The organism is Acinetobacter haemolyticus CIP 64.3 = MTCC 9819 (assembly GCF_000369065.1).
Taxonomy (GTDB): Bacteria; Pseudomonadota; Gammaproteobacteria; order Pseudomonadales; family Moraxellaceae; genus Acinetobacter; species Acinetobacter haemolyticus.
The window spans coordinates 57,672-173,014 of sequence record NZ_KB849806.1 but is presented as its reverse complement, the minus strand read 5'-3'; the positions used below and the strand labels follow the sequence as shown (position 1 = coordinate 173,014).

At 39.9% G+C, this 115,343-nt stretch carries 113 protein-coding genes and 7 pseudogenes (2 of these 120 cut by a window edge); 77 read left to right on the top strand and 43 right to left on the bottom strand.

Features of this window, described 5'->3' with window-relative positions:
- The 4 genes in view from mnmC to F927_RS12680 are tightly spaced (at most 22 nt apart) and all read right to left on the bottom strand, a layout consistent with a single transcriptional unit that may run on beyond the window.
- Nucleotides 1–137, bottom strand: the 5' portion of a protein-coding gene (gene mnmC / locus F927_RS12695) for a bifunctional tRNA (5-methylaminomethyl-2-thiouridine)(34)-methyltransferase MnmC2/FAD-dependent 5-carboxymethylaminomethyl-2-thiouridine(34) oxidoreductase MnmC1 (protein ID WP_026057257.1). It extends 1,771 nt beyond the left edge of the window; 137 of the gene's 1,908 nt are visible here — the first part of the coding sequence; its start codon is at nt 135–137; the stop codon falls past the left edge of the window.
- 17 nt (nt 138–154) lie between these two features.
- A complete protein-coding gene (locus F927_RS12690; protein WP_005085479.1) occupies nt 155–568 on the bottom strand; it encodes an SH3 domain-containing protein in 414 nt (137 codons plus the stop codon).
- A 3-nt stretch (nt 569–571) separates the two neighbouring features.
- A complete protein-coding gene (locus tag F927_RS12685; protein ID WP_004637863.1) occupies nt 572–874 on the bottom strand; it encodes a YciI family protein in 303 nt (100 codons plus the stop codon).
- 22 nt (nt 875–896) lie between these two features.
- Complete coding sequence (locus tag F927_RS12680) at nt 897–1,508, bottom strand: inner membrane-spanning protein YciB (protein ID WP_004637864.1); 612 nt, start codon at nt 1,506–1,508, stop codon at nt 897–899.
- A 45-nt stretch (nt 1,509–1,553) separates the two neighbouring features.
- Between F927_RS12680 and F927_RS12675 the strand changes: the two genes are divergently transcribed.
- Nucleotides 1,554–2,429 carry a PHP domain-containing protein gene (locus F927_RS12675; RefSeq protein ID WP_004637865.1) on the top strand — a complete coding sequence of 292 codons (876 nt, stop codon included), beginning with the start codon at nt 1,554–1,556 and terminating at the stop codon, nt 2,427–2,429.
- Here the strand turns inward: F927_RS12675 and F927_RS12670 are convergent.
- Nucleotides 2,424–3,335: a bestrophin family protein gene (locus F927_RS12670; protein WP_004637866.1), complete on the bottom strand. Its 912-nt coding sequence runs from the start codon at nt 3,333–3,335 to the stop codon at nt 2,424–2,426. The genes F927_RS12675 and F927_RS12670 overlap by 6 nt on opposite strands.
- Before the next feature lie 44 nt (nt 3,336–3,379).
- Nucleotides 3,380–4,114, bottom strand: coding sequence for a RadC family protein (radC, locus tag F927_RS12665; protein WP_005085477.1), 735 nt, complete (start codon nt 4,112–4,114; stop codon nt 3,380–3,382).
- A 114-nt stretch (nt 4,115–4,228) separates the two neighbouring features.
- Between radC and coaBC the strand changes: the two genes are divergently transcribed.
- From coaBC to F927_RS12635, 6 genes are all read left to right on the top strand, one after another.
- The gene (gene coaBC, locus F927_RS12660; protein ID WP_004637868.1) at nt 4,229–5,482 is read left to right on the top strand and encodes a bifunctional phosphopantothenoylcysteine decarboxylase/phosphopantothenate--cysteine ligase CoaBC; all 1,254 of its coding nucleotides are present in this window, start codon (nt 4,229–4,231) and stop codon (nt 5,480–5,482) included.
- 156 nt (nt 5,483–5,638) lie between these two features.
- The gene (locus F927_RS12655) at nt 5,639–6,016 is read left to right on the top strand and encodes a cytochrome b562 (RefSeq protein WP_017394705.1); all 378 of its coding nucleotides are present in this window, start codon (nt 5,639–5,641) and stop codon (nt 6,014–6,016) included.
- 166 nt (nt 6,017–6,182) lie between these two features.
- Nucleotides 6,183–7,028: a methylated-DNA--[protein]-cysteine S-methyltransferase gene (locus F927_RS12650; protein ID WP_005085475.1), complete on the top strand. Its 846-nt coding sequence runs from the start codon at nt 6,183–6,185 to the stop codon at nt 7,026–7,028.
- The gene (locus tag F927_RS12645; protein ID WP_005085474.1) at nt 7,015–7,752 is read left to right on the top strand and encodes a 2OG-Fe(II) oxygenase; all 738 of its coding nucleotides are present in this window, start codon (nt 7,015–7,017) and stop codon (nt 7,750–7,752) included. The genes F927_RS12650 and F927_RS12645 overlap by 14 nt, the downstream gene beginning before the upstream one ends.
- A gap of 4 nt (nt 7,753–7,756) precedes the next feature.
- Nucleotides 7,757–8,002, top strand: coding sequence for an Ada metal-binding domain-containing protein (locus tag F927_RS12640; protein ID WP_005085473.1), 246 nt, complete (start codon nt 7,757–7,759; stop codon nt 8,000–8,002).
- Nucleotides 7,989–8,597, top strand: a complete 609-nt coding sequence (locus tag F927_RS12635) for an alpha-ketoglutarate-dependent dioxygenase AlkB family protein (protein ID WP_005085472.1) — start codon at nt 7,989–7,991, stop codon at nt 8,595–8,597. Before F927_RS12640 ends, F927_RS12635 begins: the two co-directional genes overlap by 14 nt.
- A gap of 55 nt (nt 8,598–8,652) precedes the next feature.
- On the opposite strand, the gene secB is transcribed toward F927_RS12635, so the two are convergent.
- The 4 genes from secB to rsgA form a co-directional block, all read right to left on the bottom strand.
- Nucleotides 8,653–9,111, bottom strand: coding sequence for a protein-export chaperone SecB (secB, locus tag F927_RS12630; protein ID WP_005085470.1), 459 nt, complete (start codon nt 9,109–9,111; stop codon nt 8,653–8,655).
- A gap of 27 nt (nt 9,112–9,138) precedes the next feature.
- A complete protein-coding gene (gene grxC, locus F927_RS12625) occupies nt 9,139–9,399 on the bottom strand; it encodes a glutaredoxin 3 (RefSeq protein ID WP_004637875.1) in 261 nt (86 codons plus the stop codon).
- Nucleotides 9,400–9,409: 10 nt separating this feature from the next.
- Nucleotides 9,410–9,826, bottom strand: coding sequence for a rhodanese-like domain-containing protein (locus tag F927_RS12620; RefSeq protein WP_004637876.1), 417 nt, complete (start codon nt 9,824–9,826; stop codon nt 9,410–9,412).
- Nucleotides 9,827–9,922: 96 nt separating this feature from the next.
- Nucleotides 9,923–10,981, bottom strand: a complete 1,059-nt coding sequence (gene rsgA, locus F927_RS12615; RefSeq protein WP_005085466.1) for a ribosome small subunit-dependent GTPase A — start codon at nt 10,979–10,981, stop codon at nt 9,923–9,925.
- A 124-nt stretch (nt 10,982–11,105) separates the two neighbouring features.
- Between rsgA and orn the strand changes: the two genes are divergently transcribed.
- From orn to F927_RS12600, 3 genes are all read left to right on the top strand, one after another.
- Entirely contained in the window at nt 11,106–11,666 is a 561-nt protein-coding gene (gene orn, locus F927_RS12610; RefSeq protein WP_004637878.1) for an oligoribonuclease, read from the top strand.
- Nucleotides 11,667–11,825: 159 nt separating this feature from the next.
- Complete coding sequence (locus tag F927_RS12605; protein WP_004637879.1) at nt 11,826–12,554, top strand: Bax inhibitor-1/YccA family protein; 729 nt, start codon at nt 11,826–11,828, stop codon at nt 12,552–12,554.
- 199 nt (nt 12,555–12,753) lie between these two features.
- Nucleotides 12,754–13,557, top strand: a complete 804-nt coding sequence (locus F927_RS12600) for an enoyl-ACP reductase FabI (protein WP_035367398.1) — start codon at nt 12,754–12,756, stop codon at nt 13,555–13,557.
- Nucleotides 13,558–13,653: 96 nt separating this feature from the next.
- Here the strand turns inward: F927_RS12600 and F927_RS12595 are convergent, their stop codons facing one another.
- The 4 genes from F927_RS12595 to F927_RS17295 all read right to left on the bottom strand — a co-directional run bounded on the left by F927_RS12595 (nt 13,654) and on the right by F927_RS17295 (nt 15,405).
- On the bottom strand, nt 13,654–14,136 hold the full coding sequence (locus tag F927_RS12595; RefSeq protein ID WP_005085462.1) for a hypothetical protein: 483 nt from the start codon (nt 14,134–14,136) through the stop codon (nt 13,654–13,656).
- Between the two features lie 155 nt (nt 14,137–14,291).
- Complete coding sequence (locus F927_RS12590; protein ID WP_005085459.1) at nt 14,292–14,549, bottom strand: hypothetical protein; 258 nt, start codon at nt 14,547–14,549, stop codon at nt 14,292–14,294.
- Between the two features lie 69 nt (nt 14,550–14,618).
- A complete protein-coding gene (locus tag F927_RS12585; RefSeq protein ID WP_005085457.1) occupies nt 14,619–14,933 on the bottom strand; it encodes an HNH endonuclease in 315 nt (104 codons plus the stop codon).
- A gap of 34 nt (nt 14,934–14,967) precedes the next feature.
- A complete protein-coding gene (locus tag F927_RS17295) occupies nt 14,968–15,405 on the bottom strand; it encodes a hypothetical protein (RefSeq protein WP_017394708.1) in 438 nt (145 codons plus the stop codon).
- A 353-nt stretch (nt 15,406–15,758) separates the two neighbouring features.
- Between F927_RS17295 and F927_RS12575 the strand changes: the two genes are divergently transcribed.
- Nucleotides 15,759–16,184 (top strand): hypothetical protein, encoded by a 426-nt coding sequence (locus tag F927_RS12575; RefSeq protein WP_005085454.1) that lies wholly within the window; start codon nt 15,759–15,761, stop codon nt 16,182–16,184.
- A 10-nt stretch (nt 16,185–16,194) separates the two neighbouring features.
- Here the strand turns inward: F927_RS12575 and F927_RS12570 are convergent, their stop codons facing one another.
- From F927_RS12570 to F927_RS12540, 8 genes and pseudogenes are all read right to left on the bottom strand, one after another.
- The gene (locus tag F927_RS12570) at nt 16,195–17,583 is read right to left on the bottom strand and encodes an efflux transporter outer membrane subunit (RefSeq protein ID WP_005085451.1); all 1,389 of its coding nucleotides are present in this window, start codon (nt 17,581–17,583) and stop codon (nt 16,195–16,197) included.
- Nucleotides 17,584–17,843: 260 nt separating this feature from the next.
- Complete coding sequence (locus F927_RS12565; protein WP_005085449.1) at nt 17,844–19,835, bottom strand: MacB family efflux pump subunit; 1,992 nt, start codon at nt 19,833–19,835, stop codon at nt 17,844–17,846.
- A gap of 1 nt (nt 19,836) precedes the next feature.
- Nucleotides 19,837–20,100 (bottom strand): annotated as a pseudogene (locus tag F927_RS17465) (MacA family efflux pump subunit); the annotation flags it as partial.
- A gap of 57 nt (nt 20,101–20,157) precedes the next feature.
- Nucleotides 20,158–21,156: pseudogene (locus F927_RS12560) on the bottom strand (efflux RND transporter periplasmic adaptor subunit); the annotation flags it as partial.
- 107 nt (nt 21,157–21,263) lie between these two features.
- Nucleotides 21,264–22,259, bottom strand: a complete 996-nt coding sequence (gene holA, locus F927_RS12555) for a DNA polymerase III subunit delta (RefSeq protein ID WP_004637887.1) — start codon at nt 22,257–22,259, stop codon at nt 21,264–21,266.
- Between the two features lie 9 nt (nt 22,260–22,268).
- Nucleotides 22,269–22,778: an LPS-assembly lipoprotein LptE gene (locus F927_RS12550; protein ID WP_005085445.1), complete on the bottom strand. Its 510-nt coding sequence runs from the start codon at nt 22,776–22,778 to the stop codon at nt 22,269–22,271.
- Nucleotides 22,779–22,985: 207 nt separating this feature from the next.
- Nucleotides 22,986–25,610 (bottom strand): leucine--tRNA ligase, encoded by a 2,625-nt coding sequence (gene leuS / locus F927_RS12545; RefSeq protein ID WP_005085443.1) that lies wholly within the window; start codon nt 25,608–25,610, stop codon nt 22,986–22,988.
- Nucleotides 25,611–25,753: 143 nt separating this feature from the next.
- Nucleotides 25,754–26,104, bottom strand: coding sequence for a DUF4124 domain-containing protein (locus F927_RS12540; RefSeq protein WP_005085440.1), 351 nt, complete (start codon nt 26,102–26,104; stop codon nt 25,754–25,756).
- Between the two features lie 507 nt (nt 26,105–26,611).
- Between F927_RS12540 and F927_RS12535 the strand changes: the two genes are divergently transcribed.
- The 6 genes and pseudogenes from F927_RS12535 to F927_RS12510 form a co-directional block, all read left to right on the top strand.
- Nucleotides 26,612–28,336 carry an acetolactate synthase 3 large subunit gene (locus tag F927_RS12535; protein WP_005085438.1) on the top strand — a complete coding sequence of 575 codons (1,725 nt, stop codon included), beginning with the start codon at nt 26,612–26,614 and terminating at the stop codon, nt 28,334–28,336.
- Nucleotides 28,336–28,827, top strand: a complete 492-nt coding sequence (gene ilvN / locus F927_RS12530) for an acetolactate synthase small subunit (RefSeq protein WP_004637892.1) — start codon at nt 28,336–28,338, stop codon at nt 28,825–28,827. The genes F927_RS12535 and ilvN overlap by 1 nt, the downstream gene beginning before the upstream one ends.
- Before the next feature lie 105 nt (nt 28,828–28,932).
- Entirely contained in the window at nt 28,933–29,949 is a 1,017-nt protein-coding gene (ilvC, locus tag F927_RS12525; RefSeq protein WP_004637893.1) for a ketol-acid reductoisomerase, read from the top strand.
- 640 nt (nt 29,950–30,589) lie between these two features.
- A pseudogene (locus tag F927_RS12520) lies at nt 30,590–31,456 on the top strand (MHYT domain-containing protein); the annotation flags it as partial.
- 54 nt (nt 31,457–31,510) lie between these two features.
- Nucleotides 31,511–32,536: an IS30-like element ISAba125 family transposase gene (locus F927_RS12515; protein WP_005100823.1), complete on the top strand. Its 1,026-nt coding sequence runs from the start codon at nt 31,511–31,513 to the stop codon at nt 32,534–32,536.
- A 10-nt stretch (nt 32,537–32,546) separates the two neighbouring features.
- Nucleotides 32,547–33,743 (top strand): annotated as a pseudogene (locus F927_RS12510) (putative bifunctional diguanylate cyclase/phosphodiesterase); the annotation flags it as partial.
- Nucleotides 33,744–33,810: 67 nt separating this feature from the next.
- Here the strand turns inward: F927_RS12510 and F927_RS12505 are convergent.
- The 4 genes from F927_RS12505 to F927_RS12490 form a co-directional block, all read right to left on the bottom strand.
- Nucleotides 33,811–34,956: an alpha/beta fold hydrolase gene (locus F927_RS12505; RefSeq protein WP_005085428.1), complete on the bottom strand. Its 1,146-nt coding sequence runs from the start codon at nt 34,954–34,956 to the stop codon at nt 33,811–33,813.
- A gap of 229 nt (nt 34,957–35,185) precedes the next feature.
- Nucleotides 35,186–35,893, bottom strand: coding sequence for a hypothetical protein (locus F927_RS12500; protein WP_005085425.1), 708 nt, complete (start codon nt 35,891–35,893; stop codon nt 35,186–35,188).
- 294 nt (nt 35,894–36,187) lie between these two features.
- Nucleotides 36,188–37,699 carry a hypothetical protein gene (locus tag F927_RS12495; protein WP_005085422.1) on the bottom strand — a complete coding sequence of 504 codons (1,512 nt, stop codon included), beginning with the start codon at nt 37,697–37,699 and terminating at the stop codon, nt 36,188–36,190.
- Nucleotides 37,700–37,858: 159 nt separating this feature from the next.
- Nucleotides 37,859–38,254, bottom strand: coding sequence for a carboxymuconolactone decarboxylase family protein (locus tag F927_RS12490; RefSeq protein WP_005085420.1), 396 nt, complete (start codon nt 38,252–38,254; stop codon nt 37,859–37,861).
- Between the two features lie 808 nt (nt 38,255–39,062).
- Here F927_RS12490 and F927_RS12485 point away from each other — a divergent pair.
- The gene (locus tag F927_RS12485) at nt 39,063–39,887 is read left to right on the top strand and encodes a hypothetical protein (protein ID WP_005085417.1); all 825 of its coding nucleotides are present in this window, start codon (nt 39,063–39,065) and stop codon (nt 39,885–39,887) included.
- Nucleotides 39,888–39,891: 4 nt separating this feature from the next.
- Here F927_RS12485 and F927_RS12480 read toward each other — a convergent pair whose 3' ends face one another.
- Together F927_RS12480 and F927_RS17455 are read right to left on the bottom strand one after the other, a co-directional pair.
- Nucleotides 39,892–40,242, bottom strand: a complete 351-nt coding sequence (locus F927_RS12480) for a COG3415 family protein (protein WP_005085415.1) — start codon at nt 40,240–40,242, stop codon at nt 39,892–39,894.
- 5 nt (nt 40,243–40,247) lie between these two features.
- A pseudogene (locus tag F927_RS17455) lies at nt 40,248–40,394 on the bottom strand (hypothetical protein); the annotation flags it as partial.
- Between the two features lie 287 nt (nt 40,395–40,681).
- Here F927_RS17455 and F927_RS12475 point away from each other — a divergent pair.
- From F927_RS12475 to F927_RS12430, 10 genes are all read left to right on the top strand, one after another.
- Nucleotides 40,682–42,187, top strand: coding sequence for a YadA-like family protein (locus F927_RS12475; protein WP_005085413.1), 1,506 nt, complete (start codon nt 40,682–40,684; stop codon nt 42,185–42,187).
- 56 nt (nt 42,188–42,243) lie between these two features.
- Nucleotides 42,244–43,848, top strand: a complete 1,605-nt coding sequence (locus F927_RS12470) for a YadA-like family protein (protein WP_005085411.1) — start codon at nt 42,244–42,246, stop codon at nt 43,846–43,848.
- Nucleotides 43,849–44,136: 288 nt separating this feature from the next.
- Nucleotides 44,137–45,009: a hypothetical protein gene (locus F927_RS12465; protein WP_005085409.1), complete on the top strand. Its 873-nt coding sequence runs from the start codon at nt 44,137–44,139 to the stop codon at nt 45,007–45,009.
- A gap of 315 nt (nt 45,010–45,324) precedes the next feature.
- The gene (locus F927_RS12460) at nt 45,325–46,917 is read left to right on the top strand and encodes a peptide chain release factor 3 (protein WP_004637906.1); all 1,593 of its coding nucleotides are present in this window, start codon (nt 45,325–45,327) and stop codon (nt 46,915–46,917) included.
- 73 nt (nt 46,918–46,990) lie between these two features.
- Nucleotides 46,991–47,809 (top strand): hypothetical protein, encoded by an 819-nt coding sequence (locus F927_RS12455; RefSeq protein ID WP_004637907.1) that lies wholly within the window; start codon nt 46,991–46,993, stop codon nt 47,807–47,809.
- Nucleotides 47,810–47,915: 106 nt separating this feature from the next.
- On the top strand, nt 47,916–48,812 hold the full coding sequence (locus F927_RS12450) for an RsiV family protein (RefSeq protein WP_005085406.1): 897 nt from the start codon (nt 47,916–47,918) through the stop codon (nt 48,810–48,812).
- Between the two features lie 61 nt (nt 48,813–48,873).
- The gene (locus tag F927_RS12445; protein WP_005085405.1) at nt 48,874–49,689 is read left to right on the top strand and encodes a TatD family hydrolase; all 816 of its coding nucleotides are present in this window, start codon (nt 48,874–48,876) and stop codon (nt 49,687–49,689) included.
- 125 nt (nt 49,690–49,814) lie between these two features.
- Nucleotides 49,815–52,571 (top strand): aconitate hydratase AcnA, encoded by a 2,757-nt coding sequence (gene acnA, locus F927_RS12440; RefSeq protein WP_005085403.1) that lies wholly within the window; start codon nt 49,815–49,817, stop codon nt 52,569–52,571.
- Between the two features lie 105 nt (nt 52,572–52,676).
- On the top strand, nt 52,677–53,870 hold the full coding sequence (locus F927_RS12435) for an MFS transporter (protein WP_017394404.1): 1,194 nt from the start codon (nt 52,677–52,679) through the stop codon (nt 53,868–53,870).
- A 62-nt stretch (nt 53,871–53,932) separates the two neighbouring features.
- The gene (locus F927_RS12430; protein WP_005085400.1) at nt 53,933–54,724 is read left to right on the top strand and encodes a tRNA threonylcarbamoyladenosine dehydratase; all 792 of its coding nucleotides are present in this window, start codon (nt 53,933–53,935) and stop codon (nt 54,722–54,724) included.
- Between the two features lie 22 nt (nt 54,725–54,746).
- Here F927_RS12430 and F927_RS12425 read toward each other — a convergent pair whose 3' ends face one another.
- Entirely contained in the window at nt 54,747–55,202 is a 456-nt protein-coding gene (locus F927_RS12425; RefSeq protein WP_004637913.1) for a CHAP domain-containing protein, read from the bottom strand.
- Nucleotides 55,203–55,459: 257 nt separating this feature from the next.
- A complete protein-coding gene (gene dusA / locus F927_RS12420; protein WP_005085398.1) occupies nt 55,460–56,482 on the bottom strand; it encodes a tRNA dihydrouridine(20/20a) synthase DusA in 1,023 nt (340 codons plus the stop codon).
- A gap of 121 nt (nt 56,483–56,603) precedes the next feature.
- Between dusA and F927_RS12415 the strand changes: the two genes are divergently transcribed.
- Nucleotides 56,604–57,764 carry a site-specific integrase gene (locus F927_RS12415; RefSeq protein ID WP_005085395.1) on the top strand — a complete coding sequence of 387 codons (1,161 nt, stop codon included), beginning with the start codon at nt 56,604–56,606 and terminating at the stop codon, nt 57,762–57,764.
- A gap of 18 nt (nt 57,765–57,782) precedes the next feature.
- Here the strand turns inward: F927_RS12415 and F927_RS12410 are convergent, their stop codons facing one another.
- Together F927_RS12410 and F927_RS12405 are read right to left on the bottom strand one after the other, a co-directional pair.
- Nucleotides 57,783–58,061: a pyocin activator PrtN family protein gene (locus F927_RS12410; RefSeq protein ID WP_005085393.1), complete on the bottom strand. Its 279-nt coding sequence runs from the start codon at nt 58,059–58,061 to the stop codon at nt 57,783–57,785.
- Nucleotides 58,062–58,280: 219 nt separating this feature from the next.
- On the bottom strand, nt 58,281–58,976 hold the full coding sequence (locus F927_RS12405; RefSeq protein ID WP_005085391.1) for a hypothetical protein: 696 nt from the start codon (nt 58,974–58,976) through the stop codon (nt 58,281–58,283).
- Nucleotides 58,977–59,467: 491 nt separating this feature from the next.
- Here F927_RS12405 and F927_RS12400 point away from each other — a divergent pair, with 491 nt between their 5' ends.
- Nucleotides 59,468–60,415, top strand: coding sequence for a MobA/MobL family protein (locus tag F927_RS12400; protein WP_005085388.1), 948 nt, complete (start codon nt 59,468–59,470; stop codon nt 60,413–60,415).
- Between the two features lie 92 nt (nt 60,416–60,507).
- Here the strand turns inward: F927_RS12400 and F927_RS12395 are convergent, their stop codons facing one another.
- The 3 genes from F927_RS12395 to F927_RS12385 form a co-directional block, all read right to left on the bottom strand.
- Nucleotides 60,508–61,356, bottom strand: coding sequence for a hypothetical protein (locus tag F927_RS12395; protein WP_005085386.1), 849 nt, complete (start codon nt 61,354–61,356; stop codon nt 60,508–60,510).
- Entirely contained in the window at nt 61,340–61,687 is a 348-nt protein-coding gene (locus F927_RS12390) for a hypothetical protein (protein WP_005085384.1), read from the bottom strand. Before F927_RS12390 ends, F927_RS12395 begins: the two co-directional genes overlap by 17 nt.
- A gap of 507 nt (nt 61,688–62,194) precedes the next feature.
- Nucleotides 62,195–62,548, bottom strand: a complete 354-nt coding sequence (locus tag F927_RS12385; RefSeq protein WP_005085381.1) for an antitoxin Xre-like helix-turn-helix domain-containing protein — start codon at nt 62,546–62,548, stop codon at nt 62,195–62,197.
- Nucleotides 62,549–63,405: 857 nt separating this feature from the next.
- Between F927_RS12385 and F927_RS12380 the strand changes: the two genes are divergently transcribed.
- The 14 genes from F927_RS12380 (at nt 63,406) to F927_RS17105 (ending at nt 77,243) form a co-directional block, all read left to right on the top strand.
- Entirely contained in the window at nt 63,406–64,014 is a 609-nt protein-coding gene (locus F927_RS12380; RefSeq protein WP_005085378.1) for a sortase family protein, read from the top strand.
- A 30-nt stretch (nt 64,015–64,044) separates the two neighbouring features.
- Entirely contained in the window at nt 64,045–65,628 is a 1,584-nt protein-coding gene (locus tag F927_RS12375; RefSeq protein ID WP_005085377.1) for a CAP domain-containing protein, read from the top strand.
- Between the two features lie 23 nt (nt 65,629–65,651).
- Nucleotides 65,652–66,413, top strand: a complete 762-nt coding sequence (locus F927_RS12370; RefSeq protein ID WP_005085375.1) for a hypothetical protein — start codon at nt 65,652–65,654, stop codon at nt 66,411–66,413.
- Nucleotides 66,414–66,441: 28 nt separating this feature from the next.
- Complete coding sequence (locus F927_RS12365; protein WP_004885553.1) at nt 66,442–66,825, top strand: hypothetical protein; 384 nt, start codon at nt 66,442–66,444, stop codon at nt 66,823–66,825.
- Between the two features lie 115 nt (nt 66,826–66,940).
- The gene (locus tag F927_RS12360) at nt 66,941–67,243 is read left to right on the top strand and encodes a hypothetical protein (RefSeq protein ID WP_004885555.1); all 303 of its coding nucleotides are present in this window, start codon (nt 66,941–66,943) and stop codon (nt 67,241–67,243) included.
- A 313-nt stretch (nt 67,244–67,556) separates the two neighbouring features.
- Complete coding sequence (locus tag F927_RS12355) at nt 67,557–68,012, top strand: hypothetical protein (RefSeq protein WP_005085372.1); 456 nt, start codon at nt 67,557–67,559, stop codon at nt 68,010–68,012.
- A 47-nt stretch (nt 68,013–68,059) separates the two neighbouring features.
- Nucleotides 68,060–69,259 carry a TolC family protein gene (locus tag F927_RS12350; protein WP_004885559.1) on the top strand — a complete coding sequence of 400 codons (1,200 nt, stop codon included), beginning with the start codon at nt 68,060–68,062 and terminating at the stop codon, nt 69,257–69,259.
- Between the two features lie 10 nt (nt 69,260–69,269).
- Complete coding sequence (locus tag F927_RS12345) at nt 69,270–70,745, top strand: efflux RND transporter periplasmic adaptor subunit (protein ID WP_004885562.1); 1,476 nt, start codon at nt 69,270–69,272, stop codon at nt 70,743–70,745.
- A 14-nt stretch (nt 70,746–70,759) separates the two neighbouring features.
- Entirely contained in the window at nt 70,760–73,888 is a 3,129-nt protein-coding gene (locus tag F927_RS12340; RefSeq protein WP_005085369.1) for an efflux RND transporter permease subunit, read from the top strand.
- Nucleotides 73,889–73,899: 11 nt separating this feature from the next.
- Nucleotides 73,900–74,271 carry a hypothetical protein gene (locus F927_RS12335; protein WP_004885566.1) on the top strand — a complete coding sequence of 124 codons (372 nt, stop codon included), beginning with the start codon at nt 73,900–73,902 and terminating at the stop codon, nt 74,269–74,271.
- Nucleotides 74,272–74,276: 5 nt separating this feature from the next.
- Complete coding sequence (locus F927_RS12330; RefSeq protein WP_004885567.1) at nt 74,277–74,990, top strand: HupE/UreJ family protein; 714 nt, start codon at nt 74,277–74,279, stop codon at nt 74,988–74,990.
- Nucleotides 74,991–75,001: 11 nt separating this feature from the next.
- Nucleotides 75,002–75,640, top strand: a complete 639-nt coding sequence (locus tag F927_RS12325; RefSeq protein ID WP_004828381.1) for a hypothetical protein — start codon at nt 75,002–75,004, stop codon at nt 75,638–75,640.
- A gap of 80 nt (nt 75,641–75,720) precedes the next feature.
- Entirely contained in the window at nt 75,721–77,028 is a 1,308-nt protein-coding gene (locus F927_RS12320) for an MFS transporter (RefSeq protein WP_004885568.1), read from the top strand.
- Between the two features lie 89 nt (nt 77,029–77,117).
- Complete coding sequence (locus F927_RS17105; RefSeq protein ID WP_016541229.1) at nt 77,118–77,243, top strand: YHYH domain-containing protein; 126 nt, start codon at nt 77,118–77,120, stop codon at nt 77,241–77,243.
- Nucleotides 77,244–77,298: 55 nt separating this feature from the next.
- On the opposite strand, the gene chrA is transcribed toward F927_RS17105, so the two are convergent.
- Entirely contained in the window at nt 77,299–78,651 is a 1,353-nt protein-coding gene (chrA, locus tag F927_RS12315) for a chromate efflux transporter (RefSeq protein ID WP_004885570.1), read from the bottom strand.
- Nucleotides 78,652–78,653: 2 nt separating this feature from the next.
- Nucleotides 78,654–79,574, bottom strand: coding sequence for a chromate resistance protein ChrB domain-containing protein (locus F927_RS12310; protein ID WP_004885571.1), 921 nt, complete (start codon nt 79,572–79,574; stop codon nt 78,654–78,656).
- A gap of 365 nt (nt 79,575–79,939) precedes the next feature.
- On the opposite strand from F927_RS12310, the gene F927_RS12305 reads away from it, so the two are divergent.
- A complete protein-coding gene (locus F927_RS12305; RefSeq protein WP_005085368.1) occupies nt 79,940–82,039 on the top strand; it encodes an ATP-dependent nuclease in 2,100 nt (699 codons plus the stop codon).
- A 5-nt stretch (nt 82,040–82,044) separates the two neighbouring features.
- The gene (locus F927_RS12300) at nt 82,045–83,778 is read left to right on the top strand and encodes a UvrD-helicase domain-containing protein (RefSeq protein ID WP_005085367.1); all 1,734 of its coding nucleotides are present in this window, start codon (nt 82,045–82,047) and stop codon (nt 83,776–83,778) included.
- Nucleotides 83,779–83,850: 72 nt separating this feature from the next.
- Here the strand turns inward: F927_RS12300 and F927_RS12295 are convergent, their stop codons facing one another.
- Nucleotides 83,851–85,074: a tyrosine-type recombinase/integrase gene (locus F927_RS12295; protein ID WP_004885576.1), complete on the bottom strand. Its 1,224-nt coding sequence runs from the start codon at nt 85,072–85,074 to the stop codon at nt 83,851–83,853.
- Between the two features lie 170 nt (nt 85,075–85,244).
- Here F927_RS12295 and F927_RS12290 point away from each other — a divergent pair.
- From F927_RS12290 to F927_RS16910, 17 genes and pseudogenes are all read left to right on the top strand, one after another.
- Nucleotides 85,245–85,943 (top strand): annotated as a pseudogene (locus tag F927_RS12290) (CAP domain-containing protein); the annotation flags it as partial.
- Between the two features lie 23 nt (nt 85,944–85,966).
- Nucleotides 85,967–86,116, top strand: a complete 150-nt coding sequence (locus F927_RS17235) for a hypothetical protein (protein ID WP_005085365.1) — start codon at nt 85,967–85,969, stop codon at nt 86,114–86,116.
- 28 nt (nt 86,117–86,144) lie between these two features.
- Nucleotides 86,145–86,528 (top strand): hypothetical protein, encoded by a 384-nt coding sequence (locus tag F927_RS12285; protein WP_005085364.1) that lies wholly within the window; start codon nt 86,145–86,147, stop codon nt 86,526–86,528.
- Nucleotides 86,529–86,650: 122 nt separating this feature from the next.
- On the top strand, nt 86,651–86,971 hold the full coding sequence (locus F927_RS12280) for a hypothetical protein (protein ID WP_005085362.1): 321 nt from the start codon (nt 86,651–86,653) through the stop codon (nt 86,969–86,971).
- Between the two features lie 231 nt (nt 86,972–87,202).
- Entirely contained in the window at nt 87,203–87,781 is a 579-nt protein-coding gene (locus tag F927_RS12275; protein ID WP_005085360.1) for a restriction endonuclease subunit S, read from the top strand.
- A gap of 93 nt (nt 87,782–87,874) precedes the next feature.
- A complete protein-coding gene (locus F927_RS12270) occupies nt 87,875–88,120 on the top strand; it encodes a DUF2188 domain-containing protein (protein WP_005085359.1) in 246 nt (81 codons plus the stop codon).
- Nucleotides 88,121–88,128: 8 nt separating this feature from the next.
- Nucleotides 88,129–88,359 carry a hypothetical protein gene (locus tag F927_RS12265; protein ID WP_005085357.1) on the top strand — a complete coding sequence of 77 codons (231 nt, stop codon included), beginning with the start codon at nt 88,129–88,131 and terminating at the stop codon, nt 88,357–88,359.
- An 80-nt stretch (nt 88,360–88,439) separates the two neighbouring features.
- Complete coding sequence (locus tag F927_RS12260) at nt 88,440–90,074, top strand: type I restriction-modification system subunit M (RefSeq protein ID WP_005085356.1); 1,635 nt, start codon at nt 88,440–88,442, stop codon at nt 90,072–90,074.
- Nucleotides 90,075–90,183: 109 nt separating this feature from the next.
- Nucleotides 90,184–91,029 carry a DNA damage-inducible protein D gene (dinD, locus tag F927_RS12255; protein ID WP_005085354.1) on the top strand — a complete coding sequence of 282 codons (846 nt, stop codon included), beginning with the start codon at nt 90,184–90,186 and terminating at the stop codon, nt 91,027–91,029.
- Nucleotides 91,026–92,252 (top strand): restriction endonuclease subunit S, encoded by a 1,227-nt coding sequence (locus tag F927_RS12250; protein ID WP_005085353.1) that lies wholly within the window; start codon nt 91,026–91,028, stop codon nt 92,250–92,252. The genes dinD and F927_RS12250 overlap by 4 nt, the downstream gene beginning before the upstream one ends.
- Nucleotides 92,249–95,512, top strand: a complete 3,264-nt coding sequence (locus F927_RS12245) for a type I restriction endonuclease subunit R (protein WP_005085351.1) — start codon at nt 92,249–92,251, stop codon at nt 95,510–95,512. Before F927_RS12250 ends, F927_RS12245 begins: the two co-directional genes overlap by 4 nt.
- Nucleotides 95,512–96,258 (top strand): M48 family metallopeptidase, encoded by a 747-nt coding sequence (locus tag F927_RS12240; RefSeq protein ID WP_005085350.1) that lies wholly within the window; start codon nt 95,512–95,514, stop codon nt 96,256–96,258. The genes F927_RS12245 and F927_RS12240 overlap by 1 nt, the downstream gene beginning before the upstream one ends.
- 644 nt (nt 96,259–96,902) lie before the next feature.
- Nucleotides 96,903–97,148: a GNAT family protein gene (locus F927_RS12235; RefSeq protein ID WP_005085349.1), complete on the top strand. Its 246-nt coding sequence runs from the start codon at nt 96,903–96,905 to the stop codon at nt 97,146–97,148.
- Between the two features lie 82 nt (nt 97,149–97,230).
- On the top strand, nt 97,231–97,614 hold the full coding sequence (locus F927_RS12230) for a transposase (protein WP_001055585.1): 384 nt from the start codon (nt 97,231–97,233) through the stop codon (nt 97,612–97,614).
- The gene (gene tnpB / locus F927_RS12225; protein ID WP_000618091.1) at nt 97,611–97,946 is read left to right on the top strand and encodes an IS66 family insertion sequence element accessory protein TnpB; all 336 of its coding nucleotides are present in this window, start codon (nt 97,611–97,613) and stop codon (nt 97,944–97,946) included. Before F927_RS12230 ends, tnpB begins: the two co-directional genes overlap by 4 nt.
- 74 nt (nt 97,947–98,020) lie before the next feature.
- Entirely contained in the window at nt 98,021–99,604 is a 1,584-nt protein-coding gene (locus tag F927_RS12220; protein WP_005080579.1) for an IS66-like element ISAba25 family transposase, read from the top strand.
- Between the two features lie 46 nt (nt 99,605–99,650).
- Nucleotides 99,651–99,839 (top strand): annotated as a pseudogene (locus tag F927_RS16910) (GNAT family N-acetyltransferase); the annotation flags it as partial.
- A gap of 63 nt (nt 99,840–99,902) precedes the next feature.
- Here F927_RS16910 and F927_RS12215 read toward each other — a convergent pair.
- Nucleotides 99,903–100,493 carry a helix-turn-helix domain-containing protein gene (locus F927_RS12215; RefSeq protein WP_005085348.1) on the bottom strand — a complete coding sequence of 197 codons (591 nt, stop codon included), beginning with the start codon at nt 100,491–100,493 and terminating at the stop codon, nt 99,903–99,905.
- Between the two features lie 349 nt (nt 100,494–100,842).
- Between F927_RS12215 and arsC the strand changes: the two genes are divergently transcribed.
- From arsC to thpD, 10 genes are all read left to right on the top strand, one after another.
- Nucleotides 100,843–101,277, top strand: a complete 435-nt coding sequence (gene arsC, locus F927_RS12210) for an arsenate reductase (glutaredoxin) (protein WP_005085347.1) — start codon at nt 100,843–100,845, stop codon at nt 101,275–101,277.
- A gap of 58 nt (nt 101,278–101,335) precedes the next feature.
- Nucleotides 101,336–101,656 carry a metalloregulator ArsR/SmtB family transcription factor gene (locus tag F927_RS12205; RefSeq protein WP_004637919.1) on the top strand — a complete coding sequence of 107 codons (321 nt, stop codon included), beginning with the start codon at nt 101,336–101,338 and terminating at the stop codon, nt 101,654–101,656.
- A 6-nt stretch (nt 101,657–101,662) separates the two neighbouring features.
- A complete protein-coding gene (locus F927_RS12200; protein ID WP_005085345.1) occupies nt 101,663–102,136 on the top strand; it encodes an arsenate reductase ArsC in 474 nt (157 codons plus the stop codon).
- An 11-nt stretch (nt 102,137–102,147) separates the two neighbouring features.
- Nucleotides 102,148–103,194 (top strand): ACR3 family arsenite efflux transporter, encoded by a 1,047-nt coding sequence (gene arsB, locus F927_RS12195; RefSeq protein ID WP_004637921.1) that lies wholly within the window; start codon nt 102,148–102,150, stop codon nt 103,192–103,194.
- Nucleotides 103,181–103,900, top strand: a complete 720-nt coding sequence (gene arsH / locus F927_RS12190) for an arsenical resistance protein ArsH (protein ID WP_005085342.1) — start codon at nt 103,181–103,183, stop codon at nt 103,898–103,900. Before arsB ends, arsH begins: the two co-directional genes overlap by 14 nt.
- A 503-nt stretch (nt 103,901–104,403) precedes the next feature.
- The gene (locus F927_RS12185; RefSeq protein WP_004637923.1) at nt 104,404–104,838 is read left to right on the top strand and encodes a MarR family winged helix-turn-helix transcriptional regulator; all 435 of its coding nucleotides are present in this window, start codon (nt 104,404–104,406) and stop codon (nt 104,836–104,838) included.
- Between the two features lie 129 nt (nt 104,839–104,967).
- Nucleotides 104,968–105,543, top strand: a complete 576-nt coding sequence (ectA, locus tag F927_RS12180; protein WP_004637924.1) for a diaminobutyrate acetyltransferase — start codon at nt 104,968–104,970, stop codon at nt 105,541–105,543.
- 45 nt (nt 105,544–105,588) lie between these two features.
- A complete protein-coding gene (gene ectB, locus F927_RS12175) occupies nt 105,589–106,908 on the top strand; it encodes a diaminobutyrate--2-oxoglutarate transaminase (protein ID WP_005085340.1) in 1,320 nt (439 codons plus the stop codon).
- On the top strand, nt 106,905–107,318 hold the full coding sequence (locus F927_RS12170; RefSeq protein WP_005085334.1) for an ectoine synthase: 414 nt from the start codon (nt 106,905–106,907) through the stop codon (nt 107,316–107,318). The genes ectB and F927_RS12170 overlap by 4 nt, the downstream gene beginning before the upstream one ends.
- Before the next feature lie 2 nt (nt 107,319–107,320).
- Nucleotides 107,321–108,226, top strand: coding sequence for an ectoine hydroxylase (gene thpD, locus F927_RS12165; RefSeq protein WP_005085333.1), 906 nt, complete (start codon nt 107,321–107,323; stop codon nt 108,224–108,226).
- 44 nt (nt 108,227–108,270) lie between these two features.
- On the opposite strand, the gene F927_RS12160 is transcribed toward thpD, so the two are convergent.
- Together F927_RS12160 and F927_RS12155 are read right to left on the bottom strand one after the other, a co-directional pair.
- Nucleotides 108,271–109,458, bottom strand: coding sequence for an MFS transporter (locus F927_RS12160; protein ID WP_005085332.1), 1,188 nt, complete (start codon nt 109,456–109,458; stop codon nt 108,271–108,273).
- A 16-nt stretch (nt 109,459–109,474) separates the two neighbouring features.
- The gene (locus F927_RS12155) at nt 109,475–109,894 is read right to left on the bottom strand and encodes a RidA family protein (RefSeq protein WP_005085329.1); all 420 of its coding nucleotides are present in this window, start codon (nt 109,892–109,894) and stop codon (nt 109,475–109,477) included.
- Nucleotides 109,895–109,965: 71 nt separating this feature from the next.
- Between F927_RS12155 and soxR the strand changes: the two genes are divergently transcribed.
- From soxR to F927_RS12135, 4 genes are all read left to right on the top strand, one after another.
- On the top strand, nt 109,966–110,463 hold the full coding sequence (soxR, locus tag F927_RS12150) for a redox-sensitive transcriptional activator SoxR (RefSeq protein ID WP_005085327.1): 498 nt from the start codon (nt 109,966–109,968) through the stop codon (nt 110,461–110,463).
- Between the two features lie 692 nt (nt 110,464–111,155).
- Nucleotides 111,156–112,283 (top strand): Re/Si-specific NAD(P)(+) transhydrogenase subunit alpha, encoded by a 1,128-nt coding sequence (locus tag F927_RS12145; protein ID WP_005085324.1) that lies wholly within the window; start codon nt 111,156–111,158, stop codon nt 112,281–112,283.
- An 11-nt stretch (nt 112,284–112,294) separates the two neighbouring features.
- Nucleotides 112,295–112,618 (top strand): proton-translocating transhydrogenase family protein, encoded by a 324-nt coding sequence (locus tag F927_RS12140; protein WP_004637935.1) that lies wholly within the window; start codon nt 112,295–112,297, stop codon nt 112,616–112,618.
- A gap of 3 nt (nt 112,619–112,621) precedes the next feature.
- Entirely contained in the window at nt 112,622–114,088 is a 1,467-nt protein-coding gene (locus F927_RS12135; RefSeq protein ID WP_004637936.1) for an NAD(P)(+) transhydrogenase (Re/Si-specific) subunit beta, read from the top strand.
- 61 nt (nt 114,089–114,149) lie between these two features.
- Here the strand turns inward: F927_RS12135 and F927_RS12130 are convergent, their stop codons facing one another.
- Together F927_RS12130 and rsfS are read right to left on the bottom strand one after the other, a co-directional pair.
- Complete coding sequence (locus F927_RS12130) at nt 114,150–114,971, bottom strand: SDR family NAD(P)-dependent oxidoreductase (protein ID WP_005085321.1); 822 nt, start codon at nt 114,969–114,971, stop codon at nt 114,150–114,152.
- A gap of 165 nt (nt 114,972–115,136) precedes the next feature.
- Nucleotides 115,137–115,343 carry the 3' portion of a ribosome silencing factor gene (gene rsfS / locus F927_RS12125; RefSeq protein WP_004637939.1) on the bottom strand. It continues 192 nt past the right edge of the window, so the window shows 207 of its 399 coding nt (coding positions 193–399); its start codon lies off the right edge, out of view; its stop codon occupies nt 115,137–115,139.

Sequence of the window (115,343 nt, the reverse complement as noted above, 5' to 3'; positions counted from 1 at the left end):
AATACATGGCGAGTTTCGAGTAAACCATTATCTTTGGAAAAGTAGACATCACCAAACTGTTTAGAAATGGGAAGATCAATACCATCGACCATTTCCCAATCCAATTCAGCGGTTTGTATTTTTGATGAGTGAGACATAAATTACAGTATTGTGTTTACCATTGACGGCGACGTTTGGTGTAAACATAGCTAGCAATAAAGAAGCCGAGAATGACACCTACCGCGATCGTCATAGCACCATACAGGAACATCTGAGCACTACGTTCACTTTGTAGTACTTGGACTTGCACTGTTAAATTATCATTTTTTAACTGCAATTCCTGATTTTGTGCAAGCGCTTCAAGATTGGCGTGTTCAAGCTGCTTTAAGCGATTGGCTTGATCTTGAACCAGCGCTTTTACTTTTGCTTCTTGCTGTTGTTTCGCTTTGGCAATTTGTTCTGCTGTGAGTGGTTTTGCAGTACTTTGTGTGGTAGCAGCGGTTGTAACTGCTGGTGTAGTTTCTACAGCCCAAATTGTAGTATTAAAGAGTAAACCTAGAGCGAATAAGCTTGGTAGTGCAATACGCATGATTTACCCTTTTGGAAAAGCTTTATTAAAAGGTTTTACGTCAATACTTGCGTAAATTCCTTCTTTTAAAAATGGTTCTTCTTCAATCCACACATCCAATGCTTCGCGGCTATCAAATTCAACAATAATCGTGCTGCCCAAAAAACCAGCCTGTGGATTATTTGGGTCGATTGGGTGAGCACCAGCAGCAATCAAACGTCCTTCATCATCTAGTTTTTGTAGGCGTTCTATATGTTGTGGGCGTGTTGCTAAACGTTTTTCTAAAGTACCTTCACGATCAGTACAGCTGAGTACGAAATAGGGCATAGCATTGGCTCAATAACGGAAATTAGGTGGTGGTTTTAAAATGCTTTCTCAAGCAAAATAGTATAACAGCAAGGTAACTGAGAGAAACGATAATATCGCCAAAAGCAGTGAATTCGCCCCAGTATTTTCCATCTAAAAATAAAAAGCCGAAAAAATAATGCAGACTCGCGAGTAAGAAGAATTGACCACACCATGCCCAGTTAAGATTCATCCAGCCTTTTTTACTGAGCTCCAATACTGAGCCAAGCATTTTCTGGATAATCGGCATACGTTCTTTGTTGAATAATGGGGTAATCAAAAAACCGAGACCAATTCCGACATTGATAATGACCGCTTTTAATTTGATATAGGTTACATCACTGAATGCTAAGGTAATACCACCAAAAATGACGGACATGACCACAATAAACCACTGCATTTTTTCCAATTTAAATTTTTGGAATAAAAATAAGCAGCCATACACCACCAATGTGGAAATAAGTAAGGCACAGGTTGCGACAAGAATGTGGTTTTGATCGGTATTGCCAGTACTGCCAACCAATTCCAACAATGGATGCTGACTATCTTTAGGGTCAGTGGTTTTATAAAAATAGAAGAAGATAATCAGAGGGAGATAGTCGAGCAACGCTTTCATGTTACAGTACAGTGATGAAATAGGTCAGATAGCATAATACAAACCATGTTCGGTGTCGATTTACATACACATACGCTCATTTCCGATGGAACCTACTCTCCTGAGCAATTGGTACAAGCCGCTGTGGATTTAAAAATTCATACTTTAGCGGTGACTGACCATGACACGATGGATGGTTTAACGCGGGCGCAGCGTTATCTTGATGAGCATGCTCAAGATCATGATATTCGGCTGATTTCAGGTGTAGAGGTATCAAGCCAATGGTCTAGACCAAATACCAAAAAGAGTTATGGGGTGCATATTGTCGCTTTGAATATGCAGGATGAAACCCCGATCAGGGAACTGCTGGAACAGCAGAAGAAAGTCCGTGCCGAACGTGCAAAAGTCATTTGTGATTTATTGGAAAAATGTATTGGTTTTGATATTTATCCTGAGGTGATCGCCAAAGTTGATGGACATGCGGATCGCGTGACACGAACACATATTGCCAAAACCTTGGTCGAAAAGAATATCGTGAGCCGCCCTCAACAAGCATTTGATCGCTTTCTCAAAGAAGGCAAAAAAGCATTTGTTAAGTTTGATGGCGTTGGATTAAAAGAAACCATCGATGTGATTCATGCCAGTCAGGGCTTTGCCGTGTTAGCACACCCAACACGTTATGATCTTTCTGCGACCAATATCCGCTATCTGATTGAGTTATTTGCTGCAAGTGGTGGTGATGCCGTTGAGTTGCCGCCAAGTATAGAACCAGCTTCGACTCGACAAATGGTGGATCGAATGATTCAGCAATGTGATTTAGCGGTATCGATTGGCAGTGATTTTCATGGAGACAATATGCCTTGGATTAAATTAGGACAAACACCTCGAGTTAAAGAAGGGCAACGAGGTGTTTGGGAGCAATTTAAATATCCAACATCATAATAAATTATGATCATGCGCCTGAATTGGCGGTGGGGTCGGGCGACCTAGAGTACCGAGTAGCTCGATTTCAATGTTACGTACCATTGCATCTAATGGTAAGTCATTGCTTTGTGTACCGAAAGGTTCCTCGATTTCGGTACTTAATGCATCCAAACCGAGAAAAGTATAAGCCAAGATTCCCACTAAAAGAGGCGTGACTAAGCCTAATAACGAGCCTAAGCTAAACGGTAACATGACACAGAAAAAATACACCGTCCGATTCAGCAAAACAGAATACGCAAATGGAATCGGGGTGTTCGCAATACGGTCGCAGCCTGTCTGCATTTCACTTAATGCTGCTACATGTTGATTCATTTGAGTATAAATAATATCTGTGATTTCGCCTTCTTTGAGTGCTTGTAAAAGCTCCCATTGGATTAAGCTAAGTGTGTACTGTGGCGCATTTTGTTGTTGATAGAGTTGAGTCAGCGCTTGCGGACTTAAACCACTTGTTTCAGTCAGCTCTGTAGGATTGGCAGTTTGATGACGTAAACGGTCACGTAAAACGTTGGCAAACACAATCACATTTTGGATTACACGTTCACGACGTGCTTGGGTTAGAACACGACAATCACGATCAAAATGCCGAGCCGTGGCAATTAATACACCCCACAGTTTACGTGCTTCCCACCAACGTTCATAACAAGCACTGTTCTTGAAACCAAGGAAAATCGAGAGTACAACGCCGATCAGGGTGAAGCCAACTAATGGAATTTCAGGAAAGCGGTATAAATTGACATACTCAATACCACCGATGATGGCTGAGACCAGCATAACAAAGCCGAGTGAGGGTAAAATTTTGGGTAAAATTGTCCCACGCCATGAGAACAAAACTCTAAAAATACTTGGCTGGTCACGAACAATCATGTTATTTGGATCATTAATTTTATCAGTTGATATTCTCGTTTGCTTTAACCTTTGTCAAGACCAGATTGCTTGATTTTAGTAGGGTTGAGTAGTTGTTGCTCAGAAAAAGAAAAATAGCTTTCAGGCGAAATAATAAAGTGATCGATCAGATGGATTTCAAGTAATTTACACGCTTGTTTGAGCTGTTGTGTAAGGTAAAGATCTTCAGTTGAAGGGTGAGAAATTCCATAGGGATGATTATGCGCAACCACGATTTGGCAGGCTTGTTGTTGTAATACATAACGCAGCGTTTGATTCAATGAAACACTACACGAATGATGTGAGCCAAAAAACAATTTCTTGAAATGTAACTTCCTTAACTCAGCATCTAAACACAGTACCGCAAAGACTTCTTGTTTTTCACCCATCAATTCATAGCGTAAATAGTCGAGTACCAGACTAGAGGTATCCAGACAAAGTCGTTGTTGTTGAAAATGATTGTTTAAATAGCGCCGTCCAAGTTCTTTTACTGCCATGAGCTGTGCATATTTAGTGGAGGCGATGCCATTGAATTGGGATAAATCTTCAAGTGAAGCATCAAAAATAGGATTCAGCCCACCAAAGTGTTGAATGAGGATGCGCGCTAGTTCAACTGCGGAATGTTGTTTAGAACCTGAGCGTAAAAAAATCGCAAGAAGTTCTGCATCGGATAAACTTTGAGCCCCTTGAAGTAATAAACGTTCTCTTGGTCGTTCTTGTTCAGGCCATGCTTTGATGGACTGCTTAATAGATTGATTCATTATTAAATTCACTTTGATTTTATTGTGTTTATGACTTTTTAAAAACCCATCACTTGGGTCTGATCGTATTTAATGCTATTGTGAGCGCCACTGCAACAGCAAGGTATCCTGTTTGTGAGCTTCGATCTTAGTGTTATTCCTCATAAAAACATTATATTGGCGGTTACGGGTGGCATTGCTGCCTATAAAAGTGCCATTTTGGTACGTCGTTTAAAAGACTTTGGTTTTGATGTCCGTGTGGTCATGACACATGGAGCACAAGCTTTTATTACGCCATTAACCTTTCAGGCACTTTCAGGTAATCCTGTACATACAGAGCTACTTGATCCAGAAGCTGAAGCAGGTATGGGACATATCGAATTGGCGCGTTGGGCAGATTTAGTGTTGGTCGCACCTGCAAGTTGTGACACGATCGCAAAATTTGCAAATGGTTTAGCTGATGATTTGCTCAGCACATTATATTTAGCAACTAAAGCACCTGTTTGGGTAGCACCTGCAATGAATCAACAGATGTGGGCGGCAAAAGCGACTCAGCGTAATTTACAAACTTTGGTTGAAGATGGCGTGCATGTCATTATGCCTGATGCAGGTGAGCAAGCTTGCGGTGATGTGGGTTTGGGACGTATGCCTGAACCAGAGGACTTGGCAAGACAAGTCGCTGCTTACTTCCATAAAGCACAACGTGCGATTGCGGAAAAGTTTGGTTTATTGGCAGGAAAACGTGTCACCATTACTGCGGGGCCAACGCGTGAAGCGATTGATCCTGTACGTTATATTTCAAATCATAGTACGGGTAAAATGGGCTTTGCTTTGGCAGCCGCATGCTATGCTGCAGGCGCAAAAGTAACGTTGGTGGCGGGGCCAGTCAGTTTAGATACCCCAAATGGTGTAGAGCGAATTAATGTAAAATCCGCAATGCAAATGCTAGATGCCAGTATGAATCAGCTCAAAGAAGGCTGCGATATCTTTATTGCGACTGCGGCAGTTGCGGATTATCGTGTGGCTGAAGTAGCTGAGCATAAAATCAAAAAAGCGGGTGATGAGCTGGCAGTATCGTTGGTGAAAAATCCTGATATTGTTGCGACGATTGCACAGCAACAACAGCGCCCATTTATGGTGGGCTTTGCTGCGGAAACACGTAATGTTGAAGAATATGCAGCAGGGAAGTTGGTTGCTAAAAAGCTCGATATGATTGCATGTAACGATGTTTCTCGCCCTGATATTGGTTTTGCTTCTGATGAAAATGCGATGACCGTATTCTTTGCACAATCCTATCATCTAGAGAAACGTGAGTTAGAGAAAGCGTCTAAGCAAGAAATATCACAACAATTGGTTGAAGCCATCCATGATGCGTTACTGCAAAAATAGAGTAACTTGATTTTGTCGTTTTATCAAAATGCAACGAAATCGTTGCATTTTTTATGTATGCTAAAACAGCATAGACATTTGAGCTTGTTGAGCTTAGGTGGTCGATGGATCTGCGTAAAACCGAGAATAGCCACAGTTTTTATTAGGGATATCCTGATGATGAAAAGAACTTTAGCCACAATCATTTTAGTATCGTCTTTTTCATTGAGCAGTGCTGTTATGGCTGCGAGCCTTGCAGATGATATGAAAACGCTTGGCAAAAATTATAAAGTGTTTAATCAAGCTAAAAATCCACAAGATGCAACGGCTGCATTAAATAATATGCGCGGTGCAGCTGTAAATTCAAAACAGTTTAAGCTGGCTGCACATACTTCTGACAAAGTGCCAAGCTCAACGGATTTATTTGAGCAAATTATTGTCGAAATTGATAAAGCAAAAGCGCTTGTTCAAGCTGGTAAGCTAGATGAAGCAAAGCAACAAGGCAAAAAAATTGCTACGTTACGTGACCAAGGGCATAAGTATTATTCGCATTAATTGATCAGTGGTAGGAATAATAGGATAAGGCTGTACTTAAAAAAGTGCAGCTTTTTTTATTTGAATTCAGCTGGTTAGTATTTAAAGCTAAGACTGAGCATGATTCAGATTTTCACTGAAAGACAAAGTTGCTACAGTGAAAACATGAATGATGAGAGGTGATGATATGTCCTCACAACAACGTAATTATGAGCGCATTGCTCAAGCGATTCAGTATATCCAGCAGAACTTTCAGCAACAGCCACAACTGGATGAGGTGGCCGCACATATTCACTTAAGCCCTGCTCATTTTCAGCGGTTATTTACGGATTGGGTCGGCACCAGTCCTAAGAAGTTTTTACAGTATATTAGTGTTGAATATGCCAAACAGATTTTGAAGCAGGAGCAGGGTAGTGTTTTTGATGCGACCTTTGCCACAGGATTGTCCAGTACCAGCCGCTTGCATGATTTATTTGTTCAGATAGAAGGCATGACTCCGGCCGAATATAAACATGGTGGTCAGAGTCTGACGATCCACTATCAATTCGCAGAGACTTTGTTTGGTGAAGTACTGATTGCATCGACGCATAAAGGGATTTGTGCATTAAGTTTTGTCGATGATCGTGCTGAGGCCTTAGCGCAGTTAAAGCTGCAATTTCCTCAAGCTGTCTTTATTGAGCAGATTGATGCTTTTCAACAGAGTGCTTTAGCTTTGTTTCAAAAAGACCAGCAGCAATTGGCTGAGATTAAACTGCACTTGAAAGGAACTGATTTTCAACTCAAGGTTTGGCAAAGTCTGCTTAAAATTCCGATGGGACAACTTGCGACTTATGGTGAGCTTGCAAAAGTGATTAATCATCCTAAAGCAGCCCGTGCGGTAGGATCGGCGATCGGCAGTAATCCTGTGGCATTTTTAATCCCATGCCATCGGGTAATTCAGTCAAGTGGTCTCTTTGGTGGTTATGAGTGGGGCAGCGTCCGTAAAACGGCGATTATTGGCTGGGAAGGTGTTCAAACACATGCAGCAATCTGAACTGACACAGATCCAAGCCGTGATCGATAAGATTCAAGCGCTGGATTGGGATGTTATCACTGAGCAAATACATCAACAGGGATTTGCCTTGATTAAGCAGATTTTATCGACTGAGCAATGTGATCTGCTCAAACAGCTATATTCGCAACCTGATCTATATCGTAAATCAGTTGAGATGCAACGCTATCGCTTTGGTTTGGGGGAATATAAATATTTTACTTATCCTTTACCAAATCTGATTGAACGGATACGCCATGAAGTTTATCCCCATCTGGTGCCGATAGCCAATGCATGGTTTAGGGTATTGAAATTAGAGCGCTCATTTCCATCCTCACATGCAGAATTTTTACAGCAATGTCATCAACATGGGCAAACGCTGGCAACGCCACTGATTTTGAAATATGGACAAGGTGGTTTTAATACACTTCATCAGGATTTATATGGTGAGGTCTATTTTCCTTTACAGCTGGTGATTGTATTAAGCCAGCCAAATGTGGATTTTACGGGAGGTGAATTGGTCTTCACTCAACAAATCCCTCGAGCTCAATCCAAGGTGATGGTGATGCAGCCAGAGCAAGGCGATATATTGGTTTTTACGACACAGTTTAAACCTGAAAAAGGCAGTCAGGGCTATTATCGGGTCAATATCAAACATGGCGTAAGTCCGATCCTGCAAGGTGAGCGTTATAGCCTCGGTATTATTTTCCATGATGCGATGAGTTAGTCTGATGTGGCGGCATAGTGAATTAGAGCAAACTGAGTTACATCTAAAATTAAAACAGCAGGAAATTCGGTTTGCAGGCAATGCTCAACTTAAAATTTATGGCAGATTGACCTGTACTTCGGGGAAGCGCATGCTAAAAAGTAATCGGGTGTTTTTTGCTGATGAGCATGAAGCAAGGGGACAAGGTTATCGCCCTTGTGGACATTGTATGAAGCAGGCCTATAAGAAGTGGAAAGATGCAACTTTTTGATATTGAAGCTGATCCAGAGCAGAATTATTTACCTTATGATGGTACGGTACAGTACTATGGCAAAGTGGTGCAAACAGCGGCGGCAGATCATTATTTTGAGGCATTGCTACATACAATTGCTTGGGAAAATGATCAAGCACTGATTTTTGGCAAACTATTCACCACCAAACGTAAAGTGGCTTGGTATGGTGATCGGCGGTTTGAATATACCTATTCCAACATGAATAAATATGCGTTGCCGTGGACAGTTGAACTCATCGAGCTCAAAGCACTGGTTGAAACGTTAACAGGCGAAACATTCAACTCTTGTCTACTCAATCTTTACCATTCTGGTGAGGAGGGAATGGCATGGCATAGTGATGGTGAAACAGATCTGAAAAAAAATGGTGCGATTGCCTCATTAAGCTTTGGGGCAGAACGAAAATTCGCGTTTAAACATAAACAAAGTAAAGAAAAAGTAGAACTATATTTAGAGCATGGTAGTTTATTGGTCATGAAAGATGTGACACAAACGCATTGGCTACATCGTTTACCGCCCACTAAAAAAGTCAGTACTGCAAGGATAAACCTGACTTTTAGAACTATTGTGGGGTGAATATAAAAAGGGACTGAAAAAATCAGTCCCTTTTTATAAGTAAGCTTAAGTTTGATTAAGCTTGACCTTCCGCATCAGCATTTGCTTGTAGGCGTTGCATATTTGCTTCAAACTCAGCATCAAAGTTAATTGGTGTAAGAAGCAATTGTGGGAAGCTGCCCTTTGTTACTAAATCATTTACTGCTTCACGTAAGAACGGGAACAGAATGTTTGGGCAATAAGCGCCAAGAATGTATGGAAGACGATCTTCTTCTACACCATCAATCAAGAAAATACCTGATTGAGTTACATCAACGATGAACGCAGTTTCATTTTCGTTGTTCGCTTGAACCACAACTTTCAAAGACACTTCATAATGTGTTGGATCAATTTTCTCTGCTGCAGAAGATAAATTGATATTAAGTTCAGGCTGCCATTGTTTAGTAAATACTTGTGCACCTGGAACTTCAAATGAAATATCTTTTGTGTAGATACGTTCTAACGCGAGTTGTGGTTGAACTTGTTCTTCGCTCATTGTTTTTCCTTAAATTTTGGAGTGTAGTTAAGCCAATAATGAATCGAGTTTACCTTCACGCTCTAAAGCATAAAGTTGGTCGAAACCGCCAATAAACTGGTCTTTGATAAAAATTTGTGGCACGGTACGATGATTGGTACGTTGCATTAACTCAATACGAACTTCCGGCGCTTCATTGGAAAGATTAATTTCTTTATAAGCAACACCCTTACGTTCCAGCAATTGTTTCGCACGGACACAATATGGACAAGAAAGTGTTGAATAGATCGTGACGTTTGGAGTTGTCATCTGTCTCTCCTTAAGCTTTGGTTTTACTTTTCACTAATGGCAAGCCTTGTGCTTTCCAGTTACTAATTCCGCCGTCTAAGCGGTAACTGTCTGCATGACCCACTTTTTGCAAAGCGGTGCCTGCAACTTGCCCTAAGTTACAAATAAAGACCAATGGACGGTCACTGGCTTTTAATTCATCTATGTGACTGGTGATTTGGCTGTAAGAAATGTTACGGCTACCACTAATGTGACCTTCACGGAAATCTTTCGCATCACGAAGATCGATCAGCATGGCATTTTTTGCTTTAACCAAAATACCTAAAGATTGTGGTGAAATTTTACGACCATTGCGCTGTCCTTCTAAAACAAAGAACAAAATGATTAACACCCCAAGTGTGCCAAACAAGAAGGGGTGATTCCCCATAAACTCAAACCAACGTTCCACAAGTCACCTAAAGTTAGAAATCAAAAATTGCCACTGAGTATAACTTATCTCAATGGTGATCAAAAACCTTAGTTCAAGGGCAAGTTTTAATTAATGTTAATTTTTTTGTTGAGCTTCTTGGATTTCATCGCTCAGTCGTAAATAACTGTCTAAACGACGAGGCAAAATCTCTCCAGCTTCAACCGCTTGTTTCAACGCGCAATTCTTCTCATGGGTATGGGTACAGTTGCGAAATTGGCAAAGCCCTAAGTGTGCTTCGATTTCTGGGAAGCCTGTACGTACTTTTTCCAAACTCAGATGCCAGAGTCCAAATTCACGGATTCCCGGAGAATCAATCAATGCACCATTTGTTCCAAATTTAATCAAACGGGTTGAGGTGGTGGTATGTTGCCCCAATGCCGAGTTTTCTGAGATGACATTGGTTTTCTGTGCAGCGTCCGGAACAATAGTATTAATCAGTGAGCTTTTACCTACCCCTGATTGCCCTACAAAAGCAACCGTCTCATTGTCCAGCCGCGCAGCAAGCGCAGACAAATCACCTTGTGATTGGCAAATCAAACTTTCATAACCCAAAGCTTCATATTCGCTGAGCAAGGTTAGAATTGGATCATTTTCTGTGAGCAGATCAGATTTATTCAGCACCAATAAAGCTGGAATATTGGCATCTGCACACGCGACCAAATAGCGATCAATTAATGTCGGTGCAGGTTCAGGTAGGGGCGCAAATACAATCACGATCAGACTGATATTGGCAGCTACGGGTTTGACCTTATGATAACGATCTGGACGCGTGAGTAAGGATTGTCGAGGGTATATCGCCGTGATAATCCCAAGTCCTGTATTTGGATCTGCTTGCCATTTGACACGGTCACCCGTCACTAGCAACTCTAAGTTGGTACGGGTATGGCAACGCCAAATGCTATCTAATTCAATCGGTTTCCAAAACGGTTCTGGCTCACCGTCTGCAACCAGCGGTTTTTCGGGATGCTGTGCAGGTACAGACAAAGCTTGTACTTCGAGTTGACGACCATAATGCTGAACCACCAGTCCATCTAAATCTTGCGATGTATCAATCTCATCTTGACGAGACTTATGTTGTTTCTCAATACGACGTTGCTGCTGTTCAGTTAATCGACGCTTACGAATTAAAGCCATTCATATCCCAAAAAATCCACACTTTCAAGACCGCAAAAATAGCACGAAGCCGCTATAGAATTACAGCCAAGATGTAATTAATTTGCTACTATTGATGTTTTTAAGCACATTAGAATCGCCATCCATGAGCAGCACCCCTGATACACGATTAATTTGGATCGACCTCGAAATGACAGGTCTTGATACTGATAACGACAAGATTATTGAAATTGCGACAATTATTACAGATGACAATCTTAATATCTTAGCTGAGGGTCCTGTTTTAGCCGTACACCAGTCTGATGTGATTTTAAATGCAATGGACGAGTGGAATACCAAACAGCATGGTCAATCTGGTCTGATTGAACGTGTGCGTCGCAGTAAATTGACTGCACAAGATGCGGAACAGCAGACATTAGAATTCTTAAAGAAATGGGTCAATCCAAAATCATCGCCAATGTGTGGAAACTCGATCTGCCAAGACCGTCGCTTCTTGCATCGTTTAATGCCTGAATTAGAGCAATTTTTCCATTATCGAAACTTGGATGTATCTTCAGTGAAAGAGTTAGCCAAACGCTGGAGACCTGAAATTATGAGTGGCTTAAAGAAAAATGCGTCACATTTGGCGATGGATGACATCCGAGATTCAATTGCAGAGTTAAAATATTACCGTGAATATTTTTTTATTATGAATAATGATAAATAATCATGGTATTTGATCTTCTCTAAAGGAATAGATCATTATTAATGAGAAAAGGAGCTTAAATCGGCTCCTTTTTTATCGAATGTAAAAAAATATTGGGCTAAATTGCAAAATCGCTTACACTCACATTTTCATTTCGTTAACTATAAAAAGAGAGCAGACATGCAAAGCGATAACCCTATTTTAACCCGTGTTGAAACCTATAGTAATGTAGCCGAGCCCATGACCATTCAAGGGGCTATTCAGAAGTCTGTGCTATTAACCGTGATTGCAGCGGCATTAGGCATTGCATTATTTTTATATTGTGCGATGACTGCTAATTTTTCAATTGCTTATGCAGCGACGATTGTCGGTATTATTGGTAGTCTTGCGCTTGGTTTAATCACCACGTTTAAACCAAATACAGCCCCAGCTTTGGCGATTCCTTTTGCTTTATTTGAGGGTGCATTTTTAGGTGGTGTTTCTTTCATTTTCCAAGTGAAATTTCCTGGTGTGCCATTACAAGCTTTACTTGCAACGTTTGTGACCACTTTGGTTTTGTTTGCTTTGTATAAGTTCCAAGTGATTCGTGCTACAGAGAAGTTTAAGGCTGTAGTCATTTCTGCTTCGATTGCGATTGCATTGGTATTCGTCGTACAGATTTTTTTAAGTTTTGCACTTGGTTCGACCATTCCTTATATCTTTGAAAGCAATTGGTTGGGAATTGGTTTTGCTGCTTTTGTTGCGGTAATTGCATCCTTAAATCTTATTTTAGATTTTGATTTGATTGAAAATGCTGCTGCTCAAAATGCACCTAAAAACTTTGAGTGGGTATGTAGTATCGCGTTATTGGCAACTTTGGTTTGGATGTATTATTCATTTATGCGCTTATTGAGCTTAATTCAGAAGTAAGCATAGATTCGAGTTGTTTTATCGACTTCAACTAAACACGCTGAATCGTTTTATGCATCTGACGTCATTTTTAAACTGAGGGAGATGCAAGCGATTTCAGCGTGTTTTTTTGTAGGATTGAGAAAAAAGATGCATTATGCAATTCCGAAAAACACGGAATATTGGCATCATGGGTGAAAATTTTTCGAGTGAGAATAAGATGTCACAAGGACTTTTAACTGGTAAACGTTTTTTAATTGCTGGGATTGCTAGCAAATTATCAATTGCTTACGGTATTGCTGCAGCTTTACATCGTGAAGGTGCGGAGTTAGCGTTTACTTATCCAAATGAAAAGTTAAAGAAACGTGTTGATGATTTTGCAGCACAATTTGGCTCAAACTTGGTTTTTCCTTGTGATGTGGCAGTAGATGAAGAAATTGATAATGCCTTTGTCGAACTTGCAAAACATTGGGATGGTTTAGATGGTGTGGTGCATTCAATCGGTTTTGCACCAGCACATACGCTTGATGGTGATTTTACAGACGTGACAGACCGTGACGGTTTTAAAATCGCGCATGACATTAGTGCTTATAGTTTTGTTGCGATGGCTCGTGCAGCGAAGCCTTTATTACAAGCACGCCAAGGTTGTTTATTGACTTTGACTTATCAAGGTTCTGAGCGTGTGATGCCAAACTACAACGTGATGGGTATGGCAAAAGCATCTTTAGAAGCAGGTGTTCGTTATTTAGCTTCTAGCTTGGGTGCAGATGGTATTCGTGTAAATGCGATTTCAGCGGGTCCAATCCGTACTTTGGCGGCATCTGGTATCAAATCATTCCGTAAAATGCTTGATGCGAATGAAAAGATTGCGCCACTAAAACGTAATGTGACGATTGAAGAAGTGGGGAATGCTGCATTATTCCTTTGCTCACCGTGGGCTTCGGGTATTACGGGTGAAATCATGTATGTTGATGGTGGCTTCAATACGGTAGGTATGAGCCAGTCGATGATGGATGATGAATAATTAGATTAATCTAATTTATTTGATAAAGCCGCTTTGATAGCGGCTTTATTTTTTAGAAGATAGTGAAATTATAAAAATATCCCCCACCTTTTGAACTCACTTATTATAGTCTTCTATACTGCTAAACCATTGTTCAGTATCTTTAGCGAATAAATATGCATTTGATTTTTTAATATGACTGATTACTTTAAATACATTTGGTTCAGCTATGCACTTTTGTTCAGGTATAAAAAATACACAAGAAAACTTTTGTGCAATAGCAATAATTTGTTCAATATCTAAAACAAAATTGCCACGCATATCTATTCGAAACTGAATGTTTTCTAAGACACCTTCTTCATACCATACTTGTCCGTCAGTTTTTTCTTCATCTCCGAAACTAACTATGTCCTCATGCCATGATTTAGATAAGGGGTAATATTTTATAATTTCACCTTTTACATCATTTACTGGATGATTTTTCCAAGTAAAAGAGGCATCATAATTACCTTCTGCATCATAAAATCTAGAAATGTCTATCCCATTCGTGTTGAACCAGCTTTGGGGAATTAAGCAGACTTTAAATTGCCATGCTGCCATAGGGTTTTCTCATTTTGCGCTTATGAACATAGCGCCTTAATTAAGTTCTCAATAATGCTAATCATCTAGCCTAACTACTTTGCCATAAAAACTAAACTTGACCGACAATGAGAAATGTCGCGCTTGCCAAAAATGATAATGAGATTTTTTTCATTTTATCGAACACTGAGATCAAGTTCACCTTCACGATAAAGTTGCCATTGTTCCCATACTTCAGGAGCATAAAGATCATGGTAGCCACGGCTTTTCAATAAAGCAGGCATTACTGACAACGGAGTCATAATAACTGTGGCACTATCTCGGATTCGTAATATTTCTTCTTTTGAAAGCGGTCTTTTAGCAATTTCTTCTGCCCTGATAAATAATGTCACCAACGCTGGAACAAAGACCTCTACCATTTTTTCTTCAGTCATTTAAAAATCTCTTTTACATATAATTCTGTAGAAAATCTATCCGACAGTATCTCTTTGTTATTTGTCGCATTACAGTTCATTTGCGATTGCCTGTTTGATTATGAAGGAAACTGTTTTCTCAGTAATATTACGCTGTTTGCAATACTTAGTTTGCAGCCAAACTAAGAGTTTTTTTTGACCTTTGCTAGAGTTACAACCACGACAACATAGACAGATATTTTCTCGTGTGATTATCGATGCATCATTTATGATGTGCTCCCAGCTTGCAGATGCTTTAATAGATTCTTTATGCGATAGAAATTCATTTCCACAGTAAACACAAGCTCTGTCTCGCTGTCTGATCTCCCTTTCTAAATCAGCGGGGATATGCCAATTATTCGCCATAAATCTCTTCCATATCTTTATTGATAACACGTCGTTAATTGGGTCGGTTCAATTGCTGGTATATTGACCAAGCTAGATGGAAATTAATCTGATGTTTTCCATGTGGGGTAGTAATAACGAACTGACCAATTTCATAAGGTGAAAATGAAAACTCTTTAGGTAACATAAGGTTCCTTTTAGCAGCCCCATCAGCAGAGTTACATTGGTCACAAATAACTGTCTCACAAAAACGTGAATTTTGTTGATTAAATATACTAACAGAATGATCATGATGGCGATGAAGTGCCGCTACCCAATCCATAAATGCTCTTGGGGTATTTGGAAATCTTTTAGTCCAGCGCATTATTTGGAATTTTGTCCTACGACAAGCTGGACACCTCCAATTTTCACCAACTTCTTTCCAAAGGTTTTTATAGTGTAAACCTGTATGATTTTGATAGTCTTCAATAGAAGGTACTTTTATTTTGTCCACTATTTCACCGAATATATGTAATGCACTGAGAACTGATTAGCTGCAATTTAACGGCGCACTTTGCCGCATAACCAAATAGTCTTTTATCTTTTTATCTGTATTTCGATCAGCATATAAAACAGCAATATTTACGTCAACAGAAAAGCTATGGACAACATCACTTCATAAACTTTGATCTTATATTTAATTCGACAATAAGCGATCTATTGAAAATATATCAATAAGTATAATTAATCATTTGTCATCCCATACTTTATATGATAATTAATGCTGGTTTTTTGTTTAATCGAAAATTTTTAAATAGAGTGTCGATAAACATATTATTTTAACATTTCGGGGAAGGTCATCATAACGTGAAGAAAATTATCATTGTATTCGGTTTAGCGATGCTACTATCGCTACAAGGTTGTGCAGCGGTTATGGCAAGTAACCAACCGCATAAAAAGAACTTGACCGTTTTAGAAGTCGGAAAACATCGTAATAACGTGATTTCTGAATTGGGTGCGCCAGTCACCTCAGAAACCATAAATGGCGAACGTAAAGAGATTTATACCTTTCAACAAGGATATTCAAAAGCAGCAAGAATCAGCCGCACACTGTGGCACACGACTGCGGATATTGCCACAATTGGTCTATGGGAAATTATTGGTTCACCAACTGAGATCTACTTTAATGGGCAAAAACTCTCATATGAGGTTGTATTTGATGCCCAAGATAAAGTGAAATCTTCTCAGTTGATTCATACCAATACGGAAGACCAAGCAGAATTAAAACAATAGTCTAGATAGACTATTGTTTGATCGGGCTTCCACCCAATGCCTGCATCAAGGTCACATAAGCATTGTACTGATTCTGTTTGGTTTCAACCAAACTGAGTCGTGCGTTACGGGTGGTCGCTTGAGCATCCAGTAAATTCTTCAAAGCGATCGCACCATTACGATAACGAACCTCCGTTAATCGCTCTGTTTTATCCGCTAGCTCTAGATTACGTTGTTGCAATTGCACCTGTTGATCAAGCTGAGTTCGATTGGATAAAGCATTCTCTACATCAGCAAAAGCCTGATATAGCGTCTGGCGATATTGAATAATTGCTTTTTCATATTCCAGATCGCTGATCGCAATATCTTTCTTCATATCATTATATTGAAGGAAGGGTAGGCTTAAACTTGCACCCAAGGTTAACGCTGGATTTTGTAGCAATTGAGTCAAAGAGGTACTCGAAGCACCGACACTGCTTGTCAGATTAATCGATGGATAATAACTCGCTTTGGCCGCATCTTTATTGGCAAGGGTTTTACGTAAACGTAATTCCGAAGCTTGCAGATCTGGACGACGAGATAAGATTTCCGCAGGCAAACCGACTCCGATATTTGGCAAAGCATTCCTTGGTAGTTGGGCAGGTTCTTGAATATTTAATTGTTGTACAGGTTGATGAAGCAGTACCGCAATGGCAGTGCGTGCCTCAACACGTTGTTGTTCAATTTGGCTCAAACTGGCTTTTTGGCTTTGTACCGATTGTTCCGCTTGAGTAAGGTCTAAACCCGAAACTGCACCTGCTCGGTATTGAGATTGAACCAATTCATATATTTTTTGTGTAGATGCTAAGTTCTGTTGAACTGTTTGATAACGTTCATTCAGATAGCCCAGTTGCCAGTATAACTTTGCTGTTGTACCAACAAGACTTTGCGCTGTTGCTTGGAGGTCTTGTTCGCTTGCAAGAGCTTCCCAACGACTTGCCTCAGTTTGATTGGCGAGTTTTCCAAATAAATCTAACTCATAACTCACGCCAACACTGGTGGATAAGCCACGATCACTGCCATTTCCTGAGCGTAGGTCATAGTTATGACCTGTAGATACACTGGAGCTGGTACGCAGTCCTTGTCTATTTTCTGCCAATCCTGCTTGTAAGCGGGCTTGTTTTAAGGTGATACCCGCAACGATAAGATCACTGTTTTTAGCCAAAACCTGATCAACCAGTTGGTTGAGTTGAGCATCATTAAATAATGTCCACCATTGATCAGTCAGTTTTACATTTTGTTTTTTTTGAGCATCGTACTGAAACTGTTGTGGTACTTGGACTGTTGGTGCGTTATACGGTGTTTTGACCACAGCAGAACAGCCAGCTAAGGAAGTGCTGAGACAAAGTGCAAGAGCGATTTTATGTGGTTTGAATAACATTGTTTGTCATTCCTTTAATAATTTGAAAGAGCATGATTATCGAGACGGAGTCTTATCGAATTCTCATCCCTTTTCAGGTTAAGCCTTCGGCTCGACCTACTTTTCTTTCGGGAAAAGTAGGCAAAACCATTGTCATCCGCAAAACCTGTCATATTTTTTCAATTATCTTAATCTATCGCAGAAATAATATTTTGTTGATACCACGCAGGTTGCGGATGACGTTCACGTGTATCATATTTCTGGGATAGATTTTTTCGCTATTATTCTCTTGCTAAAGCAGCAACTGGATCGAGTTGTGCTGCGTTTCGTGCTGGTAAGAAACCAAAAACGATACCAATTAAACTTGAGCATACAAAGGCAGCAACAATTGAAGTGGTTGAGTAACTCATTTCAATCACGCCTTTGGCAAAATGCCCGATGATTTGACCAATGCCTAAAGAGAGCAGGACACCAAGAACACCGCCTAACAGACAGACCAAGATCGCTTCGATCAAAAACTGCTGCAAAATATCGCTTTGTCTTGCACCGACCGCCATACGCACCCCAATTTCTTGGGTTCGTTCAGTCACCGAAACCAGCATAATATTCATCACGCCAATCCCACCTACGACCAGAGAAATGACGGCAATCGCTGAGATCAATAAAGTCATCGTGGCTGTGGTTTGCTGAATGGTTTCACGAATACTGTCTGAGTTTTGAGTAAAGACATCTTGTGCGCCGTGACGTTGTTCAAGCAAAGTCAGAATGGCATTTTCAGCCGCTGTACTTGGATATTCATCTTTAATACGCACGATGATGCTACGAACATTGGACTGTCCCAACATACGGCTCATCACAGTGGAGTAGGGAAGATAGACATTCAAACTGTCAGAATTCCCCATAAAGCCTTTTTCAGCCTCAATGACACCAATAATTCGGCTTGGAACACTTCCCAATAGAATGACTTGACCGACAGGATTGGTACCATCAGCAAAAAAAGTCTTTTCTGTATTGGCATCAATCACCACATCCTGTGCACGTTGGGTGACACCAGCTTTGTCAAAAGGTTGTCCCGATTTGAAGGTCATGCCTCGAACATAGAAAAAGTCTTCACTCACACCATTTACGGTTGCGGAAGCTTCGGTATCTTTAAAACGTAACGTTACACTGGTGTTTGCAGATGGACTTACCCCATCGACATAAGGCTGTTCAGCTAATGCATCAGCATCCGCAGGAACAAGAGTTTTGACTTGGGAGGCCCTTGATGTATCACCAAACCCCCGACCTTGATAGACCGTGATGGTGTTGGTTCCGAGACTGCTAATATTTTCTAGAATTTGTTTCTGCGAACCATTCCCGAGCGCCACAACAGAGACGACAGATGCGATCCCGATGATAATCCCAAGCATGGTTAAAAAGGTTCGCATGCGATGAGCATTCATTGCAAGCAGTGCCATGCGAAAAGCTTCACCGAGACGATCAAAGAAAGAACGCCAAGCAGAAGTTTTCTTTTGCGGCTCCCGTTGCAACGGTTGATGTTCAAGGTCTGGATCAGTATTTTCAGGCGTATTGGCACGATCCGAAATAATATTACCATCACTGATTTCGATAATACGCGTTGCATTTTTGGCAACATTTAGATCATGGGTCACCAAGATAATGGTATGACCTTTGGCATTGAGTTCACGCAAAATTCGCATGACTTCAATACCACTATTTTTGTCCAATGCACCCGTCGGTTCATCTGCCAAAATAACATCACCACCATTCATCAAAGCACGTGCAATCGATACACGTTGCTGTTGACCGCCTGAAAGTTGGCTTGGGCGATGATGTAAACGTTCTCCTAATCCGAGTTCAGACAACAGCTCTGCGGAACGTTCTTGGCGCAAATGATTGTCTACACCTGCATAGATTGCAGGAACTTCGACATTGCCCGATGCACTCAGATCACCCAATAAATGATAACGCTGGAAAATAAATCCAAAATATTCACGGCGTAATTGCGCGAGTTCGTCAGGTTCAAGTTGCCGTGTTTCACGACCATTGACCAAATAACTTCCCTCAGTCGGTTTATCTAAACAACCGAGGATATTCATTAGGGTTGATTTGCCCGATCCTGATTGACCGACGATCGCAACCAACTCACCTGCATAAATCTTTAAATTGATGCCTTTGAGAATTTGGACCGTGGTTTCCCCTGCGGGAAATTCACGGGTCAGGTTACTGACTTCGAGCAGTGGTTTGCTTGAATGAATTTGATCTTGAGTCATATTACATTCTCATCGCACGCTGGCTACTGCGTTTGGCTGCATCATTTGAGCTATCTGAACCATCAGCAATGATTACTTGATCACCTTGTTTAAGACCTTTGATGACTTCAACTGTGACACGGTTGTTTAAGCCCACCAATACTGGTTGTGCTTTGGCAGAACCATCTGCTTGGATGACACGTACACTTGCGATACTGGCTTTTCCGTCAGCGACCAGTTGACGCTGTTCTGGACTTAGCTCAAGGCGGTTATTCGGACGTTGCTCGGTTTCATTATTTGATGCAGGCGCAGCACGATCTTTACGAGCAGGGCGTTTGCTACTTTGTACCGCTGCCGCAGGAATCGTTAGTACATTTTTAGCTTCAGCTAAGACAATGTAAACTTGTGCTGTCATGTCGATTCGTAATTTGCCATCCTCATTTGGCACATCAAATAGCGCATTGTAGTAAACAGCCGAATTTGATGAGGATGAAGAGCTATTGCTTGAGGTTTCAGTATTGATTGAATTTGGAGCAGGCTCAACTTGACGCAATTTTGCATAGTGTTTCTTTTCACTGTTACCCAGCGTTGTGAAATAAACCGTTTGACCTTTCTCCACTTTCATTACGTCTGCTTCAGAAATTTGCGCCTTGACGGTCATGTTATCTAGCGTTGCGAGTTTGACAATGGTCGGAGCAGTTTGGTTCGCATTTACCGTTTGGCCTTCTTCAGTCACAATCGCCACAATTGTCCCATCCATCGGTGCAACAATGCTGGTATAGCCTAAATCTTCTTTAGCTGTTGCAAGCGTTAGACGTGATTGTTCGATTTGTGCATTAATTGCTGCGATTTGAGCTTGTGCTGTTTTATAACTTGCTAGTGCTGATTCTAGCTCAGCACGAGAGGTGGCATCTTGGCTGAACATGGTTTGTTGACGCTTATATTCGGCTTCAACCTTGGCGAGATTGGCTTGTTGTACGGCCAGTTGAGCTTGTTGATTTTTGATATTGGCTTCCGCTGTTTTTAGCTCATTCTCTTGGCGTACTGAGTCAATTTGAGCGATGAGTTGCCCTTGTTTGACTTGGTCGCCAAGTTGCACATACATTTTTTTGACCTGACCAGAAACCTGTGCACCCACGCTGACCATTTTCGTGGCCTCTAAAATTCCTGTTGCCAAAACTGAATTTTCGATATCACCACGTCCTACTTCAGCCGTGATGTATTGTGGGGTTTCTGTTTTAGGCTTTAACATGAGCCAGCTTAATAAAGCAATCACGATAATACAGACCACAATGATGATTGTTTTTACAGGTTTCATCTTTTTAGAAATCATTTTTGGCATGGGACGAGTGCAAAGTTAAAAATTTTATTTAGTATAAAAGTGAAATAAGGATAAAGCGTGAATATTTTTAACCTAAAATGAGAATTATTCTCTATTTAATTTTTTGTTTAGATCGATGGGGTAAATAATGTGCGTCCACAGAGTTCACTGATGGCTTGCAGCATTAAATGCTCTGAGTTCTCTTGAGACATTCCTTTAATTGCAGCATCAATGCGCAATAATAAATCAGACCACGTTAAAAACTGTCTTGGATTTAATCGACGCAATGCTTGTTGATACTGTGAGACTTTGGTTTTCCAAATTCCCAGTTGGATAGCATTATGTGGTTGTTCAAATAACTGCATTAGCAAACGCATTTCTTTACTTAGCGTCCAGAGAATAAGGCTGTCGGGTTCACCTGCGGCGATCAGATATTGATAGATTTTGACCGACTGAGCTAGATTACCTAGCAATAGAGCATCACTTAAATCATAAGTGGTGTAGCGCGATTGATCTTGTAAACACGCATAAAGCTGTTCGATTTGAATCTGCTGAATGTCAGGAAAAGTATCTGCAACACGCATCAAACTATTTTTTGCGGCCAGCAAATTATGCTCGTGGTGCTGCATCAACCATTGCCATGCATCATTGTTGAGTTGAATGCCAAGCTTTTCTGCTTCAATGGTTAGAATGCGTTGACGGTCTTGAGGATAATTTGCAGTGAGTGGAACAACGACGCCATTTGCTTCGACCACTTGGAAAAAAGCAGATTTTAAACTGCTACTGTCCTGCTTTGGTAAAACAATCAACAACAAGTTATGTTCATTATGTTGGATATAACTTTTGAGCTGTTTGATGCCGTTGGCATCAGGTTTAACATTGCCATGAACTTCGATGGCAAGTTGCTGCGAAAATAAAGATAAACTATTTAGCGCATTAAAAACATTTTTCCAGTCATTGGCGCTGCTGATGTCGTAACGTTGACGTTCAACTTCTTGCTCTTGCCAGCTTTTGCGAAACGCATCCAGTAGATTCTGTTCAAGCAAAGGCTCTTGCCCATGCATAATCCATGCACCACGAGCTTCTGCAACACGTTTTAAAGCCTGAACATAATCGAGTTTCATAAATCAGAATTAAGATTGAGCTTTAGGAAGGCGGTTCGCTGCAATTTGACGTGTCACTTGCTGTGCGACATCATCAATCACAATACGATTAAGATATGCTTCTTGCTGATTATCGGTGTTTACCGTTGCTACATCGTATTGGTAGGTACGTGAAGCCGTTAAAGTACGAGGTTCAGTAATTTTGTTACCCTCACGATCTTCAATCTGAAAAGTTACCGTTAAACGAAGAAGCACTTCAGTTAATTTACCGTTAAGAAGTTGGCGGCGAGGGGTATAATCCAGTACACGGAGCACATAAGCATCATTTGAGTTGCTGAGCTGGATACCTGTTGCCGTTAAATAAATACTTAAACGATTTTCAAGCTCATCGGTGTAGTCGGGCAAGACTAAAGTCAACTTGTTGTAAACCAGTGGTGTTGCCGCTGGATTGTTGCCTTTTAAATGGAAGCCACAGCCGACTAAGCCTGCACTTAGACCTAAAGTTAAAACAATCGCAGCGAAACGTTGAGCTATATGCATGCTTTGTCCTTATGATCTTCCATCAAATACGGAAGATGTAATCTTGATAAATTGACCATATTTTAGAATCAAAGCCCGTTGAATAACAGCGGGCTTTGATGCGGTTTTGTTTCGATAAAGTTCCTACTCTCTTTAGGAGAAGGTTGGATGAGGAAAATAACCTCTCCCTAATCCTCTCCTGAGAGGAGAGGGAACATAACTAAGAAATTAAACCACCAAATTCACAAGTTTATTTGGTACAACAATTTCTTTCTTGGTCGGACCCGTCAAGAATTGTTGAACTTCTGGTAGCGCTTTAGCCAAAGTCAATAAATCATCTTTTGAAATATCGACAGCGACATCTAATTTACCGCGGAGTTTACCATTCACCTGTACAACGATCGTTTGTGTATTACGTGTCAATGCAGATGCATCTACTTGAGGGAATTCAACCGTAGTTAAATCCATTCCAAACTGAGTCAATAATGTTTGACTCAAGTGTGGTGCAAATGGTGCAAGTAAAATCAATAACGTAGTGATTGCTTCGCGTGCTACAGCAGCATCATTATCATCTTTTGCTTCAAACTTGTTAGTTGCATTGAGTAACTCCATCAACGCTGCAATCGCTGTATTGAACGCATGACGACGTTCGATGTCATCACCCACTTTTTGGATGGTTTCATGCGTTTTACGACGTAAATCTTGTGCGTCTTTCGACAAGTTCGCAGTATCGATGACAGTTGTTTGATTGCCCGTTTCCAAGAATCCAGCAGCTAAACGCCATACGCGTTTTAAGAAACGGTTAGCACCTTCCACACCTGCATCAGACCATTCTAAAGATTGGTCTGGTGGCGCAGCAAACATCATGAAGACACGTGCCGTATCTGCACCGTATTGGTCAATAATTGCTTGTGGGTCGATCCCGTTGTTTTTCGACTTCGACATTTTTTCCTGTCCGCCGATCACAACTTCTTGACCATCACCTGAGTATTTCGCAGAAAGGATACGACCTTTCTCATCACGTTCTAATTCGATGTCCGCAGGGTTAAACCAAGTCTTCTTACCATTCTCAGCTTCACGATAGAAAGTATCTGCAAGCACCATGCCTTGAGTAAGCAAATTCGTAAATGGTTCGTTACCTTGTACTACACCTTCGTCACGCATTAATTTGTGGAAGAAGCGTGCATAAAGTAAATGCAAAATGGCATGTTCTACACCACCGATGTATTGGTTGACTGGAAGCCAGTTTTGAGCAGCTTCTGGTTTAACCATTCCACCAGTAAAGTCTGGAGATGCATAGCGAGCATAGTACCAAGATGATTCTACAAAGGTATCCAAGGTATCTGTTTCACGACGCGCATCGCCGCCGCAGTTAGGACACTTAGTTTCATAAAACTCAGGCATTTTATTCAGTGGGTTACCAGAACCATCTGGCACCACATCTGTTGGCAATACCACTGGCAACTGATCTTCTGGTACTGGCACCTGACCACAGGTGTTACAGTTAATCATTGGAATTGGACAACCCCAGTAACGTTGACGAGATACACCCCAGTCACGTAAACGGAATTGAACCTTAGCATTTGCTAAACCTTGTGGTTCTAACTTTGCGAGGAAAGCATCATAAGCAGCTTGGAAATCTAAACCGTCAAATTCGCCAGAATTAACCAATTTACCTTCTTTAGAGCCGTACCATTCCTGCCATTCAGTCGCTGAGTATTCAGCATCATCAGCACCTTTGGCATCAATCACTTGTTTGATTGGTAAGTTGAATTTATTGGCAAATTCGAAGTCACGCTCGTCATGTGCTGGTACGGCCATCACCGCACCAGAACCATATGACATCAACACATAGTTTGCGATCCAAACTGGTAGGTCTGCACCTGTCACTGGATGCTTAACAAATAAGCCGGTTGCCATGCCTTTCTTTTCGGCTGTGGCTAAATCAGCCTCAGCAACCGATCCCATGCGACATTCTTCAATGAATGCAGCCAATTCAGGATTATTTTCAGCAGCCTTCAACGCCATTGGATGTTCAGCCGCAACCGCAACATAGGTCGCACCCATTAAGGTATCACCGCGAGTGGTATAAACCGTTAATCCGTCGGCATAAATTTCGGTGTTGCTCGATGGGAAGGTAATTTCCATACCCGTAGAGCGACCAATCCAGTTACGTTGCATGGTTAACACTTGTTGCGGCCAACCATCTTTCAATGTATCTAAATCGTCTAATAATTCTTGTGCATAGTCGGTGATGCGGAAGTAGTACATTGGAATATCACGTTTTTCCACCAATGCACCAGAACGCCAACCACGACCATTTTCAACTTGTTCATTGGCTAAAACGGTTTGGTCTACAGGATCCCAGTTTACAGTTGAAAGCTTACGATAGATCAAGCCTTTCTTATAAAGCTGAACAAATAACCATTGTTCCCAGTGATAGTATTCTGGTGTACAGGTCGCAAATTCGCGATCCCAATCGACAGATAAACCCAATTTTTTTAATTGGTCACGCATATATGCGATATTTTCAAATGTCCATTTTGCTGGTGCAACTTGATGAGCGATCGCGGCATTTTCAGCTGGTAAACCAAATGCATCCCAGCCCATTGGTTGTAATACCGTTTCACCTTTTAAACGATAAAAACGGCTGATCACGTCACCAATGGTGTAGTTACGCACATGCCCCATATGCAGTTTGCCACTTGGATAAGGGAACATCGACAGGATATAGCGATGTTTGCCCTCTACAGTGTCTGCAACTTTAAAAACTTTGCGATTGTCCCAGTCTTGTTGAACTTGAGGCTCAATGGCACTTGCTTGATATTCGGAGTCAATGTGAGAAGTCGTCATAGGGATATGCGATACAACAAAAAAGTAAAGTTAAGATTGCTGCACAGCATAGCGCAAAATCAGGTGAAATGTCAGTTTTTAGCAGTGTTTTTATTGGATATAAGTGAGGAGAATGTCTTGGACACTCTCCGTAAACTTTTGAGTTATCGATCTGCCAGCGCTTCTGCTATTTGTATATTTTTAGGTTGGTATGTTTCATCTCTAGGCGTACTTTCTTGTTGAGGATGATTTGTTGTTGATGTGGTGGTGTGTTGAGGTGATTTTTGCTGATTTTGTGAAGATGCATTGGCACTGCTTTGACTGTTATTTGAACCATAGGTTGAAATTTTATCTAAGCGTTTTGCTCCTTTAGGTGGTGGAGTAGTGGTGTAATGGGTCGAACCATTCGCATCGATCCATTTATAATATTGTTGAGCATATATTTGGCCAGAACAGAGCATGAATAAACTGGTTAAGGTTATGGATATGATTGTTTTTAAACGAGATGATTGCATTGTCATTTTCCCCAAGATCATTTGATCTGATCAGTTGTTTAATATTCAAAATAAATACTTTAACTGGAATTTATAAATACCAAAAGTACAATAATTGAAATAAAACTCATTTGAATATGCTGTTATTTTTATAACTGCACTGTTTAAAAAAACAGCAGCCAAAAAATATTATATAAAATCTGTTCCTTTAATCTTGACTTTGTGCAGGAAAGCAACAAAAATGCTTGCTTTAGTTTTATATGTGTTTATTTGATCACCCTTCGAATAAATAACATGGCTTGCAATGGACATTCTTTCTAGCCGAGAGGATGATTTTTTGAAATATGTTTATCCCAACATGTTTTGATTCGAGATGTAATAACAGCTTATACGGCTGATGAGTCAGAAAATTTTTCCTATTGCAGCAAAAACGAGTAGAATATGCACACTTATAAAAAGTGCATAAATTAATGAATGAAACACAGTTTATGTCTTCCATAAATTGTGCAAACACTAGGGTGAATCACGTTGGAACTTTTATCTGGTGGTGAAATGCTCGTTCGCGCCCTTGCGGACGAAGGCGTAGAGCATGTTTTTGGTTATCCAGGCGGCGCAGTTTTACATATCTATGACGCGCTATTTCAACAAGACAAAATCAATCATTACCTCGTACGTCATGAACAAGCAGCAGGTCACATGGCTGATGCTTACTCGCGCGTAACAGGCAAGACGGGTGTTGTACTAGTGACTTCTGGTCCAGGTGCAACCAATACAGTCACACCAATTGCAACTGCTTATATGGACTCAATCCCAATGGTGATTTTGTCTGGTCAGGTTGCGAGTCATTTAATTGGTGAGGATGCATTCCAAGAAACTGATATGGTGGGTATTTCTCGCCCAATCGTAAAACACAGTTTCCAAGTACGTCACGCTAGCGAAATTCCTGCAATTATTAAGAAAGCATTTTATATCGCGTCTTCTGGCCGCCCAGGTCCAGTTGTAGTTGATATTCCAAAAGATGCGACTAATCCAGCAGAAAAATTTGCTTATGAATACCCAGAAAAAGTGAAAATGCGCTCTTACCAGCCACCTTCACGCGGTCATTCAGGTCAAATTCGTAAAGCAATCGATGAATTGATTTCAGCGAAGCGCCCAATCATTTATACGGGTGGTGGTGTTGTTCAAGGCAATGCTTCAGGTCTATTGACTGAGCTTGCGCATCTATTGGGTTACCCTGTAACCAATACCTTGATGGGATTAGGTGCATTCCCGGGTAATGATCCACAGTTCGTGGGTATGTTAGGGATGCATGGTACATATGAAGCCAACATGGCGATGCACAATGCGGATGTGATTTTAGCGATCGGTGCGCGTTTTGATGACCGTGTAACCAATAATCCTGCAAAATTCTGTACCAATGCAAAAGTCATTCATATCGATGTTGATCCTGCAACGATTTCGAAGACGATTATGGCACACATCCCAATCGTGGGTGCTGTAGAGCCAGTTCTTCAAGAAATGCTGGTGCAATTGAAACAAATGAACGTATCTAAGCCAAACCCTGAAGCGATTGCGGCATGGTGGTCTCAAATTAATGAGTGGCGTAAAGTTCATGGTTTGCGTTATGAAGAAGGTCAAAATGGTGTAATGAAACCTCAGCAAGTGGTTGAGGCATTAGATCGTGTGACCAATGGTGAAGCAATCATCACTTCTGACGTAGGTCAACACCAAATGTTTGGTGCCAACTACTATAAATATAAGCGTCCACGACAATGGATCAACTCTGGTGGTCTTGGAACGATGGGTGTGGGTTTACCTTATGCCATGGCGGCAAAGCTTGCATTCCCTGACCAACAAGTGGTTTGTATCACTGGTGAAGCATCAATTCAGATGTGTATCCAAGAATTATCAACATGTAAGCAATATGGCTTAAATGTGAAAATTCTATGCTTAAACAACCAAGCTTTGGGTATGGTTAAGCAGTGGCAAGATATGAACTATGAAGGACGTCATTCAAGTTCTTATGTGGATTCATTACCTGACTTTGCCAAGCTCATGGAAGCTTATGGTCATGTGGGTATCCAGATTAACCATGCAGATGAGTTGGAATCTAAGCTTGCTGAAGCGATGGCGATCAATGACAAATGTGTATTCATTAATGTCATGGTTGATCGTACAGAGCATGTTTACCCAATGTTAGTTGCGGGTCAATCGATGAAGGATATGTGGTTAGGTAAAGGGGAGCGTACATAATGAGACATATTATTTCTGTACTCGTTGAAAACGAGGCTGGTGCGCTTTCTCGTCTTGTAGGTTTGTTTAGTCAACGTGGCTATAACATTGAAACGTTGAACGTGGCACCTACTGAAGATGAAACTTTATCTCGTCTGACGTTAACCACTTATGGTGATGATCATAAAATTGAGCAAATCACTAAACAACTCAACAAATTAGTTGAAGTTGTAAAAGTGGTTGATTTGTCAGAAGGTGCGCACATCGAGCGTGAATTGATGTTAATCAAAGTGAAAGCTTTAGGTGCAGCACGTGCTGAAATTAAGCGTACTGCCGATATCTTTCGTGCTCAAATCGTGGATGTAACGCCGACCACTTACACAATTCAAATCGCGGGTACAACGGACAAGATTGATGGTTTTATTGACGCATTGGCTGAAAATACCATCTTAGAAGTTGTACGTTCAGGTGTTTCAGGCATCGCGCGTGGCGAAAAAGTTCTAACAATTTAGTATATATTTCTCCCAATTTTGGTTGAAGCAATGCCAAAATTGGGAGCGACCAAATCTGTCCTTGTATAACAAGGGAAATGACAAAAATTTTAGCGGAGAAAACAGATGCAAATTTTTTACGATAAAGACTGTGACTTATCAATCATCCAAGGCAAAAAAGTTGCCATCATTGGTTATGGTTCACAAGGTCACGCTCATGCGCTTAACTTGAAAGACTCTGGTGTGGACGTAACTGTAGGTTTACGTGCTGGTTCAGCATCTTGGAAAAAAGCTGAAAACTCAGGTCTTAAAGTATCTGAAGTGCCTGCAGCTGTTGCTCAAGCTGATTTAGTCATGATTTTGACTCCAGATGAGTTCCAATCTCAACTTTATCGTGATGTGATTGAGCCAAACATCAAAGAAGGTGCAACTTTAGCATTTGCACATGGTTTCTCTGTTCTTTATAACCAAGTTGTTCCACGTAAAGACTTAGACGTGATTATGGTTGCTCCAAAAGCACCTGGCCATACTGTACGTTCAGAATTCCAACGTGGTTCAGGTGTTCCTGATCTTATCGCTATTCACCAAGATGCTTCTGGTAATGCACGTAATGTTGCACTTTCTTACGCTTCTGGCGTAGGTGGTGGCCGTACAGGTATCATCGAAACTTCTTTCCGTGAAGAAACTGAAACTGACTTATTCGGTGAGCAAGCAGTTCTTTGTGGCGGTGCGGTTGAGTTGGTTAAAATGGGCTTCGAAACTTTGGTTGAAGCTGGTTATTCACCAGAAATGGCTTACTTCGAATGCTTACATGAACTTAAATTGATCGTTGACTTGATGTTCGAAGGCGGTATCGCTGACATGAACTATTCAGTATCAAACAATGCTGAATACGGTGAATACGTAACTGGCGTTGAAGTAATCAATGAACAGTCTCGTGAAGCAATGCGTAATGCATTAAAACGTATTCAGTCTGGTGAATATGCGAAGATGTTCATCCAAGAGGGTGCATTGAACTATCCATCTATGACTGCTCGTCGTCGTCAAAATGCAGCACACGGTATCGAAGTGACTGGCGCTAAATTACGTGCGATGATGCCTTGGATTCAAGCGAATAAAATCGTTGATAAAGAGAAAAACTAATTTCTCGAATCAATTGATTTGAATGCGAAGACCCACTCTATTTGAGTGGGTTTTTTATGTTTATTGTTACGTGCCTCAAAAAGATGAAAGCAGTGCTTTCATCTTTTTTCGTACCTTGGATTCAAGCAAACAAGATTGTTGATAAAGAGAAAAAACTAATTCTTAGTCTCTGAATTAGTTAAAAAAACCTTGTTGAAATAACAAGGTTTTTTTGTTTGGATAACAGAGTTATAACAATCTAAACAGAAAAATAGGCTTAATATTGATTATGTTTTGAACATACTTCTGTTGTTAAAAGATCAGAATAAATAAAATTTTGCATAATATGGGGGAGTTGTGCAGTTTAAATGTATATTGATAGCGAGATAGAACGATTATAAAAATCTAGCTAAGACGGAATTTATAGATAAAAATAGAATGAATGAAACAGTTGATTTCATTGGGGTGAAATAATTCTATGTTTATATTCTATTGATTTATAAAGTGAAAAAGACTTGACCTTATGCTAGATGATGTTATTGTTAAGAAAAGTTTATGAATTGTATTTCGTCGCTTTCTTGAGTGTGAAGGATCGTTCTGGTTTTTTGGGCATATTGCTCCGTAAATAAAAAAAAGTACTGAATAATCATGGAAGTCCTTTATGGTACACGTTGATTACGATAGCACATTGGTCATCGTTTCCATTCTGGTTGCAGTGGTAACATGTTACGCTGCAGTTTCGATGGAAGAACTCGTTTTTAAAGCTGCTTATAAAAAGTTTGAAAAGAGCATTTTAATTGCGAGTGGTCTAATCCTTGGATTAGCGATATGGTCAATGCATTTTGTGGGGATGCTGGCAAGTCATTTGCCAGAGGGATATCATTTTGATATCGGATTGACAGTATTGTCATATCTGATAGGTGCTGTTGCATCAATTTTTGCGGTATGGCTAACCACGAGACCTACTTTGCCGACTGCTCGTCTAATTTTAGGTGCGGTCTTTATGGGCTTAGGCATATCAGGTATGCACTATACCGGTATGATGGCACTGACGGTTGATTACCATCAAATGTATTATGATCCGTTGTTGGTGATTTGCTCGATTTTGATTGCAATCAGTGGCTCTGGTTTAAGCTTTTTCTTTGTTTTTAAATACAAGGTGGCAGTTCATCACCGTGTTGCTCTAAAAGCAGTTGTTGCTCTACTCATGGCGCTCAGTATCGTCGGTATGCATTACACAGGTATGGCGGCGACATATTTTAATGAAAGCCTATTTGACATCGCTAAACCTGCACAAACTGAACAAAGTATTTTATTATTTACGATTATTTTTATTGCTAGTTTGGTTTTTGTTGCAGGCTTTGCTGTGGCGGTATTGGAAGCTCGTTTGGAGCAACGTAATCAGCAGCTCATGCTGATTAATAAAGAGCTTGCGACACAGTCACTGCATGACTCATTAACTAAACTGCCTAACCGTTTATTTTTAACTGACTACGCCGAAGTCATTTTCCCTCTTCATCATTTACACGGCAGAGTAAAACTTGAAGTGCGACATAAACCACCTAATTAATTTAAAGGGTTTATGGAGTATATAAAATTGTCATACCATCATCTTAACTTTGAAGATCGTACTGCATTAATGCTTGAGTCAAGAAAAGAAGGCTTTTCAGCCAGAAAATTTGCTGAACTCATTAAAAGACATCCTAGTACGATCTATCGTGAGCTTAAAAGAAATAGCATCAATGACGTTTATCAAGCTCAATATGCTTCTGATAACACCTTCGCTAGACGTAGACGTGGTCACAGAAAACTCAAAATCGATTCAATCCTCTGGAAATTTATTGTTGAAGCGATCCGTTGTTTATGGTCTCCTCAGCAAATAGCAAAGCGTTTAAAGACATTTCCTGATTTGGATCAAACAATGAATGTAAGCCATACAACGATTTATTCAACGATACGAGCATTACCAAAGGGTGAGTTGAAAAAAGACTTATTATCCTGTCTGCGTCATGAAAATAAAAAGCGAAAAGCTAACGGTGAACCTAAAAAAGATTCTATATTACAGGATATTAAAACTATTCATGAGCGCCCAGCCGAAGTTCAAGAAAGAAAAATACCGGGTCATTGGGAAGCTGATTTAATTAAAGGTAAAGACAATAAAAGTTCGATAGCAACACTTATTGAACGAAATACACGGCTCTGTATCTTGGCAACATTACCTGATGCAAAGGCAGAATCAGTGCGCAAGGCTTTAACTGAAGCTCTGAAATATTTACCTGCAGAACTGCGTAAAACGTTGACCTATGACCGTGGACGCGAGATGGCAGAACATAAAATACTTGAAGAAGATTTAGGCATAGATGTATATTTCTGTGACCCACATTCACCCTGGCAAAAAGGCACATGCGAAAATATGAATGGTTTAATTAGGCAATATTTACCTAAAGGGATTGATTTAAATCAGGCAGATCAGCATTATTTAAATCAAGTTGCCATGTCACTGAATACTCGTCCTAGAAAAGCGTTAGATTGGCTTACACCATTAGAGAAATTTGCTCAGCTTGTTGATTATCATAAGACTTTTCAAACTGTCGCACCTCATGTTTGAATTCGCCCACAATCAAAAAGTCGCATTTTTCTATATTGATTTAGACCGCTTTAAATCAGTGAACGATGCATTTGGACACCACATTGGTGATCAGCTCTTGATTCAAATGGCACATCGTTTGAAATCGAAGTTAAATGCAAATCAGCGGCTTTTCCGTATCGGAGGAGATGAGTTTGTTCTTATCTCAGAAAATACCGAAAGTGCTGAGGCAATGAGATTTGCAGATGAGATATTGCATCATATTCAAGAAACTTATTTGATTGCAGGAAAGGATATTAATATTTCAGCCAGTTTGGGGATCGCGATCTATCCTGAGCATGGCCGTAATATACAAGATCTTCTGATTAATGCAGATATTGCCATGCTGACCTCTAAAGATCAGGGACGTAATACCTATACAATGTTTCATGCAATGTCTGATCAACAGGACGTGCGTAGTCAATCAAAATTGATCAATGACTTATACAAAGCAGTAGATGAGCAGCAGTTTGTTCTGTTTTATCAGCCCAAATTTACAGCGAATTACGAAGTCTGTGGTGTTGAGGCATTGATCCGATGGAAACATCCAAGCTTGGGATTATTAACGCCACAGATGTTTATTGACGGCGCTGAAAAAACAGGTTTGATCATTCCAATGGGCTATTGGGCATTAGAGCAAGCGTGTCAGCAAATTCAAAAATGGGAACAGAGTAACAGTCCGTTTTATCCGATCGCTGTAAATTTATCCGCACTACAATTTGAAAATAAAAAATTATTTAGTGTACTGGAACAACTGATCGCACAATATCAGATCAAACCACATAATCTAATTCTCGAAATTACAGAATCAACAGCCATGCATCACATTGATGCCAGTGTTCGCACTTTGGAACGCTTACGACAACTCGGTATTCGTATTGCGATTGATGATTTTGGAACGGGGTATTCGAGTTTTTTATATTTAAAAGATTTGCCTGTAGATGAACTTAAAATTGATCGTGGGTTTATTATTGATTTGCAGCCAAACTCAAAAGAAGAAGCAATTTTAGAAAGTATCATCCACCTTGCCACAAAGTTGGGTTTAACCGTGACAGCAGAAGGTGTAGAGACTCAACAGCAAGCAGATATTTTAACTAAATTAGGTTGTCATCAATTACAAGGTTACCTGTTAGGAATCCCTGTCAATGTTGAAGGTTTGGTATTGCATCGGCAACAACATTTTGCTTAAGTATCAATGAGATTAGGCTGTTGCTTGGATATAAATCAACAACCTAAATTTCAATGGTATAGATGGTTTAATCAGACCGTTCCGCTAACCATTGGTTGACCACTGGCCAAACGGCTTGAGGTGCTTGATTGCCAGATACCAATCCCATATGCCCGCCAGCTACGATTTTGAATTGTTTATCTTCACTGCTAATCAAATCCATGAGTGGGCGAACAGCTTCAGCTGTGACGATGATGTCTGTATCTCCACCAATTGCCAGTACTGAGCAATCAATATCTTTTAGGTTTGCAACTTGATCTCCAAATTGAACTCGACCTGTTGATAACTCATTGTCTATCCAGAAGCGTATGATGATATCGCGCATGACACCACCAGGATAAGCCAGCATGTTATCGACAAAAGAACTTGAAGTTGCATGGTTGATCACAAACTGACGATCATTCAAATTTTTTAAAAGTTCCCAGTAGTTTTTGACGTTTCCGATAGGATCGGTAAGTTTGAAACCTAGCGTGTTTTGCCAGCCATGAATGTGAAAGACGCGACTTGGAATCTGACGAATACGAAAGTTGGTATTATTGCGAATCCATTTTGCAGGGATGGTCAGGCGCTGATAAAACTTGCCCATATAACCTGATTTATGCGTGTTAATTGGGGATGCTAAAATCAGTAGATTTTGGATGTTTTTGTCTTTGAAAAGTGCGGTGTAGCATAGCGAAAGTGCACCACCTAAACTCCAACCATAAAGTGAAAGCTGTTGCTGACCGCTATGCTCACGAACCTTTTCAATAAAATCAGGCATAAACGTTTTTACATAAGTACCAAGATTATATTTGGCTTGGCGTAGACTCGGGCTCCCCCAGTCAATGAGATAGACATCAAATCCTTGAGCCAGAAAATAACGAACTAGACTACGATGGGGAAATAGATCATAAATCAACATGTTCGCAGCCAAAGGAGGAACAATCACAAGAGGAATACGATGTTTAGGGGATTGATTCGAATGCGCAGTATAGTGACGTAAACTAATGATTTCACGCTGATAAATGACATCAAAAGGTGTTTTTCCTGATAAGACCAGTTGATGTCCTCTTAAAATACGATCAGCTGCGTTCGTAAATACATGTTGTGTGCGTTGAGCTGTACGACTGCTGAAGATTTTCTGTGCAGCTTGAGAACCAAGCAAATTACGTTTAACTTTTGGCAATTGAGTCATTGGAACCTAAAACTCTAAGGTTGCGATGGAATAGCCGCATATTAGAAGAAAAAAGAAATTAGCTCAGTGACTCATCTGCTTAACTTATATTCCAAAATGATCAATTTAAGTGTTTTACTATAAAAAACAGTCCCACTGACCGTGGAATGAAATTTTTAGGGGTAGATTACTTTTACTTGTCATTTCATCGTAATAGGCGAAAGATTTGCACCTAAGGCGATTTTATAAATTATGGAAGCAAGGCTGAACTATATAAAACAAGCCCAAGTGAGAAGAAATCACTTTGCTTGCTTCTTTGTAATTGTTTTCCATAGCTTGTATCAAGTTGAATACGATCCTTGCGCAACATATAACGAAAACCTGTTTGTACGAATGATTCTTTGCGATCATTGCCATATAACTCAGTCGTGAGTGCGAGGCGCGGAGCAACCTGCGTTTCACTGCCCACTCCCCAAGTGAAAAAGTTCCGATGATCTTGTTTTTCATGTGACCAGCCAAGATTAGCATGCACAATAAAAGCATCATCCATAGTGGATAGGCTGGCTGGAACAGAGATATACCAAATCTGATCAGTGGAATCATTTACATTGAACTGACTACCGGTGGCCAAGCCTATTCCCCAACTATTTGTTTCTAATGCTTTTAGTAATGTCTTGCCTTGTAGAACTGCATAATTTTTCGGGTCTGCTTGATCTGTATCCGTGCGTCCCATACCCAAGGCGAGTTCGAAGTTAGAGCCAAAATTACAAGCTGGAATACTCCAGTACTCTCGATCATCGGTATGTTTTTGCATCCACATTTCGAGTTGGCAGCTTTTTGCATCGACGACTGATGCATCATCTACATGCATTGGTCGCCCTGCAAAGAGCTGCATACTGATCGACAATGCAGTGACACTGAGAACGAGTTTTAGTAATTGACTTTTGAATTTGAACATACACATCACTCCTATTGTTGGAGGGCGAATGTGAGTGCTTGTTATCTCATTAAATCTTGGATAGATAAAACAGAGGTCTGAAATGTACAGATGACCTTACCTTGTATCCACAAGGAAAGGTCTTAAGAGAAGAGCTTTTTGTGGATACTAGACGAAAATAGATCGACTACAACTGTCGCTAGAACAAGTACTCACAATGAAGCCCCTTAAAATGAATTGCGCGGATTTTAGCAATCGATGACGCAAATTTACAAGTGAATTTTTCATGACGATCAATGTACAGGTTTATCGATCTTAAAACTTTTCTCTAACCCAACCATATGCCGCAGCAAAGGGCAGAGCTGTTCTCGCCAAATAAGGGACATGCCATAATCCGCCATGATTGGCATTCTCCATGATCAGTTCAAGTGGATGATCCAATACCTTTTCTGGGTTGGTCGCACTTTCTGGATTATTTAAATCATGTACCCAAAGTGCAGCCATAATTGCATTGGTGGTTTCGGGGCTAAATGTTTCAACTTTAAATAAATCTGCACCTGAAAAAGCTGCTTTTAAAATTGGATTTTTCACAACAGAATGAGTGGTTGTTGATGGGGCAATATTGATTACGGTTTTTTGACCACGCGCCCGTGCAGAAATCGCAAACCACTGTTGCAAGCGTTTTGCGAGTGCATAGTTTGGACCTTGCTCAATCACCATGCAGTCGGAAATGCCATATTGTTGACCATTATCTGATTGAATTAACTGTTTCAAATTGGGTTTGAAAAAGTTGCTAAGAGAAATATTGTGAATGGATTTAGTGAGCAGTTTTTCTACGATTGGGCGCTGTTTAATTTTATCCTGTATAGAATGTACGACTGCTTTTGGAATGGCATAGATATCGGTCGGCGTCAGCATAAACATGATACTGCTATCAGGTTTGTGTTGACTGACTTGTTCCATGATACTGATCATCGCAATCGAAACACGGACATGTTTTTCCCCATCTAGATATGCGATACCTGCCAAATCTAAAGTCTCGGAAAAGGTGTTTAACCAATTGGCAATCTCAGGTGTTTGAGTCAGTAAATTGGCACCAAGCTGCTGTCCATCTTTTGTTGTAGAGATCTGAGGTGCAATTAAAGTCGCATTTCCTGTTTCAATCACTTTGGTAATTTTTTCCCAAATCGCAGGGTTTGGTAAATCAATTGCAACAATATTGGCACGCCATTTTGCCAGCCAACTTAAAGGACCTGCTTCTGAGCCTGCACCGAATAACACCATAGTGCGTTTTGATAAATCAAACCATTCAGGATGTTGATTGAGTAAGCGGAGTGCCTTGGCATGACTAGGTTCGATGACCTGTTGTTGTTCCCAAAGATCAATTTGCTGTAATAGCGCTTCGCCTTGTAATTTTTTGCCATGATAAGGAATAAACCACGGTTCAATGGTTGAACTGCCTGTTCCTTTTAAAGTAAAACGTTCAAATGGTTGATCTTTAATATTTGCCATGGCATGACTTAAAGCATCATTTTGTTCTGCACGATTAAAATTAAATGAGGCTTTGGCCGCTTCCAGTCCACTCTGTGCAATTCGTATAGGATGATCGACAGATTCGATACCTGCTTTAACCAATTCTTGAAAATAAACAGGGTAATTTTTTCTCCAGTTTTTTTCGGCAATGAGTTTAGAGGCATAAGGTGAATCAACACTTTGTAGTGCTGATTTAAGGATTTGTTTTGCGGTTTGAGTTGTACTGGGTACTTTTCTTCCTGATGGTATCGGAAATTGTATGCCATCACGATTGGATTGTATTTTTTTACTCAACTGAATACTCCATTATCTTCAAACTTAATTCAAAAGATCTCATTCATCATCTATGCCATCTTAGTCACTCAATCAAGTAAAGAAGATGGCAAAATGTGTATTAATGAATTGAAGTTTTTATTTGATTGATATTGGAAGAGATTTAGTTCGCATTTAAAACTATTTATGCGTAGATTCTGGCTGATATTCATTGATCACTTCAAGTGCAGCGCGAAATGCTTCTTGTGTTGCTGGTGCACCGCAATAAGGTAGGCTATGCAATAAAACTTCCTGAATTTCTTCAACACTGGCGCCGTTATTCAATGCACCACGAATATGACCTTTAAGTTCGGTTGGGCTTTTGAGTGCAGTCAAAAATGCAATGGTAATTAGCGAGCGATATTTACGGGGCAATACACCTTCACGTTGCCATGTAGAACCCCAAGCATGTTCATTAATCCAGTTCTGTAAAGGTTCAGTGAAAGGTACGGTACTGTCTTGCGCACGTTTTACGAATGATTCACCCATCACTTCGGTACGTACTTTAAGTCCATTTTCATAATCTTGTTGTGACATATTTTTTACTCTTGCTCAGATGAGATCGTTATTGAATTTAAGTATCGATATTTACTTAATAGTAGCTAAATCATGAAAGAAGCTAAAGTTACGATTTTGACTGAATGTTCTTCGAGTAAAGAATAATACCCAGCCTAATCTAGTGCATTGGGCGTTATTGAAAAGACGATGGTTTGGTAAATAGATATCGTGATTTATCTTAATAAATCACTCAATAATAATTAATAAGATCGTGAAGAAGGATAAGAACGATATGAAAGAAACACCCAAAATAAGCTCTTTTTTCATGATTACACCTATTCGATTTCTATGTGTGTGTGAAGCGTGATATGTTTTTTGTTAAAAATGTCTATTTTGCACATTTTAGTAAGTGGTGATGAAAGTGTCAAGCTATAATTGAGACGTAAAAATTTGATGTAAATCTCATATTAAAAAACTAAATACTCTGAGGGATTTAATTATTGAATACTAATATATGGAAAAACTATCTTTGCAATGATTATGCTAACAAGAGTTAAAATGAAACTCCGATATAAGATGGATTTTGAAAATACTTGCAAAGCATGATTAGACATCGAATGGATATTTAGATTTACAAATAGTGGTTGTTTGAGTAAAGATAAAATTAGATTAATTTCATACAATATTGAATTTTAATGTATTTTTATGTTTTTAATTTACTTTTGGGTCAACTTCATCGGCTTTTTTGAAAAAAAAGACTACAATCATAATCCTTATAAGGGTTGAATTCAGTTAGAATAGCGATGATTCTATTTGCTATTGATACCAGACCGAATGTGGAGTTGGAATGAGTAAAGACACGTCAACTTTGGTCGTTTCTGAGGACACAATGTTGTCTCATGATACTGAAACGACTTTAGAGCATGTTGTCAGTATTATGCCTCAACTAATACATTGGCTCATCAAATCGGGTATTGGCTATAATGAGTTTTCAACTGCATTGAAAGCATTGTTTTATAACGAAGCAATAAAAGAATTAGATGCCATTAAACAGAAGAAAACAGATTCTGCGATTAGTTTGTTATCGGGACTAAACCGCCGTGATGTTAGAAGCTTTTGTCAATCCTATGGTGAGTATCAACTGGTAAATCAATTTGACTTACAGCTACCGATTAGTGTTCCTGCACGTGTAATTGGGATGTGGATTAATCAAAAACTACCGCAACAGATTCCTTTTCAGGGTGATCAGTATAGTTTTGAAAACTTAGTTAAACAGGTTTCTTCAGAAAAACATCCTAAATCTATTTTATTAGAGTTAAAGCGATTAGGGATTGTGATTGAGGAAGAAGATTATATCGTTTTGCAAAACTCAAGCTTTACACCAGATCCTCAAGCAGATGAAAGTAAACAGTTATTTACGCAAAATATTTCTGATCATTTATCAGCTGGAATAAGCAACTTGACTAAAAATAGCAATTTTTTAGAGCAAGCGATATTTGCAGATGAGTTGAGTCAAGAATCTGTTGAAAAGCTTAATCAGTTAAGTGTTGACCTCTGGAATTTAATGTCTAAAGCAATCATTTCTGCAGCTATAGATTATTGCAAGCTTGATGAAAATGATCCAGAAGCAAACAAACGATTTAGGCTTGGTGTATATCAATATGATGAATAAGAGATTATTTTCTCTGTTTTTTGACTTTCCCAATTTTTTCTAAGCCCCTCCATAATATTGAATACGATATTCGATAACCAAATTTTTCTTCAAATGGCTCAAGCAAGTCGCTAATTTGTGTAAAAGGTGTTGTTTCAACAAATACCTTAAAGCTTTCTAAGTTTTTGATTGTAAATGCTCGTCCATTCCTAACAGCGGGAATGGGAATTAAATTTTGTGTTGTTTTCTCCAGTAAAATCCAATTGTCTAAAGTAGATCTTGCAATATTAAATTGTTTGCAAACATTCGATTTATGGTTTGTCTGGCGATATGCTGCCATGACTTTTTTTCGCAGATCCAACGAATACGCTCGCATAGAAGTTACTTATAATTCCTGTGGTAGTACAGATAAGTTGAACCAGTCAACATTCGATTTAAGCTTCGATGAAATGACGATCTGTCCTGCTTTTGCCAACTGGTTTGCTCCAAATTTTTAGCAAAATGTAGCATCAAATATAAATAATGTACATATTGAACATATTTTTTTAAATTTTATTTCATATCGTACAAATCTATTATGTTTGTTATTTAATTAATTCATTTTAAATCAATATTTTATTTTTAATTTTAAATATTATGTGTAATGGATCTCACTATTGCACCAGAGAAAACTATATGTTAGTTTTTTAAATATGTGCAAAATACACATTAAATATTGATTTTAATGACTCATGCCACAGACTGTATAACCTCGAGTTTAGATTAATAAAATCGATATTTATCAATAATTAATTAGTTTTACAAAGGACTACGTGATGAAAAAAACTTTTCAATTGTCGGTGATGGCAACCGCTTTATTGACTGTGAATGCTTATGCGGCTGTAACAAATATCGGTACAGATAATACAGCGACAGGACCAGACACGACTGTTGTTGGTACGAATAATGCTGCTGCGAATACTACGGTAGTTGGTACAGACAACACCGTAACTGGTGGGGAAGGCTTTGTGGGAGGGGCTGGTAATACTGTAGATGGCTTTGGTTCTGCGGTCATCGGGAATAATAATACGACCCATGATCAGTATGCCGTTGCTGTGGGGAGTAATAATGAGGTCACAGGTGCTGGCGGTACGGCTGTAGGTAATAATATTACGATTCATGATAGTCAATCTACAGCGGTGGGTGGAAATAGTGATGTGAAAGGTCAATATGCCAGTGCATTTGGTGACTCCGTTACGGTTGATGGTACAGGTGCAACAGCGATTGGTTCTACTTCAGAAGCAACGGGCGAGTATGCAACAAGCCTTGGCTTTGGTGCAAAAGCAACAGCAGATAATGCCATTGCAACAGGCAGTAACGCAGTTGCAAGTGGGGAAAATTCGATTGCTATTGGTAGTGGTGCAGAAGCAAGTTCTGAGGGTGGGGTTGCAATTGGTGCTGGTGCCAAAGTAACAGGTGTGAACTCAGTTGCAATTGGGGCAAATACCGTTGCGGATGAAGATAACACTGTCGCTATGGGTGATCGTCGTGTGGTTTATGTTGCAGATGGTATTAACAATCATGATGCGGTAAATCTAGGACAGTTAAATGCGGCACTTGCTGATATTGATACAGCACCAAGCCAAGCTGATTTAGATGCAATTAACGATAAAATTGCTCAGGAAAAAGCGGAACGCATCGCAGGAGATGCTGACTTACAAGCCAAAATTGATAATGAAGCGCAAATCCGTGCAGATGCAGATGCCGCGGAAACAGCAGCACGAACAGCAGCTATTAATAATGAAGCTCAAATCCGTGCAGATGCGGATGCTGCTGAAACAGCTGCACGTATCGCAGGTGATGCTGCTGAAACAGCCGCACGTATTGCAGGTGATGAAGCTGAAAAGGCTGCACGTATTGCCGCAATTAATACCGAGAAAGCCGCACGTATTGCAGGCGATGAGGCAGAAGCAGCTGCACGAACTGTAGAGGTTAATCGTTTAGATGGTCGTATTGATGCAGAAACTGCAACACGCAAATCAGAAGTAAAGCGCCTAGATGGTCGTGTTGACCAATTGAATCGTCGTTTGGATCAAGTTGAAACGACTGCAAATCGAGGTATTGCTATTTCTTTAGCAGCTCAACAAGCGATTCCAAGCATTCAACCAGGACAAGTCGCAGTCTTTGGCGGCATGGGCTATTACGAAGGTGAAGCTGCAGGTGCATTTGGTGTGGTGACATCATTCAGTGATCGTTTCTCTGGAAGTGGTGCGGTCGGTGTTGCTGAGGGCGGCAAGTTTGGTGGTCGTGCGGGCGTCGCTTATGTCATCGGAGGGAACTAAGTCGTACTTGGTTATTAACACTGGGTTTGATTTAGTCATAATAAAAGGATGATGTAATGAAAAAAACTTTTCAATTATCAATAATAACAGTTGCCTTGCTTGCAAGTCATACTTATGCAGCACCAGTTTGGGAAGATCCAGCTGGTACAGGTACAGGTTTTAGTAATGCGATGGGAGGAGAAACAAATTTTGCTAATGTTGATCCTTCTGCAACGGGTATTATTCTTGGTCAAGCAATTGATGTCAGTCAAACTAGTATTGGCATCGGTTATAACAGCAATGCAATGGGGAATGATAGCTTTTCTGCTGGTTCAGCAAATAATGCCAATGGTGATTCCTCTGTTGCTGTAGGACGTATCGCGAATGCCAACGGGGATAATAGTATTGCACTTGGTGCCACAGTTGCAGCAGGAGGTACAGATAGTATAGCTGTAGGGAATAGCCAAACAGTTAATGGTGATAATGCAACGGCAGTTGGTCGTGGTAGTCTTGTTAATGGCAGCCAAGCTAGCTCTTTGGGGCACGTGGCTTGGACGGGTGGCGATGGTGCAACTGCGATTGGTAGCGAAACATGGGCAAATGCAGAAAATGCAACGGTTTTAGGTTTTAATGCAGAAACAGGCGGTAAAAATGCATTAAACATCGGTCACGATGCACATGGCGGTGGATTAAATGCAATTCATATTGGGCACAAAACAACAGGTAGTGCAGAAAATACGATTGTAATCGGTTCAAATGATCCAACGAAGCCGGGGCAGCCATGGGCAGATGATAAGAATTCTGTGGCGATTGGCTATAATGCTGATACTCACAATGGTGGGGGGGGTAGTACTGAGAACACGGTGAGTTTTGGTGGTTTTTTCACTGGAGCCGTTCGTACGATCAGTCAGGTGGCTGATGGTATAAATGACCACGATGCAATCAATGTTTCACAATTGAATAATGCAATAGCGAGTTTAACTTCTGGAGCTGAGCTAATTGCACATGCAGATGATCAACTTGCCGTAGAAAAAAATCAGCGTATTGCGGCTGATACTGATTTGCAAGCTGCGCTTGATAACGAAGCTCAAATCCGTGCAGATGCAGATGCAGCTCAGACAGCAGCACGTATTGCCGCAGTTGATAATGAAGCTCAAATCCGCGCTGCTGCAGATGCAGCGGAAAAGGCAGCACGTATTGCAGGGGATGAGGCTTTAGCTGAAGCTCGTATTGCGGGTGATGCAGCAGAAGCTGCGGCGCGTACAGCAGCGATTAATGCTGAGGCACAAGCTCGTATCGCAGGCGATGCGGAACAAAGAGCAGAGCGCATTAAACAGGTAAATCGTTTGGATGGTCGTATTAATGCCGAAGCAGCAGAGCGTACTGCAGAAGTTGCCCGTCTAGACGGTCGTATTGATCATGCGAGTCGCCGTTTGGATGATATCGAGAAAACTGCCTACCGTGGTGTCGCTATTGCACTGGCAGCCCAACAAGCGGTTCCAAACATTCGTTCTGGTCAAGTAGCATTGTTTGCTGGTGTAGGTCATTTCGAGGGTGAAACTGCTGGCTCTGTGGGGGTTGTAACTTCATTTATTTCCAATCGAGTATCTTTGAGTGGTGCTGTTGGTTTCGCTGGCGGCAATGAAGTTGGTGGGCGTGTTGGTCTGAGTTATTCATTTTAGATCAGTCATGATCTAAATGAAGATTAAAAATATGAGAATTTGAGTGGTGTAGATTGGCTATATATTTGCTCAAATTCTCTTTTATTGAAGCTCCTTTTGGGTTGCTCTTCTTCAGCATGGAAGCACCCTTTTTTTACTGGTGAAGCACGGTTATTGCCAAGAAAAATGGTATATCTTAATCACAGGATTAATTCGATTATCTGTTAAAATGTGAAGGGATAAACAAAAAAACAGTTGATAGGATGTCATCTGTAAAACATCTATAAAATGCTTATCGGGGCAATATGCATGAAATCTACGCAATATAAACTTTCTTTAGTTTTATTGGGGGCATTCTTTTTTACAGGTTGTAAAGATGAAAATGGCAATTTTAATGTTGGTGTCAGTTTAGGGGGGACAGGGACAGGAGGGTTGTCTGTAGGAACTGAAAGCCCAGTGCCTAAGCCTCAACCTGATGTTAAGCCAGATCGTATGGAAGAAGATGGTCTGTTGTATGCGGTTGCCTATCCAAATCCGATTACTCAAAACTGTAATGGAATAGAACGTAAAATACAGTTTGTTCGCCATTATTTCCCTCATACTCCAATGATAATGGGAGATCGGGTAGATCTATATGGTATGAAGGATTCAAGCCCGACAAGATTTAAGCTTCAAGTAATAGTCAAAAATACAACTTCATCTCCAATTTATGAATATATCAATAGCTGTAAAGCCGCTTTCCAGCTTACAGGTACTAAAACTGCAAAAATAACGCAAACAGATTATTGTTTAAATGATGAAACCGTAAATGTGTATCAGCCAGATGAATCGCGAACATATTTCTACACATTTAATTTGCCGAATATTTTACAAAATTGGACGGCAAACTATCAGGCACAATATTCAAAAAAATTCTACGCAGAGACGCAAGGTAGTATGTATGATGATGAAAGTATAAAGGAAAGGACTCAATGTGACCCTTTAAGCACCATTTTATTATTAGATGAATATCCTTCTACAAAAGATGGCGCGCCTCCTTCATCAAATACTGGTAATGGTAATAACTCTGGTTCTAACAATAATCCACCTACGAACACCGACAATCCATCCCCAATTTTTGGTGGTTTTGATTTGGATGAGGACGATGCTGAGCCACCTATCTTCGGTGGCTTTGGTTTGTGAGATAACATTAAGACGGTTTAGTATTGAACGGTCATCACCGAGATGGCTTTCAACAGTTGTTTACTGATGCGTTGATATATGTGTATTGATGATTAAATTCAATCATCAATCATCAATCATCAATCATCAATCATCAATCATCAATACTAAATCTAAATGTAAAAATTGAGACGCAATATCTAAGGTAAAGAAAGCCTAGATCAATAAACATTGAAATCTGCTACAATTGCGCCAATTTCGAATTCTCACTTTTTCAGTTAGTTCATATTAGAAAATGATATGTACTGAACTGCGTATATATTGAAGATTTTTCTCATGAGTTTTAAAGACGAATTGGCAGCACAGGTTGCCCAACGACGTACATTTGCGATCATTTCCCACCCCGATGCGGGTAAGACAACGATGACAGAAAAACTGTTGTTATGGGGGAAAGCAATTCAGGTTGCGGGTATGGTAAAAAGCCGTAAGTCTGATCGTGCAGCAACCTCAGACTGGATGGAAATGGAAAAAGAACGTGGAATCTCTATCACCACGTCGGTTATGCAATTCCCTTATAAAAAGCACACTATCAACTTATTGGATACACCGGGACATGAAGACTTCTCGGAAGATACCTACCGTACCTTGACAGCAGTAGACTCTGCTTTAATGGTGATCGATGGTGCAAAAGGTGTCGAAGAAAGAACCATTAAATTGATGGAAGTGTGTCGTATGCGTGACACACCGATTATCTCATTTGTGAACAAGATGGACCGTGAAATTCGCGAGCCATTGGAATTACTTGATGAAATTGAAAATGTTCTCAATATTCGTTGTGTACCGATCACATGGCCTTTAGGTATGGGGCGTGATTTTGCAGGTGTGTACAACCTGATTGACAACAAATTTTATGTATATAAAGCTGGTTTTGGTTCAACCATTACGGATATTGAAGTTCGTGATGGTTATGATCATGCGGATATTCGTGAGAAAGTTGGAGAGTTGGCTTGGGCATCTTTTGAAGAGTCACTTGAGTTAGTTCAAATGGCGAATGAGCCACTTGATCGTGAGTTATTCTTACAAGGTAAACAAACACCAGTTCTATTTGGTACAGCACTAGGTAACTTTGCGGTTGATCATGTATTGGATGCCTTTATCAATTGGGCACCAGAACCTAAAGCACATCCGACTCAAGAACGTACAGTCGATGCGAACGAAGAAGGATTCTCAGGCTTTGTCTTTAAGATTCAAGCAAACATGGATCCGAAACACCGTGACCGTATCGCCTTTATGCGTATTTGCTCTGGTAAATATGAAAAAGGCTTGAAAATGAATCATGTGCGTCTTGGTAAAGATGTACGTATTAGTGATGCATTGACTTTCCTCGCAGGTGAGCGTGAGCATCTAGAAGAAGCTTGGCCGGGCGATATTATTGGTTTACATAACCACGGTACCATCCAGATTGGCGATACTTTTACTAGTGGTGAAAAATTACATTTCACAGGGATTCCACACTTTGCACCTGAAATGTTCCGCCGTGTCCGTCTAAAAGATCCTTTGAAATCTAAGCAATTGCAAAAAGGTTTAAAAGAGTTATCTGAAGAAGGTGCAACTCAGGTGTTTATGCCGCAAATTAATAATGATCTGATCGTTGGTGCTGTCGGTGTGTTACAGTTTGATGTGGTCGCCTATCGCTTAAAAGAAGAATATAAAGTGGACTGTATTTATGAGCCTGTGAATGTTCATACGGTGCGTTGGATTCATTGTGACGATGAAAAGATCCTTAATGAATTTAAGAAAAAAGCACATGATCAATTGTCAGTTGATGGTGGTGGTCATTTAACTTATCTTGCGCCGAGTCGTGTTAATTTACAGTTAATGCAAGAGCGTTGGCCTGATATCGAGTTCCGTAATACACGAGAACATTAAAAATATAAAAACAGCTTCTATGATTAGAAGCTGTTTTTAATTGAAGATGCTAAAAATAAAGGGATGAGTAATCATGAATATTTTAAAACCACTTGCTACGATCAGTTTAATGATGGGAATAATGGCTTTAACCGCATGTGATCGTCCTGATAAAAGCGAGGCAGATTCCACAATACAGCAGACATCTAAAATAGAAAAAGCCGAGGTATTGCCTTATTTAAATATCCAAGAAGCAAAAGCGAAGTATGCTTTACCTTTTTGTGAGAAGAAAAACTGTATCGATATTGCGATTCAAACGGTCAATACTCAAGATCATTGGCTTAATTCATGGATTGAGCAGCAACAGTCAAATGTGATTCAGCATCAAATCGAATTAAAGCAAAATATGAGCTTGCAACAAGCGATCAATGCATATGTGAAAAAGTCTGATGAGTGGCAGGATAAATATTCACAAAATAAAGCCTATGAGTTACAGATGAGCACTCGTATTGCCTCACAACGCAACCAATATGTATTGTTGCAGATTGGGGTAGATAGTAAACAAGAAGATGTTTCGGTCAAGGATCGTTACTATTTTTTTGTTGCTGATCGGAAGCTGCTAAAATCTTTAACGGTATTGGATGTGATTCAAAAGAATCAACAAACGGCGATGCATAGTCTAATTCAGGCACATTATCAAACATGGCGTGAACAACAGTCTGCTGAGGTCAATAAACAGCTTCCGAAAACTTTATATTGGGGGCAAGCAGATTGGTTTTTTGATGGTGAAGGGATTGGTATTCATTATCGTGCCAATGAGATTAGTAAAGATGCACCACAACTGGATATTTACTTTACGACTGAACAAACGAAACAAATGCTACAACCTGAAATCTACCAAAAAATGTTTTAAATTTTGGGCGGCTACGTATAGAAATTGCATGTATGCCTAGTAGTTTCAAATGAAGTTCGATAGCATTTAAAAAATCTTGTGTGATAACAATGCTTATAGGTTCCAGATGAAAACATTTTATAAATATAGCGTTCTTGCCTGTGCAATTTTACTTGCTGCTTGCCAACCAAAATCAGAACCGAAAGAAGCACAGGAACAAACCAAAGATTCTGTTGTAGAGCAGCAAACAGAAACAACTCTACGTGGTGAAACAGTGAAAGTTGAGCTAACTTTGCCAGAATGTAAGGGGAATGCTTGTCCTGAATTTGTGGTAGAGCGATTGCAGAGTAATTTTCCATTTATTGATCAATTCTTAGATCAGCAAATTTTAGATCAATTAAGCAAAATGCTGGATGTTGTTGACACTGATACAGCGGTTTCTACTGTGCAAGCAGCCGAACAAGAACAAAAAATAGGGCCTCAAGTTCAGCAGTATGCCAATGCTTTTATTAAAGTAGACGAAGAGTTAAAAGCCTTGAGCGTTAGTCATCAGATTAGTTTGATGGTAAAGCCTAAAATCTTACAAACAGAAGGTAGCTTGGCAACGATTGTTTTAAATAGTAGTAGTTATATGGGGGGAGCGCATGGCTCCACTGCACAACAATATTTTAATTTTGATTTAGTGCAGCAAAAGCAGGTTCAGTTAAAAGATTTATTGTTACCTAAACAGCAAGCTGTGTTGAAAAAGCTGACCCATGATGCATTTAAAACATGGATTTTGGATACTAAACTTGCCAATAATCCTGAGGAATATGAGCAAGCATGGCCATTTCAAATGACGGAGAATTTCTTGTTTGGAGAACAAGGATTAATTTTACAATATGGTGAATACGAAATAGGTCCTTATGCAGTCGGTTTGCCGCGTCTGGTTATTCCTTATGATCAACTGCAAGGTGTAATAAAACCTGAGTACTTACCGAAAGTGGATGCGCCAGCAGCTTCGACACCTGTGACATCTTCCTAACTTCCTATGAAACTTGAAGGTCAGTAGATTGCAAAATAATAGAAGGGATAGGTAACTCAATATGCAGCTATTTGATACCCATACCCATTTCGATGTTGCCGATTTTGATCAAGATCGGCAACAGTTGGCGGTGCAGGCAAAACAGGTCGGCGTGGAAGCGCTGATTTTAATCGGTTTTATTGAGTCCCGCTTTGATACATTGATTCAAACCCATCAACAATTACAAGGTTGGGATAATGTTCCCAAATCGTATCTCGCACCCGGTTTACATCCTTTTTATATTGAGCAACATCATGAGGCTCATCTACAACAGCTTGAGCGGATATTACAGCAACATGATTGTGTTGCGGTGGGAGAGATTGGTCTAGATACTTTTTTAAAACAGCATAAGCAGCCTGAATTATTTGCCAAACAACAATATTATTTTAACGCCCAGCTTGAACTGGCCAACCAATATAATAAGCCTGTGTTATTGCATATTCGCAAAGCACATGCTGAAAGTATCGCGATATTAAAAGCACAGAAGTTTAAATTGGGTGGGATTGCACATGCCTTTAGTGGTGGGATTGAAGAAGCGAAGGCATTGGTAAAACTCGGATTTAAAATTGGGATCACAGGACAAATCACCAATCCAAACGCCAAGAAATTACATCAAGTGGTACAAGCAATTGGCGTTGAACATCTGGTGATTGAAACGGATTGTCCTGATATGACACCATTATGCTGTCAAACATCGACCGAACACCGCACACGTAATACCCCTGTTAATTTACCTTATGTTCTAGAGTATTTAGCTGCAATGCTTGAACAATCACAAGAAGTACTTGCCCAACAAATATGGCAAAACTCTTTGAGCACTTTGAATATAAAATTTTAGAATAATAAGAACATAATCTCAGCTTGAATAAGATACTAAAAGGGAACACATTGTTTCCCAAACAAGGGTACATTAAATAAAGCACTTCATAATAAACAAAGCGCCAATACTGGGAGGGTAACCTTATGGCCAGATATAGCAAAATTAATAGTTTCAATGCATTACAAACACTAACAGTCGGTTCTAAATCCTATCAAATCTATAGCTTAGCGCGAGCAGCTGAGCAACTCGGTAATATTGATAAGTTACCCAAGTCTTTAAAAGTTTTATTGGAAAATTTATTGCGCTTTGAAGATCAAAAAAGTGTAAAAGTTGAGGATATTCAAGCCTTAGTTGATTGGCAAAAAGACAAACGCTCTGATCAAGAAATTCAATATCGCCCAGCACGTGTCCTAATGCAAGATTTTACAGGAGTACCTGCTGTCGTTGATTTAGCCGCCATGCGTGCTGCGATGGCCAAAGCAGGCGGTGATCCGAATCGGATTAATCCATTGTCACCTGTTGATTTGGTAATTGATCACTCGGTGATGGTCGATCATTTTGCCAATCAAAATGCATTTGATGTGAACGTGAGAATTGAGATGGAGCGCAATGGCGAGCGTTATCAATTTTTGCGTTGGGGGCAATCTGCTTTTGATAATTTTAGTGTTGTGCCACCTGGTACAGGCATTTGTCACCAAGTCAATTTGGAGTATCTTGCTCAAGCCGTCTGGTTAGGTGAGGATGAAGGGCAAACATTTGCATTTCCAGATACCTTAGTGGGTACAGATTCACACACCACCATGATCAATGGCTTAGGTGTTTTGGGTTGGGGGGTAGGTGGGATTGAGGCGGAAGCTGCAATGTTAGGGCAGCCTGTATCGATGCTGATCCCTGAAGTCGTCGGTTTCAAATTAACGGGCAGACTAAATGAGGGAATTACTGCGACAGATCTGGTCTTAACGATTACACAGATGCTTCGCCAAAAGGGTGTGGTCGGTAAGTTCGTTGAGTTCTATGGTGATGGTTTAGCTGATTTGCCGTTGGCTGATCGCGCGACGATTGCCAATATGGCACCTGAGTATGGTGCAACCTGTGGTTTTTTTCCTATCGATGAAGTCACATTGTCCTATTTGGCATTGACGGGCCGTCAACAACAACGAATTGATTTGGTTGAGGCCTATAGTAAAGCCCAAGGTTTATGGCGAAATACAGGAGATGAACCCGTATTTACCGATACATTAAGTTTGGATATGAGTACGGTTCAAGCCAGTTTAGCTGGTCCAAAACGTCCACAAGATCGTGTGCTACTAGCGGATGTAGCAAAGACTTTCAATACATTGATGGAACTAACACTAAAGCCTGTCGATGAAATGAAAGAACAATTGGAAAATGAAGGCGGAGGTGGCACAGCGGTTGCGGCTAAGCAGGCTAATTTGCCTCACGAAAGCCCTGCATGTACGATTGATGGACAAATCTATCCTTTGAATCATGGTGATGTGGTGATTTCAGCCATTACGTCATGTACCAATACTTCAAATCCGAGTGTGATGTTAGCCGCAGGTTTATTGGCTAAGAAAGCAATTGAAAAAGGTCTACAGCGAAAACCTTGGGTGAAAAGTTCACTTGCACCAGGCTCAAAAGTCGTAACAGATTATCTTGCTGCAGCAGGTTTGACTCCTTATTTAGATCAATTGGGTTATAACCTTGTCGGCTATGGTTGTACCACTTGTATCGGAAATTCTGGACCTTTACCTGATCCAGTTGAAGAAGCAATTCAATGTCATGACTTAAATGTCGCTTCTGTACTGTCAGGCAATCGTAATTTTGAAGGGCGTGTTCATCCACTGGTGAAAACCAATTGGTTGGCATCACCGCCTTTGGTTGTTGCTTATGGTTTAGCGGGAAATATTCGTACGGATTTAACCTCTCAACCGATTGGGCAAGGGAAAGATGGACAGGATATTTATCTGAAAGACATTTGGCCGACGCAGGCTGAGATTGATCAGATGCTGCAAAAAGTAAATACAGAAATGTTCCATAAGGAATATGCGGCTGTTTTTGATGGTGATGAAACATGGCAGGCGATTCAAATCCCACAAAGTCAGACTTATACGTGGCAAGATGATTCAACCTACATTCGTCATCCACCTTTCTTTGATGAGATTGATCAACCACCAAGATCAATTGAGAATATCGAACAGGCACGTATTTTAGCGGTGTTAGGTGATTCTGTGACGACTGACCATATTTCTCCAGCGGGAAATATTAAGAAGGATAGTCCAGCGGGACGTTATTTGCAGGAGCAAGGTGTAGATCCAAAAGATTTCAACTCATATGGTTCGCGTCGTGGTAATCATGAAGTGATGATGCGAGGCACATTTGCCAATATTCGAATTAAGAATGAAATGTTAGGTGGCGAAGAAGGTGGCAATACCATTCATATTCCGAGTGGTGACAAACTTTCGATTTACGATGCATCGATGCGTTATCAGCAGCAAAAAACGCCTTTAGTAATTATCGCTGGAAAAGAGTATGGCACAGGTTCTTCGCGTGACTGGGCTGCTAAAGGAACAAATTTACTTGGTGTAAAAGCGGTTATCGCTGAAAGTTTTGAGCGAATTCATCGTTCGAATCTTGTTGGGATGGGGGTTTTACCGTTGCAATTTATCGATGGGCAATCGCGTCAGTCTTTAAATTTAACTGGGCGAGAAGTTCTCTCTATCCACGGTTTATCGGATGATATTCAACCGCATCAAACGTTGGATGTGAGTGTGCTTCGTGAAGATGGTCAGCAAGATCAATTTAAGGTCTTGTGCCGTATCGATACTTTAAATGAAGTGGAATATTTCAAGGCAGGCGGTATTTTGCATTATGTATTGCGGAATCTAATCGCGGCATAAAGCCAAAAGAGTTGTTTTTTAAAAGATGAAAGCTAGTCTTTCATCTTTTTTATTTGAATTTTAGCTTTTCAGCGTTAATGTGATAACGATTAATCTCTAGGAATCATGGTTTTGAATCAGCTGCCGCGATATGTTTATTATTTATTGGTTGCTCAAGCATTTAATTTAATTGCAGCGGTATTGTCGGTCACGGTTTCAGCGATTGTTGGCTTAAAACTTGCGCCCACGCAGGCCTTGGCGACCGTGCCTTATGGTTTGCAATTCTTGGCCATGTTACTGACGACGTTTATCTTTTCATTTTTAATGAAAAAGTTGGGGCGACATTTGGTATTTCAGTTTGGATGCATTTGTCTTTTTTTAGCAGGTGTGTTTGGCTATCTCGCCTTACAAAGTGAACAGTTTTATTTATTGTGTCTTAGTCATTTTTCGCTAGGCTTATTCATTTCTACGGCTAACTTTTATCGTTTTGCTGCCTCTGATCGTCTCGATTCTGATTTAATCCCCAAAGCCACAGCGATGGTTATTTCTGGTGGCGTCGTCGCTGCGATTATTGCACCTGTTTTGGCGATCCAATTTCAACAGGTGCAAGGTCTACCTGATTTTACTGCGATTTACTTAATTTTCAGTGTGTTGGCATTGTTGTTGTCACCAATTCTTTATATTTGGAACCAAAAATTTAAATTACTGCAAGCACAGCAAGTTGTGACCCAGTCGCTACAACGAGCTAAATTGCCCATTAATATGATTGTCGTGGCTGTGATCAGTGGGGCATTTGCTTACTATATTATGAATGTCATGATGATAATGTCTTCCTTGCATTTAAAGGAACACCATTCATTTCATTATGCTTCGATTTCTATTCAGCTACATGTTTTGGCCATGTTTGTTCCTTCATTCTTTGTATCTAAGCTGATTCAGCGTTGGGGAACACATCGCACAATTTATATCGGTTTTATTTTGTTGATGCTGTCCTCTTTGATTCCAATATTTGGACAAGAAGGAATTTATATCAATATTGCACTGATTATTCTGGGTGTAGGCTGGAACTTTGCGTATTCAGGTGCATCTACGCTCTTGGCTGGTTTAAATGATCAGCAAAAGCATCGTGTACAAGGCATGAATGAAACCACGATTGCCTTATTTGCGACACTCGGTGCTTTCCTCCCTGCACCAATTCTGACTAAGCTGGGTTGGATGAATGCCAATTTGTTGGCCTTATCGATAAGTGTTGTTATTTTTATAATTTTGATGATATTAAGTGGACGTCATCGATCTGCAATCAAAGTCTCATCTACCTAACCCAAACGATATTAAACGAGTTAAAATAGTGCTTTGATTAAAAGATATAGACCACCACTGTTATGACTGATTTGCCTGTAAATGATGAATATGACCGCCGTTTTGCTGGTGTGGCAAAAATTTATGGAGAAAGCTCATTTAACCATTATGAAAAAAGTCATGTGATGGTGATCGGTGTTGGTGGTGTTGGGAGTTGGGCGGTAGAAGCGTTGGCGCGTACAGGGATCGGTGAGTTAACGATTGTCGATATGGATGTGGTTGCCGCATCGAATATTAATCGTCAGCTTCCAGCGATGACATCCACTTTGGGACAAGAAAAAATCGAAGTGATGGCGGAGCGGTGTCGTCAGATCAATCCACGCATGACAGTGAATGTAATTGATGACTATTTAACACCTGAGAATATCAAAGAGGTTTTAACTCCTACTCCAGATATCATTTTAGACTGTATCGATGATGTCAAAGCCAAACTCGCATTGATGCTGCATTGTCGCTTTAACAAGATCCCGTTAATTGTGTCGGGTGGGGCAGGCGGTAAGCTCGATCCTCTCAAAATACGAGTTGCAGATCTATCAAAGACAGAACAAGACCCGATGTTGGCGAAGTTACGCGCTCAATTGCGCTCTAAAGGTATCTGCAAGAAGCCTAAAGAAAAGTTTGGGATTACTTGCGTGTATTCAATCGACAACCCATTTTCAAATACAGAAGCTTGTTCGACATCGGAAGATACTGCATTTAATCCAAGTGCTGGCTTGCGCTGTGGTGGCTATGGATCAGCCGTGGTGGTGACATCAAGTTTTGCGATGGTTGCGGTGGCAGAAGTTCTAAAAAAGTTAGATACAAAGAAGGGCTGATGATCACAGCCCTGAGGTTTGATTAGATATAATTTGAACTTAAGCGGTAGTAGCTATACGTCACGTTTTTATCTTTGTAAATATCATGACTACGTTGTTTAAAATCAGAGATCCATTGCGTACCAGAGAAGCCTGCAATATGACCATAGCGGTGTTTGGCAGTACGATGAATGATGTAAATATCACCCTTTTGTGGATTGTCAAAAGCAGGGCTAATCTTTTTATATCCGATATCTTGTAAGGTTCTTCCCCAATCAGATGCGGCAACAGGATGATTCACAATATTGGCACCAGCTGCTTGTAGTGCGATGCGAACAAACCGCGCACATTGTGATGAGCTACGATAAGATGCTCTACGTGTTAACTTTTGAGCAAATGTCATTACATCTATAGCAGGCTGTTTTGGGGTGGTCACAATCAATTGATGGGGTGGGGTGTGAACCATGCTGTGATCAACTGAGGGCGCATCATAAATCATCGTCAAACTCTATCGCATTTTCTATATAACCAAATTTAGTGCCAGACTCTTGGCGGAAGACATGGTAAGCGAAAAATCGTCTGAAAAGTCATTTGTAATGTAATAATGTATCATTTTGCAGGTGCTGTGGATAACTTATAAAAACAGCGGCCTGAATAATTCTTTTTTTATCATGCCTTTGAGGTTTGTTTAGTTTAAATAAAATGATTTGTAAAATAATATTTCATTTTGATTGAATAAAGGGGTGAAGTGTGATTTTAATCACACTTTTGCGCTCGAATATAATCTTCAGTGCGTTGCATGGCCGCTTGGATATTTTGGATTGCATTTTCAATATCATTAATAGTTTTTGCATTGCCACCGCTTAGGGCTTGACGCCATTTGCGTGCACCCGGCAAGTTTTGAAACAAACCTAGAATATGTCGTGTGATAATTGATAATGGTGCGCCTTCTGCAACACGTTGATGAATATATGGCATCATTTGTTGCATAATCTCAAAACGATCAGGCGCTTCTAGATTCCAAAGTTGTCCCATTTCAGCGAGCAAATAAGGATTGTGATACGCTTCACGTCCAATCATGACACCATCAACATGCTGTAAATGTTGTTGTGTCTCATCAAAGGTTTTGATACCACCATTAATTTCAATCGTAAGATGTCGGCGCTCTTGTTTTAAACGATAAACATCTTCATAGCGTAGCGGTGGCACTTCTCGATTTTCTTTTGGTGATAGACCTTGCAAAATCGCGATACGTGCATGCACGATAAAATGGGTACAGCCTGTTGCAGCGACTGTATCGACAAAATGCAGCATTTCTTCATAGGACTGCATGTCATCAATACCAATACGATGTTTGACGGTTACAGGAATCGATACAGCTTTTTGCATACTATGAATACATTCAGCAACTAGATTTGGCTCCGCCATTAAACATGCACCGATCTTATTATTCTGTACTCGATCACTTGGACAACCAACATTTAAATTGACTTCATCATAGCCCCAGTCTTCAGCCATTTTGGTACAGGTTGCTAACTCTTGCGGATTGGAACCACCGAGCTGTAATACAATTGGGTGTTCTTCTTTATTGAAGTCTAAATGACGATTTGCACCACCGTAAATAATCGCACCTGTGGTGACCATTTCGGTATACAGAACAACATTCGGATTAAATAAACGCGCAAAGAAACGATAGTCCTTCGTTGTCCAGTCCATCATCGGGGCTACGCTGATTCTGAAATCATTTATTTTTTCTACATTGTTATTAATTTCAGTCATTTATGTTAATTCCTTAAGGTGCATATAGTGGCGTATTTTAGCATATGGTTGCAATTTTTAGCTATCAATGCAACCATATTGCAACCATGAAATAGTTTCAATTTCCAAGGTTGCAATAGAAATGAGTACAATAACTAAGCGTGTTACATCCACTGGAGAGATTCGTTATCGAGCTTTGCTACAGATTCGTCGAGAAGAAGTAAATTATACCGAATCCAGAACATTTAGTAAAAAATCGCTTGCAGAAGCTTGGTTAAAAAAACGTGAAGTTGAATTGGAAGCAAATCCAGAATTATTACATCAAAATAAAAAGTCCCAGACCAAATCAAATCTGACCTTGGCTGAAGCAATGGAAAAATATCTTAATGAGGTCGCCAGTTTTGGACGTTCTAAACGTATGGGATTACGATTTTTATGTAACTGGCCGATTGGAAAAATAAAACTCAAGGATTTAAAAAGACAAGATTATAGCGCACATACGTTGCTTAGGAAAAAAGGTGTTCCGGAAATTGACGCTTTGCCAATCAAGGCCAGTACAGCATTGCAAGATTTACAATATATTAAATCTGTATTGAAGTATGCAGAACAAACGTGGGGTGAAAAAGTTGATATTAGTGAATTAGATAAGGCAATGGCTGGGCTGCGAGATGCACGCATTATTACAAAATCCGTAAAGCGTAGTAGATTAGTCACATCTGAAGAATTGCAGATATTAACGAATTATTTTTACAAGAAATGGAAACAAAGACGTACAGCGATTCCTGTACATCTGATTTTATGGTTTGCTATTTATAGTTGTCGTCGTGAAGCTGAAATTTCACGGTTGAAACTGAGTGATTATGATAAAAAGCATAAAGAGTGGTTGGTAAGAGATCTCAAAAATCCAAATGGCAGTAAAGGAAATGATAAATTCTTTGTCATTGATGAAAATACACAAAATGTAATTGATGAGTTGATGAAACCTGATATTCGGGAGCGGATGTTAAAATTAGGAGGGGATATAGATTTACTTATCCCGCTTAATCACAAATCATTTGCGGCGAGATGGCAACAAGGATTGAAGATGTTAGGAATTCAAGATTTACGTTTTCATGATTTGAGGCACGAAGGGGCGACCAGACTAGCAGAAAATGGTTTGACAATCCCTCAGCTACAACAACATACGCTACATGAGAGTTGGTCAAGTCTAGAGCGTTATGTACAAATCAGACGTCGAAATGATCGATTGGACTTTAAAGAAGCAATTCAGAATGCGGAAATTGCAATATCTAGTCGAAAATAAAAGAAGCTCGCATGATAATTATTCATGCAAACTTCTCCAGTCCTTAGCGGAAATTTGACTTTGTTTATAGAGATATATTGAAAATTCTTTTAAATCAACTAGATATGGTGATTTTTGAGAGTTGTCAGATTTAAAAACTGGGAAGGGCAAATCTTGACGAGAAGCACGTTTGTTCGCACTTTGTTTATTCATATGAGGAAAATAATCTTTCAAAATGATTTCAAGTTGAACAACAGGTGCTTGATAACGCATTGTTAGCATTGAATATAAAGTAAATTCTGAATTTAAACTATTCATTAATCTGCTCTGATGAAATAAGATCTGAGTTGAATTTATCAAATTAATTAAAAAAAAGATGAGATATGTTTAAAAAATCAAAAAAAAGACTTATTTTTTTTATTATATCAGTAAATAATCTTTTGTTTGTTTTTGGTAATAACAACGTCGACTGCTTAGCTCATTTAAAATAAATGAGCTAAACGTAACTGCTTTATCTTTTAATTTTAATTTTATTATTTATTTTTTAAAAGGATTCTTGTGGTTAGATAAAATAACATTTTTCTTGTCGTTAAAGCTTCTACCTTGCTCTGAAAATTTAAATTCTTTGATTTCTGATTCTAAAAACAGCTCTTTTCTAAAATAATTTTTTATTTGATAAAGCTCTATCATTTTAAGTGTATTCTCAAGATAATTCATTTCAATATTTTGTGATTTAAAAAATGATATAAGCACACTTCCTAAAAAAAATTTCTCATGATTCTCTTGCTTTCGATCTTTTATCTTTTGTTTTACTTGTCTATAAGAACTATGAAATGAATTTTTGATTTCATCATGTGCTTTTTGTTTTATTAAATCAGGAACTCTTCGATTGTAGTTTTTTAGCATCCTTAAGGCTATTTTTAATCTTTCATCAGTCTGAGAGAAAGGGTCTTCATATCCACTAAAATCAACAATGTCCTTTTCAATATCAGAGCGATCACTCTTTGCGATTGTGCAGATAGAGTCCATTAACTCTGCTAATCTGTTTAATTCTAAAACTTTATGATATTTATTCCTCAAATTTTTAATGTCTTCTTCTGTAAATTGATTTGCAGTTTTTGATCGAATCAATTGTAGTATTAACTCATCTGAATGAGTGCGTCTTGCTATCTGTTTTAAGTGCTTTTCAACACTTAAAATCATTTCATCTACTGTTAATCTAGCTCTAACCATTTTTTAAACCATCTGTATTTAAGAAAATGTTGGTATATCACAGAATCTTAAAAAAAATCGTCATATGTTGGGTTTTTCAAAAAAAACTACTCTTCTGTTAGTTTTGTTGCTGTTAATGGTGGGACAGATAAAAAATCTTTTTTGCGAATGCAAAAAAGATTTTTTATATCTCGTTTCCGTGTCTTTTAAATTTCGCTTCGCTCGCTTTAAAAGACACTTCTCCTCGTGCTGCGCAGCACTTTTAGTTTTAAGTAATTGATTATTAATTATTTTATGTGTTACTCATATTTTAGATTTACTGTTTCCACATACAAACAAAACACACAACTAAGTTATTGTTTTTATTATGTAAATTGAAATTATGGGAGTGGTATTGCTCATGCGTTTTAATTGAAAAATATTTTTTTTCATTTTTCTTCACGAAACGAATCATGAATTTTTAAAATTTTGTAGGATCCGATATTCCAATTAAATTGATATCGGAAGTAAAAATGTATTATTTTCATTTGAGTCACAACGTTAAAGGTGATGGTCAAATAAAATTGAGTGATGGTGATTCAAAGTATAGACTCTCAAAAAATGCATATCACTATATTACGCGTACTTTATATTTTTCAAAGCATAAAAGTGAGATTGAAGAACTTGAATATTGTGCATCCTATAATATGCCGATTTGGTCTGAAAATCATCCTGAAAAGTTTTGGTATGCAGCAGATAAATATACAAGTGAGACTAGACGAACCTCATCACATATTACAATCGCTTTGCCAAAAGAACTGGATAAAAATCGCCGTATAGAGTTGTCTGAAAGATTAATGCATGAGTTTTGTGGTCAATATAAAATGCCATCTACAATCGCAATTCATAATCATGTGGCTGAGCTCGATGGACAGTCAGAACAGCCACATTTACATTTATTATTTTCAGAAAAAAGTATGTTGGATAATATTCAACGTTCCCCAGAGCAGTTCTTTAAGCAATATCGTCAAAAAAATCCTGAAAAAGGAGGTGCATTAAAAATTACTGCGGATGTGCTTGGATTTGGTCGTAATATATTATTTCACTACCGAACACAAACTGAAAAAATAATAAATGAATTTTTAGAAAAATATGCACCCACAAAAATTATAGAAATTCATGGTATGGAAATCGAAGTGAGCAGTGCAGTATCGTGCTTATCTAATGAAGATTATAATAAAAAAAATGGAACCAATTTAAAAGATGTCCCACAAATTCCGAGGTCGTTACTCTATAGCACTGATCCTGAAGATCAAGATAAGGTAGCAGAATATAGAAAGAACATTTGGCAAATACGTCAAAACAACTTATGCGAACGCTATAAAAATGAGTATGAATTAGCCTTAGTTAGAAAACGTGAACAGGAAAACCAGAATAGACCACAACTTGTTCAATCTAAAAAATTTGATTTTGACTTCTAATATGTATTAGTTCAGCCTTTAATTAAATCAGTTGATCTGTCTATATACTTTCTATGGACGGATCAACTGAATTGGTCTTAGTGCAATTTGACCTATTTCTTAAAATAGTTTTCCATCTGTAATTGTTCAAGCGTATGCCATTGATAACGCTCATGTCCTGCAAAATTTTGTTTGATATATGCAATATGTTGAAGAATTCGCTTCTGATACTTTAACAGTTGTTGAATACGCTGATCATCATAATCAATATCTACCCGTTGTTGCCGCAGTGCTTGATAAAAGCAGCGGTAGTCCATATCCATATTTTTTAATATTTCCTTGGATGCCGCAGGGTGGAGTGGTTGGCTTAATCCAACTATTGAATAAGATTCACGCGTGACAAAGTCAGGGCGTATAAGGGATTCCTTTGCCACTTTTAATGTTGGTGCAAATGTATTTGATTTAACTTTGATATTTTGAAATGCCTGTTGAATTGAATTAATTAGTGCACTCGGTTGAATAGTATGTGCTGGTGCTGGCTTCTGCAAGCTGGGTGCAGCGACTGGAGCAGAAATGGGTGATTTCACTTTAGCCTGATGATCTTGTTGACTGTCGACTTTGATGAATTGTTTGAGTTTCTTATAGTTAATCGTATAGAAATTGGTTTGCAGCCATTTATTTTGTGCTAACTTTTCAATCACAAGAATCCCAGCTCGCTTTAACTTTGCAACAATTCGTTTGATTGTTGAGATGCTGTACACGCCAAGCGTGCTTTGCCACTGTTCATAACTATGGAACCAATATTTTTTTCCATTAAAGGTTTTTCCTTCGTTATTTTCTAAAAAGTAATGCAGCTTCTGTAAAAAATTGGCGGCAGCCACGCCAAACGCTTTTGCAAGCGTTGGCGAAGCAATCAGAGGATAGTCTCCAGAAATCAGGAGGTTATTATTGGTCTTGGACATGATTCGCCCCACGTAGCACACGTTGTGCACGTTCAATCATCTTGTGACGTTGATGTGTGCGGAATGCCCATAAAGAGGAGAAGTTATTATTTTGATTAAGCTTTCCGACTTTGAGAATTTGTTCATCATTCATTTCATGCATACATTCTCGAATGATTTGATGTGCTTGTTCAAGCTCTTTGAGCAAGGAATTTGCAGTATCAACAGCAATATAAAGATTGGCGAGTGTTTGACGCTGAGGATTTGAAATTGATTTGCCAAGTTCAACAATCAGTTGACCAGCTTGTTGTTTAGGTGTGCAAGAGTTTGCACCATGAAGAATTGCGTTCATAGTCGTTTCCTTGTGAGTAAGTTTATAAGGCTTACCAGCATCACTTTCCTACGGTGATGGTGGCAGCTTAACAGGAGTAGGAAATACCGCTCACAAGGTACGGCCAGCATAAAGCTGTCCTGTCAAGCCGCCATAACGACTGCTAAACAACAGGCAAAAAAATAGCCGCGAGTGCGACTGTATTTTGCACCTTGTGAATAATATCAGGTTCCTACGCCTGAACACAGATTTTGCTGTGTAGAGTTAGCTTAACTGGGTATCGCTTGAGCTGTCAACTCTGTGATTGGATCTTTTTACATATCTTAACATTAATTAATTTATTGATTCTGCTGAAGATATTTTTAATTTCTGACGGCTGGGAATTTGATTGTGAATCATGTTTGTGGTGGTTTGTTGAGCACAAATTTTAATCTTTGCTGTGTTTTTAACGGAAGTGATGCTAATGATGATCAGAATTTCTAATCAAGCAAATTGAAGCTGATTCGCTAAAAGAATGAGTTAAATAAATCATCGATTGTTTAGGGCTTCAACAACCATTAAGACTTTCTCTAAGCCTTCTCTGGTTTGAATTTGTTGAATCGGGATACCATCGGTTGCGGTATTGAATGCATTCATAAAATAATCAATCCATTCAGAATCATCGCCAGTGAGTGTTGATAAGCTTTGATAAAGACGAATCAGTAATAATCCAGCTTCACCATGTGCAGATGCGGGTTCTAATACAGCTGAGATTTCGATTTGGTTCATCGAAGCGAGATCGAGACCCATCACAGTAGCCAGTTGGGTTTGGCTAAGACCGAGTAAATCCGCGGTATTCAATACGGCTTCTGCTAAAACTGTTGCTGTACTGGCTGAGTTCATCCAAGCGACCTGCTGAGCTTTGCTGATTATTTATTCTATCTCATTTACAGGATATTACTGAAGAAGAGGGAACGTCAGTTTGATCGCTTTAAATCAGCCTGAGTAAATCGCAATCTTCTCATTAACAGCTCATTAGGCATTGATTCATCTCAATGCGTCGAATGTAAAAGCTGAGCTGCGCCGGATTTAATTCTTTATTTTATTGTTTTATTTTAATAGAGAACAACAGTCCATTTTAGCCTCATCCATCAAAGCAAAATGAGCCTATCGATCGGACGAATTTGACTCTATGGGAAAAATCAAAGACTTAATGCGATTACATTTGGTGAATCTGATTGTATAGATTTTAGTGCTTTGTAAAATTGACTAAAGCGCTGGATAAAATTAATATGGGCTCGCTGGCCTACATTGCCAGTCGGTTTTAGCAGACCGAATTCATCTAGCACATGACGTTTATATTTTTGGATATAAATTGAGTGTGGGAATCCTCTCGTCCCCCTTTTTTTCTATGGTAGGACGGAAGGGGGACACCTTTGGGTGTGCTGATTCCTAGATGATCAGTCTGCTAACCCCTTTTCGTTCTGCCACCATTATTTAGCAGTAATTGGTAGAACTTCTATAAACATCTAGGAGCTTCTTATGCTGTATCTGTCTTATTTAATTTGTGCCTCACCCCATGTTCAACCTTGTTGTGCTTTGCAACGAGGGCGATACGGCTAATTTTTATTATTCGTCTGTATTCAAACAATATTTTTACAAGAACAATCCAACGGTGGATGGCTAAGTCACGCCTATAAAATAAACCTTTTTATATCTGCTGGTGATTGTGCATTGCATTGAACATGCGGGAAATAACCATGACTGAATTAAGCAAACCCAAAATCATACCTATTGAACACCGTCCACAAAAATCTAAGCTATTTTTAAAGTGTGTGGTCTTGCCGATTGTGATCTTTCTGATCATTGGCAAAATCTTTTCCTTTGGTGCTTTCGGCTATATCTTCTTTGGATTTGACCTATTCTGGTTTGTGATCATTTACTACCTCTATCAATATGGAAATACCTATTTTGACGGAATGACCGAACAACTGAAACGTCAGGGTGAAACTTTTAATTATCAAAACCGTGGTGTCTGGATTAACTCTCAGGACAAAACCATCATCCTGTTTGATCAGCCTGATCAACGTCTAGTGAAATATCCTTTCGACTACATTACCTCTGTGGGTCATTACAATCTGGTTGAAGATCGCTTTAGAACGACAACCACGGTGATCAGTAACCCAATGATGGGAACTCATGTTAACCAACAAGTCCATCGGACACCGATGAAACGTGAGTTCCAAGTCAATATTGGCACACGAGATCCATTCAAACCGAATTACAGCCTAAAAGTTCTATTTCCATGGCGTAGTCCACAAATGGCCAGTGAAATCCGTCAATTATTATCGGCTGATCATTATCAATAACAACAATATAAAAATTTAAGGCAGTCAATCATGATGATTTCAAAATCGTTCATGCCATCAGTTCTAATGATGGCAATCAGTACAGCAATGGTCGGGTGTGGCGGTGGTTCGGGAGGAGAGTCCAGTTCATCCAATGGTGGTGGAACGGAAAATCCTAATAATGGCAGTACCAATCCTAAGCCTGTAACTTGTGCTGAAACTCAATATCTAGAAGAGGGGACATGTAGAAATAAGGCGCCGCAGAATATTCAGGCATTCTCATTGAGTAACCTGATCCAAGGTCAAAGCTATCCATTATCGCTGCAAACAGATCAAGGTCTAGTAGTAACGTTTAGCAGTAACACACCCAACATCTGTAGTGTAAGTGGCGGTGAACTTAAAGCGCATAAAGTCGGTCAGTGTAATCTGGTATTGACACAGGCAGGGACGGCAAAAGTTCTAGCACTGAATAGCAGCATGACCGTCAATGTGAGTTGTGCGGCTGAGCAATATCTAGAAAATAATGTGTGCGTGAATAAGCTCAAGCAAACCATTACCCCACTAAAAATCAAATATATCCTGACGGAGAGTGTGTATTCACTGGATACGGAATCCAGTGCCAAACTACCTGTCACGATTAGCAGCCTTTCTTCATCAACCTGTACCTATAGTCTGGGAGAACTCAAGGGGATTGGTGCGGGGGCATGTACCCTTAAACTCACCCAGGAGGGTGATACCAAAACACTGGCAGCAGAGAGCCTGACCATCAGTTTTGATGTATTTAAAGCTTCATCTATGAGCGAGGCACCCGATATCAACAACTGTTATGCAGGCAAGCTCAGTGCAAATTTTAGAAATGAATTTTTAAATGAAATCAATACGGTTCGTGCCTTGCATGGGCTGCCAAGTATTACATACGACTATGCCCATGAAGATGAGATGATGCAGACGGCGCTGATTCTTGCTGCAAACAACATCTTGACCCATTACCCAGAATCAAACACAAACTGCTATTCAGATATTGGTGCGGTAGGTGCAAGGACCAGTAGCCTTGAGATGGGGGTGAGACAGAATAAGAATGACTATTCACCTGCCGAAAGCATTACCAATATGGTGCATGATAAATTAAACCTTTTTGCTGGAGATGTGGGACATCGACTCTGGATGCTGAATCCTTTCTTACAAAAATCGGCGTATGGTTCAGTTAATGCGCCATCATTTAAAGATACCCGATTCCCTTATGTGGTCGGTACGTCCTACAAAGTGGTTTATCCCTTCGACAATCCAACCACTGCACCACTCGGTGTGATTGCCTATCCCTACCACAACTATCCAGCCAAATATTATATGGCGGGTTCAATTCTCTCGATTTCAGTTTTAACCGATCAAAAGAATTTCTTTGCCAATCGAAATGTGGATTACGCCAAAGCCACTGTTGTAGTCACTGAACGAAGTAGTGGAGCTAAACAGAAGATCAGCAATATACGCTATGAAAATATCGGTGTTCCCAACCATATCCAATTTAACTTCGACGATTTGAAACTGAACGTGATCTACGATGTCAAACTCAGCAATGTCTTGGTGAATGGTCAGCCTAAAGAATATTCCTACTGGTTTAACGTGAATGATCGGTAAGCGAAAATAAGGACAACAACAAAATGAGATGTATGATTAAAGAATTTCTTGTCACGAGTATCTCGCTGCTCATGATACACACCGCGACGGCTCAACCTATTTCTGCCTCATCTTTAACACTGGAGCAAGGCTTATCCTGTCTGGATTGGACTGAAAATGAACAATCTTTTAATAACCAACTGGCGTTGGGTGACAGGGCAGATATACCAACACCAGCGATCGCCAAACTTCAGAAACAATTTCAAAAGCAATATAGCAAGCAAGAGACGACCATTATCGATGATTCAGACGATGAAAATTTCTGTCAGGACTGCCCTGAAACAACCGTCTATCGTCCTAGAAACAAAAGCAATCCGATTCAACGCATTGAGACCTCAATGCATGTCAGTGTTGCAGGAGCAAGTACATCGATCTATCGTCGAGATGACATCGCCACAACTAAACAAAAAATTGAGAGCGGATTAAATATTAAATTCAGTCGCCATACAGGGCAGCAATTCAAAAGCTTTAAACAGCAGTGGGATAAAGCTTCTATGCATGATGATCAAAATAGAAGTAAAACCCAAAAAGTCTTTCAGCAATATCCACATTTAAAGGTCTTTAATGGCGAAGTCTTCCAAAATCAAAAGATCTATACACCCAAACAGATTTATATTTATAGCCAGCCCTATAAACGTGACACTTCTTATCTGAATGATATGATTGCTTTTATCAGTCTTTATGACAACCCAGTCAATTCTTCACAACACATTTTACAGTGTGGCTTTATTGACAATGTGTTTTAACTTCCAAATAAATAAAGAGTCAAATCAAATGAAAAAATTAATATTCGCAGGATTATGTTTAAGTCTTTCAACACTAGCTTGTGCTGGTGCAAAAGAAAGCCTAGTAGGAAAGCGTCTGGTCTTAGATTTGCCAGATACCGAATGTGCGGGATTATCTTTTGCCAAAAATGGTAAGGACGCAGCAATGTATGCCGAAATGGGGCAATGCCAAGATCCTTTACCACTTCGAGTAAAATGGCTAGATGACAAGACCTTTATTCTAATTGAGAAAGTACGAACGAATAATATTTCTCCACCACGTAGCTATTTATATAAAGTTCAAAGCGTTAATCAGCATTATGTAAAATTGACCCAGATATGGACGGGGTGGGGAGATTCAAAAGACGATACGCTAGGCTATTATTTTAAATAGCTTGATCTAAGGTAGGCTAAATATATAAAGCTAAAGCGATAATTGACCAGAGGTTTTTAAAACATGAATTACTACGCAGAGGATCCCTTCTAGATAATTTAAACTAGGAGGTAATATGCAAAAGCTGAAATTTCAGTACCAGCGCCCTGTAAAAATCGATCCTAATGATGGTATCCGAAAACGATATCCCCATATGAGGAATGCTTATTTTAAAAAGTTCAGTACATATCCAGAACGTAGTTTCTATTTTTTTCATTTGATCGAATATAAGGATTATCCTTTAAAACTTCGTGTTGCACGAGGTTCTGGTTTGCCAGAAGAATGGGATGATCTTCCATCTTCAGTCTACAAGGTAGCTAAAAGCTGGAAGCATAATTCCAAAAGAAAGCATCAGTACTTTAAAGAGGATGTTGCCTAAAATTTATTTTATCTAAAAATAAAGGAATAGTTTTTCCCTTATTTTTTGCTTAATGCCGAATTTAATAATTACATACTTATCTAGCAGTAGCGGATGATTTGACGACTGTAGAAAACTTAGCTCAAATTTAGCTTAATAGCTGCCCTAAAAAATGGGTAAGTATTAGATAGATCGGATTTGAGCTTATTCATACTCCTTTTGCTGATATTGGTAATAGTTTCGAACATATTCATTCTCAAATGTTGAGGAGAGAGATTTACTTTAATAAAACTTTTTAGTATTTTGTTAGCAAATCAGTAGTATTTCCATCGCTATGCGTTCAAGTAGGTTGTCTAAGCTTATACTCGCATTTATCCTGTTTTTGTTTACGATAACAATTACCGGAGTTCATGCGTGGGCGCCTGTCTTACTTGAGAATATTGAACACCAACATGAGTTAAGTATTGTCGTTGAGGATGATGCATCAAGTCATTGGTCTTTGCAGCATTATAGTGATTCTCTTAAAAACTCTACTGATCATGACGCTGAAGCACATAGCTGGAAGAACATTGATGAGCCAATTTATCATCATTCAGTAAAACCAATTTCTTCTGATAGTGATCTAAGCATAGATCCAGTCTTTATTCTGAGTTTCGCACTTCCACTAGTTTTATTCTTTTTCCAGCTTTTTGAAAAGCCTATTTATCGAGCCTTTTTAAAGCGGCGATCCCCTCTAGTATTTAGTAATTCTTATACCTACTCTAAAAACTTAATCGTCCTACATAATTGATTTTTCTATACAAAAATTAATTTTAATTTTTTTGTATAGGTAAAGTCATGTCTAAAAAATATCAGATATTTCTTACCTGTGGATTTGTAGCAACAGCAGCAAATGTATTCGCAGAAACGAATTATGCTGAACTACAAAAGCAGGTAATCGCAAGTGATGCTGTACTCAATAGCTTAAAGCAGTCCGAGCAAGCTTATGAAATTAATCAAAAGTTTGCTGGTAGATTAAATAATCCGACTTTCAATGTGGAGTTGGATAATCTCGGTAATTCTAAACTGAAGGATTTGGATGGCCCAACAACCTTATTGGGACTGTCACAAGAGATTCCTCTTAGTAATAAACTTTCCTTGAGAAAACAGATTGCGAGTTTTCAAGGTGATCGTAATCAGTTCGAAATAGCAAAGCGTCAGGCTGAACTCAAAGCAGATTTAAGAATCTGTATGGCGAATTGGTATGTAGCTACTCAGCGTGCTGAAATTTATTCTTCTGAGAGTAAATTGAATGCCAGACAAGCTAACGTTCTTTCCGAACGGCTTAAGTACGGGCGAGTAATTCCTTCCGATGCTCAGCTAAGCATAGCACTTTCATCTGAGTCGAAATTGCGCCATCAAAATGAAGTGAAGAAGATTCAGTTCCAGAAAAATCTGTGTTCTAAGTTCACTTCCAACCTGCCAAGTAATGCATTGGAGGTTCCGTTAAGCTTTAATTTCACAAACAAAATAAGTTTGTCTGAGCAAGAAGCAACGCTGAGTTCGAAGCTGAAAAAGACTCAGTTTGAACTGGCCCGCAAAGAAGCAATACCAGATATTACTTTGGGAGTCGGGGTTAGGAACTACCAAGAAACCAATGACAAAGTCTTCCAAGTTTCAACGTCAATACCCCTCAATATCTTTAATCGAAATAAGGGCAATATTGCGATTGCTCAAGCAGAGCATACGAAAGCAGAAACACAGTCTATGCTTTTGAGTCGTAACTCTAAAATTGAATTGGAAAACAAATCTATTGAGGTTTCCAATTTAATTGATGCGATTAAGCAATATGATCAAACCGTTTTGCCCGCAACAAATGAAAGCCTGCGAATTGCAGAGATGGGTTACCAAGCAGGGAAAAACTCTTTACTTGAGTTCAATAACATCAAGCAAATTTGGCTAGACAAACATCTTGCTCGATTCGATTTGTGGTTGGCTTTGCAGACAGAAATTGCAGAAGTCGAGCGCAACTACATTACTCATTTAGATCAAGAATAAGGGCAAGAATATGAATAAACAAACCAATACATTGATTGCAACTGGTGTCGTTGCCTTACTTATCGTCTTATGTGCTATTGCTTGGTATAAAACCGGTAATAAGACACAAGTGAGTGGACATGGTGAGGTCGCCGAAGAAAAAGTAGCTGTAGCTGGAGATGAGAAAGGACCTCACGGTGGTCGGTTGTATCGAGATGGAGATTTCTCTGCTGAGGTTAAGATATTTGAAGAAGGAGTGGAACCACACCTCCGTGTTTATGGGTATTTGAATGACAAGCCGCTTAAACCTGAAGACTTAAAAGCGAATATATACATTAAGCGTTTAGATGCTGAGCAAAATATTCAATTTAAACCAGAGAGTGATTACTTGATTGGAAATGAAATTGTCTATGAGCCACATTCGTTTTTAATGGTTGTAAATGTCGATTATCAAGGGAAAAAACATACTTGGAAGTGGGATACGAAAGAAGGTCGTGTCACCATGTTAGACAGTAGTATTAAGAGCAGTGGTTTAGAGCTCTTAAAAGTTGAACCAATGATGTTTGAAAATGCTTTGGAACTGAAAGGTGAGTTGAAGTTTCCTGATAATTTTGAAAGCCTTGTTGCACCAAAAGCCAGTGGAACACTGATAAAAACCTACCGTAATATTGGGGATAAAGTAAGTCAAGGAGACTTACTTGCTGTTGTCCAAAGCCAAGATTTAATTCGTTTGAATGCGGATCGTAAAGTTGCTTTGGATACTCTACAGTTTGCTCGACAAAAAATGGAACAAGAACGAGCATTATGGCAAAAGCGTGTATCACCTGAGATTGATTATATTTCTGCAAAGAGAGATTTTGATGCTGCTCAAACTCGTGCAAATGAGTTGAATAACTTAATAAGCTCTTATGGCGGTTCAGGTAATGGAACAGTTGAAGTTCGTGCAGCAATGTCAGGAACAATATTAGAAATCCTTGGTGCTGTTGGATCTAATGTAAGCTCTTCAACCCCTATTTTTAAAATCGCAAATACTTCGCAACTCTTGGCGGTAGTAAATGTTCCTGCTGACAAGCTTAATGCTATAAACCCTACAAACAGAGTCAAAGTTAAACCTCAAAGTCCGACAGGCACAGAAGAGGCATTGGGCAAGATCAAATATATTAGTGATGTCATCGATACTAAAACACGTACAGCGAAGGTATTTATTGAGATACCAAATCAGTTTAAGTGGCGTTCTGGACAGTTAATCACGGCTCAAATTTTTGAAAATCAAAGTCAAAAGCCAATGGTTGTACGTGAAGATGCGTTACAGAATTTCCGTGATTGGGACGTGGTATTCATTCGTGTTGGTAACGATTTTGAAGCTCGACCTCTGGAGCTTGGCGATAAATACAATGGGTATGTGGAAGTTAAATCTGGATTACGAATAGGACAGGTTTATGCCGCAGGAAATTCATATCTTTTAAAAGCAGAGCTAGGTAAATCTGGCGCTACTCATGACCATTAAGGGGAGTAGCGAATATGTTTGATCAGATTGTTAAACTCTCGATTAAGAATCGTTGGCTTGTACTCATCGTATTCCTATTTGTCGGTGCATTGGGGGCTTATAACTATTTTAAGCTACCAATTGATGCTGTTCCCGATATTACGAATGTACAAGTTCAGATTAATAGTGAAGCTCAAGGACTCTCTCCAATGGAGATGGAGTCTCAGGTGACTTATCCTATTGAAACGGCTTTGGCTGGTATTCCAAATTTAGACTATACCCGATCAGTCTCTCGGTATGGCCTGTCACAAGTGACGGCAATTTTCAAAGAAGGGACGGATATTTATTTTGCCCGACAATTAGTGAATGAGAAGCTACAAGGGGTGACACCAAATCTTCCCGTTGGAATTGCAACTTCTATGGGGCCTGTTTCTACAGGACTTGGCGAAATCTTCATGTATACCGTTGAAAATGCCAAGAACAATCCTAATCCACTTTCACCAACGGAATTACGCACCTTACAAGACTGGGTGATTAAACCTCAGCTTCGAAATGTAGAGGGTGTTAATGAAATCAATACCATTGGTGGTTATCTCAAACAATTTGTAGTTCAACCTGATTATGCTTATTTACGTAGCATAGGGCTGGATCAGAAGGCGATTTTAGAGGCTATCTCTAAGAACAGCATGAATAAAGGCTCGGGGTATATTGAGAAAAATGGTGAACAGTATTTGATTCGTTCTGATTCTCAAATTAACTCAATTGAGCAAATCCAGAATATCCCGATTACGACGAGCAATGGTTATATCCTCAGATTGAAAGATGTTGCCAAAATATCTATTGGTCACGAATTACGTACAGGTGCCGCAACTAAAGATGGGCAAGAAATTGTACTGGGTACAGCATTCATGCTTATCGGTGAGAACTCACGAAATGTTGCTCATGCTGTTGATCAAAAACTACAGCAAGTTCAAAAATCATTACCAGAAGGTGTAGAAGCAAAAGCGGTCTATAACCGTACAACTTTGGTTGATGCAACGATACAGACGGTGAAAAAGAATCTTTTAGAAGGTGCGATTCTAGTAATCGTTGTTCTGTTTGTATTTCTTGGTCATTTCCGTACTGCGCTGATTACAGCTCTAGTTATTCCATTATCCATGCTGATGACAATCACAGGTATGGTGAACCAAAAAATTAGTGCAAACCTTATGAGTCTTGGGGCACTAGATTTCGGGATTATTGTAGATGGTGCTGTTGTAATTGTTGAGGCTTCCTTAGCAAAGTTGGCAATTAAACAAAAAGAGCTTGGGCGAGTTTTAACAAGGCAAGAACGCTTTACGACTGTGTTTGAGGCGACTAAAGAATCCCGCAAAGCGATTCTCTATGGTCAATTGATCATTATCTTGGTGTATCTACCTGTAATGACTTTGACTGGTGTTGAAGGAAAGATGTTTACACCAATGGCTGCAACAGTGGTTATGGCTTTAGTGGCAGCAATGATACTTTCAATTACGTTTGTCCCTGCAATGGTGGCATTGGTCACTACCGGTGAAATTAAAGAAGAAGAGTCAAAAATCGTTCATGGTATCAAAAGGTTTTATAACCCAATTTTAGATTGGTCTTTAAATCACAGATATTTGCTAATTGCTTTTGTCTCTATTTTCTTTGTTTTTAGTGCAAGTCTTTCGACTCGTTTAGGTTCAGAGTTTATACCTTCCTTGGATGAGGGAGATGTGGCACTACATGCTTTGCGTATCCCTGGCACGTCGTTGACTCAAGCAATTGAAATGCAATACACGTTAGAAAAAGAGATTAAGAAAATTCCAGAAGTTCAGACTATTTTTGCCAAAGTAGGGACTGCTGAAATTGCGACTGATCCTGTTCCACCTAACGTTGCAGATAACTTTGTCATGCTGAAACCTCGTAGTCAGTGGCCTAATCCTGATAAGGAAAAGTCTGCGGTTGTTGCTGAAATTGAACGCGTATCTAAAGGCGTATATGGAAACAATTATGAGTTTACACAGCCGATTCAAATGCGTTTTAACGAACTTATTTCAGGTGTCAGAACCGATGTTGCCGTAAAAATTTATGGTGATGATTTGGAACAGTTACTTGAATCAGCAAACGCTGCCGCTAAGATTTTAGAGGGAGTCAATGGTACTGCTGATCTTAAAGTCGAACAGATGTCTGGTTTACCCATGGTTTCTGTTGAGCTGAAAAAAGACATGATTGCCAACTATGGGCTTGATGCAGAGGATGTGCAAAAACAGGTTTCTAGTCTAATTACAGGCGAGACAGCAGGTAAGGTGTTTGAAGGAGATCGAAAGTTCGACATTGTGGTACGCATGGACCAAAACTCGGTAACAGACCTAGAGAAGCTTTATCAGATTCCTGTGAGTTTAGCTGATGGTTCGAGTGTTCTTTTATCAGAATTGATCGAGTTAAAAAATGTTCAAGGACCAAACCAGATTTCTCGCGAAAATGGTAAACGTCGTATCGTCATTACAGCAAATGTTCGTGGAACTGATATTGGTAGTTACATTTCAGAAGCACAATCTAAGCTGACTGCTGATTTTAAATTACCAGATGGTTATTGGCTGACTTGGGGCGGTACGTTTGAGCAAATGGAATCTGCTTCAAATCGTCTTATGGTTGTAGTACCGATTGCTTTAATTCTGATCTTTGCCATGATCTATATGGCTTTAGGTAATGTTAGAAACAGTATCTTGGTATTCACAGGTGTGCCATTTGCACTAACAGGTGGTGTGATTGCTTTAGCACTACGTGATATCCCATTCTCCATTTCTGCGGCTGTGGGTTTCATTGCCTTATCGGGTGTTGCTGTGCTGAATGGTTTGGTTCTTGTTTCAGCCATTCAGCGACTTAGAGTTCAAGGTGAAAGTGTCATTGATGCAGTGAAACATGGTGCAATGGAAAGACTCCGTCCCGTGTTGATTACAGCTTTGGTCGCTTCATTAGGTTTTATTCCGATGGCCTTAAACGTAGGCATTGGCTCTGAAGTTCAGCGCCCAATTGCAACTGTCGTTATTGGTGGGATTATTTCATCAACCTTACTGACTTTGATTATTTTGCCAACCTTATATGTGTGGTTTAACCAAGGTAGGTCAAGAAAATCAAACGATGCTGCTGAACAGGTTGTTTAGGGGCATCTTTAATGACAAATATATTGCGAGATAAACAAAGCAAATTTGTGATGATGTGGCTAGTCTGCATGATCAGTCTCGCTTTATGTTTGCACTTTAATGAGCATGTAACTGTAAATGAATTTCAGAGACACGTTTCAATTGATGCAATTCACTCTCACCATCATGAGATAAGTCAACAACATTCACATAGTCACCAAGATAATTACTATGAACATTTTGTTGGCTATGACGCACTTAAATCGACCGCTTTAGCCCATCTCTTAAAGGGGATATCGATTCTAGATTGGTCAAAAGAATATGTTTATCTGATGGTGAGTCGTATTTTTAAACCGCCCAAAAAGTTAATGGATTTTCAATTCATTTTAAATTTTGGAGTTTGATATACATGCAAATTATTGCTTCACACATTGTGAAATTAAGTGCTTACATAAAGCTATTACTTGCTTTATTCATTACATTGGTAAGTCCTACACTTTTTGCTCATGGAGTAGCAGAAGGTGATAAGGGCTATATTCAAGAAATTTATGGCGTTCAAGTAATTCCATTCATCTATTTGGGTGCGAAGCATATGGTCACTGGATATGACCATCTATTATTTCTTGTTGGCATTATCTTCTTTTTATATCGAATGAAAGATATCGGCTTATACGTCAGCCTATTTGCACTTGGGCATTCGATTACGATGCTGGTAGGTGTTTATTACAACATCTCGATAAACGCCTACATCATCGATGCAATCATTGGTTTTTCAATTGTTTATAAGGCTCTTGATAACTTGGGGGCTTATCAACGTTGGTTTGGTTTTCAACCAAACACGAAAATCGCGACTTTAATTTTTGGTCTGATTCATGGTTTTGGACTCGCAGTAAAAATTCAGGAATATGAAGTTCCGAGTGATGGACTGTTGGCAAATTTAATCTCATTCAATATTGGGGTTGAATTAGGTCAGTTTATGGCTCTGTGCATCATCTTGTTATTAATGACGTTTTGGAGAAAGACACCTTATTTCTTTAAAACAGCTTATCAAAGCAATGTCTTCCTCATGTTTCTCGGTTTTTTACTTGTTGGCTATCAACTTACTGGCTTCATTACTCAATAAGGATCTAAATTATGTATAACGCTGAAATTCCAAAAGATATCGAATTACCTTCATCAAAAAAGTTAATTAAATCAACAGCAATTGCTGCCGTAAGTGCTGTTGTTGTGCTAGTTACCTGTGTCATGCCTGCGGAGTATGCAATTGATCCGACAGGTATGGGTAAAGTGCTTGGTTTAACGAAAATGGGAGAAATCAAACAATCACTAGCTGAAGAGTCAGAAAATGGTATCAATGCTGCACAGGCAGTGAATAGTGTTGAACAAATATCAGTGGAAACTTCGACTCAAACGGCAGCTGATAATGCTCAAATGATTATGCCTGCTATTAATAAAGAGAGCATTAGTATTGAGCTTAAACCGGGCCAAGCAACCGAAGTGAAACTGACAATGCCACAAAGTGCAAGTGTCAACTTTGATTGGAAAGCAGTAGGAGGCGGTCTTAACTATGATACTCATGGTGATCCAGTGAATGCTCCTAAAGGGTTCTATCATGGCTATGGTAAAGGAAAGAATGAGACAACTCAGCAGGGCGTCTTAAAGGCAGCTTTTGATGGCAAACATGGTTGGTTCTGGCGTAACCGTACTGAAAATCCAGTGACTGTAACTCTACTTGTAGAAGGGCAGTTTAGTGAAATGAAGAAAGTCTTTTAAGTTTTGATCAATCTCCTTGGAATAATATTCCAAGGAGATTCAATTGCTAAAGAAGTCAGGTTCTAAAAGGAATCCATAAGATGCTAGAAGTACTAAAAAACACAACATATCGGCATTTGTTTTTGGCCCAAGTAATAGCGCTAATCGGAACGGGGTTAATCACAATCGCCCTAGCTTTACAGGCATACGATATTGCAAAGGGAGACGCAGCCCAAGTTCTCGGTATTGCATTGGCAATTAAGATGATTGCTTATATCGGTGTAGCACCTATAGCATCTGCATTTGCTGAGAGATTACCAAGAAAACAAGTATTGGTTGGACTAGATGTTATTCGAGCATTAACAGCATTGTGTCTACCGTTTGTGACGCAAATTTGGCAAATTTATATTCTCATTTTTATTTTGCAATCTGCTTCTGCTGCATTTACACCAACATTTCAGGCAATGATTCCAGATGTTCTTCCTGAAGAAAAAGACTATACCAATGCTTTGTCATTGTCTCGCTTAGCCTATGATTTGGAAAATATTATCAGTCCAATGCTGGCAGGTTTCTTACTCACTGTCATGAGCTACCATAATCTGTTTTTAGGAACAGTATTGGGTTTTATCGGTTCTGCTTTGTTTGTAGTAAGTGCAAAATTACCAGTTGCCAAAGTACCTGAATTTAGAGGTGTTTATAGTCGTATAAAGCAGGGAGCTAAAATTTATTTTAATACGCCAAGACTTAAGGCTTTGCTTGCTTTAAATCTAGCAATTGCATCGGCGAGTGCGGTTGTGATTGTAAATACTGTTGTACTGGTTCAATCGACATTTAAACTTACTGAAAATGCAACGACATGGGCATTTGGTTTATTTGGTCTTGGATCAATGTTATCGGCTTTTGTTTTGCCAAAGATATTGGATAAATTTCCTGATCGATCAGTTATGTTGACTGGTACAACAATTCTTGTAATCGGGCTGTTAAGTGGTTATTTCATTACATCCTATAATGGTTTGCTTGCACTCTGGTTTGTACTTGGTATTGGATATTCTGTTTCACAAACACCTACAGGCCGTTTAATTCGCAAGTCTGCATCGAGTGAGAATAGAACGTCATTGTTTGCTGCCCAATTTGCTTTCTCTCATGCTTGTTGGTTAATTACTTATCCATTAGTTGGATGGTTAAGTACCAATATAGGCACATTACAGACTTTTATTCCGATGGCTGTTATTGCGATTATTGCTCTCATTCTTGCATTACGTTTATGGACAACTAAAGATGAAGATTTTCTAGCACATAGCCATGATGATTTACCCGCAGACCACGATCATGTGGTTCAGCACCAAGTCAATGGTGTACATGTGCATGAGTATGTGATTGATGACTATCATCAAAAGTGGCCTAAATAATTCTTTTCGACTAATGGCTTAGAAGTAACCCGTTTATTTGTTGTACAATTTCAAACTTGTTTTATCGTTCAATAAAAAAGGTGAACAACATGAAAAAACTAATCTTTGTATGTTTAATGGGGCTTGCGGTAACAAATGCTTTTGCTCATTCAGGTGGTACGGATTCTTCAGGCTGCCATACGAATAGCAAGACAGGGGATCGTCACTGCCACTAATGGTACAAAAAAGGAAGCTTAGCTTCCTTTTTTATTAAGAAATAAAACTATAAGTTTATGCACCAATATATAGAATCAAGCCACAGAATGCAGAGGCAAAAATCACATACATGACTTTGACTTCAAAATGGAACAAGGCGATGAATGCTGCAATTGCAATGAATGCGGCTTCATAGTTGAAAGAATGGTTGAATCCATTGGGCCATAAAACGTGATAACTGAAGAAGAGTGCTAAATTCAATATTACTCCTACAACAGCAGCAGTAATTGCAGTCAAAGGTGCAGTAAACTTTAATTCATTGTGTGTTGATTCAATCACTGGGGCGCCAGCTAGAATGAAAATGAAAGAAAATAGAAACGTAAACCAAGTAACAATGACAGCACCTAAGGCACCTGCTAAAAATACATGATCACTTCCTAAAAGTGCATGATTAAAGCCACCTAAAAATCCGACAAATGCAACAACCATAATCAGTGGGCCGGGTGTACTTTCACCTAGTGCTAAACCATCGATCATTTGTGTTGGACTCAACCAACCATAAAAATTTACAGCACCTTGATACACGTAAGGTAATACCGCATAAGCTCCACCAAATGTTAGCAGTGCCGCTTTAGTAAAGAACCAAGCCATTTGTGTATAGGCATGCTCCCATCCCAAGGTAAGAGTCAAACCTATAATGGGTGTAAACCATAAAATTGCACCGATAAATAAAATTTTTCCTAAGTGCTTCCAACTAAATATGGCATGTTCTGGGGTTGGAGTATCATCATCAATTAATGCTGGACCATAATCTTTTTTACCTTGCTGATGTGAACTTCCACCAGTAAAAAAGCTTGGATATTTTTTACTTGCCAAGTATCCAATGATTGCAGCGCTTAGAACAATTAAAGGAAACGGAAGGTTAAAGAAAAAGATAGCAACGAATGCAAGTGCAGCAATTGCCCATAAAAACTTATTCTTTAATGATCGGCTGCCAATCCGGTAAGTTGCATGAAAGACAATAGCAACAACAGCTGGTTTGATTCCATAAAAGAGACCAGCAATGATAGGAACATCACCAAACTTTACATAGACCCATGAAAGGGCGATCAGGATAAATAAAGAAGGTAAAACGAATAAGACACCAGCAACAATACCACCTATAGTCCTGTGCATTAACCAACCTATGTAGGTTGCTAATTGTTGAGCTTCAGGTCCGGGTAATAACATGCAGTAGTTGAGAGCGTGTAAGAAACGTTTTTCAGAAATCCAACGTTTTTGTTCAACGAGTTCTTGGTGCATGACAGCGATTTGTCCTGCTGGCCCACCAAAACTAATGAACCCCAATTTCAGCCAGAATAGAAATGCTTGCCAAAATGAAATTGACTGTATTTCTTGTTCTGGTTCTATAACAAGTTCTTGTTCCATGATTATTCTCTTGATAGGTTGGCATATAAGCCATCGAAAATGTGATTCGATAATGCAAATAATTGATCATCGTCACTTATCTGACTTCGAATTCCTTGAATAACTTTTTCAATACCGATTGCTTCGGGAGGTTCAATCCCACCTACATCAAGGTAATGAACAATTTCAGCGATTTTCTTTAATGCAGGTGTTTCTAGATCAAAACTATGTAAAAGAACTTCGAAGGTCACCCAATGATTGATATGACTGAAAGTTGCACCATCAAAATCGAATCCTAATGCCTCTTCTGGGCAGTCACTTGGCGTTTCTAACCAAATGAATGTTGGTGAGGTATCAATAAATGTCTTGATTAGCCATGCAGAAGCTAGGCGATCAATCCAAGGTCTTTTACGAGTTGCCCAAATTCTGTTTTGATAACTAGCTTTATCGAGAAGTTGAATATGAGCTTGTATTGCTAGTGGTTCATTCACTTCACCAAGACGTGCAATTGAAAGTTCTAAAGAGGAAAGCTCATTTAGAACCTGTGCTTGAGTTTCATCGGGGTAGTAGTCAATTTCTACAAGCGCATCGATACTTTTTCTTAATTTCCGGATTTGCTTGAGCAGCTCTTTCTTTTCATCTTTGGTCTGCCGATCTCTTAATTCAGACAGTTGTTTATAGAGAGCATCGTATTCTTCTTTCCGACTGAAAAAAGAAGCAAGCTCAAGATTTAAGGGTTGTTCTGCATGAAAGATATAAGCAGCCCCTTGTTCTGAGATAACATCATTAGCAATAGGATCAAACTTTTCACTATGGGAAATAGGGAGCAAATAGACGCCATCTCTTAGAATTGCTGCGCCGCTTGCTTTGAGAGATCGCCAGACTCTCATACGAGTGGTTGTATTCTGTGTAGGTAGCGAGGATATGAGCAAGGATATTTTCATGTAATATACTCAACTTATTTGTTTATTATATTACATTGCTTGTATCGTGGTACAAATATTAAGAACTGATTTCTTATATCAGGATAAATATTAAGACGGGCGGCAGACAAGCTTTGATTGAAGTAAAATTAAAGTTGAAAACTATTCGATGTGTTTACGTTACTGATCTATTGTGTTGAAAAAAGGCTCAGTCGTAGTTAGCTTGTAGAGATGGCAATTTCTATTTTGAAGATTATGTTAGATAGCTTTAAAAAGTTTATGCTTAAGTTGTATATTATTATTTTTAGAAATAATAATATCTTAGTTATTAAGCTATATTCATAGTCGAATTTTTAAAAGCTTAAAATAAATAATTGGGGATAATAATGCGCATTGAAAAAATTAAAGTAGAAGGTTTTAGGCTTCTTGAGAATGTCGAATTCGGATTGGAAGAGAATTCAACTGTAATTGTTGGACGTAATAATAGTGGAAAGACATCTTTTACCAGTATTTTTGATTGTTTTTGTGGTGAATCTGGAACAAGATTTCGGCTAGAGGATTTTTCAGTTTTATCACGAGAAAAATTTTTAAAAGCTAAAGAATTAAGAGAGGCGGGGGAAAGTTCAGAAGTAATATTCGAAACACTTCCTCGAATTTCTCTTATACTTACATTTCAATATAATAAACTTTCTCCTGATTTAGGTTCTCTATCCCCTTTTATTATTGATTTAGATGAAGACTCTACAACGGCTATTGCGCGAGTTGAGTATCGGCCTATTTTGAAAAATATGCATTTGCTTTTTGACCTTACCCCATCTTCCGCAGTGGTTGAACCTCGTACACATTTTTATAAAAATTTGAAGGGTAATTTGTCTAAAGCTTATGGGGTTCATGTAAGTGCAATTGATCCTACTGATAGTACAAATACGAGAGATTTTGAAGGCACATCTGCTTTAACAGCATTATTACAATGTAACTTTGTATTAGCTCAAAGAAATCTTGATAAAACAAAACTAGGGGATGCTGATGTAATAGGTAAATTGCTTAGTGAGCTATTTAAGACAGCTACAGCACCATCTGCTGCTGAGGCAGATCAAAATTTAGCTATAAGATTAAAGCAATCTGTTGAAAATATTGAGCATAATGTCCAACTCGACTTTGATGGCATGCTTAAAGAATTATTACCAGTTATGAACGTAATGGGATTTCCAAGTCTTAATGATACTGAGATAAGACCAGAGACATCATTAAACGTGGAATCATTATTATCAGGGCATACTAAGGTCGTTTATAGCGGAGTTGATGGAGTACATTTACCAGAAGGGTATAATGGTCTAGGAACCCGTAATTTGATTTACATGTTGCTACAGTTAGCAAGCTATCACAAAATCTATAGATCAAAATCAATTAGCCCCGCTACTCATTTAATATTTATTGAAGAGCCAGAAGCTCATTTACATCCTCAAATGCAGGAGGTTTTTATCAATCAATTAAATGTGGCTGTTCAAAAATTATCGGAAAATTATTCTAACAAAGATAAATGGAATATCCAGTTTGTTATCACAACACACTCCCCACATGTTGCGAATGCTGCAAAATTTGATGCTGTTAGATATTTTTATAATGAAATTCATAAGATAGAAAACGTACGTCAGACAAAGGTTAAAGATTTTAAGAAGGGGTTGAGTAGTATTTCTGTTAAAGATCAAAAATTTTTACATCAATATATGACCTTAACGAAATGTGATCTTTACTTTGCTGATAAAGCTATCTTAGTTGAAGGGACAACAGAACGTTTATTAATGCCAAAGTTATGTCAATTAGTTGATGAGTCTCTTGATGAACCACAAAAACTAGCCAGACAATATGTTACTTGTGTTGAGGTTGGTGGAGCACATGCGCATATTTTTTATCCACTCCTTGACTTTCTGGAGTTGAAAACGTTAGTAATCACTGATCTAGATTCAACAAAAAAAGGCAAAATAACTAAGAATGGAAAACAGGAAGATGCATGGGTGAAATGCCCAGTAGTTGATGGTCAGAATACATCTAATGCTGCCATTAAAAACTGGTTTTATCCTAAAGAAGTCGATGATACTGGTAAAGTTAAGAAAAAAGCTAAAAATGAGGATAGTCAAATTTCCCCGTCAGTCTTGATTGCTAAAACTGCTCAAGAGAAACAAATTAAGTTCCGTAGAATTGCATATCAAATACCAGAAGATCCAGAAACTAATATATGCGCTAGAAGTTATGAGGATGCTTTCATATTAGCTAATCTTTCTAAATTTGAATTACCTGAAGGACAAGATATTGCTGTTGCTGCTTGGGAAAAAGCACAAGGGCTTATTAAATCTGATTTCGCCTTAGAATATGCAATTCTAATAGAAGATTGGTCGGCACCAAGATATATCAAGGAAGGTCTAATTTGGTTATCTGAAATGGACACTATAAAAAAATCAAACTATGAATTAACTACAGGCGAATAAGTAGCATGAGTGAGATTCTAGACAATCCAGCAATAATTGCAGCTCAACTAGCTGAAGCAAAAATTAATGCAGCTATAAAAGCAGGACGAAGTTTCCGGCTAGAAGCTGGCGCAGGTGCGGGAAAAACATTTTCTTTAGTTCATGCTCTAAAATCCATTATTAAAGAGCGTGGTAGATCATTAACGCAAACAGGTAAAAAAGTAGCTTGTATTACTTATACGGAAGTTGCAAGAAATGAGATTGCCCAAGAAATTGAAGACCATCCAGCAATTTTAGTCGATACTATACATGGATTCTCATGGGCTTTTATGCGCCAATTTCAAAAAGCCATAAGAGAGATTCTTATTGAAGATGATTCAAGAAAAGAAAAAGTTGAACAAGGTGGTGGCATTGGGTCTAAATCAGTGGAATACGAGTTGGGCTTTTTTGGTGTTAATGATCAGAAAATTACACTGAGTCATGATGATATCCCAACGATGATGGCTAAATTACTAAGTAAAGAAAAGTTTCGGAAAATATTTAGCAATCAGTTTCCGGTAGTTTTTATTGATGAATATCAAGATACCAATCGCCAATTTATGGATGCTATTACAGAGTATTTCTTAAAACCAAAGGTGGGACCACTTTTTGGTCTTTTTGGAGACCATTGGCAGACTATTTATGGTAGTGAATATGAATTGGCAGAGTATCCAATCGAAGAGATTGCAAAGGGATCAAATTTTCGATCAGTTCCAGCAATTGTAGATATATTAAATAATTTAAGACTAGACTTACCACAAGCTGTCAGTTCGCCAGATGCAAAAGGTGAAGCTAGATTTTTTCATACTAATTCTTATAAGGGGACACGAACAGATGAGAGAAGTTCTAAAGATGATTTACCAATAGATATAGCTCGATCTACTCGTACAAGTTTGATACAGAGGCTACAAAATGAGGGGTGGGATATTGAAAAAACTAAGATACTGATGTTAAGCCATAATGTTTTAGCATCTGAACAAGGATACCCTCAATTAATTAAAGTATTTGACGGACGTAATGATCAATTTGCTAAAAAAGAAGACCCTGTAATAAAATTTTTTGCAGAAATAGTTGAACCAATGAGTGTTAGCTATAGCTTATCAAATTATGGTGAGATGTTTAAAATCTTTGGCTCAAGGCCTGCAATAACGAAGCATGAAGATAAATCTTGTTGGCGACGGGATATGGATCAATTATTAAAACTAAGACAAGAGGGGACTATAGGGCAAGTGATAGATCATCTTAAGCAGACAAAACGTCCCTCCCCCCCAGATAGAGTGCTTAGACGAGACGATGAGCTTATTTCTCTAAGAAATTCACCTGACACGGAAATGTCTTCAACACTACTTCGTTATAATAAATTAAGAGAAATTCCATATAAAGAAGTAATCGAAGTTACAAAGTTTATTGAAAAGCAAACTCCATTTGCAACTCAGCACAGTGTTAAGGGGGCAGAGTTTGAGAATGTATTAGTAGTTTTAGGTGGTGGATGGAATAATTATAAATGGCCACAGCTTCTCGAGTTGCTTGAGACTAAAAAGTTGACTAATGCAAACACAAAAGGTTTTTATAGAGCTCGTAATCTTTTCTATGTATCTATTTCTCGCCCAATGACGAGACTGGCTGTGTTAGCTACTCAGACATTATCTGATACAGCACTTGTAACAGTGAATAATCTATTTGGAAGTGAGAATGTAATAGAATTAAGTTTAGATACATAGAGTTGTTTTCAACTTATGTATCTAACTTTTTAAACATATTTTTTGGGAAAAAATAAAGAATTTATACCTATACTATAGATTATTATTTTTATCCCAACTATCTACATGTTCAGCCCACCATTGCATCATCGTTTTACGATCATTTAACCATTGAGCATGATTGTACGATGCCCTTGTTTTATTATCTGAAACGTGGGCAAGTTGTAATTCAACCCAATCCTTATTAAAACCATTCTCATTAGCCACAGTGGATGCAGTTGCTCTTAGAGTATGCATCCTGAACTCTAATTTCATATTACTCAGGGCTGTATTCAATGTGGTTTTACCCATCATTTCCCCGTCTTCTCCTGCAAATATATATTCACTATCTGGATAAAGTGCAAATTGCTCTTTTATGATTTCAATGGCTTGGTCAGACAATGGTACAACATGCATTCTGTTCTTTTTCATATTGCGCTTGCCAGCCAAAATATCAGCCCTTGATACTGCTGGAATCGTCCATGTCTTATCTTCAAAGTCAATATATTCCTTTTTACCTCGACGTATCTCAATGCTTCTAAGCCATGTGTATATTGCGGCTTTAATAGCATTTCGTGTGCTAATTGAGCCACCGTATGCATTGAGCTTAAGCATAAGTACTTTTTTTTCAGACTCAGTTAATGGTCTGGCATGGGTTACATCTGGCTGTTTAATGTAACCCCTAAGAACATAAGTAGGATCTATAGAAATGCGTTTTGTGATAATTGCATATTCCATAACCTCACCAATGATTTGTCTTACAAAAATCCCTTTAACTTCTCCTGTGCCTCTTCCTGATTTTTTGATTCTTGCCATAGTGCTATCAAGCACAGTTTTAATATCAATAGAGTCAATCTCATGAATAGGTTTGTTACCAATAAGAGGGTAAACATCTTTCTCAAAATAACTGCTTCGGCGTTGTTCCCATTCCTTGGATTGTTGAGCTTTTCGGGAATTTATAAATTCACTTGCGACTAACCGAAATGTACCATTATTTGCTTTAATTGCTTCAAGGCGTTCATTTTTCTGGTGACCTATTGGGTCTACTCCTTTGGCAAGTTGCTCTCGATATTCAATAGTTTTTAATCGAGCATATGCTAAAGTAATTTCAGGATATTTACCGATTGTGAGCATTTTTGCTTTAGTAAGAAAGCGGTAACGATAACGCCAGAATTTGCTACCAGATGGGCGGACTTCTATACAGAGCCCTGAATGATCAGCCATGCGGTATAATTCTTCACGTGGTTTTAATCTTTTGATTTTTAAATCGTTCAGCATATGTTGTGAGTAACGCTATTTTTGAAAGGGCTTACTCACAATCTTACTCACAAAAATTGGTAATTGCATGTATTACATTGTTATGGAAGGTTAGAATAAAAATATCGTTGAATCAATTGGATAGGTTGTAATGTGATTTGTATTTATAGAAGGTTAGATTGTTAATTGGCATGATGCAGACCGCTCTTATTCTTGCTGCAAACAATATCTTGACCCATTATCCAGAACCTAACACAGACTGCTACTCTGATATTGGTGCTGTTGGTGCAAGCACCAGTAATCTTGAAATGGGTGTGAGATCAATCATGTATGATTATTCGCCTGCCGAAAGTGTTAGAAATATGACACATGATAAATTGAATGTTGTAGCAAATAATGTTGGTCATCGTAGGTGGATCATTAATCCATTTATGGAAAAGTCTGCTTATGGTTCAGTCAATGCACCATCAATTAAAGATACTCAATTTCCTTATGTGGTTGGGACTTCTCATAAAACAATTTATTTCCAGAAGAATCCAACCACTGCAAAACTTGGTGTGATTGCTTATCCATATCACAACTATCCTTCGAAATACTTTATGAAAGGAGCAATACTTTCTGTTTCTATCCTCATTGATCAAAATGACTATTGGGCGAATCAAAATGTAGATTATTCCAAAGCAAAACTGGTGGTAACAGAGCGAGGTGGTGGTGAGCAAAAAATTAGAGATATTAGCTATGACAATCTTGGTATGGGGATTCCAAATAATATCCAGTTCTACTTCGATGGTTTAAAAAACAATATCATTTATGATGTCAAACTCAGTAATGTCTTAGTGAATGGTCAACCTAAAGAATATTCATACTGGTTTAATGTGAATGATCGTTAATCGAAAATAAGGACAACAACAAAATGGCACGTAAGATTCAAAAAATTCTCGTCACGAGTAAAAGAGATACTTCTGATCTGAATGACATGATTACTTTTATCAGCCTTTATGACAATCCAGTCAATTTCTCACAGCACATCTTACAGTGTGGCTCTATTGACAATGTGTTTTAACCTCCAAATAAATAAAGAGTCATATCAAATGAAAAAATTAATATTCGCAGGACTATGTGTAAGCCTTTCAACATTAGCTAGTGCAGGCGCAAAAGAAAGCTTAGTTGGAAAACGACTGGTCTTAGATTTACCCGATGTAGAATGTGCAGGCTTGTCATTTTCCAAGAATGGTAAAGATGCTGCAATGTATGCTGAAATGGGACAATGTCAAGACCCATTACCATTGAGGGTAAAATGGTTAGATGACAAGACTTTCATTCTTATTGAAAAAGTACGAACGAATAATATTTCTCCACCACGTACTTATTTATACCGAGTAAAAAGTTACCAGAAAAATGGTGTTGAATTGACGGATATCTCGACAGGCTGGGGAGATCATAAAGATACGACCATCAGTTATTATTTTAAATAAAGAGAAGGATTGGCAGCTTAGAGAATTCGTTAAAAACAATGGATCAACGATAAATTAAAGGTTTAAAACAATGAACTACTACGCAGAGGACCCCTTCTAGGTAATGTGACCTAGGAGGCAATATGAAAAAACTGAAATTTCAGTACCTACAACCTGAAAATATTCATCCTAATGACGGTATACGAGAACGATACCCTCATCTGAGAAATGTGTATCATAAAAAGTTCAGCACACGTCAAGAGCGTAGTTTTTATTTTCTTCATTTGATTGAATATAAGAACTATCCTTTAAAACTTCGTGTTGCACGAGGTACGGGCTTGCCTGATGAAAGGGATGATCTACCTGCTTATGTCTATACAGTAGCAAAAAGTTGGAAGCATAATTCTAGAAGACAAAAACAATTCTATAAAAATAATCAAAAAACATGTGGCCAAAATAGATAAATATTTATCGATACAAAATCAGTCATTTATGGGGGGTATAACTCAAAATATATTAACTGCTGTGGATAGTACTATTTGTTTTAATGTCCGTGAATTTATGTTCTTAAAAGAGTATTTTTAAAATAAAAGTGCAAAAATGCCATTTCTGTAAAAATTCATGTTGACAATAACAAAATCTCATTTAGACTTAATTTATTGCAGAAACGCCATTACAACGCATTTGAGGTGATAATGAAAGTTAATTTGAAAAAAATTGCCTCTGTACAGATGGGGCACTCTTTTAGGTCAAAGCTTGAGCCAGACACTAATGGAAATATCTCTGTTATCCAGATGAAGGATTTAACTGAAGATAACCGACTAAATGTCCAAGAGCTAGTGCAGATTGCTATGCAGGACTTAAAGGATCATCACAGAGTTAAACATAACGACTTAGCATTTCGCTCTAGAGGTCAAACCAATACGGCAGCATTGATTGACCAAGAGTTGAATGATGCTGTTATCGCTGCGCCACTGCTGCGAATTCGGGTTGAAAGTGATTCGGTAATGCCTGCGTATTTATGCTGGTTTATTAATCAACCGACTTCACAAGCAGTATTGCAAAGTAAGGCAACAGGCACGGCAGTAAGAATGATTGGCAAACCTGCACTTGAAGATCTGGAGATAGTAGTCCCTAGTCTCGATGTGCAGAAAAAGATCATTGAGATTTACCAATTATCCATCAACGAGCAGAAGCTAATGAATACATTAGCAAAGAAAAAGGAGGTGTTAACTGACGCAATATTAATGAATTTAGCAGTGAATACCCAGTAAGGAAAGTTACTGGGTTTAGACGAGCCGAAAGTGTGACAGCACTTTTAGCAAAACTTTAATCCACGTTTCATTTGAAAAACAGGAGCCTAAATTATGGCAAAGAATACATCATCAAGCAAGGGCAATACCCGACATGTCGTACCACATCCTGATGGGTGGGCGAACAAAAAAGGCGGTGCAGAACGCGCTTCAAGCGTACACAGCACCAAACGAGAGGCCGAAGCTGCGGCACGCGAACAAAGCAAGCGCGAAGGCTCTGAGCTTGTTGTACATGGCAAAGACGGCCAGATACAACGCAAAGATAGCCATGGTAACGACCCTAAAGACATTAAAGGATAGAAGCCCTTATGAGTGATGAATACAAAAAGAAAATAGGTGTACCCGAGTCGCATACCCTCAACATCGTAAGTAGTCAGTGGTCGCAACGAAAAGGCCAAGACACTGATACCTATGAATGTGAAGAGCTAAACGAGCAAGGTGAAGTCATTGCACGGTACACCATAAAGGACAGTACATCGATTTACCCTCCATTTGGGCGGTCGATTACTTGGACTCAATCAGCCGTACTCGATTCTTAACCTTTTAACTTACAGCTAGCGGGGCGCTACCGGTATAGCCTGCCCCGCTTTATGACACTGACCAGATTTGAGGAATTTATATGACTAAAGATATGAACGACAAGATTCAACAAAAAGACATCAACAATGCAGCATGGGCTGCATGCGATACTTTCCGTGGCGCGGTAGACCCTGCGCAATACAAAGACTACATCCTAGTAATGCTGTTCGTAAAATACATCTCCGATGTATGGAATGACCACTACGCAGAATATAAAAAGCAGTACGGTGACGACGACGTCCGTATCAGACGTAAGCTTGAGCGCGAGCGTTTTGTACTGCCAATAGTAGAACTCACAGAAGAAGTAGAAGACAAAGCAACCAAAGAGAAGAAAACCGTTGTTACCGACACATTTTTGGCCAACTACTATTCATTGTTAGAGCGTAAAAACGAACCCAACATTGGCGAGCTGATCAACATTGTTTTAGAGCATATTGAAACCGCGAACAAAGCCAAGTTAGAAGGCGTATTCCGTAACATCGACTTCAACAGCGAAGCCAACTTGGGTAAAACCAAAGACCGTAACCGTCGCCTAAAAACCTTGCTGGATGACTTCAACAAGCCCGCACTCGACATGAGCCCGTCGCGCGTGTCTGAAGATGTCATTGGTAATACCTACATCTACCTTATTGAGCGTTTTGGCTCCGATGCAGGTAAAAAAGCCGGTGAATTCTATACCCCTCATAAAGTCTCTGAGCTGGTTGCGCGTCTATCTGCACCAAAATCGGGGGCGCGTATTTGTGACCCTGCGTGTGGCTCAGCCGGTTTATTGATTGAAGCCGCACGCCAAGTGGGTGACCGCAATTACTCACTCTACGGCATGGAAGTCAACGGCAGCACCTGGGCGCTGGCACGTATGAACATGTTCTTGCACGGTTCCGACTCTGCTCGTATCGAATGGTGTAACACCCTCACTTCACCTGCGCTGGTCGAAAATGACAGACTGATGAAGTTTGATAATGTGGTTGCCAACCCACCGTTTTCACTCGACAAATGGGGTTCAGAAGACGTTGAATCCGACAGATACAACCGCTATTGGCGCGGTCTACCACCTAAATCAAAGGCAGACTTTGCCTTTATCAGCCATATGGTTGAAGCCGCCGTTGAAAAAGAAGGTCGTATTGCCGTAGTAGTCCCTCATGGTGTGCTGTTTAGAGGCGCAGCTGAAGGCCGTATTCGTCAACAACTGATTGAGGAAAACCTATTAGATGCCGTGATCGGTTTGCCCGGCAACTTATTCCCAAGCACCGGCATTCCCGTGGCAATTCTGATATTTGACCGCTCACGTGAGAAAGGCGGTGCCAATGAACACCGCAAAGACGTGCTGTTTGTTGATGCCAGCGGCAAAGACCACTACCAAGCAGGGAAAAACCAAAACATCCTGCTGGATGAACACCTAGACAAAATTGTTGCAGCGGTAACAGCCCGTGAAGAGGTAGAAAAATACGCCCATTTAGCCACCTTTGACGAGATCAAAGAGAACGACTTTAACCTGAATATTCCGCGCTACGTCGACACCTTCGAAGAAGAAATTGAGGTCGATATTGTGGCGGTACAGGCTGAGATCACCAGCCTTGAAAGCGAACTTGCCGAGGTTCGCAACAAAATGGCAGCGCTGTTAAAGGATATCGTACCTAACGAGGCGCAAAGCAACACAACGGAGGTGGCTGAATGAGTATGACGAACAACAACCATTTTGTTGACGCCAACAAAATGGTGTCTAAGTGTGAGTACGGCACTACAAACCAATTGCGTGACGTCACGAAAATGGTGGGAGGTGCGCGATGAGTAACAAAAAGCTTACCCAACCAGAACACACCAGTTTTGAAAGTATTCGCGTGATTAATGAACAAGGTGGTGAAATTTGGCTGGCCCGCCAGTTGGCGAAAGTATTGGACTATGCAGAGTACCGTAACTTTTTACCAGTTATCGAGAAAGCCAAAAAAGCCTGTGAAAACAGTGGCCAAGCGGTGGCAGACCATTTCGTGGAGATCCACGAGATGGTCGAAATTGGCTCAGGTGCCCAGCGCAAAATGGACTCGTTTGCCTTGTCCCGTTACGCCTGTTACCTCATTGTGCAAAACGGTGATGCCAGCAAGCCGGTGATCGCCAATGGCCAGACCTATTTTGCCATTCAGACTCGTCGCCAAGAGCTACAAGATGACACTGGCTTTCAGCAACTTAATGAAGACCAAAAGCGTTTAATGTTGCGCAATGAACTGGCCGATCACAACAAGCAACTGGCTGCTGCGGCTAAAGATGCAGGAGTTGAGTCTGGTTTGGACTACGCCATTTTCCAAAACCATGGCTACAAAGGCTTGTATGGTGGGTTAGACAACAAAGCCATTCACCAACACAAAGGCTTAAAAAAGAGCCAAAAAATCCTCGACCATATGGGCAGTACCGAGCTTGCTGCTAACCTGTTCCGCGCCACGCAAACAGAAGAGAAGCTAAAGCGTGATCAGGTCAGCAATAAAGCCCATGCCAACCAAACCCATTTTGAAGTGGGTGCCAAAGTGCGCGCCACTATTGAAGAGCTAGGCGGCACTATGCCAGAGGATTTGCCAACGCCGGAAAAAGGCATTCCCCAGTTAGCGCGTGCGCAGAAGAAGTTGGAGGGTGATCAATGAGTAAATTAAAAACGGTGCCTTACGGTTGGAAATTAACAACTCTTGGTACCTTTATGGAGTTTAAAAACGGTGTTAATGCAGATAAAAATTCCTACGGCTCTGGCACTGAGTTCGTAAACGTAATGGACATCTTCAAAAGAAACTTCATGAAAAAGTGCAATATTCTTGGGAAGGTGGAAATTACTGAAAAACAAAAAGCAGAGTACTCAGTAAAATATGGCGACATTCTATTTAACCGTACATCAGAAGTACCAGACGAGATTGCATTTTCATCCGTTTACCTTGATGAGGCAGAAATAACATTTGGCGGTTTCGTTATTCGTGGTAGACAGAAAAAAGAGCTTCTAGATCCTTTATTTGCTGGTTACTGTTTCAACAATAGCAGTATTCGAAGAGAAATGATCCGACGTTCACAAGGTGTGGTAAGAGCAAATATAGGCCAAAAGGATCTAAATAAGGTGCCAATCCTTATACCACCTAAAGGTGAACAAAAGAAGATCGCTAGTGCGCTAGCTCTTTGGGACGACACCATCGCTAAAACTGAGGCGTTAATTACAGCCAAGGAAAAGCAGTTTGAATGGTTAACGCAATCCCTTATTAGTAAAAAATGTCCTGATTGGAATCATTATTATGCAAGAGAACTTTTTACTGGAGTTTCTTCTAAAGGGCATCCAGACGAAGAACTTTTATCGGTAACTCAAGACCAAGGCGTCGTGCCAAGGTCAATGTTAAGTGGCCGAGTAATGTCACCTGCGGGCAGCACAGCAGGTTATAAGTTAGTGGAAAAGGGGAATTTTGTAATTAGTCTACGTTCATTCCAAGGAGGTCTCGAATATTCTGATTACCGTGGAATTGTTAGCCCAGCTTATACAGTACTTAGCTCAAGGAAAGAAATACATTCCGGCTTCTACCGACATTTTTTCAAGTCATATATTTTTATTGAAAAGTACTTGTCGGTTGCGGTTATTGGTATTCGTGACGGCAAACAAATTAGTTCTACAGATTTCGAGACCGTTAAAATTCCTTACCCTGATATGGATGAACAAGTAAAAATAGCCTCCCAACTAGACACGGCAAGGCAGGAAATTGATTTACTAAAAGGGCTCCTTGGAAAATACCGCAGCCAGAAACGCGGTCTGATGCAAAAGCTGCTTACTGGTGAGTGGCAAGTGAGCAGTTCTCAGCACCTCTCTGAGGAGACTTATCAGGAGGCAAGCGCATGAGCACACCTCCAGTCAATTACGCAGCAAACTCGGAGCCTTCGGGCTTCGAGTTTAACGAAAAGTACTTGTCGCAAATTCCTGCCCTGCAACAGTTAATCAATTTGGGTTATCAGTACCTCACCCCTGAGCAAGCGCTGGCTGAAAGGGGGGGGCGCAGTGCCAATGTGATTTTGGAAGGGGTGCTACGTCAGCAGCTAAAAAAGATTAACCGCATTAACTATAAAGGTGGCGAGTATCTGTTTAGCGAAGAGAACATTCAAACCGCGATCCAAAAGCTGAAAAACATTAAGTTTGATGGCCTGCAAAAAACCAATGAGTCGATTTACGATTTAATCACCTTAGGCTCAGCCATGGAGCAAACCATTGAGGGGGACTCAAAAAGCTTTACCCTCAACTACATTGATTGGAAAAACCCGAGCAATAACAGCTTTCATGTAGTCGCTGAGTTCTCGGTTGAGCGCGCACGCAGCACCGATACCGTGCGCCCCGATATCGTCCTGTTTGTCAATGGTATTCCCTTTAGCGTGATTGAATGTAAATCACCCAAAGTGGATGTAGAGCAAGCCGTATCACAAAATATTCGTAACCAGGGTGATGACTATATTCCGCGCCTGTTTACTTATGTGCAGCAAGTGCTGGCAGTGAATAAAAACGCCGCCCAATACGCCACAGCAGGCACACCTAAGAAATTTTGGGGCGTGTGGAAAGAGCAAGAAGACAAACCGGCCGATGTCGATAAAGGCGTAAATACCGCTTTAGACGAAGATACAAAAGCACAGTTATTCAGTGGCGAGTTTGCCGCCGCACGGCCATTTTTTGATGCGCTAGAGGCGGAAGGTAAACGCTTGGTGACGGAACAAGACAATGCTATTCACAGCCTGTGCCGTCCAGAGCGTTTATTAGATTTGGTGTATCGCTTTACCCTGTTTGATGGTGGCATTAAGAAAGTAGCCCGCTATCAACAATATTTTGTTATTAAAGCGACTATCGCCCGAATTAAACGCCTAACCAATAAAGGCAATGGTGCAAAAGAAAACCGCCAAGGTGGTGTTATTTGGCATACCCAAGGTTCGGGGAAATCACTCACCATGGTGATGCTCACCCGCGCTATGGCTCTAGAGCCGCAGCTTATCAACCCCAGGATCATTTTGGTTACCGACCGGGATGATCTTGATAAACAACTGGGTAATACCTTTGCGGCCTGTGGTTTAAGCCGTGAACGTGCCACGTCTGGCCGAAACTTAGTTAAGCACCTGAAAAACAAAGTGGGTTTGATCACCACGCTTATTCATAAATTTGATAAAGGTTGGGTGGCCGAGAAGTTTGTTGATGAGTCGCACGATATTTTTGTATTGGTCGATGAAAGTCACCGTACCAACTTTGGCTCATTGGCGGCCCGAATGCGCCAAATGTTGCCCAATGCCTGTTTTCTTGGCTTTACTGGTACGCCACTACTGAAAAAAGAAAAGAATAACTTTGCCAAGTTTGGTGGCCTGATTGAGCCGCACTATACCATTAAACAAGCGGTTGCCGATGAAGCCGTATTGCCACTGCTGTACGAAGGCCGACATGTTGAGATGGAGCAGAATCAGTCGGCTATCGATCTCTGGTTTGAGCGTCACACGGCTGATTTAAGCAAAGAGCAAAAGGTCGACCTTAAAAAGAAATACGCACGCGCTGAAATGCTAAACAAGGCCGATCAAGTAATATATATGCGCGCCTTTGATATCAGCGAGCATTTTCGTGCTAACTGGCAAGGCACCGGCTTCAAGGCTCAGCTAGTCGCCCCAAGCAAACAGGCTGCATTAAAGTATCAAGAGTTTCTACAGGATATTGGCATCGTCACCACTGAAGTGGTGATTTCTGGCCCAGATACCCGTGAAGGTCACGATGAAGTAGACGAAGGGACAACCGATGAGGTGGGTAAATTCTGGGACAAAATGATGAAGCGTTTTGGCTCTGAAGAAGAGTACACCAAGCAAATCATCAACCAGTTTAAGCATGGTGATGACCCTGAAATACTCATTGTGGTGGATAAGCTATTAACCGGTTTTGATGCACCGCGCAACACTGTGCTGTATCTATGCCGAACCCTGCGAGAGCACACGCTATTACAGGCCATCGCTCGGGTTAACCGCCTGTACGAAGGTAAAGAGTTTGGCTATATCATCGACTATGCCAGCGTATTAGGCGAGTTGGATAAAGCCCTAACCATGTATGAAGCCTTTGAAGGGTTTGACGAAGATGACTTAGCAGGAACGCTCACCTCCATCAATGAGGAAGTGTTTAAGCTGCCACAGCGTTACTCTGACTTATGGGATTTGTTTAAAGCCGTTAAAAACTCAAAAGATGAAGAAGCCTATGAGGTATTGTTGGCCGATGACGAGTTGCGTGAAGACTTTTACGAATGTTTATCAGCATACAGTAAATCTTTAGCCATCGCTTTATCGTCTGAGCAGTTCATCATGAGCTCTGATGAGAAGAAGCTACAAACCTATAAAAACGATTTAAAACGCTTTCAGAACTTAAAGGCAGCGGTTAAGTTGCGTTACGCCGAGGCGATTGATTATCGCGATTACGAGCCGAAAATTAAAAAGCTGTTGGATACTCATATTCAGGCTAATGAAGTGACTCAGCTTAATGAGCCTGTGAATATTTTTGACGAAAAAATGTTTACCGCAGTGAAAGAAGAGCAAGGGGTTTATCAAGCTAAGACTACGGCGTCGAAGGCAGACACCATAGCCCACGCCACAAAGCGAAGTATTTCGGAGAATATGGACGAAGACCCTGCTTTTTATGAGAAGTTTTCGAAGCTGATCCAAGCCGCTATTGATGACTTTAAGGCTAAACGCATCTTAGACTTGGAATATCTCAACCGAGTAATTGACATTCGTAACAAAGTGGCCACGAAGCAGCATGATGATATGCCTGATTGCATTCGTGAAAACGACGAAGCGTGTGCCTACTTTGGCTTGATTAAGCCACAGTTTCAGCAAGTGGCAACACGCAACGAGTTAGATGATGCTCAGCTTGATGCCATTGCGGCACAAACATCGTTGGCGATACAAAAGATCATTGATGCTTATTGGAAGGTTGATTTTTGGGACGATGCAGACGTTCAGAAAACGGCGATGAATGATATTGACGATTTTCTTTATGATGAAGTCAAAGAGCAGTACGGCGTGATGCTGAGCTTAGAGCAAATGGACGAAATCATTGAGAAAACCATGCAGATTGCGAAGCACAGGAGGCATTCTTGATGTCATCAACCATCAAGCAGGCCGAGGTACTAACGGCAAGTGCTGAAAGGCTAGCGGTTGTATACGGAGGGGGTGAAATCCCCTTCCAGTTGGCTTTTTCCAAACGCAAGTCGCTGGAAATATCGGTTCACCCTGATAAATCAGTTTTTGTGAAAGCTCCTGAAGGCACTGACCGTGAGGCGATTGAAGCTAAGGTGAAAAAGCGCGCTCGCTGGATCAAGCGCCAAATTCGCTACTTTGACCAGTTTGACCCAAGAACCCCTTCTCGCAAATACGTCAGTGGTGAAAGCCATTTGTATCTAGGCAAGAAGTATCGGCTAAAAATTGAAGTAGGCGCTGACAACGGTGTAGCGCTGAAAGCGGGCTTTTTTTGGGTAACATCTGCCAATGGTAAAACAGACCATGTGGAGTCGCTACTTGATGATTGGTATCGAGAAAAGGCTGATTTTCATTTAAAAAAGGTGTTTTCGGATTGTTGGGAGAAGTTCAAACATTCAGATGCAGTCAAGCCAACCATTAAAATCATGCAACTCAAAAAGCGCTGGGGCAGTCTATCAAAAAGCGGAACTCTGACCTTAAACCGCGATTTAATTAAGGCACCGAAAGAGTGTATTGAGTACGTGATCATTCATGAACTGTGTCACCTAAAGCACCATAACCACGGTCCAGAGTTTTATCGCTTACTTGAACGTTCTTTGCCAGATTGGGTAAAGCGCAAACATAAACTTGAAATGACAATGATTTAGCAAATTGATTTAAATGTGAGCTACTTTCTCTATTAATTTAATTTAGCTATTGAAACCGTATTGCAACCCTGTAAATATTTATTGGGTGTAAGTTGTTGTAATAAAATAATTATTTATAAGAATAGATCCTATCCATCATCGGGGCAACACTGATGCGAGGGCTTTCAATGGTTTCAACAGTTTGCTTAAGCGTCATTAAAAATCATACCTTAAATAGCCAATCGGACTGTAATCAAGCAAAAGGAATACACTGCACATATTTGTATGGGCTGAATACAATACATTGGATCGGAGGAAGAGGTCGAAAATGCTAGCCCGTGCTTGATCTTGCTGAATGATCAATGGGCTAATTGCGCGCAATATTAACATAAAAATAAAATCAGTACATTTGGCTGATCATGTCGCATTAAGAAAAGCAGATATACCTCACTTAGATTGATTGGCTGAGCAGAAGGAATTTTTATTGTGATAAGAAGTTCTTCCTGCATTTTAAAATCTATATGGAATGTGGTGCAGCAGGAAAGTAGATGAATAAAATTCACTATTGTAATTATTTATTCACTATAGTAAATTTAATGGCTGGTAATTATTCATTCTAGAGGAATTCTTCACCAAAATTTTAATTTGATAATGCGAGATACAATATGTTAAAGATTCGAATGTCACGTCCAGATGAGGGTGACCAAGTGGTTGCCATCTGGAAAAGTTCTGTTGATGCTACACATGATTTTCTTACTCCAAATGATCGTATAGAAATTGAAAAAGAAGTGGTTGGCTTTTTTTCAGAAACACCTGTGTGGGTTGCGGTTAATGTTGATGACCAAGCATTAGGTTTTATGTTCTTACATGATGGACATATGGAAGCATTGTTTATTGATGCTGCTGCGTAAGCATCCGGCTAACACAGCCTTACCAAGCGATCCTATAAGCCTTAATTTAGTTCCCACCTAAAAACAAGTGGGGACTTAATCCATGAACATGGATATATATTCAGCAACACCTCCTGTTGCTAAAAAACGCCGAAAATACAGCAAAGAATTCAAACTCAGTATTGTCAATGCCTGCAAAAATCCTAATACCTCGATCGCTTCGGTCGCACTGCAACATAGTATTAATGCCAACCTTGTCAGTCGTTGGATCAGGATCTTCAGCCATCATGAGGGTGCCGTGCAGGATCCTACTCATGTGAATCCAGCATTTATTGCTTTGCCTTACACTGCTGCAATCAGCCAACCTATTGATGAGAGGATCACGTTGTGTATCACCGTGCCTCATACGAATAATGATATTCAGCTAAAATGGCAGACATCAGAAATACCTGCCTTGGCAGAATTACTCAAGGCACTTGCAACATGATCCGCATTGATGAAATCTGGTTGTCTACTCAGCCCATGGACATGCGTGCAGGTATGGATACGACCATGGCTCAGGTGGTGAGAGCCTTTGGCTACATCAAACCGCATTGTGCTTACCTGTTCTGTAATAAACGTGGCCATCGCATGAAAGTGCTGGTACATGATGGATTGGGCATCTGGCTGTGTGCCCGGCGGCTGGAACAGGGCAAATTTCACTGGGCTCAAGTTCACCAAGGTGAAACCGTGGCCCTCAGCCCGGAACAGTTACAGGCACTGATCCAAGGTTTGCCCTGGCAGCGCATTGGACGACAGCAGGTGGTGACGATGCTTTAAACCAGGCTCGACCATTCTGCTATTCTCCAAACGTTCTATTTCATTCTTCTCATGACCTCAGGCATACTGCGGTCATGAATACGCTGCCTGACTTAAGCCAACTGACCCATGAACAACTGCTGGAATTCACCAGGCAGTTGGCGCTGCAGCATCAGTCTCTAGCACAATCAAACCAACAATTGGATGCCAAAGTTCAACATCTTTCTATTCTCAATCAAAAATACGAGCATGAACTGGCGCTGTTTAAAAAGCACAAATTCGCCCAAAAGAATGAACACTTAACGGCAAAACAAATCCATCTGTGGGATGAAGCGGTTGAAGAAGATATTGCCGCGGTTGATCTAGAACTGGAACGGCTAAATGCAGATAAAACCAATGCAGCGACACAGAAAGCCAAAACCAATAAACCTAAACGTCGACCACTGCCAGATCATCTACACACCATCCGTATTGAGCATGAACCTGCATCAACCCAATGTGCTTGTGGCTGCCAACTCCGTCGTATCGGCGAAGATGTCAGTGAAAAACTGCATTTCAGACCGGCACAGTTCTATAAGGAACAGCATGTGCGTGGTAAATGGGTCTGTGATCAGTGTGACACTCTAACTCAGCAAGCGATGCCCGCCTATGTGATTGATAAAGGCATTGCTTCACCTGAATTGCTCAGCCATGTGCTGGTATCGAAGTATGCCGATCATTTGCCGCTGTACCGTCAGCGTCTGATCTATCAGCGGGCTGGAATTGAACTGTCCAGATCCACTTTATCTGACTGGATAGGTCGCTGCGGTGTAGAACTGGAACCTCTGGCCAATGCCTTAAAAGAGGTGGTGCTGCAACAGCGGGTGCTGCATGCAGATGAAACACCGGTCACCATCATGCGGATGGGTGAGAATAATAAAAAACCGAAGAAAGGTTATGTCTGGGCCTATGCCACCACACAGTATAATCCAGTTCAGGCGGTGATCTATGACTTTCAGGATAGTCGTTCAGGCCAGCATGCTGAAGAGTTCTTGAAAGGCTGGCAGGGCTATCTAGTCTGTGATGATTACAGTGGTTATAAAGCACGTTTTAAATCAGGCCAGGTGATTGAGGTGGGGTGCATGGCCCATGCACGTCGTAAATTCCATGAACTGCATGTAACTGGGAAAAGTCAGGTTGCTGAACAGGCCTTAGTGCTGATTCAGAAACTGTATGCGATAGAAGCAGAACTCAGGAAAAAGACCGATGGTACAGCGGAAGACCGCCGCGAATACCGACAACAGCATAGTCAACCAGTGATGCAACAACTATATGAATGGCTCAACCAACATCATCTGACAGTGCCATCGAGTTCTCCCACCGCCAAGGCTATCAATTACACTCTGAAGCGTTGGCCAGCCTTAAGCCGCTATCTGGATGATGGCAATCTACCGATATGCAACAATTGGGTAGAGAATCAGATGCGTCCCTGGGCGTTGGGACGCAAGAACTGGCTGTTTGCAGGTTCGCTGCGCAGTGGTCAGCGAGCGGCAAACATCATGACTTTAATCCAGTCAGCAAAGCTGAATGGCTTGGATCCGTATGCCTATTTAAGTGATGTGCTGAAAAGGTTACCGACACACAAAGTGACCCAAATTGAAGAATTGCTGCCGCACTGCTGGAAACCTAAATCGAATTAAAAAATAGGTATGGGATTCAGCGGACGCTTACGCTGCTGCTAGAGGATTAGGTGTTGGAAAAGCACTTTTATTACATGCATTAACTATCTATCCAAACTTAACCATTGATGTGAATGAACAGAATCAGCAAGCAGTTGGTTTTTATCAACATATGGGCTTTCAAGTTACTGGTCACTCACCAGTAGATAGTCAAGGTAGAGCTTATCCGTTGTTGCACTTAAGCATAGCCTCTTAAACTAAAGTTGTTGTGCGATTTTTAGTAGCAAAGTCTCAAGCTAAGAGGAATTGGATTTTAGTTCTAAGACTTCTTCTGACCAAACGCAACGATATAAACACACGGTAGCTGATGATCTGGATTGCTTAGTTTACAGTCGGCAGGAGCCGTAAGCGCAATACAATCCCCAGTTTCTAAATGAAATAACTGAGCGTCAATTTGAATATCAAGTTGCCCACTTAAAAGCCAGATGGTTTGTCCATTGAGATTTTCATATGCATTTGCTGGCATAAAAAACTCACTTGATGAAGGAATTTCAATTTTAATCAATTCTGGATTTGCTCCAGCAGGAGAGATTGACCATCGTGTAATACCAAGTTGGTTGTCTGTCCAATGCTGTTGCTGTTGTTTCTTAGAAAGAAGAACGCTGGTATTTTGGCTTAGTTCGGCTTCCGCAAAAAGCTTAGATAAGGTGATGCCGAGAGCATTTACTAAGCGACCAAGTATTGCCGCACTTGGACTAGAAGCACCTCGTTCGACTTTACTGATCATGGCTTGGCTTACGCCAGAATATTCTGCTAATTCAGCGACAGTCCAGCCTTTGCTCTTTCTCTGTTTTAGTAATAGTCGAGCGATTTCAGCATCAAGTACTTGCGTCTCAGCTTGTTCAACCATTATAGAAACCTTTCATTTTCACACATGGGTATTATGCGATAGAAATTAAATATTGTTGTATAAAATCAGCATTGTATTTTCTATTCAATATGATCCATTTACCTCCGTAATATTTTACATCGCTAAAACAGCTGTAAACACCTAAGCGATATCTTCGGATGTGGCTGTGTAGCACAACTTACCTCTAAAGGCTTATCCAAGTTGTAACTTAAATCTGAATGGTTTGGGTAAAGCTTAACTTTTGAATATTTTTGCAACAATGCCACATAAAAATAAAGATCGTACATATTGTTTATATATGCTAATTCGTATATAAAGATATAAGAATATAAACCTTGGATGAATCCAAATGACAGCTTCTTTAGATGTAACGATTTACCATAACCCTGCTTGTGGGACGTCTAGAAATACTTTGGCTTTGATCCGCAATACGGGGATCGAACCAACGGTAATCGAATATCTGGTAACACCACCTACAAGAGAGAAGTTGATTCAACTGATCGCTGATGCTGGTTTATCTGTAAGGGACGCAATGCGTAAAAATGTCGATCCATATCGTGATTTGGCGCTGGAGCGTGAGGATTGGAGCGATAATGAGCTTATTAATTTTATGCTTGAACATCCGATTTTGATTAATCGTCCTTTTGTTGTGACGGCATTGGGTACACGCTTAAGCCGCCCATCTGAAGTAGTTTTAGATATTTTGCCATTGCCACAAAAAGGCGCTTTTATCAAAGAAGATGGTGAGCAAGTTATTGATGAAAATGGGCAAAGAGTAAATTAAATATTTAGTTTTTATATGTGATTATCTGCATATTCAAATATGAGGTTTAGAGGTGGATATGGATCAAGTCAATTTTTTTAAATGTTTATCGGACGAAACTCGTCTCAATATCGTCACCTTAGTCGTAGAAAATAAAGAATTGTGTGTATGTGATCTCACTGAAAAATTACAACTGAGCCAACCAAAGATTTCTAGACATTTGGCTTTATTGCGTTCTTCAGGGTTATTGCAAGACAGACGACAGAGCCAATGGGTGTATTACAGTATTAATCCACAATTGCCCGATTGGTGTCATAACATCTTGAAAATATTAAGCACCACATCAGTGGGTAATCTTTCAACATTAGCGACGCTATCAACACAAAGTTATTGTGAGTAAAACATTATGAAATTTCTTTTTTTATGTACAGGTAACAGCTGTCGTAGCATTTTGTCAGAAGTGCTTTTTAATCATCGTGCGCCAGTGGGGTGGAAGGCTTATAGTGCGGGCAGTAAGCCTTCAGGACAAGTGCATCCATTGACTATTGAAACCTTACAAAGTTTAGGGCTTGAAACGGATGGGCTTTGGAGTAAGACCATCGATGATTGTGAGCAATACCAACCTGATGTGGTGATTACAGTTTGTGATTCGGCGGCACAAGAAGCATGTCCGCTTTATCTAGGCGGTGCAATCAAGGCGCATTGGGGCTTGGCGGATCCTTCACATTTAGAATTACCTAAAGATGAAAAGCTCAAAGCTTTCCAAGAGACCGTTGATCATATTAATCGCCGTCTTGATGCGCTATTTGCACATGATCTTAGCAATATGACACGTCCAGAAAAAATTGCTGCGATTAATCAAATCTCACAGATCGACTAACTGGATTAAACATGGCTAAATCAGGATTGTCCTTTTTAGATCGTAATCTCACCCTCTGGATTTTTCTGGCAATGGGGCTTGGGGTGGCGATCGGTGTATTTTTCCCGCAAGTTTCTGTCGGTTTGAACCAAATGAGTGTGGATTCCGTCAATATCCCAATTGCGATTGGATTGATTTTGATGATGTATCCGCCTTTGGCTAAAGTAGATTATGCAACCTTGCCAGAAGTATTTAAAGATAAAAAAACCTTGGTTTTATCTTTGGTACAGAATTGGTTGATTGCACCGATCCTCATGTTTTTACTAGCGATCATCTTTTTGCATAGCTATCCAGAGTATATGACTGGTTTGATTCTGATTGGACTAGCACGTTGTATTGCAATGGTATTGGTTTGGAATGGACTTGCTTGCGGCGATAATCAATATGTTGCGGCTTTGGTCGCATTCAATAGTATTTTCCAGATCTTATTTTTCAGTACTTATGCATGGTTATTTTTAACTGTTTTACCCCCTTACTTTGGGGTTGCAGGGCAGGTTATTGACGTTGACTTCTGGACGATTACACATGCCGTATTGGTTTATCTTGGCATTCCATTTTTACTTGGCTTTTTGACACGATTGACTTTGGTTAAATCGCGAGGGTTAGATTGGTATCAAAATACATTCTTGCCTAAGATCAGCCCTTTAAGTTTGCTTGCATTATTGTTCACTATTGTGGCGATGTTTAGTCTCAAAGGTAGTGATGTTGTGAGCTTACCTTTAGATGTGATTCGTATTGCAATTCCATTGACGATTTATTTTGTCTTAATGTTTTTTATCAGCTTCTTTATGAGTAAAGCAATGGGGAATAATTATCCTCGAACTACGGCTATCTCATTTACGGCGGCTGGTAATAATTTTGAGTTGGCATTGGCTGTGGCGATTGCGACGTTTGGTTTAGCTTCTCCAGTTGCATTTACGACTGTAATCGGTCCGTTGGTAGAGGTTCCTGTATTAATTGCACTGGTGAGTGTTTCACTGTGGTTAAAGAAGAAGTATTTTCCCAATGAACGAATTTGATGTTGATGTTGCAAATATCGAAATTGAACTGTTAGCTAAGCCTGAATTTAAACAGATTCAGGCGGTAGAGTTGGAACATCCACCTCGTATTCTATTGTTATATGGTTCAAATCGTGAACGCTCTTATAGTCGTTTAGCGGTGATGGAGGCAGGACGCATTTTGCAATATTTGGGTGCTGAGGTGAGAATTTTCCATCCAAAAGGTTTACCTCTACCTGAAGATGCTGATATGGAGCACCCAAAGGTCAAAGAATTACATGAGTTATTGGCATGGTCAGAGGGAATGGTATGGTGTTCACCTGAACGTCATGGTTCGATGAGTTCAATTTTTAAATCACAGATTGATTGGATTCCGCTTGCGGGTGGTGCGATTCGTGCTACGCAAGGTAAAACCTTGGCATTGATGCAAGTCAGTGGTGGTTCGCAATCCTTTAATAGTGTTAATCAAATGCGTATTTTGGGGCGTTGGATGCGGATGATCACGATTCCAAACCAGTCTTCGATTCCTAAAGCATTTTTAGAGTTTGATGAGGATGGTCGCATGAAGCCTTCGTCTTACTATGATCGTATTGTTGATGTGATGGAAGAGTTGTTTAAATTTACCTTGCTCACACGTGGACAAAGTAAGTACTTCACAGATCGTTATTCGGAGCGAAAGGAGTCAGCGGAAGAGTTGTCTAAGCGAGTCAATCAACGCTCAATTTGAAGTGCTTGTTAATCTCTGAATGAACTGAGAAATGCATGAAAAATCACTTTTATTTGTGTGGCTTTAACGTTTTTAGATGATTCAATCACCTATGATTTACCGCTGGTTGAGATTAAAAGTTTGATGCGGTTTGCAGATCGGACAAGTAAATCACGATTATGTGATAAAGCTAGAAATGGTCGATATTTGTTCGTAAATATCGACCATCGTTATTTTTATGATTTTACATAAAATTACATGATTTTTAATTTCTTGATTAATAAGTGATTTATTTGTTTATTCTGAATAAAATAGTTCTTGTTGAAACTATTTGAGATCAATTGATTTGAAGAAGAAATATTCACTACCTATAATGATTTCTACTCAAGGTATCAGAGATCAAATGTATTTGGAGTGATGATTAAGGCGAATAGATAGAACACGAATGTTTTTCTGAAAATACAGACAACATCATGTACAACGTACTACAATAGTGTGTTTAGCTTTTTTTGTGCGTGATTAAGATGGATGATGCTGTTCGTGTTTTACAAAGTGTTCGGCGGATTGAACAATGTGTGGAGTTATACTCCAAACGGTTGTCTCAACTTCACCAGATTACAACGCCGCAATTAGTTGCCCTTATGACCATCGCAAAAATGGGTCCATGTAGTATGTCTACGATCGGTAAAGCCATTTTTGTGAGTCCAAGTACAGTTGTTGGAATTGTTGATCGTCTAGAAGAAAAGGGCTTGGTATTACGAATGCGAGATACACAAGACCGTCGCCATGTACATGTGAGCTTAACTTCAAAAGGCGAACAACTCTTAGATCAATCACCATCTGCGTTACCTGAAGGTTTTTCACTGGCTTTACAAGCTTTAACGGATGATGAGCGGCAACGTCTTGTGATTTCATTAGAGCAGTTTGCCCAGTTGCTTGAGGCAAAAGTACCGAATTAAAGTCAGTACAAAATTTTTAACAGGTAATAAAGATTATAAGTTTGATTGTGTTCAATGACTAATGTCTCATGATTCTGATGCCACTACTAACTTGAGTATGCCGAGTATGGAAATACAAAAGGAGATAGCGTGGAAGCTTTATCAAGACAGTCAATTCGTTTGACCAAATCATCAATTATTCATCAACTGAATCAGTGTCGAGTTCGTAATTTTCAACCCCAAGATGTACGTGAAGTGCATGCGTTGATTCAGTCTTGTCCATCTTTGGATCTTAATTCATTGTATGCATACGCATTACTTGCCGAGCATCATACCGATACCTGTTTTGTTGCCTATGATCATAAAGATCAGATCTGTGGTGCGGTGACAGGCTATGTTTGTCCAGAAGACCCCAACACCTATTTCTTGTGGCAGATCGCAGTATCGCCCAGTGAGCAAGGAAAAGGAATTGGCTCCTTGCTCCTTGATCAAGTAAAAGAACAATGTTTAGCATCCCGACAATTAGAATTTTTAAAAACAACAATTTCTCCAAGTAACAAAGCCTCTCAAAATCTTTTCCGAAGTTTCGCTGAACGATTTGACGTTGATTGCAAAGTCAGTCCTTTTTTGTCAAAACAAGCACTTCAACCGATTCAGCCTGAACCTTTTGATACCCAACACGAACCAGAAGATCTGTACACCATTGGTCTTTGGAAATGGGATTGAGCGACTTTTTAAGTCTTTTAATTTTTTAACTACTTGGAGTTATTCATGAATATTTTCAGTCGATTGGAGTCTGAAGTCCGCGGCTATATCCATTCTTTCCCCACTGTATTTAAAACCGCAAAAAATGCAGTATTAGTGGATGAAATGGATCGTGCTTATATCGACTTTCTCGCAGGGGCAGGCACATTAAATTATGGACATAACCATCCTGTGCTGAAGCAGGCTGCAATTGATTATCTGGTACAAGATGGAATTGTGCATGGTTTGGATATGGCAACTTCTGCAAAGAAGGCGTTTATTGAAAACTTTGAACAATATATTTTGAAGCCGCGTCGTCTGAATTATAAGTTGCAATTTACAGGCCCAACGGGAACCAATGCTGTGGAAGCGGCGATTAAGTTGGCGCGAAATGTGACCAAACGTCATAATGTTATTGCGTTTACCAATGGTTTTCATGGGGTGAGTTTGGGTGCACTGGCACTCACAGGTAATCAAAAGTTTCGTGAAGCAGCAGGCGTTGCTTTGGGAAATGTCCATCATGCAGCTTACGCAGGTTATTTCGGTCCAGATGTTGATACGATCGACATGCTTAATAAATTATTGACGGATCGAAGCAGTGGTGTGGATTTGCCTGCTGCAATTATTGTGGAGTGTGTGCAAGGTGAAGGTGGCTTAAATACGGCCAGCATTGATTGGTTAAAGCGTCTTTCTGCACTATGTAAGCAACATAACATTTTATTGATTGTAGACGATATTCAGGCAGGTTGCGGTCGTTCGGGGCATTTCTTTAGTTTTGAAACTGCTGAGATTAATCCCGATATCGTGACTCTATCAAAGTCTTTATCTGGTTTTGGTTTGCCGATGTCGTTGGTGTTGTTTAAGCCAGAATTGGATATTTGGCGTCCGGGACAGCACAATGGCACGTTCCGAGGACATAATCTCGCATTTGTGACGGCAACTAAGGCAATACAACATTTTTGGGCTGATCAAAAATTCCAAACTGAACTTGTAGAAAAATCAGCTTTGGTTCATCGCCGTTTACAAGAGATCGTGCAAAAATTTCCGACTGCGGAATTGACTCATCGTGGTCGTGGTCTGATGCAAGGACTTGCATTTAAAAATCCAGATTGGGCTGATGAAGTCACTACACATGCATTTCAGCTCGGTCTTGTGATTGAAACCTCTGGCAGTCGGGGAGAGGTTGTGAAATTACTACCCCCATTAACCATTGAAAATCAAACTTTAGAGCAAGGTATTGATTTGCTTGAACAAGCGATTAAACACGTGGTTCAAGCCTATTCTCCTTCTCATTCATCTCAACATAAAACCAAATCTAATGCAAAAGTACAGGGAGTTGTTTCATGATCGTTCGTCAACTACAAGATATCTTAAATACTGAGCGTGATGTGCAAACAGAAACTTGGGCAAGTCGCCGCTTATTATTACAAGATGATGGTATGGGCTTTTCGATGCATGAAACCACCATTTTTGCAGGTACAGAAACGCATATTTGGTATAAGAACCATTTAGAAGCTGTGTATTGTGTCAAAGGTGAAGGAGAGGTTGAACTGATCCCATCAGGTGAGGTGTATAAAATCACACCTGGAACACTATATGCGCTTGATAAGCATGACAATCACTATCTGCGTGCTAAAACTGATTTAGTTTTAGTCTGTACCTTCAATCCTGCATTGGTCGGGAATGAAGTGCATGATAAGGATGGTGTCTATGCAACACCTGCACAAATGATGAAGCAGACGGAGGAGGAGGCTTAAATATGCAAATGAGCAATCCTTATCTGACACGAAGAAGTGATGCGGCAGCTATTATTTCTCGTGCAGATCCCGTCGTTTATGATTCGATTCTGGTTGAAGGGGCAACAGCACAACAAAAGCAAGATTATGCAACCAATGGTTTTTTGCAAATAGATGATTTGTTTAGCACAGATGAGGTCAAATATCTGCTGGACGAGTTACATCAAATGCGTCATGCATATGCGATGCAGCAAAGACCAGAAGCAATTATTGAGCGTGAAAGTCAGGAAGTCCGTTCTATTTTTAATGTCCACCGACTCAATGAAGTGTTTAAAAACTTGGTCTCAGATGAGCGTGTTTTAAACATTGCTCGGTCATTATTGGGCAGTGAAGTGTATATACACCAATCACGGATTAACTATAAACCTGGACTACATGGCAAAGAGTTTTTTTGGCATTCTGATTTTGAAACATGGCATAGTGAAGATGGTATGCCGAGAATGCGTGCGCTCAGTTGTTCGATTTTATTGACTGACAATAATGAGCATAATGGGCCTTTGCTAGTGATTCCGGGATCACATCAACATTATATTTCTTGCCAAGGTGAGACGCCGGATGAGCACTATAAAAAGTCACTGAAAAAGCAAGAATACGGTGTTCCTGACGGAAGTCTACTGCGTTATTTAGCGGATATGGGCGGTATTCATTCTTGTACTGGACGTGCGGGTAGTGTTGTATTTTTTGATTGTAATTTGATGCATGGTTCAAACAGCAATATTACACCGTTTTCTCGAAGTAATATTTTCTTTGTTTACAATAGTATCGACAACCAATTGCAACAACCTCTTGGGGGGCTCCAACCTCGACCTGAGTTTGTTGCAGCGCGAGAAGATATTGCGCCGATAAAAACCAAAAATCTCATCTTATAAAACATTAAGCCAAGAAGAGTATTGATTCTTCTTGGCTTATGACTTTATGCTTGAATACTTTGAGCGGAAATACGATTATCCAAAAAGCTAAACAACATACACGCAAACACTAAACAGATTCCAACCAAACACGTCATGCTCCACCCGCCGTGATTCCACGAAAAAATCCCTAAGGCTGAACCACACGCACCTCCAGTAAAATATGCCGTCATATAGATCGCATTAATCCGAGATTTGGCATCAGGACGTAAACGGAAAATAATGCTCTGATTGCTGGTATGGACAAGGGCTAAAGCGAGCTGAATTAATGCAAAGCCAAGGATGTAACTCAATAAATAAATCTGTCCGAAATAGAAACAGATCCAACTAATGATAAATAAGCCACAGCCTATCCATGTCAATTGTTTGGTATAGCCTTGATCTGCATATTTACCAATATATTGTGTAGATAAGGCGCCAAAGATACCAACTAATCCGACCATCCCGATCATAAGGTCTGGAAGATGGTGTGCGGCTGTGAGTAATAATGCAATAGTGGAAAATAAGATACTAACAGCGGCAAAGGCAAAAGCGCCTGAAAGTGCACGTAAGACTAAACGCTTTTCTTGTTTGAGCAGTTGTCCCATTGAAACAAAGACTTGCCCATAATTCAGTTTCATGCGCATTACATAAGGGAGACGGCTTTTTAAAGCATATGCAAGGATAAGCATTAAAATACCGCTAACAACGTAGATCATTTTCCAGTGGAATAAATTAGAAAATAATCCTGCCAAACTGGTCGACAGTAAAATCCCAACCAATAACCCACTCATCAAAAATCCGACCACTTCACCTGTCTTTTCAGGATTGACGGTCATTGTCGCCAGTGGAATCAGGATTTGTGCTGCAACGGAGAACATCCCAGCCATAATCGTACCAAGCCATAGCATGGGTAAATTGACCGAAAAGGCACTCACGAATAAACCGAGCGCACATAAACACATTAATAGTGGAATGAACTTGGTTTTGTTGACGACATCGCCCATAGGTACAATAAAAAGCAAGCCCAAAGCATAAGACACTTGAGCAAAAGTAACGGTGAGCGCTGCTTGGCCCTCCGTCACTGGAAAATATTGTTGAATAGAGTGAATCAGAGGCTGACTATAATAGTTAGCGCCCGCACATAAACCACATGCAGTCGCCATAAACCATAGCAGGGCCTTATTTTGACTAATATCTTGAGGTGCAGACATGATTCTCTCGATCTGGTTATGCGATATATGCTGTTGCTTCAACTTCGATCAGCATGCCTTTCAATGCTAAACATGGCACAGGTATAAGCGTGCACACAGGGTATGGATGATCTTTCCATAAGCGTTGCATGATTTGTGTGAAGCTGTGAAGTTTATCCTCATTATGATTGACAACGAGGACACGTAAAACAGCAATATCTTGAAGTTTGGCTTGTGCCGATGCTAAAGCGTATTGGATATTATAAAAGACTTGTTGTACCTGTTGGTCAAAATCTTGTGAAAGTTCACCATTTTTATTCTCGCCACCTTGTCCTGCAATATGAATAGTTCGCATATTGGGTTGAATCACGGTGACATGGCTATACCCATTGCTGATCGGGTCGTATAGCTCACTTGGATTGATCATTTTAAAGGCTGGTGGGTTAATAAGATTCATAGCAAGATTCCATAAAGAAAACGAAGTTATGCTAGTATCAAAGCTCAAGTTAACTAGAGGTCAAGTAAATTTTGAAATCACAACAATTACAAACTTGGCTCAGTATTGGGGAGTTGGCAAAACGGAGTGGTGTGAGTGTCCCGACGATTCGCTTTTATGAAGAAAAAGAATTGATTTGGGGGCTGAGAACGACTGGAAATCAGCGTCGCTATCAACGGGCAATGTTACGACGGATTGCAATTATTAAAGCAGCGCAGCAAGTTGGAATTAGCTTAAAACAAATCAAAGAGACATTTGCGACCTTACCTAAGCAACAGATCGCAAGTAAAAAGGACTGGCAGACCATGTCACAACAATGGCAAGGACAGCTTGATCAGCAAATTATGATGTTATTGCAATTACGCCAGCAGTTGGATCAGTGTATTGGTTGTGGTTGCTTGTCTTTGGAACAATGTCCATTGCGAAATCCAGATGATTGCTTAGCAGAGCAAGCAATGGGTGCTCATTTTCAGGAAATTTTATTTTTATTGAATCAAAAAGACTTAGCAGACAGAGGATCTGTTGAATAAATGCACCAATATTGTGCAATAAGATCAAATTGTCTGGCAAAACCGTCATAAATATCACTCGAAAAAATGCTGAATTGGTTTTTTACATTTCTTTTTGCTGCATTTTGAGGGTCTGTTGGAAAGATTAAACCTAAATACAGAGAAAATAATTGAGTTTTCAATAGTTATAAATTTACGTACAGTGAAAAATCAGTAAAACAAGTCGCCGAAAAGACCAATAAAAGTTCAAATAAGCCAATCCCACTACGAAATTGCATGATTATGATGCCAAATCAAGTCCTCAATTTGTAAAGCTTGTAAATCATCATATGGATATATCAATCATGTGCATTTGGTGCTCTGATGGTGAGCTTAAAAGGAAAGAGGCGAATAAATACTATAGAGTTTGGTTGGTGATCATGTTTTAAAACATGCGTAATGTAAGCCAGCTTTATTGACTTGAAGACAAGTGATTTGAATAAAAAACTTATCTCAATCAGCATTTGCTTTATCAAAAGTCAAACGTGCTGAGCATACAAGTTTTAAATTCGAATGTGAATCATCAGTTCAAAATATAGGTATTTATTAAATAAATATTGGGTGGAATTTTAAAAAAGTTCCATTAAAATCCAAAATCTCTACAAAGAATACTCCTGGGGGAAACATTGCGAGTCGCGATGTTTACTTAAGAAAAACTAGCTTGAGGAACGCTCATGCAGATCGGAATCCCAACCGAAACTGTCGCAGGTGAAAGTCGTGTAGCTGCTACACCAGAGACAGTTAAGAAGTTGATTAACGCAGGTCATAGTATTGTCATTGAACGTGGTGCTGGTGTTAAAGCAGCCTATATTGACAGTGCTTATGAACAAGTTGGCGCAACCATTACGGACGATGCATATACAGGTAGCCAAATTATTTTGAAGGTACGTGCTCCGAAAGGTGACGAAATTCAAAAACTTGCGGCTAATACCACTGTAGTAGCAATGTTTGACCCTTACCGCAATCCAGAATTAGATCAGTTTGCTACACAGCAAGTGTCTGCTTTTGCTTTGGAATTACTTCCACGTACACTTTCACGTGCACAAAACATGGATGTACTTTCTTCTCAAGCAAACTTGGCAGGTTATAAATCTGTATTGTTGGCAGCGGCTGAATATCAGCGCATGTTCCCAATGTTAATGACAGCTGCGGGTACCGTAAAACCTGCGCGTGTTGTGATCATGGGGGTTGGTGTTGCGGGTCTACAAGCGATTGCGACTGCAAAACGTTTAGGTGCAGTGGTAGAAGCAACTGACTTACGTCCGACAGCAAAAGAGCAGGTTGAGTCTTTAGGCGGTAAATGGTTAGACGTACCAATGTCCGATGAAGAAAAACAACGTGCTGCTGAAGCTGCGAAAAGCGGATATGGTTGGCAGCCTGGTGAGCAATACATCAAAGATCAAGCTGCGATCGTAGATAAAGCTGTATCAAATGCTGACATCGTAATCACGACTGCATTAATTCCAGGTCGTAATGCACCACGTCTGATCAAAGCTGAAACCGTTGCCAAAATGAAACCAGGTTCAGTCATCTTAGATATGGCGGTTGAAACTGGCGGTAACGTTGAAGGTTCGAAAGAAGGCGAAACTGTTGTTACTGAAAATGGCGTGAAAATTTTGGGTATTCCAAACATTCCAGGCACAGTTGCGACAGAGGCATCTGCATTGTATGCACGTAACGTATTCAACTTCCTTGAAACATTGTTTGATAAAGAAAAAGGCTTTGCGATCAATCAAGAAGATGAAATCCAAAAAGCGTTACTCGTGACACATGGCGGTCAAGTACTGCTCAAGCGTGGTTAAGGAGATTTCTCATGGTTGAAACGATTACAATTTTCGTCCTTGCCATCTTCGTAGGTTATTACGTTGTTTGGGGTGTAACGCCTGCGTTACATACACCACTTATGGCCGTAACGAATGCTTTGTCTTCAATTATTGTTGTTGGTGCAATGATTCAAACAGTTGGTTTGCCATTTCTTGGTGTTGAAGGTTCTGTGCATTTTCAGACCATCAACCCGATTAGTATTTTAGGTGCAATCGCTGTATTCCTTGCAAGCATTAACATTTTTGGTGGTTTTGCGGTAACAGCTCGTATGCTGGAAATGTTTAAACCAAAGCAAAAGAAAAAAGAGGGCTAAGCGATGGAATTTATTCGAGATTATGCGGATTGGTTCTACCTAGTAGGTGCTGTCCTCTTTATCCTAACTTTACGTGGTTTGTCTGGTCCTAAGACTGCAATTGCAGGTAGCCGCTACGGGATGGTTGCCATGGCAATCGCCGTATTGACAACATTCTTCGTTGCTGAAGGTCCAGTGGTATGGATGATCGGTGTTGCAATGGCTGCTGGTGCGGTAATCGGTATCGCTAAAGCACGTGCAGTTCCTATGACACAAATGCCAGAAATGGTTGCATTGATGCACTCTTTGGTTGGTTTGGCTGCAGTATTGATTGCAATCGCAACCGTATTAAAAGCTGCACACTTCGGTCAATACGATGCAGAACAGCTTGTATTGGTGAACGATGCAATGGTGGCACAAGGTCACTCAGCTTTTGTTGGTTTTAGTAGTACTTATCGCTTTGAATTATTTGTAGGTTGTTTCATTGGTGCGATTACCTTTACTGCATCGGTATTTGCTTACGGTAAATTGGCTGCGAAGAAATGGGCTAAAACAATCTCTGGTGCATGGGTAAAACCTGTTCAAGCTGCATTATTTATTGCAATGCTTGTATTTGGTGGTATCTACTTCGCAACTGATAGCTTAACAGCATTCTATATCATGACACTATTTGCACTGGCATTTGGTTGGATGTGGATTGCACCAGTAGGTGGTGGTGATATGCCAGTTGTGGTATCACTCTTGAACTCATTCTCTGGTTGGGCTGCCGCAGGTATTGGTTTCACACTTGAAAATAACATGTTGATCGTTGCGGGTTCACTTGTAGGTTCTTCTGGTGCGATTCTGTCTTACATCATGTGTAAAGCAATGAACCGTTCGATCATCAATGTATTGTTTGGTGGTGCGATGGGTGGTACTGCGGTTGCTGCTGACAAAGGTGAGCAAGTACAACGTAACTATCGTTCAGGTTCTGCGGATGATGCTGGCTTCTTGATGTCAAATGCTGATAGCGTTGTGATTGTACCGGGTTACGGTATGGCGCAAGGCCGTGCACAAAATGCGGTAAAAGAGCTGTGTGAAATCTTAAAAGAGCAAGGCGTGAAAGTACGTTTTGCGATTCACCCAGTTGCTGGTCGTATGCCTGGTCACATGAACGTATTGTTAGCTGAAGCTGATGTTGCATATGAAGACATTTTAGAAATGGATGAAATCAACTCTGACTTCCCAGCAACTGACGTTGTACTTGTAATCGGTGCAAATGACGTTGTAAACCCAGCTGCGAAAGATGATCCAAGCTCGCCAATTTATGGTATGCCGATCCTTGAAGCACACAAAGCTCGTACGATCATGGTGATCAAGCGTTCTATGGCAACAGGTTATGCTGGTCTAGACAACGACTTGTTCTACAATGAAAAAACCATGATGGTCTTTGGTGATGCGAAGAAAGTTGTTGAAGACATGACGAAAGCAATCAATGGTGGTGGTCACTAATCTGACCTCATCAGGATTGAAAAGCCACCCTCGGGTGGCTTTTTTATTTCGTTCTAATCGTTTAAAGATACTTTTCTACAAAATCCATAGATTGAGCATAGAGATCACGGGCAAGCTGTTGGTTTTTAGCATGAGGAGATCTCCAGTCTGGCATATGTGCACTAACATATTCGCCATTACGGTTGGCCCAGCTATCTCCAATCGCCATTTGAGTAATCAGCTTTGCAGGAACAGAAGTGGGTACTAAACCGATTTTCATGACTTCATAAACAGGTTTTGGCAGTTCTCTATAGATATCAGATGCAACACCGCCAGGATGCAATGCATTATTGGTAATGCTGGTGCCGGCCATTTGCTCAGCTAGTGCATTGCTAAATAGGAGATTGGCAAGTTTAGATTGACCATAATAAAACAAAGGATTGTAAAAACCTTCAGCGCGAAATTTATTAGGCTTAATTGACCCTGCCCAATGCGCAATGGATGCGAGATGGATAATTCGTGCTTGGGGTGCTTGTTTTAGTACAGGAAGTAGCTTTTGGGTAAATAGAAAATGTCCGAGGTAGTTCACCCCAAATTGCTGCTCAAAGCCATCGTGAGTGAGCTGTTTGGTTTTGGAAAAAAGCCCAGCATTATTGATTAATATATCTAGATTGCCATAACGATCTGCAATTTCATCGGCTGCTTTACTTGTATTTTCGAGGCTATTTAAGTCAAGTGATACTACGTCAACTTGACCTTGGTTTAACGCACGTAATCTGTCTTGTGCTTCTTTAGCCTTTTGCGGGTTGCGACAAGCTAAAATGACATGTTGATCTTGTTTAATCAGTTGTTCAGCGGTCGCAAAACCAATTCCTGTGTTAGCACCAGTAATTAGAATTTTCACTTCGTTCACTCCAGTTATGACTTTTTATCGATTGAGTTTAAAGCGATTCTATAATGTCTTAAATATGACAATTTGTCATGTCAATTTTGGAGTGAGGAATTGAGCTTAATAAGATAGGTAATAAAAAAGCGATCTTTAATAGATCGCTTTTTTGTGTATCAGGGATTAGGCAACAGATTCAGGTGTACGCCATAAACTTTCAAGGTCATAAAACTTACGAGCAGTAGGTAACATGACGTGAACTACAACGTGACCTAAGTCAATTAAGATCCATTCGGCATCTCGTTCACCTTCGACACCAATCGGACGAAAACCTGCTTTACGTGCTTCATCAGCAACATTGTCAGCAAGGGCTTTGACATGACGAGTTGA

Bases quoted from the DNA above. Each gene is read 5' to 3' on its own strand.
- F927_RS12690 (WP_005085479.1), bottom strand. From the start codon at position 568: ATGCGTATTGCACTACCAAGCTTATTCGCTCTAGGTTTACTCTTTAAT.
- F927_RS12685 (WP_004637863.1), bottom strand. From the start codon at position 874: ATGCCCTATTTCGTACTCAGCTGTACTGATCGTGAAGGTACTTTAGAA.
- F927_RS12680 (WP_004637864.1), bottom strand. From the start codon at position 1,508: ATGAAAGCGTTGCTCGACTATCTCCCTCTGATTATCTTCTTCTATTTT.
- F927_RS12675 (WP_004637865.1), top strand. From the start codon at position 1,554: ATGTTCGGTGTCGATTTACATACACATACGCTCATTTCCGATGGAACC.
- F927_RS12670 (WP_004637866.1), bottom strand. From the start codon at position 3,335: ATGATTGTTCGTGACCAGCCAAGTATTTTTAGAGTTTTGTTCTCATGG.
- radC (WP_005085477.1), bottom strand. From the start codon at position 4,114: ATGAATCAATCTATTAAGCAGTCCATCAAAGCATGGCCTGAACAAGAA.
- F927_RS12655 (WP_017394705.1), top strand. From the start codon at position 5,639: ATGATGAAAAGAACTTTAGCCACAATCATTTTAGTATCGTCTTTTTCA.
- F927_RS12650 (WP_005085475.1), top strand. From the start codon at position 6,183: ATGTCCTCACAACAACGTAATTATGAGCGCATTGCTCAAGCGATTCAG.
- F927_RS12645 (WP_005085474.1), top strand. From the start codon at position 7,015: ATGCAGCAATCTGAACTGACACAGATCCAAGCCGTGATCGATAAGATT.
- F927_RS12640 (WP_005085473.1), top strand. From the start codon at position 7,757: ATGTGGCGGCATAGTGAATTAGAGCAAACTGAGTTACATCTAAAATTA.
- F927_RS12635 (WP_005085472.1), top strand. From the start codon at position 7,989: ATGCAACTTTTTGATATTGAAGCTGATCCAGAGCAGAATTATTTACCT.
- secB (WP_005085470.1), bottom strand. From the start codon at position 9,111: ATGAGCGAAGAACAAGTTCAACCACAACTCGCGTTAGAACGTATCTAC.
- grxC (WP_004637875.1), bottom strand. From the start codon at position 9,399: ATGACAACTCCAAACGTCACGATCTATTCAACACTTTCTTGTCCATAT.
- rsgA (WP_005085466.1), bottom strand. From the start codon at position 10,981: ATGGCTTTAATTCGTAAGCGTCGATTAACTGAACAGCAGCAACGTCGT.
- orn (WP_004637878.1), top strand. From the start codon at position 11,106: ATGAGCAGCACCCCTGATACACGATTAATTTGGATCGACCTCGAAATG.
- F927_RS12605 (WP_004637879.1), top strand. From the start codon at position 11,826: ATGCAAAGCGATAACCCTATTTTAACCCGTGTTGAAACCTATAGTAAT.
- F927_RS12600 (WP_035367398.1), top strand. From the start codon at position 12,754: ATGTCACAAGGACTTTTAACTGGTAAACGTTTTTTAATTGCTGGGATT.
- F927_RS12595 (WP_005085462.1), bottom strand. From the start codon at position 14,136: ATGGCAGCATGGCAATTTAAAGTCTGCTTAATTCCCCAAAGCTGGTTC.
- F927_RS12590 (WP_005085459.1), bottom strand. From the start codon at position 14,549: ATGACTGAAGAAAAAATGGTAGAGGTCTTTGTTCCAGCGTTGGTGACA.
- F927_RS12585 (WP_005085457.1), bottom strand. From the start codon at position 14,933: ATGGCGAATAATTGGCATATCCCCGCTGATTTAGAAAGGGAGATCAGA.
- F927_RS12570 (WP_005085451.1), bottom strand. From the start codon at position 17,583: ATGTTATTCAAACCACATAAAATCGCTCTTGCACTTTGTCTCAGCACT.
- F927_RS12565 (WP_005085449.1), bottom strand. From the start codon at position 19,835: ATGACTCAAGATCAAATTCATTCAAGCAAACCACTGCTCGAAGTCAGT.
- holA (WP_004637887.1), bottom strand. From the start codon at position 22,259: ATGAAACTCGATTATGTTCAGGCTTTAAAACGTGTTGCAGAAGCTCGT.
- F927_RS12550 (WP_005085445.1), bottom strand. From the start codon at position 22,778: ATGCATATAGCTCAACGTTTCGCTGCGATTGTTTTAACTTTAGGTCTA.
- leuS (WP_005085443.1), bottom strand. From the start codon at position 25,610: ATGACGACTTCTCACATTGACTCCGAATATCAAGCAAGTGCCATTGAG.
- F927_RS12540 (WP_005085440.1), bottom strand. From the start codon at position 26,104: ATGCAATCATCTCGTTTAAAAACAATCATATCCATAACCTTAACCAGT.
- ilvN (WP_004637892.1), top strand. From the start codon at position 28,336: ATGAGACATATTATTTCTGTACTCGTTGAAAACGAGGCTGGTGCGCTT.
- ilvC (WP_004637893.1), top strand. From the start codon at position 28,933: ATGCAAATTTTTTACGATAAAGACTGTGACTTATCAATCATCCAAGGC.
- F927_RS12515 (WP_005100823.1), top strand. From the start codon at position 31,511: ATGGAGTATATAAAATTGTCATACCATCATCTTAACTTTGAAGATCGT.
- F927_RS12505 (WP_005085428.1), bottom strand. From the start codon at position 34,956: ATGACTCAATTGCCAAAAGTTAAACGTAATTTGCTTGGTTCTCAAGCT.
- F927_RS12500 (WP_005085425.1), bottom strand. From the start codon at position 35,893: ATGTTCAAATTCAAAAGTCAATTACTAAAACTCGTTCTCAGTGTCACT.
- F927_RS12490 (WP_005085420.1), bottom strand. From the start codon at position 38,254: ATGTCACAACAAGATTATGAAAATGGACTTAAAGTACGTACCGAAGTG.
- F927_RS12485 (WP_005085417.1), top strand. From the start codon at position 39,063: ATGAGTAAAGACACGTCAACTTTGGTCGTTTCTGAGGACACAATGTTG.
- F927_RS12480 (WP_005085415.1), bottom strand. From the start codon at position 40,242: ATGCGAGCGTATTCGTTGGATCTGCGAAAAAAAGTCATGGCAGCATAT.
- F927_RS12475 (WP_005085413.1), top strand. From the start codon at position 40,682: ATGAAAAAAACTTTTCAATTGTCGGTGATGGCAACCGCTTTATTGACT.
- F927_RS12470 (WP_005085411.1), top strand. From the start codon at position 42,244: ATGAAAAAAACTTTTCAATTATCAATAATAACAGTTGCCTTGCTTGCA.
- F927_RS12465 (WP_005085409.1), top strand. From the start codon at position 44,137: ATGAAATCTACGCAATATAAACTTTCTTTAGTTTTATTGGGGGCATTC.
- F927_RS12460 (WP_004637906.1), top strand. From the start codon at position 45,325: ATGAGTTTTAAAGACGAATTGGCAGCACAGGTTGCCCAACGACGTACA.
- F927_RS12455 (WP_004637907.1), top strand. From the start codon at position 46,991: ATGAATATTTTAAAACCACTTGCTACGATCAGTTTAATGATGGGAATA.
- F927_RS12450 (WP_005085406.1), top strand. From the start codon at position 47,916: ATGAAAACATTTTATAAATATAGCGTTCTTGCCTGTGCAATTTTACTT.
- F927_RS12445 (WP_005085405.1), top strand. From the start codon at position 48,874: ATGCAGCTATTTGATACCCATACCCATTTCGATGTTGCCGATTTTGAT.
- acnA (WP_005085403.1), top strand. From the start codon at position 49,815: ATGGCCAGATATAGCAAAATTAATAGTTTCAATGCATTACAAACACTA.
- F927_RS12435 (WP_017394404.1), top strand. From the start codon at position 52,677: ATGGTTTTGAATCAGCTGCCGCGATATGTTTATTATTTATTGGTTGCT.
- F927_RS12430 (WP_005085400.1), top strand. From the start codon at position 53,933: ATGACTGATTTGCCTGTAAATGATGAATATGACCGCCGTTTTGCTGGT.
- F927_RS12425 (WP_004637913.1), bottom strand. From the start codon at position 55,202: ATGATTTATGATGCGCCCTCAGTTGATCACAGCATGGTTCACACCCCA.
- dusA (WP_005085398.1), bottom strand. From the start codon at position 56,482: ATGACTGAAATTAATAACAATGTAGAAAAAATAAATGATTTCAGAATC.
- F927_RS12415 (WP_005085395.1), top strand. From the start codon at position 56,604: ATGAGTACAATAACTAAGCGTGTTACATCCACTGGAGAGATTCGTTAT.
- F927_RS12410 (WP_005085393.1), bottom strand. From the start codon at position 58,061: ATGAATAGTTTAAATTCAGAATTTACTTTATATTCAATGCTAACAATG.
- F927_RS12405 (WP_005085391.1), bottom strand. From the start codon at position 58,976: ATGGTTAGAGCTAGATTAACAGTAGATGAAATGATTTTAAGTGTTGAA.
- F927_RS12400 (WP_005085388.1), top strand. From the start codon at position 59,468: ATGTATTATTTTCATTTGAGTCACAACGTTAAAGGTGATGGTCAAATA.
- F927_RS12395 (WP_005085386.1), bottom strand. From the start codon at position 61,356: ATGTCCAAGACCAATAATAACCTCCTGATTTCTGGAGACTATCCTCTG.
- F927_RS12390 (WP_005085384.1), bottom strand. From the start codon at position 61,687: ATGAACGCAATTCTTCATGGTGCAAACTCTTGCACACCTAAACAACAA.
- F927_RS12385 (WP_005085381.1), bottom strand. From the start codon at position 62,548: ATGAACTCAGCCAGTACAGCAACAGTTTTAGCAGAAGCCGTATTGAAT.
- F927_RS12380 (WP_005085378.1), top strand. From the start codon at position 63,406: ATGACTGAATTAAGCAAACCCAAAATCATACCTATTGAACACCGTCCA.
- F927_RS12375 (WP_005085377.1), top strand. From the start codon at position 64,045: ATGATGATTTCAAAATCGTTCATGCCATCAGTTCTAATGATGGCAATC.
- F927_RS12370 (WP_005085375.1), top strand. From the start codon at position 65,652: ATGAGATGTATGATTAAAGAATTTCTTGTCACGAGTATCTCGCTGCTC.
- F927_RS12365 (WP_004885553.1), top strand. From the start codon at position 66,442: ATGAAAAAATTAATATTCGCAGGATTATGTTTAAGTCTTTCAACACTA.
- F927_RS12360 (WP_004885555.1), top strand. From the start codon at position 66,941: ATGCAAAAGCTGAAATTTCAGTACCAGCGCCCTGTAAAAATCGATCCT.
- F927_RS12355 (WP_005085372.1), top strand. From the start codon at position 67,557: ATGCGTTCAAGTAGGTTGTCTAAGCTTATACTCGCATTTATCCTGTTT.
- F927_RS12350 (WP_004885559.1), top strand. From the start codon at position 68,060: ATGTCTAAAAAATATCAGATATTTCTTACCTGTGGATTTGTAGCAACA.
- F927_RS12345 (WP_004885562.1), top strand. From the start codon at position 69,270: ATGAATAAACAAACCAATACATTGATTGCAACTGGTGTCGTTGCCTTA.
- F927_RS12340 (WP_005085369.1), top strand. From the start codon at position 70,760: ATGTTTGATCAGATTGTTAAACTCTCGATTAAGAATCGTTGGCTTGTA.
- F927_RS12335 (WP_004885566.1), top strand. From the start codon at position 73,900: ATGACAAATATATTGCGAGATAAACAAAGCAAATTTGTGATGATGTGG.
- F927_RS12330 (WP_004885567.1), top strand. From the start codon at position 74,277: ATGCAAATTATTGCTTCACACATTGTGAAATTAAGTGCTTACATAAAG.
- F927_RS12325 (WP_004828381.1), top strand. From the start codon at position 75,002: ATGTATAACGCTGAAATTCCAAAAGATATCGAATTACCTTCATCAAAA.
- F927_RS12320 (WP_004885568.1), top strand. From the start codon at position 75,721: ATGCTAGAAGTACTAAAAAACACAACATATCGGCATTTGTTTTTGGCC.
- F927_RS17105 (WP_016541229.1), top strand. From the start codon at position 77,118: ATGAAAAAACTAATCTTTGTATGTTTAATGGGGCTTGCGGTAACAAAT.
- chrA (WP_004885570.1), bottom strand. From the start codon at position 78,651: ATGGAACAAGAACTTGTTATAGAACCAGAACAAGAAATACAGTCAATT.
- F927_RS12310 (WP_004885571.1), bottom strand. From the start codon at position 79,574: ATGAAAATATCCTTGCTCATATCCTCGCTACCTACACAGAATACAACC.
- F927_RS12305 (WP_005085368.1), top strand. From the start codon at position 79,940: ATGCGCATTGAAAAAATTAAAGTAGAAGGTTTTAGGCTTCTTGAGAAT.
- F927_RS12300 (WP_005085367.1), top strand. From the start codon at position 82,045: ATGAGTGAGATTCTAGACAATCCAGCAATAATTGCAGCTCAACTAGCT.
- F927_RS12295 (WP_004885576.1), bottom strand. From the start codon at position 85,074: ATGCTGAACGATTTAAAAATCAAAAGATTAAAACCACGTGAAGAATTA.
- F927_RS17235 (WP_005085365.1), top strand. From the start codon at position 85,967: ATGGCACGTAAGATTCAAAAAATTCTCGTCACGAGTAAAAGAGATACT.
- F927_RS12285 (WP_005085364.1), top strand. From the start codon at position 86,145: ATGAAAAAATTAATATTCGCAGGACTATGTGTAAGCCTTTCAACATTA.
- F927_RS12280 (WP_005085362.1), top strand. From the start codon at position 86,651: ATGAAAAAACTGAAATTTCAGTACCTACAACCTGAAAATATTCATCCT.
- F927_RS12275 (WP_005085360.1), top strand. From the start codon at position 87,203: ATGAAAGTTAATTTGAAAAAAATTGCCTCTGTACAGATGGGGCACTCT.
- F927_RS12270 (WP_005085359.1), top strand. From the start codon at position 87,875: ATGGCAAAGAATACATCATCAAGCAAGGGCAATACCCGACATGTCGTA.
- F927_RS12265 (WP_005085357.1), top strand. From the start codon at position 88,129: ATGAGTGATGAATACAAAAAGAAAATAGGTGTACCCGAGTCGCATACC.
- F927_RS12260 (WP_005085356.1), top strand. From the start codon at position 88,440: ATGACTAAAGATATGAACGACAAGATTCAACAAAAAGACATCAACAAT.
- dinD (WP_005085354.1), top strand. From the start codon at position 90,184: ATGAGTAACAAAAAGCTTACCCAACCAGAACACACCAGTTTTGAAAGT.
- F927_RS12250 (WP_005085353.1), top strand. From the start codon at position 91,026: ATGAGTAAATTAAAAACGGTGCCTTACGGTTGGAAATTAACAACTCTT.
- F927_RS12245 (WP_005085351.1), top strand. From the start codon at position 92,249: ATGAGCACACCTCCAGTCAATTACGCAGCAAACTCGGAGCCTTCGGGC.
- F927_RS12240 (WP_005085350.1), top strand. From the start codon at position 95,512: ATGTCATCAACCATCAAGCAGGCCGAGGTACTAACGGCAAGTGCTGAA.
- F927_RS12235 (WP_005085349.1), top strand. From the start codon at position 96,903: ATGTTAAAGATTCGAATGTCACGTCCAGATGAGGGTGACCAAGTGGTT.
- F927_RS12230 (WP_001055585.1), top strand. From the start codon at position 97,231: ATGAACATGGATATATATTCAGCAACACCTCCTGTTGCTAAAAAACGC.
- tnpB (WP_000618091.1), top strand. From the start codon at position 97,611: ATGATCCGCATTGATGAAATCTGGTTGTCTACTCAGCCCATGGACATG.
- F927_RS12220 (WP_005080579.1), top strand. From the start codon at position 98,021: ATGAATACGCTGCCTGACTTAAGCCAACTGACCCATGAACAACTGCTG.
- F927_RS12215 (WP_005085348.1), bottom strand. From the start codon at position 100,493: ATGGTTGAACAAGCTGAGACGCAAGTACTTGATGCTGAAATCGCTCGA.
- arsC (WP_005085347.1), top strand. From the start codon at position 100,843: ATGACAGCTTCTTTAGATGTAACGATTTACCATAACCCTGCTTGTGGG.
- F927_RS12205 (WP_004637919.1), top strand. From the start codon at position 101,336: ATGGATCAAGTCAATTTTTTTAAATGTTTATCGGACGAAACTCGTCTC.
- F927_RS12200 (WP_005085345.1), top strand. From the start codon at position 101,663: ATGAAATTTCTTTTTTTATGTACAGGTAACAGCTGTCGTAGCATTTTG.
- arsB (WP_004637921.1), top strand. From the start codon at position 102,148: ATGGCTAAATCAGGATTGTCCTTTTTAGATCGTAATCTCACCCTCTGG.
- arsH (WP_005085342.1), top strand. From the start codon at position 103,181: ATGAACGAATTTGATGTTGATGTTGCAAATATCGAAATTGAACTGTTA.
- F927_RS12185 (WP_004637923.1), top strand. From the start codon at position 104,404: ATGGATGATGCTGTTCGTGTTTTACAAAGTGTTCGGCGGATTGAACAA.
- ectB (WP_005085340.1), top strand. From the start codon at position 105,589: ATGAATATTTTCAGTCGATTGGAGTCTGAAGTCCGCGGCTATATCCAT.
- F927_RS12170 (WP_005085334.1), top strand. From the start codon at position 106,905: ATGATCGTTCGTCAACTACAAGATATCTTAAATACTGAGCGTGATGTG.
- thpD (WP_005085333.1), top strand. From the start codon at position 107,321: ATGCAAATGAGCAATCCTTATCTGACACGAAGAAGTGATGCGGCAGCT.
- F927_RS12160 (WP_005085332.1), bottom strand. From the start codon at position 109,458: ATGTCTGCACCTCAAGATATTAGTCAAAATAAGGCCCTGCTATGGTTT.
- F927_RS12155 (WP_005085329.1), bottom strand. From the start codon at position 109,894: ATGAATCTTATTAACCCACCAGCCTTTAAAATGATCAATCCAAGTGAG.
- F927_RS12145 (WP_005085324.1), top strand. From the start codon at position 111,156: ATGCAGATCGGAATCCCAACCGAAACTGTCGCAGGTGAAAGTCGTGTA.
- F927_RS12140 (WP_004637935.1), top strand. From the start codon at position 112,295: ATGGTTGAAACGATTACAATTTTCGTCCTTGCCATCTTCGTAGGTTAT.
- F927_RS12135 (WP_004637936.1), top strand. From the start codon at position 112,622: ATGGAATTTATTCGAGATTATGCGGATTGGTTCTACCTAGTAGGTGCT.